A 115,343-nucleotide genomic window follows, 5' to 3' on the forward strand; every position below is an offset into this window, starting at 1 on the left:
ATCCTAGGCAAGAGGGCCGGATAGCAGGCGATCTTTCTTATTTTGCAATCCACATCAGCTAAAATTCATTGAAATGTACCCTTAAAAACAAAACCCCGAAAAAATTCGGGGCTTTGTCAACAATCTGAACAAACATCCCGAACCGTTACGTTCGGGATGTTTGTTGTTTATTGAGCTAACCATGTTTCGAGCTTGGTGACGGTATCGTCATCCTTTGACGGCACATTGATCGTGACCGTCAGATGGGGAGCATCCGATACAAGAAACGAAATTTGATCGAATACGAGCTTCCCGACCGCCGGGTGATCGTTGATTTTCTTCCCCTCGGGGCCGCTAAGCACATCATGCCGCGGCCACCATTCCCTGAATTCCTCGCTCGTCGCGCTCAAATCCGCAATGAGTTCCATCCACCAAGGGTCTCCGGCGAACTTCCCATAAGCGGCGCGAAAGTGCGCCAGACGATGCCTGGCATGCGCTTCCCAGTGTTCGCGCAGCAATTGCCGGACATACGGCGAAGTGAACGTCCGCCACACCGTGTTGCGCTCGCGCGCCGACATCGTCTCGTAATTCCCGTAAATCAGGCTGGCCGCTTTGTTCCAAGCTACGATATTCAGACGCTGATCGGTAACGTATGCAGGACTCGTCCCCTGAAGATCGAGGAAGCGCTGCAGTGTCGGACGAATATCGCTATCCGCGGGCGACAGATCGGCCGGCAGCTGCTGCAACGCGAGCAAAAACAAATGCTTGCGTTCGTTCGAGTCCAGTTGGAGCGCCCGCGCCAAACTTTCCAGCACTTGAGGAGACACTTGAATATCCCGCGCTTGTTCCAGCCACGTATACCAATCGACGCTAACGCCAGCGAGCAGCGCTACTTCCCCGCGCCGAAGACCGGGCGTACGCCGCCGCCCGCCGCCGGGCAAGCCCGCTTGCTCAGGGGAAATACGGGCGCGCCGCGACCGCAGAAACTGCGCCAGCTCATGGAGTCTCTCCTGACGTGACGATTCCATATGTCATTGCCCCGTTTCCGTTTGTCCATTCGTGCCTCGTTCTTCGTTGTCACTTTCATAGGAGAAATTGTCCTAGGATAAACCGTCATCTTATTCTAGTATACAATCCATTATACACTTTCCGTGAGGGGAACGGCGATCCTATATCGAATCGATCTCGTTACGGAAAGGGGATTTGGTTTTGGAAAAAGAACTGCCAATCAAAACATACCGAACCGCCGGACGTTCCAAAGCGCTCCTGCTGCTCGGTTTATCGCTCGGCTATTTCATGGTTTTGCTCGATACGACGGTGGTCAGCGTCGCTCTGCCTGCCATTCACGCCGACTTGGGCGGCGGGCTCGACGGCCTTCAATGGGTCGTCAATGCCTACACGATCGTGTTCGCCGGATTGCTGCTATCTATGGGCGCGTTTGCCGACAAGTTGGGGGCCAAACGCCTCTATATCGGCGGCCTGATTGTATTTCTTGCCGCTTCGGCCCTTACGGCGGCCGCTCCATCGCTCGGTGCGCTCATTGCCTTGCGCGCGATGCTCGGTGTGGGGGGCGCCGCCCTGATGCCGTCGTCGCTCACCCTCCTTGCCCATGCTTATCCCGAACCGGCCGAGCGGGCCCGGGCTCTCGGCGTATGGGCGGCGGTTACCGGTGCGGCGATGGCTGCGGGGCCTGTCGTAGGCGGAATGCTGGTCGACTCGCTCGGTTGGCGCAGCATTTTCCTGCTCCAGGTGCCGCTCGCCATCGTTAGCATGATCATGACTTCGCTGCTCGTCGACGAAACGAGCCGCAAGCCGCACCAAAGCTTGGATCCGGTCGGCCAAATCACGGCCGTTGCCGCCATTGCTTCCTTATCGTTCGCACTCATGGAAGGAGAACCGTACGGCTGGCATTCGCCGGTCATTGTCGCCGCATTCGGCACGGCGCTGCTATGCACCGTTGTATTCCTCATCGCCCAAGCAAAAGGAAAGGCGCCGCTGCTGCCGCTGCTGCTGTTCAAGGACGCCACCGTATCGGCCGGGATGATGGCCGGGATGGCCATTAACATTGGACTGTCGGGTATCTTATTCGTGCTCCCCTTGTACTTGCAGCAAATCGGCGGACTTTCGGCCCACGTCACCGGACTGGCGCTGCTGCCGATGACGATTCCGCTGGCCTTCAATCCGCTCGTTACCGGCCGGATTGTCGGCCGCATCGGACCGAGGATACCGATGACGATCGGATTTGCCCTCGGAGGGCTAGGTACGCTGCTGCAGGTGTGGACGCGGCCGGATACGGGCTATACTTTCACTTTGACCGGACTGCTGCTGATCGGTTTCGGCGTGTCTTATACGATTCCGTCCTTAATGGCCGCTGTCATGTCTTCTGTCCCTAAGGATCAGACCGGAGCGGCTTCCGGGGCGCTGAACTCAATCCGGCAGCTTGGCGCGACGGTCGGCGTCGCCTTATTCGGCTCCATGATCAATGGCAGCCCGTCATTTATGGACGGAATGCAGTTATCGCTTATCGTGACGGCCGTTATTTTGGGCGGCGGCGCCTGTCTGTCATTTGGGCTTATCGGCCGGACAAAGCGTTAAACGTCGGACTGGAAACCGGTAGAGACAACGCCTCCCGCGGCTTGTCTCTACCCGGCCTTCCCGCAGCGTTCCTTCGGTTCATCGCTCTTCCTCGCCGCATGATAATGGCCGGGTTATCTCCCTAAACGCATTTCGCACCTTGTTAAAATGCAACGCCATCGCTTTCGTTGCACACTAGTTCGATTTTGGCGGACGCATGGCAACAAGAAGAAGCGATGACGTTTTGCAACATCGGTTATGACTTGTCATTGTCCTCCCTATGATCGGTCATGAAGTTCCGTGAATCGTTGTGGAAACGCAAATTTTCACGTTATACTATATTCAAAGCCGAGACTTGAACCGGAGTTGATACCATGATCAAAGTGCTGATGGCGGATGACCACACGCTGATGCGAGACGGATTGGAAACGATATTAAGCTTGGAACACGATATCGAAGTTGTCGGGTCGGCGAGAACGGGCGAGGAAGCGCTCGAGATGACGGGACGGCTGCTGCCGCACGTCGTGCTGATGGACATCCAGATGCCCGGCATGAGCGGTATCGCTTGTACGAAGCGGATGAAAGAGCTCTACCCGGACGCCAAGGTACTGATCCTGACGACCTTCGCAGAAGAGGAATACATTATTGAAGCATTCACCGCAGGCGCTGTAGGCTTCCTTCTGAAAGACATGTCCGGCGATAAGCTGACCCAATCGATTCGCGATGCTTTGGCAGGTCAATTCATTTTACCGTCAGCCATCGCCGTCAAGCTGATTTCCCGGCTGGCTGCCGCCACTTCGTCCGGTGCGCATCCGCTGGACAAGGTGCTCCGCAAATCGGCGAACGCCCATCTGACGGATAAGGAAACCCGCGTAGCCCGGCTCATGCTGGAAGGATCAAGCAACCGGGAAATCGCCGAACGGTTATATATGAGCGAGGGCACGGCCAAAAATTATGTCAGTGCGATATATAATAAAATCGGCACGAACGACCGGACGATCGCCGTCATGACGCTGCGCGGGATGTTGGGAGAATAACCTTTCGATCCTCTGCTTCCCCACTCCGCTTCTCTAGCAGTTCCATTTACAACAACAAATCGTTTCCCCACAAATACGGCTGCACACGGCCAGCTTTCCGCTTCGGACCGCAGCCCCCCTCCTATGCAACACATGACCGGTCATCGGCAGATTATGACGCGGTCACTCCCCGAATTAAGCCTTAAGGAACTGTTGATTCCACCCCTGAAAACCCGAAGATGAGTAATGTAACTCGGTTTTCATTTTTGATATTTTTTCGGGGGTGTGAGTTTATTATGGCATTAAGCCGACGCGGCGTTCGCGCATCGTTACGAAGCGCAGCGGCATTCGCTTTATCCGCTCTTCTTGCCTGTACGGGCGTGTTCCCGTCCAATTTTGCAGCCAAGGTGCAAGCGGAGGAACCTAGTTCCAAGCTGGTGGTATACGACGATCAGCTGCGAAACGGGTTTCAAAATTACAGCTGGGCAGCAGTCAATACGAGCCAAACCAAAATTACGCACAGCGGACCGTACGCCATTCAAATGAATCCAAGCAACAACGGCGGCTTGTACTTGTACAAAGACCGCATTGTACAAGTCTCGGATTACGGGATGCTGGAGTTCTGGGTACACGGGGGTTCCGCAGGGGGACAGCAGCTGCGTCTCGTGCTCAATTCCGGTGGTCAGCAGGTGGCCGAGATGCCGCTGAATCAAATGCTGCCGCAAAATAAGCCGATGGCCAGCCAGTGGCAGAAGGCGACCTTGGACTTAACCGCGCTTAACATTCCATACGGGATGTTCGACGGCATTTTGCTGCAGGATAGCAGCGGCACGGAACAGCCGGCGATTTATTTTGACGATATTTCGCTGATCAAAGACAGTAAGGTTCGGATGTCGGGCATGACGGTGACGCCGGAATCGGTCACGATGAAAAAAGGAGACGCCTCCTCGCTTCAAGCTGAGGCGCTATATAGCGACGGCTCACAGCGTCCGATCAACGCTTACGCCCAGTGGAGCTCCAGCAATCCGCAAGCCGTTACGGTAGAGCCGGGCGGGGCGCTGCGGGCTGTTAGCGCCGGCGCATCGGTTGTGAGCGCGACGTATCAAGGGTTCTCGGATACCGTGAGCGTCATGGTGCAATCCACGGACCCTGGGCCGCAGCAGCCTCCCCAACAGGAGCCGCTTCCGGAAGTGAAAGGCATCGTCGTCTACGATGACACATTGAAGCCCCCGTTTCAGGATTACAGCTGGGCGCAGCATGATACGGCGCATGGCGGGACGGTTCACACCGGCACGAAAGCGATTCAGATGGACCCGAGCGGTGAAGGCGGGTTGTACTTATACAAGGGCGACGGTTCGGTGCTTGTCAAGGATCACGACCGGCTCGAGTTTTGGATCAACGGAGGCGCGCAAGGCGGACAACAGCTCAATCTGAGCTTTAACTCCGGCGGCGTTTCCGTCGCAACGATGAGCGTGTCGGACATTACATACGGAGGCGCCATCCCGGCAGGCGCATGGGCGAGAGCTTACGTCTCGCTGCCCGAGCTGGATTTGCCCGGCGGCATCTTCGACGGCATTCTGATCCGCGGGGCATCGGTTGGATCGCAGCCGCCCGTCTATATCGACGATGTGCATCTTCTTGAGAAGTATGTCGCGCCTCCGGAATTGCTGGAACTTGTGCTCGACAAGTACCAGTCGATACTGCTTCCCGGCGACACGGGAACGCTGGAACTGACGGCCAACTACTCGAATAGCACTTCCAATACGGTTCAGGCGGAAGCAAAGTGGTCTTCGAGCGATCCGAGCATTGCGACGGTCGAGCGCGGAAAAGTGACGGCCAAACAGCAGGGCATCGCCAAAATTACGGCAGAGCTCGGCGGCAAGCACGTGTCCGCCTCTGTTCAAGTAACAGGCGTCACGCCCGTAAAAGTCTATGACGAAGGGCCGGCCGAAGGGTTCGGCGACTGGAGCTGGGGCACGCGCGACCTGTACAGCACCAAACAGGCCCATCAAGGGACGCAATCCATCTCCTTCCGGGCCCGAGGCTATGAGGGCATTTGGCTGCACCATAACGATCGGCCTTACGAGCTATCCGAGTATTACGGCGTGCAAATGTGGCTCCACGGCGGAACTGCCGGCAAGCAAAAGCTCAAGCTGCTGCTGCTCAGCGACCGCAGCGTCGTCGGAGATTACGACATTACCCCGCTCCTTCCTTCGGGAGAGCTTCCGGCAGGCGCATGGACGCAAGTTACGGTAAAGCTGGCCGATATCGGCATCAGCAGCGAAACGTTCGACGGCGTCGGATTGCAAGCGTGGGGCGAGCAGGACCAGGGCGAGATGTTCATCGACGATATTTCGCTGCTGCGCAATACGAATCCGGTGAAGCTGCCCGAGCCCGAACTGCCGAAGGTGAGCGTTCAGGTCGATTTCAATGGCGCGCGCCGCGCGGTAAGCCAGGAAATTTTCGGCGTCAATTTCGAGGAAGCGCCGGCCGAGAACGCATCGCAAATGAAATTCCCGATCAAACGTTGGGGCGGCAATCAAATGACGCGCTACAATTGGGAGCTGGATGTGACCAACCGCGGAGGCGACTGGTACTTCCTTAGTTTGACGAACGGCACGCCCGATCCGTCGCAGCTGCCGAACGGTTCGCTGTCCGACCGGTTCATCTCGCAATCGATTGCGGATCAAACGAAAGTGCTGCTGCAGGTGCCGACGATCGGATGGACGCCGAAGAGCCGCGATGTCAAGTGGAGCTTCTCCATCGATAAGTACGGCGCGCAAGCCGGCAACGAATGCGACTGGGGCGAGCCTTGGTGCCGCAAGGATGCAGGAAACGGAAAATTAAAGAACGGCCAATACGTCACCGGCAACGATCCGGAAGATACGTCCAAACGCGTAGGACCGGAGTTTATCGGCCGCTGGGTCGATCACCTGAAAAGCCGTTTCGGCTCCGCCGCCCGGTATTACGCACTGGACAACGAGCCTGCGCTGTGGGGACACGCGCATTGGGACGTCCATCCGGAAATGACGACCTACGATGAAATTTGGAAATATACGCAGGACTATGCGAGCGTAATCAAGGAGAAAGACCCGCAAGCGGAAATTTTCGGTCCGGTATCGTGGGGCTGGTGCGAATATTTCTACTCCGGCAAAGACGGGTGTTACCCGGGCGAGGACATGAGGATGCACGGCGACAAGCCGTTCCTGGAATGGTACTTGGGGCAAGTGCGCGATTATGAGCGCCAAACGGGCAAGCGCCTTGTCGATGTGCTCGACATTCACTATTACCCGGCGGAAGCGGGAATCGCCTTCTCCAACGACGAATCGACCGAAACGTACAAACGCAGGATGAAATCGCTGAAATCGCTGTACGATCCGACGTTCCAAGATCCGTCCTCGTGGATTCAGGAGCCGGTGCGGCTCATTCCGCGTATGCGAGAGCTGGTCGATCAGAACGCTCCGGGCATGAGGTTGGCCATCACCGAGTACAATTTCGGTGACGGAGGCGGCATCGGCAGCGGACTGGCACAGGCGGAAGCGCTCGCCCTGTTCGCCCGCGAAGGCGTAGACGTCGCAACCCGCTGGGGCGGACTGCCGGCGAATACGCCGCTGGAAGATGCGTTCAAGCTGTACGTAAACTACGACGGCAAGGGCGGGCGCGTCGAAGGCGATATGGTACAAACGGTCAGCTCCAACCTCGACGCAGTCGGCGCCTATACGGTGCAAGCTGCGAACGGAACCGTCTATACGCTGCTGTTCAATAAAGATGCCGCGCCGCGTATGGCGGAAATCGCATCGAACCATGATATGTCCGGCAGCCACGAACTGTACCGCTTCGACGGCAGACAGCGGCTCAAGTTCGAGCAAAACGTGCAAGGGACGCAGAGCGGGTTGTCCGTTAAGCTGCCGCCGCGCTCGGCTACACTCATTGTGAGCAAAAAATAGTACGGCAAAGCGATCGGACGATATCTTATCCCGACAAGCATGCCAAAATAAACGACCGCCTGTTGACCTTAACGTCAGCAGGCGGTTCGTTTCATTTCTCAGAAGCCTCGTCGCCATGATTCAATGCATTCCCGCTCCTCTCCGTCTCCCTGTACCATCGATTGATTTCCTCCGTCACGAGATCCCCACCCAGCTTATGCCATTGCCGGACGAACGCATCGAAGCTATCGGCGGGCTCCTTGCCGTATACGATTTTGAGGAAAGCCTCCTTCTCCATCTTTTTCAACAGCGGCCATTTGCTCTTCATCGCTCCGGTATTCGGCCCGACATATTCGTCTTTTTGCGCATAGGCGGCTTGTATATCGCTGACGAGCAGTCCTTCCAGAAAAGTGCGGGAAAGTGTCGAGGCCAGCTTTTTTTCGTACGGCGTCGTAATATGGCCTTGAAACACTCTCCGCTCAATGCTGTCGCCTTGGATGACATTCAGCGGCGCACTCCCCGGAGCCACCATCAAAAAGTTGGCAATGCCCGTATCGGCTCCCGGAAAATCGTAAACCGGCTCGCCGTCCTTCATGATATAATCGTACCCCTCCCCATAACCGTAAACGAAATCCGAATTCGGATCTTCGATGAGCGCGCCGTATACTTTATCCCAATACAAAAAGATGGCGTCCATATGGTTGAATCCTTTACGGAAAATATAGCTGCCGTAAGATAGTTTGGTGCCCATTCTGCCGATTGTGCCGTCCGGACCGACCGGGAAAGGCGCCGGTTTGACCACGGCGCCCGGTACTTGGCGCGGCGTATCGTCCAGCGGCCAGCCGCCCATCCAGCCCGGCCCGGCAATGATGCCGGCGGTCCCCTTCACGAACAAAGCCGCCGCCTGCGGCTCGTCTTGAATGCCGAAGTCTTTATCGATGTACCCCTTGCTATACCAATCACTCAGCCTGCGCAAGGCGGTTTTGATTTCCGGCTGGACCGAACCGTAGGCCAGCGTGCCGTCGCTCATCCGGTTCCATTGGTACGGCTGATCGCCGTACGCGCCATATAGAAAGCTGACGCTCCCCATCCAGGCGTTCAAGTTGTTTTTGCCTGCGAATGCGAGCGCAATCGTATCTTTCTGCCCATTCCCGTCGGGGTCGCCGTTCGTGAACGCGTCCATGACCGTTTCCAGCTCCTCCAGCGTCGTCGGGACGTTCAGGTGCAGCTTGTCGAGCCAATCTTGACGAATCCATAAGATCGGATCCCCTACTTTCCCGTCGGAAATTTGCGGCAGCCCCCACCGCTTCCCGTTGTAGGTGACCGTTTTCCACACGTCGGGATTTTTTTCGTACGCTTCCTTGACCCTCGGCGACGCATAGCTCGCGAAAGCTTCGCTGATATCCATAATTTTGCCGGAATTGACCATCTCTTCAAGCAGGTCCGGCAAATCGTGATTTGTGACGAACAGCACGTCCGGCAGCTCATCCCCGCCGGTGAGCGCGAGCCTGATTTTGGTTGCCAGCGCCTCGTTTTGGTCAGCGACAATCCATTTGTTTTGCTGAATAATGCCGAGCTTCTCCTTAGCCCAGCGGGTAATCGGGTTATGGTCGACCGTATCGCCGTTTTTGAGCGTATCGGAATCGCGGAGCGCTTTGGCCGTCGTGATGACCACAGGCGGATCGAACTTTTCTTTTCCGTTCGGCACGCTTGGTGCGCCCGCCATCGCAGGCTGAGGCTGCTGCTGCTGGCCGGAAGACAGACTCCCCTTGCAGCCGGCGGCGAGCAGGCACATGAACAAGGCTGCCGCTGCTGCCAAGATCGACCTTCGTCTCATGACGGTACCTCTTCCTTCCGCTTCCCGGACGGCAGCCAGATGGTTAACCTCGTTCCCCGCGGCGTATCCGTCGAAGCGATCTGCACCGAGCCGTCCAGCTTCCGCACCCGCTCCTCCATCGCCTTCATGCCGAACCCCGGGCCGTCTGCGCTGTACGGCGCACCGTCGTTCCATAATGCAAAATGAAGCCCGCCCTCGGCATCCGGAAGCAGCTCAAACTCAAACCGGGTTGCATTCCCGTGACGAATCCCGTTCGTGAGCCCTTCCTGCAGCGCATGACAAATCGCCTTGCTTCGCAGCGGGTCCGTAGGAGGCAGCGCTTCAATCCGGCAGGTTATGCTAATGTCGGCTGCTTTCTCCGTTACGCGGATCAGGTGCAAAAGCGCGGGCTCCAGATCCGTCGCTGTCTCCGTCTTGGCAGACTGCATTTTCCATACGGCTTCCCGGATGTCGTTCAAGCTTTTGCGCACCAGGTCCTGCGAAAATTCAAGCCGTTTGAGGCCCTCCTGTTCATTGCGGACAAGCAGCCGCTTCGCCGCTTCGATCTGCACGAGCGTTGTGGTGAGCGTATGTCCTACCAGATCGTGAATATCGGCGGCAATGCGGCTGCGTTCCTCCAGCATCGACGATTCGGCGAACGCTTTTTCCACCATCAGGTCCGTTTGCAGCTGCTCCAGCATCGTGCGCAGCGCCTCATCGGATTGTTCAAGCTCCTTCTTCTTCTCCAGCTGCTTTCTGCGGCGCTGTACAATCCGGTTCATCGAGACGGACAGCGCTTCATCCCGTACCGGCTTCATCAAATAATCGACGGCTTGCAGCTCGATCGCCCGCTTCGCGTATTCAAAATCGGCATAGCCGGTAATCAGAATGCATTCGATATCGCGTTGCCGGGCTTTGGCTTGCTCGATTAGCTCGAGCCCCGACATGCCGGGCATCCGAATATCGGTCAATACAATATCGATTTCATGTTCCTCGACCAGCTTGAGCGCGTCCGTACCGGAATACGCTTTATAAATGCGGGTCACCTCGTATTGTTCCCATGGTGTGGTCGTTGCAAGGCTTTCTACCAAATGCTTATGGTCATCCACAATCAATATCGAGAACATACGCTCGCAATTTCCTCCTTTATTCATATACATGGACTGCTGTCTCTTGCTTCAGCCATTGCAATGTGATCCGTAACCCCCCGGAAGCGGCGGCTTCGACGATGATTCCCGATCCTTCGCCAAAATGGTAGCGCAGCCGCATATGCACGTTCCACAGCCCGCAGCTTCGTTCCGGAAGTTTTTGCTTTGCAAGCCGTTCCTGCAGCTCCTCCACCTCGGAGGGCGGCATGCCGACCCCGTCGTCCTCGACGATTATCCGGCGCCAGCCCTGCTCTTCTTCACCGGTTATGCGAATGCTCCCGTCTTCCACCTTGGGCTCCAGGCCGTGGACGATCGCATTTTCCACAATCGGCTGAATCAGAAGCCTCGGAATCGCCTCGTGCAGCATCGATTCCGGCACATGCGTCTCGCAGCGGATTTTGCCCAGCTGCCAGTTCATGACTTCCGCGTAAGACGTCACGAACGCAAGTTCATCGCGGACGGTCGTGATCATCCGATCGTTGCGCGTCGTGTACCTGTAGTAATCCGCCAAACTGTGAGCCATGGAGACGATCGGCTGCGTACGGTTCATTTTGGCCATGCTCACGATGAACGCCAGGCTATTGTACAAAAAATGCGGGTTGATCTGGGATTGAAGCTGCTTCATCGACGCTTCCTTCGCGCGAATGTCGCTCAAATATACTTTTTCGATCAAATGCTGAATTTGCGCTGCCATTTCGTTAAACTGCGTCACGAGCAGCTGAAAGTCGCGGTTTTGCTTGGTCGTAACTCTTGTGGAAAATTCGCCCCTCTTAAAATGAAACACGCTTTGCGTAAGCGAGCGGATCGGCACCTGCACGTGAACGTACAGGAGAAAGGCGGCAATGACGCCAAACAGCAGCAGCAGTCCGGACGTGAGGTAAAACAAATGCTTGCTCCTTGTCACCGGGGCCAGTATGTCCTCCAGCGGCACATAATCGACGAGCGTCCAGCCCAGTTTGTCCGAGGTCAGCGCATAAATGAGGTACTGCTTGTTGCGAAGCTTGACGATGTTCTTATGGGATCCGTCCGACCCGAGCGATTTCGACTGAATGATTTCCCGTACCATCGGCTCGTCGGACGAGGAGTTGGGTACGTATTCCCCGGACGCTTTGTAAAAGAAAGGGTCGTTGTTGCCGTTCGTTTTGAAGCTGTCGAGCAGCATGGTGATATTATTTTCCATCAGATCCACTTCGACGACGATTGAAGACTTGCTCAAATCGGTGGCGGCGGCGGCCGACGGTCCGACGAAATACCGGGTAAACACGCGCTTCGTAATGCCGCTGACCTGCACGTTTCGCAACGTCCAGCTCGTACCCTTGCGCAGGTTGTCGGCTAACTCTTTCTCGTTGTAGGCAATCGGCGTCTGGGAAGAGACGGCAAGATCGAGGGCGGGAAAATATACGCTGATGCGGTTCATCCACGAAGTGGACAAACTGAACAGCCCCAGCTTCCGCTCAATCGTCCCGATCATGAGCGAATAATCGTAGCCGTTCTCCGGCACGGCCCCGGCCGCCAGTTCGGCGAAATCCGGATCCTTCGTTACGATATTCGCGTAGACGGACACTTGCTCCATCGTATCTTCTATGGCGCTCAGGAAATGGGACACCCGGTTTTGGTTGGCGATGTTGATCTGTTCCTCGACGACCTGTGTGCTTTTCTGGTTCGAGTATATATAAATGATGAAAATCGGGGCGATCAGGAAGAAAATCAACAGGATCACTTTGGTAATCAGATTCATAGCGCACTCCTGTTTCTGGAACGTTTAATCTCACTATAACCGATAATGTTCGCGATGACGAGAGCCCATGGAGAGTAAAAACGTATGGAATTCGGTGGAAAAAGAAATCGGTTGCGTAGCGGGCTTTCCCGCTCCATTCCGCGCGTCGGCCAATGAATTTCATTCCAAAAATGTGAAATCTTTTGTATAATACAGAGCGAACTTACGTTCCATTTCATGTCAAAGGAATGAAGCCGAATGAGCCTGAATCCTTTCAGCGCGTTAACCGAATATACCGAACACATCCAACACCGCATTGCCGCATCCGCAGCCGCATTATGCATTATAAAAGACAACAATATCATACATGAATGGTATGCGGGACATCATCATTTCCATAAGGGGGCGAGAAAGACCGGGGATACGTCGCAATTTAACGTTTATTCCACCAGAGTCACCTACGTAGGCTTGGCCGCCGCCATTGCCATTGATGACGGTCACATCGGGAGTCTGGATGATCGGCTAAGCGAATATATGCCGGACAGCGATAAAGATGTGCTCGGCGATACAACCTTGCGGCACCTCGTTACGCGCACGACGGGACTGCAGTTTAAAGGAAGTCAGGTGACACGCAAGTTTGCCCCGGGCACGGCACTCGAAGGAAAGAAACCGGAGATCCTCGCCGCCATCGTTAAACAAGCAACCGGCAGAACGGTTGCCGATATCATAACCGAACGCGTGTTGAAACCGATGAATTTGACGCAGACGGAGTGGCGAACCGAGGGGAAAGAAACGTTGGTATGCGACATTACCGCTCCCGACAGTTACCCGACGTTGCGGCTGGAATCGGATGAAGGCAGCGATCGCAATCTGTATGTAAGCGCGCAAGAGCTTGCGCTCTGGGGAAATTTGCATTTGAACAACGGAATGCACGAAGGAAGGCAGATCGTGCCGAAGGAAGTAATCGACATGGCGGTTTCGGTTCAGACCCCGCCATCGTTGCCGGTTCATTTGCCCCGGCTCGGCTTTTTCTGGTGGATTCAACACCCCCGCACGGAACAAAGCGAAATCGGCCCTCACTTACCGGAATATACGTATCAAATTCTCGGTGCGTCCGGTTGTTCTTGCACCGTCATTCCGAAACATCGCGCGGTCGTGGTCCGCATGACCAACAGCCTCTGGACGTTCGGTGGAAAAAATAATTTCGACCACATCGCCGACATTCAGCATTTCGGCAATTTGGCCGAATCTGCATTAAGTCGTTGGCCGGATTGAAGAAAAGTGCACCGCCGGGGCGACTGTTGCACCCGGCCATGCACCTCTCCTGCCGCGGACCGCTTGCGTTAACGCGCAGCGATCATCCGCAATACCATGTCGACGCTGGGAATCCGGTAATCGTCGATCTCTTGCGCATTCAATACCATAAGCCCGGATAAAACCGATAAATAGGAGGAAATCAGCTCATCAGGGCTGCCCTCCGCGATTTCGCCGGCTTGCTGTCCTTCTACAAACAGCGGACGCAGCAAGGAAACAAACAACGCCATGGAATACTGCTTCATCAGCTGCTTGACTTCGTCGGGGACGCCGTCGGACGTACGTGCCTGGTGAATAAGCAGGAAATAAGGCGCGCCGCTCTCATCGAGTATTTCGTGGGTTAGCGCCCTAATTTTGTCCATCGGCGAGCCCGGAAGATCCAGGACGGTTCTCATCCCCTCTTGCGATGCGATCATGGCCCCCCGCACCAAGGTCGTAAAGAGCTCTTCCTTCGACTTGAAATAATGGTACAGCAAGCCGTGACTGATGCCGGCCTCGGCGGCGATCATGCTCATTTTCGTTCCGACGATCCCCCGCCTGGCGAACACTTTCAGAGCGGCGCCCATAATTTGTTCCCTGCGTTCATCGCGAATCTGGTGCAATTGTTCGTCGTTTAAAGGGGCCACTGAACCGTTCATCTCCTTTTCCTTTACTCCATGCCTCTTGCCGCTTATTAATGATTCATAAATTTCCATTGACCAAATGATTGGCTATCAACGCACGGATTCATACGATACGCCGGTGAAGGAGGGCACGATGCGATCCCACTCATTCTCCCATGATGGACCATACTGCCAGGAAAGCTCTGCGAGCAGCGTTCTGCCTTCGTCCGTTGCGGCGAGCACCGTTGCCGCCATTTGCGGATTCAATATTTTATCAGGTGAAACGGACAGCGTGTTTACGGCCCAGTACAGACCGTAAAGCTCCCAGCTCTGCTCAGTTGTCGCATGTTTCAAATACAAATCCATATATTTTCGCCCGAAACCAATGCCCTTCAGCGGCTCGGAGCCTGCGTACTGCACGCCTTCCCATTGTAGATCGTTTGCGCAATTGAGCCACCAGGCAGGCCCGATCGCATCTTGCATTTTTTGAAGAACGCGCTGTTCGAAGCCATCCTTGGGCGCATGCCCGCGTTCCTGCAGGCACGATTCCAGCACTTCCGCTTCCATCGCAGCGACCGTCATCCCTTGACCGAAAATCGGATCGTATATGCAGAACGCATCACCCAGAACCAGTAAGCCGGACGGCCACCGCGACATCCGTTCATAGCGATGCCGGTACAGTTCCGATACGCGAAACCCGCGAGGGGATCCAATCGGCTCCAGCTGCTGCAATATGTCCGCTATAATCGGACTCGGCAGCCCGGCTACCGCCTGCTCGAACGCTTCCGCATCCGTGGGCGGGAAATGCCCTCCCGGACGGTAAAGCAGCATCTCTGCGATACGATTTTCGATAAAGGAAAATACGCCCGTGTAAGTTCCTTTGGCCGGCTGTCCGGCTATATTGATGACGTCCCATGTATCGGTCATATGCAGCAAATGGGCAGGAACCTTATAGCGGCGGGTGCTGTAGCCGAGATCGACTTTCAGCATATCCGGGCTCGGCACGTCATAGCCCAGCTCCGCAAGCCACTTCGGCAGCCTGGAATGCCGCCCGCTCGTATCCACCACCATATCGCCGGCAAGCGTCAGCTCCGCTTTCCCACGCTCCCGGACCCGCACCCCTGTAACCGCCGTCCGGTCCGGGTTCGTTACGAGCTCGATCACATCGTGGTTCGGAAGAAACCGCACATGGGATATCCGCTTCGCCCGCTGACGCAGCACCCATTCCAGCGCTGCCCGGCTGAACTTGATATCGTTACGCTGATACTGTCCGACAAAGCTTCCGTATGCATTCATGTTGTGAACGGTCTTGTTCAGCGACGTTGGAGCCCCAAGCGTCAATAAATCGTTCTCATATCCGGGAAAGAGGCGCTCTGTAATCTGCTTGCCGCGCTGCGTGAACCGGTGAGGATGAAAACCGTGCGGCGTACCCGCCCGGTCCTCCGGCTTGTCGGGGAAGTCGTCTTTATCAATGATAAGAACCTCTTCATAATAATCAGAAAGCACTCTTGCAGTCAATAATCCGGCAATGCTCCCTCCAATGACCAGTGCTTTGCCTTCCTTACGTTCGTTGTTCATCGTTACGTCTCCTCCTAATGGGTGGATTGATTTTAGATTGACTAAGTCAATCAATAATAAAGTAAAAAAAAAAATTTGCACCTAGCCGCCGCTTGTCCTATAGTGCCGTACAGCTCTATCCGGGCCAACTCGGTAACCGCTGCTTCAATAAATAACAGCTCCATCGAACGACCTCCCGCAAAAGCGGCCCAACGTCTTGCCGTCTTACGTTTTCGATTGACTCGTTCAGTCAATATTAAGATAGAGTATTTTCCCACTGTTGTCAATCAAAATATTTATTATTTCACCCGCAAGTAAAATGCTCACCCTCACGCCAAGCCAAAAAGCCCGAAACCCGACAGGGTTTCAGGCGTCCGGGCGGCGTTCTCTCCATTGGCTCATCCTTGGCCGCAACCAGCGCAGCTGCAATTCGTCGGCTCGTCCGGCCGGCAACCTCGGCGCTGCCGCGCTTGATCTAAATGATATCGTCTTCTTCGCTATAAAACCCTTGTTCGCGGGCATAATTGCCCCAATGCGGCCTTCTGCCGTCGATATCCGTATATCCGTATTCATCCGATAGGCCCCAGCTCGTCAGTCTCTTTCCCGACTTCGAGCGATGGTTCGGATCGGCCGCGAGCGAAGCGACGGCTTGCCCGATAAAATACGGCGTTTCCGACTGAAGAAAGTGCGGGTCGGCCCTCCCTGCTTCCTGCCAATTCGATTCCGTTACGCCGAAATGATCAAGCATGGCTTCCGAGCGCAAAAAGCCGGGGGTGAGCGCAACGGCCGTCACCCCGTCCTCCCGCAAATCGGCGGCCATCGCTTCGGCGAGATGGATGGCCGATATTTTCGCCAGGCTGTAGTACAGATTGCCCCTGTAGCCGTAACCCGCGCCATCCGTAATTTCAATGATCAACCCGGTTTGGCGAGCAACCATAAGGGGCGCTCCGTAATAGCTGGTCAGCATGTGGGAGTGAACGGCCCTCTGCTGCATCAGGATGCCGTCGTGCAGATTGTGCCGCCAAAACTTCGCACCCCATTCGGTGAGCGGATCCCCGCCCCAAACATCATTGACCAGAATGTCCAGTTGACCGTCCTGCTCCCGCTTGATCCTGTCAAACAGTTGCTTCACTTCGGCTTCAACCGTGTGGTCGACTCTTACGGCAATGCCGCGGCCTCCCTGACCGTCTACCCTTTCGGCCGTCTCTTCAATCGTCTCGGGCCGCCCCATGCTCGACATGCCGCCTCTCACACTGCGTCCGGTTACATAGACGGTAGCGCCCGCTCGGCCGAGCATCTCGCAATCCCCCGCCCTGCCCCGCGGGTCGCTCCCGCCACCACGGCTACTTTCCCGCTCAACGGTTTCATCCAGGGCCGCCTCCTCTCTTATTTGACAGAATCAGTTTACCCTGGATCTATGACAACCCTTGACTTGGATTACGCTGACCGAATCCCCAAAAAACGAAAAAGACGCTCCGTATACGCAGTACGGGCGTCTTCGTCAGTTAAAATGAATATGGATACGGCCGAAGCCTGTTAATCGCAAATCGTTTCCGGGTCGTTCACATGCTTCTCGAACTGTTCCGACAGCAAGTTCAGCGCGCGAATGATCGACTCGACCTGTTCCGGGCTCAAATCTCTCAAGATAGCTCCGTAGTAGTCATCCGTGTACGAATCGATCAAACTTTTAAACTGGCCGACTTTCTCCGTCTTCTTGATCCAAATAATACGCCGGTCCGCTTGATCCCGGATCCGCTCGGCAAAGCCGTCCCGTTCCAGACGGTCCACAATGCCCGAAACGGTGCTGTAAGATAGCAGCAGCGCCTCGCTGAGCTGCCCGATCGTCTTCGGCTCGTTGTAAATTTCGAAAATGGCCATAAGCTGAGGCTTGGTCAGATCAAGGTCTTTCAGAAACTTGAGAGCAGACGTTCTATACAATCGGCTAAGTTTGCGAATGACCTTACTGATCTCTGAAGGTTGATCCACACTCACAGATTCCAGCCTCCCTTATTGGTATTTGTCGAAAATTGCACTCGCTGCTAAAACTATACCATACGGGCAAACCATACAACAACTACCTTGGCGTCGATTCCTGCAGTAAATCAAGCAAATTTATGCTTTCACCGTTCCTGGCGATTCCTGCAAGCTTACGGCTCCGGGACTATCCGAAGCGGACGCCTTGCCGTCGTCGCTCTTCTTCGGCTGTACCGGGGCTGCAGCCTTCTTCTTGCTGCCCATAAAAAAGACAAACGGCAAACAAAGAAACGCAGGAATCGCGGAAATATAAAACGTATCGGCAATCGCCCGCACGAGGGCTTCTTTCTGTATCAAGCCGGCGACCATGGAAGTAGCCGCTCCCGTCGCCGTCGACATATCGACAGACGATTGGTACACGTAGCCGGATATGGCGGAAATGGCATTGCTCGCCGTCAGCGAATCGACCGTTACACTCTCGTTGATATGCGCCCCATGGGTAAGCTGCCGGCTGCTCATCAGCGCCGTAAAGATCGCGATCGACATGGAACCTCCGACCTGACGGGATACGTTCCCAAGCGGTGACGCATTTCCGATCTGGTGAGGCGCCACGGCGCTCATCCCGGCAGAAGTCATCGGCATCATACAGAGCCCGATCCCTATGGAACGAATACTCATAATCCAGATTAACCAGTGATTCGGCGTATCCGCCGCCAGCAAATGCAACTTGAGCGTCGTCACGCCCAAAATCGTTAAACCGACGAGGCCGACCGGGGCGATGCCGAATTTATCGTTCAGCTTCCCGCTGAGCGGCATCATCAGCGCCATGACGATTGCCTGAGGCATCATGACGAGTCCCGCCTGCATCGCATTCAAGCCCTGAATGTTCTGCAAATAAAGCGGAGCAAGAAAGGAGCCTCCCATCATCCCCATCATAACCAGACAAGACGCCACCGTACTGATCGTGAACTGGGGAATAGCGAACAGCCGGATATCCAGCACAGGCGTCTCGGTGCCGAGCTCCACCCAAAGCAGCAGCAAAAAGCTGAAGAAAGCTACAAAAAACAAACTGAGAATATAAAAAGAAGTCCATCCTTCCGACTGCCCTTTGCTCAAGGCGAGCAATATGCTGCCGAAAAAGATCATGGATAACAAGGCGCCGGGAAAATCGAATTTGACTCCCTTTTTCGTCTGGGAATTTTTGAGCAATATATTCCCCATGATGACGGCGAAAATGCCGATCGGAATGTTGATCAAGAACAGCCAGCGCCAGCTGTAGTACTGGATCAAGTATCCGCCCGCCGTCGGGCCGAGTGCCGGGGCAACCATCGCGGCAATACCCCACAGGCCGATAGCGGTCGATACTTTGCTCTTAGGAAAAGTCGTATAAATGATGGACATGCCGACGGGCATTATAAATCCGCCTGCAAACCCTTGAACGATTCGGAAGAAAATGATTGACGTGTCGCTCCAGGCGATGGCGCAAAGCACGGAGCCTATCGTAAAGCCGGCTACGGAGTATACGAATACGGTTTTATTGCCGAATCGCAAACCAAGATAGCCGGTCATGGGAATCACCATGGCGGATGCCAACATATAGCCCGTAAGCATCCACTGCATGGTCTGCGTATCCGAGCCGAATACCGCTGTCAGCTTCGGCAGCGCGACGCTCATCAAGCTGCTGTTAAGCACGGATACGAAGGTCCCCAAAACGATGGCAATGAGACCCAGCCACATCCCGCCGTTGCTATCCTTCGAGGATTGACCGTCAGGTGACGTACCTGTAGTTGAATCGGTCATATCGCGCCCCCTACTCCGCTTTCAGCTTCGTGCCTTCGGTGATATTGGCGCCCGGATTCACAACGACCTGCTGGCTTGCCTGCAGCTCTTTGTTCGGCAGGACGTACACCCAGTCCTGATTTTTTTCCTCGGTTTTGATTTCTACCAAATGCGCCGTTTGATTATCCGATTTCACGACATACGTTTTATCGTCTTTCTTGATCACCGCCGACTTCGGAAGCTCCAGCTTCGCATCGGCCGAACCGGACAAACGAACTTCAGCGACCATTCCGGCAAAGAGCAGCCCGTCTTTGTTGTCCACGGTCACCTTGACAGGGAATGTCGTGCTGTTCGCATTGGATACCGGGCTTACAAACGTAATCTTGCCCTGGAACGTTTTGTCGGGTACGTTCGGCACTTTCACTTCGACGGCGGAGCCGGTCTTCAACTTGCCGATTTGATTCTCGGCTACGCTCAGCTCGACCTGCACCTGATCCATGTTGACGATCGATACGATCTGTGCGCCTGCCTGTGCCATTTCGCCGACGGAAACCATCCGTTTGACTACCGTGCCGTCAATCGGGGAAGTGATCGTAGCATTGGCGACCGCCGTGTTGGCCAAATCCAATACGGCCGTCAGACGGTTTACTTCCGCTGCCAGCGCTTTGAGCGTGTTCTCCGTCGGACCGGCTTTGGCCAAATCCAGCTTGGCGCGTGCGGCTTGCGCGGCAGCGGCTGCCGATTTTTCCCCGGCTTGCGCTTGCTCATAAGCGGCCTTCGCTTTTTCATACTCGAAGGTGCCGCGGTCCATATCTTCTCTGGTCACGGCCGAGCTGCTGTCGTATTGATTGCGCAGCTTGTTATACGTGTCCGTCGCCAGCTTAAAGCCCGCTTCGGCTTGCTGCATCGCGGCGCTTGCCGTTTGCGCGGCCGCTTGCGCCTGCGCCACAGCGCTGTTCAGCCCGTCGATCTCCTGGGCTCTCGCTCCGGCGCGGGTATCCGCAAGCTTCGCCTGGGCTGCGCTAAGCCCCGATTCGGCTTGCTGCGCCTGTTTGGACAAATCATCGGTCTCCAGTTGAATCAGGACATCGCCCTTCTTCACCTTAGCCCCTTCTTCTACGCTAACGGCCGCCACTTTGCCCGACACCTTGGATACGACTTTGATATCCTGGTCGGGGATGATTTTACCGCTGATCCCGGAATCGGACAATTGGCCCAGCTTGATCAACTGCACGGGCACTTCGGAGCCATTCCCGGCTCCGGCAGCCGGTGCGCCGCATCCCGGAAGCACCCCTATAACCGAAAGGGAGAGCAAAGCGGGAATCCATATATGTTTTTTTGTCGTTTTCATCGATTACTCCACCTTTGCTAATTGCCTTTCAAATGAATTTTGATGACCGTGCTCATGCCTGGGGACAGATCGAACCCTTGTTGATCATCAATGGCGATCTTGATCGGAATGCGCTGCGTCACTTTCGTGAAGTTGCCGCTTGTATTGGTGGCAGGCAGCAGCGAGAAGGTTGAAGCCGTTGCTTTGCTGATTTCCGAAACCGTCCCTTTCAACGAGGCGCCGGCGTACGTGTCGATTTTGATATCCACTTTTTGTCCCACCTGAATGCGGTGGATTTCCGTTTCTTCAATATTGGCCGAAACGTACAGCTTCTTCTTATCGACAACCATCGCTACCGTCTGCCCGGGAGAAGCGACTTCCCCTGTATGGACCATCGTCTTGATCACGGTGCCCTCGATCGGAGAACGCAGCGCCGCTTGATCCAGCATGCTCGTAGACAAGTTGCTGCTGTCCTGCTGCCCGATAATTTGATCGGCCATGACATGCTCGCCTTCGTTCACCTGCAACGAAACGACTTTGCCGGTTACGCGCGGCATAACGCGGTAAATATCCCCGGCCAGTCTGGAATCTTCCGAAGACACGTAATGCTGGCTTTGGTACCAGAACATGCCTCCGCCTCCTACGCCAGCGACAACAAGTACCGCCAAGATAACGTACAAAATGATTTTACGTTTCATTTCTCTCCTCAACCTCTTCCTTTTCAACAAGTGCAAATGTTCCTTCAGCGAAACAACGCAATTCGTTATTTGCCGGTTTATCGATTCGATCGCGAATGATAGGAGTGCGGGCTCACGCTATTCTTTGCCCAGCGGCTCTTGCGCCGCAGTCAAATTGTTCAAAATCACGCTGTAAATTCGTCCCATGCTTCTCAAGTCGTCTTGGTAGATGCCGTTGAGTGTTTTCTTAATTAACTGCTGCCGGTAGTCAACGATCGTATCGACTCGTTCCCTGCCTTTGTCCATAATGCTTAGCATGACGACCCGGCGGTCTTCCCCGCCGCGAATGCGCTCGATCAACCCGAGCTCGACCAGCTTGTCGCTCAAATAAGTCATCCCGGCAAAAGAGACGCTCCACTGCTGCGCAAGATCCGAGGATTTGAGAGGTCCTTCCTCCGCCAGCCGCAGCAGCAAATCGGACTGGTGCAGCGTCAGCTCGTCTTTCGGGCACATTTTGCTCCATTCTGCCTCATATCGCTTCATAACCTGCCGGTGCATGTGAGCGAGCGAGCTCAAGTCGTAGTTCTCGTACAAAATCACATCCCCTCCTTAAAACGCAAATTAGTAAACCAATATATATTTCACCTGCGAATGTTTCCTGTACGAAATAATATCATACGCCCAATTATTTTGTAAACAAAATAATTGGGGGGCTCCTGCCTGGAGCCCCCCAATTTCGCTGCGTTCATCAGTTTGTAAAATATTCAGCATTCCGCCGCCGCGTACTCGAACCAGTCGAAATCGGCGTAGTTGCCGCTCGTTTGCCCATTGCTGCCGGCATACAGCCCAATATAAGCACCGAGGAAGCTTCCCGCGACATCCGGACTCAGCAGCGTGCCGTCCACGCCGTCGCACAAACATGCCCACGCTTCCGCTTGAAGCGCATAATCGAAGCGCAGCCGCTGCCCTGCAGCTTCGATCTTCAAGTAAAGTTTGCGCGTCTCGAGCGGAATCGCGGCCACTACCCGCTCTTCCCGATTGCGGCATTCCACCAGGCGCAGCAGCCGCCGCTCTTCCGCCATTGCATACTCGAAGCGCAGATGAAAATCGCTTGTCTGCAGCAGCACAAGCCCTGCGGCTTCTTCATTCGCCTGCGGCGAAAACTCCATCACCGTGCGCGTTGCGAAGCTCATATGCTGCTGACGCCGGGCGATCACCGCCGGATTCGACCATTCGGTGAGCCGATCCGGCTTCAGCCTGAGCCGCAGATGGCCCGGGCGCTCCGTCAAGCTCCAGAAGTCGCCCCGCGGGGTACGAATAAAGCTCCAGCGCATATCCAGCGTCTCACGGTCAAACTGGTCGCATACCGGCGGTAGCGGCCACTTGCACACCGGCAAGTCCGGGCAAGGCATCTGCATCTCAACGAAGCCTTTTCCCGGGTTGACGACCGGCCAGCCCTTCTCCCACCGCAGCGGCACAAGAAACGTCTCCCGCCCCAGGTTGCGGTAACCTCCGCCGTACGGGCGGGTGCCAAGGCATACCATCCACCATTCGCCGCTCCCGGTTTGCACGATATCCCCGTGGCCGACATTCGTAATAGCGGCTTCCTGCCCCAGATGGCGATGGGTAAGAATCGGATTCGCCTTGGCGCCTTCATACGGCCCCGTGATCTCTTTGCTGCGGGCTACGGTAACCGAGTGCGTGAAGCCAGTGCCGCCCTCGGCGATGAATAAATAATAGTACCCGTCCACCTTGTACAGATGAGGACCTTCCTGCGCATGAATGAATTTGAGTGCGCCGTCCCACAGGCTATACTTCGGACCGATCAGCCGGTGGGTTTGCAGATCCAGCTCTTGCATGTAGATCTCCATATGTTTCGGATACTGCTGCCCTTCCGGCGGTCTGCGGTTCGCCGTAAAATACGCCCGGCCGTCATCGTCGAAAAAGAGCGACGGATCGATGCCCGGCGCGTCTTCCAGCCAGTGGGGGTCGGACCACGGGCCGTCCGGATCGGTGGCGGTGACGTAAAAATTGCGACGCTCGCTTGTCGCGCTCTCTACCAGCGTCGTGATCATGTAGAACACGCCGTTATGATAACGGAGCGTTGCCGCGTAAATGCCGCGGGACGTTTGCACCCCGTCCAGGTTAAGCTGTGAAGGCCGGTCTAGGACATGGCCGAGCTGCCGCCAATGCACGAGGTCCTTGGAATGGAAGATCGGAACGCCGGGAAAGTATTCGAACGTAGACGTAACCATATAATAGTCGTCCCCTACCCGGCATACGGAAGGGTCCGGATACATCCCGGACAAAATCGGATTTTGGAATAATGCCATATCGCGAGCTCCTTCGCTAATCGTTTTCAACGTTTTTATCATGAACGTTCCGCGCGTGCCAGTCTATAGACCGGATTTAACTTTTTCCTTACAATAGTCGTATATCCTTAGCTCCACATACGTTTGGGGTAAGGACGGACGCGCTGCGTCGAATGCAACGATCTACAATATGACCTGCTCAAAAATGGCACGCTCTCTTCGGAATTTGGCATACCATACCGAGCATTTTCCGGTACGATGAATATGAAAGCCGTATCCCGAATCGAGCGCGACCATACGACAATGAATGGAGGAGAAGCATGATACCCGAAGGCAACTTAAAGAACAATATCGAGCGATTCTCTGGCTACGAGGATGTGTACGACAAATACCGCCCGCAAGCCCCGCAAGCGCTGGTTCAGGTGCTTACGAATTACGCCGGCGGGAAGCCCTCGCTCGTCATGGATATCGGCTGCGGCACCGGGCTTTCGTCCTTTGTCTGGAAGGACGATGCCCAGAAGATTATCGGGGTGGAGCCGAATGCGGACATGATCGGCAAGGCGCGGGATAACTTGCACCGCATCGGCGCGAGCCACATTTCTTTTGTGCAAGGGTACTCGAATCAATTGGATGCCGCTTCCGGCTCAGTCGACGTCATTACATGCTCTCAGTCGTTTCATTGGATGGAACCGGAGAGCACGCTGCGGGAGGTGGCCCGCGTCCTCCGCGAAGGCGGTGTATTCGCAGCCTACGATTGCGATTGGCCGCCCACGATCCATTGGTCCATCGAAGAAGCGTACGAAAGGCTTGTTTCCAAAGCCGACGTCATCATCGCCCGTCTAGCGCAGGAGGAAGACCGGGCATTGAAACGGGATAAAGGCAAGCATCTGTCGAATCTCAAAAACAGCGGCGCCTTCCGTTACTGCAAAGAGATCTTATTCCACAACATCGAGCGTTTCGACGCCGAACGTTATGTCGGCCTGGCGCTCAGCCAAGGCGGCGTGCAAACGGTATTCAAGCTGGGCTCGTCCGAGCTTGATGAAGACATTGAAACGTTCAGAACGCGGGTAGCCCAATATTTTAGCGGAAAGTCATTGGATGTTCTTTTCAGCTACAGAATGCGGGTCGGCGTGAAGTAGCTGCCGCCCGTCGTCTGTTAAGTAAGCGTTTTCTATTATAGTAGAATATTCATTCGCTAGTCATCCGAATATATTTTCCGAGACTGCGCTTGGGAGGCTTGATCTTGAATTTTACAGGCTTGAATCGGCCTTGGCGGTGGATCGCAGCAGCGCTCGTTCTGGCGCTCGCCGTGACGATCATTGCGCTTTCGCTCTACGGCGGCCGCAATACCCCGCCCCCTTCTCCCGGCGGCTCGCCGCAAAAGGAAGAAGTCACGCTGAAAGTATTAACGTACAATATGCATGTCGGGATCGGCATGGACAACGTGCTCGATTTGAAGCGAGTCGGCGACGTTCTCGCCGCCTCGGGCGCGGAGGTGATCGGCCTGCAGGAGGTCGATAAACATTGGGCGGAGCGAAGCAAATTCGAAGATCAGGCGAAGTGGCTCGCCGACTACTTGAAGTTCCATTACGCATTCGGCGCCAATCTGGACCGGGCTCCTCTCAAGCCGGGAGAGCAGCGGCGGCAGTATGGCACGGCGATCTTAAGCAAATACCCGATTACGGATTCGAAAAACACGCTGCTTCCGAGCAATCTGAAAGCTAGCGAACGCGGCGAGCAGCGCGGGATTTTGAGAGCGACCATCGATGTCGGCGGCACCCCGATTCATTATTACAGCACGCATCTCGGTCTCAGCGCCGAAGAACGGAAAGGCCAAACCACCGAAGTCGTGAAGCTCGTGGGCGCGCAGGGAGGCAACGCCATCATTGTCGGCGACCTGAACGCCGCACCGTATTCGGACGAAATCAAAAATTTGTCAGCCGCCTTTAGAGACGCGTTCGCCGATAAAACGAATACGTATACGTTCCCGGCGGACAATCCGCGCATCCGAGCCGATTATATTTTTTATACGCCCGGCCTGCAATTGAAAAGCGCGGAAGTGATCCGTGCGCTCGCTTCCGACCACATCCCGGCAACCGCGCAATTTACGTTCAGCAAGCAGCCATGATAGTAATAGCAGAACTCATTCTTTTTTATAGCCGAAAAGACCAGGCTCGCCACCCTGGTCTTTTACATTTTATGAAGGCCTACTCGCATACTAAGTTTTTTTCCGAAAGCACATGATATGTATTGTCGCTGTCGAGCTTGCCGAGGAAGCGGACCGTATATTTCCCCGTATAATTCAGCACCACATGATTCAGCTCCCAGGTGTACCAAAAATCTTCTTTGCCCGGCAGCACGTACTCTTTGGAAGAAACGACTTTATTGCCGGCGGAATCCACCATATCCAGCTTGACGGAGCGGATGGCCGGAATGAGGTTGTCGACCTGAACGAATACCGAGAAGTCGATCGGCACCCCCTTCTTCACTTTTCCGAACAAATCGCGAATCCCCTTGCCGTCCTTGCTTTCGCCGAGGCCGAATATCATATGGACATTCGGTTTATACAGTTTGGTCGTCCCGGAATCGGGGTCGGGTATGGCCAGCAGGTTTGCTTTCTCCGCGATGGCCTCCACCGGCACAAGAACGGTGCCGTCTACGTTAAGCGCCGGAACGTCGTCCTGCTTGAACGAAAGCTCGCGGCCGTTGAAGAAAATGGACGCGATGTCGAGATCTTTGAACTTACCCGCCGCGCCTGCGTAAGAGATGCCTACGTTCAAACAAGTGAATAAGGAGATCACTATCGCGATTTTTTTAGCCTTCAATCCGTTCACCGCTTTCGGGTTTTATAGATTTGTACACGAAAAGGGGTAAAAAGTTTCTATAATAAACAAAATTTAGTAACTATTTATTTAAAATGTTCCTGCGCGTATTTGCCGAGTTTCTTCAGCAATTGGCTCGCCGTTCTTTTCTCTTCGGGCGAAAGACCGTTCATCGCCTGCTCGATGACTTCCGTATGCTTCGGAAACACATTCTCTATAAATTGCCTTCCTTGCTCGGTGATTTCAGCGAAAATCAGGCGGCGATCTTCGGTAGAAGCTTTGCGCACCGCTAACTTTTTCTGCTCGAGCTTGTCGACGACATACGTAATGTTGCCGCTGCTCATCAGCACCTTGCCTCCGATTTGCTGAATGGGCTGCGCCCCTTTATGATACAACAGCTCGAGAACGCCGAATTCCGTCCGGTTGAGGCCATGCTGCCGAATATCGCGATCCGCATGTGCATTGACCCACTGGCCTGCTCGGGAAAGCGCGATATAAAGATCCAGCGCATCGTTCTTAGATATCGTCATCCTGTTCACCGCTTTCTTCAACAAATGATGTCCGTCTTATATCGTCTTGAAGTTAAGATATTGGATTTGGACCTCATTGTCAATGAAGACCGTGCGAATAACGATGAAACCACAAAAACGGCACTTTACAGACCGACGGTCGGTACGATATGATATTCATGTACCGACCGTCGGTCTGTTCATTAAAAACCAATCCTAAGAAAGTGTGAATCCAATGGCTCAACTAAACGAAAGCTTCCAGCTCATCCTCGAAACCGCCGAAGCGCTCATTCGGGAAAAGGGCTGCCGGCAGACGACGCTGCAAGATATTATCAGCCGAACCGGTCTATCCAAGGGTGCGATTTATCATTATGTCACCGGCAAAGACGAACTGCTTGGACGGCTGCTCCAATCACGGGTCGAACAAACGAATGCGAAATTTTACGAGGTGGTGGACCATCCGGATACGAAAGGTTTGGAAGAACCGCTTCAGCTTATTGCCGAGCGGGTCTTTGGGGCGGTGCAGCATGACGATGTAACGAATCAAATTTTCCTTTACCTGCTCAGCCGGATGGACGATCGGAAAGTTTCCGACATCATGAAAGGCATCTATCAATATACGCTCGATACTTGCTCGAAATGGATCGAAGCCGGACAGCGCGCCGGCGTAATCCCGGCCGCCGCAGATCGAATGCAGCTTGCCGAAGGCATGATGATGTTCATGTACGGGCTGCGCGTGCAAAATACGATCCTGCAGGATGGAAGCCGCATGAATGCGCACGAAGTGACGCAATTCATGTTCCGCGTACTCCGGTAATCGCGATGGTTCTCCCTCATCTATTATTCCGAAAGGGCTGTTTATCCCATGTCAAAACGTACGTACGTCATTATGACTTTACTGCTTAACGGCATTGTGCCTTGGGCGCTCTATGTGTGGCTGTCCGATTACATGCCAAGTTTGACCGCGCTCTGCATCGCCACGCTCGTCCCGCTCGCGGACAACGTCGTTCACTTGATCAAGCACCGCAAGCTGGACGCGTTCGGCTCCTTAATGCTCTTCACTTTCGTGCTTACGCTCGTTCTCGTCGCGCTCGGCGGGAGCGAAAAAATGCTGCTCGTCCGGGAATCGATGATCACCGGCGCCGTAGGCGTCGTCTTCCTGGCATCGCTGCTCTTTCACCGGCCGCTTATGTTTTTTTTGGCCGCCCGCTTCAACGGAAATCCCGAGAAATTCGCCGGCAACTGGAAATATGCGTATTTCCGTTATGTGCTGCGGCTGATGACCTTCGTATGGGGAATGCTGCTGCTGCTGGAAGCCGCCGTGCGCACGATGCTGGTGTACCGGCTCACGACGGCCCAGTTTCTTGCGATCTCTAACGTCGTTTTGTACGGATTCGTCGGCGTGGCTATCGCTTGGACCGTGCTGTACCGGAAGCATTCCGCCAAGCGGCTGAAGGAAGTGATCTGGAGATCCGAGCATGAGGGGGCAGCGGCCCAATGATTGTGTCCTTCACCCTTGCGGATAAAAAAAGCGTGGTATCCTTGTACCGGTCCGTCACCGGCGAGCTGCAGCGGCAGGGCATCCGTCAATGGGACTGGTTTTATCCGAACGGCGTCGTCGTCGGAAGCGACATCCGCCGCAGCAGCTTGTTCGGCGTGAAAGCGGAAGACCGTGTCATTGCCGCTGTCGTCATCGACGACCTTCAAAGCCCGAAATATGCGCCGCTCCCGTGGAGCGACGGCGAAGGTTCGGCTGCCTGCATTCACCGGTTGGCCGTTCATCCCCAGCATCAAGGCAACGGTCTTGGCAAGCGACTGCTGCAATTCGCGGAAGATACGGTCCGGGAGCAGGGTCATTCGAGCATACGGCTCGATGTATACACCGGTAACCCCGGCGCTGTCCATATGTACCGGCGGGCCGGATACCGGGAAATCGGCGAGATTCGCTTCCCGCTTCGGCCGCTGCCGTATTTATGCTTCGAGAAGCTGCTGTAAGCGCCATACGCGTTGTGTACGCTGTATGCGATGCGGTCCATCTAGCTGCCGGATTCGAACCTGGCTCGGGAGCGGGCCTGTTTCCCCGCTGCATACCGCTTGTACATATCCGGATGAATGTCTTTAAACGCTACGAATTTCTTGCTCTGCTCATTCCAGATCCGGTGCCTGAGCGAGTGCAAGCTTGTCTGAAGCGTGATCGTTTGCACTTGCTGCAAACGCGGGTTGGCGTTATGCGCCGCCTCCAAATAATAATTCGGCACTCGCGGGCTCAAATGGTGAATGTGGTGGAAGCCGATGCTGCCGGTGATCCAGCAGAGCAGTTTCGGCAGCTTGTAGTACGAGCTTCCCTGCATGGCCGCCCGAACGTAATCCCAATCCTCTTCCAGCTCAAAGTAGCTGTCCTCGAACTGGTGCTGCACGTAAAACAGCCATATCCCGGCCACACCCGACACAAAAAATACAGGCGCTTGCACGAGAAGAAACGCTTCCCAGCCGATCGCCCAGCAAAGCAATCCGGCAATACCGACAATGCCAAGGTTGGTGATGTAGGTGTTCATGCGCTCTTGGAATCCGGCGCGCTTGCGGTTAAATCGGTAATCGATAAGGAAAATGTAGATCGGACCGATACTGAACATCAGGAGGGGATTGCGGTACAGTCGATAAATGATCCGCCGCAGAGGAGACGAAGCCACATATTCTTCTACCGTCAGAGTCCAAATATCCCCTGTCCCCCGTTTATCGAGGTTGCCATTTGTCGCATGATGAACGGAGTGGCTGTGACGCCATTGATAGTAGGGGCAAAAGGTCAGAATACCGGTCAACGTCCCGACAATGTCGTTGGCCGTCCGGTTTTTGAAGAACGATTTGTGGCAGCAGTCATGAAAAATAATAAAAATCCGAACAAGAAACCCGCCGGCTACGATACCCAGCGCAAGCGTGAGCCAGTAAGAGACCGACAAACACAAATAAGCAGCGTACCAGAGCGTAAAGAAGGGAATAACGGTGTTGATGAGTTGCCACACGCTGGATCGCGTTCGTGGTCTTTCGTAGGGTGCGATGTCTTTGCGCCATCCGCCTTGCTGCTCATACGTCATTAAAATGAATCTTCCTCTCTTGAATCAAGTCGAAGCATATGGCTGTACCTCCGGTATTACGCCGGAACTCGTGATCGGTTCCCGGAATATCGAGGAAAATTCTTTTTTGTGAAAAACGCTTGTTCTCGCGGTCTCCCCTTTCGAATCGGTGCGTTGAATGCCCGGCATAGGGCTTAAGTATAGCATGAGTCCCTCGAATAAACTATTGTTATATCGTAGGTAAAAAGCCGCTGGATTTGCTGCAAAATAAAAACGCCTGTACGTGAAGACAGGCGTCGTGTCATGGCCCCTTGGTAAATCGGGGCTATTTCAACTTTTTAACCATCTCGGCATGCTGCTCGTTTTCTCTTTTCAAGTCCGCCGTATAGCTGTCACGGAGCAGCGCCAGCTGATCCCTTAACGTCTGGATCTGCTGTTGGACCGAGCCTTTGGCAATAATTTGTGCGATCAGCTCCTGCGTTTCGAACAATTGTTTCTCCAGCTCCGCTCTGGCCGCCTCGGTCGCTTTCGAATTGTCGAGCGGCAGCGAACTCATTTTATCGATGATCTCCTCTTGCTTCGCATTGGCATCCTTGAGCGCTTTATCGTACGCCGCTTTCGTGGCGTAGGTGCCCGGGTTGTTTTTGCGGATTTGGGCGATCTGATCCTCTACCTGTTTTTTGTTCTGGTTATACCGATCTCTAAGCAGGCTGACCGCCTTGTCGTGCCGCTCGTTCTCGATTTTTAACGGAGCGGGCTGCGTCGTCGTAATCGTGTTCGGCAGCGGGCTGCTTCCGTCCGTCATATCCACTTTGCTGATCAATACGTCGTTCGAATACTCGCTTACGGAAAGCAGCGTGCCCTTCCTGTCATAATGGGAGACGAGGCCGTTCAACGCGTTGTTTTTGAACTCGCCGACCACCTTCTCGCCTTTGGTCGTCGTATACGTTCCTTTGCCTTCGCGGACGCCGTCCACAACTTCGCCTTCATAGACGTCGCCGCTTTTATACATGATTTTACCCGTGCCATTCGGAAGATCGTTATCGAACGGCCCCGTATATTTGTCGCCGGTATCATCATAGAGCGTCCCTTTTTCACGTTCGCCGTTCACATACGTCCCGTCGAACATCAGACTGCCGCTTGACGTATACTGCTTGACCGCGCCGTTCCATACGCCGTCTTTGACGGTTCCGTTGAATTCCAGCTGTCCGTTATCATAATAGCTTCTGGACCGTCCGTCGCCTGGCAGCCCGCCCGACATCGTTCCTTCGAACAACAGCTTGCCTTTCTCGTCGTACAGTTTGCCGGTTCCTTCGGGATAGCCGTTCACAAGCTGGCCCGTGTACTTTGTGCCGTCAGGGAACGCGTATTCCCCTTTGACCGGCTTCGACGGGTCCGGCGTCTTTCCCGTGCCTTTCGGCGTTCGGAGATAGACGGTAGACGTCTTCTCGTTCCACGTCACTTCTTTGCCGGAAGCTTCGCCGACGAACCTCAAGGGAACGAACGTATTCCCGTCCACAAGCCGCGGAGGCAGCTCCAGCTCGGTTGGCCGGTCATTAACGTAGGCGTCGGTATCGTCGATGATCAGGTTGATCGTCAGATCATCCCTTGTTCCCGTCACGGTTTGCGTTTCCTCGTTCCAGCCGATCCGCAAGCCAAGCTTTTCAAAGATGGGCCGGAACTGGACCAGCGTCGTTCCGTCCTCGACTAGCGGCGGCGCTTCGAATTTGATCAGCTTACCGTCCAAAAATACGCGTACCGGCTTCTCTGCAGCGGCTGCGGACGCGGCATTCGGCAGCGTCATAGCGGACTGCAGCAAGCAAGCCGACAGCAGGATGGCGTGCCATTTGTTCATCGTTGGTTCCTCCTTTGCATATATACGGTGCAATGCAAACCAATGGTTGGGTCTCGTCTCGTTCGGGCTCAGCCGAAGCGAGCTTCATATAGCCTCGTCTTCTCGCTTCGCTGTAGCCGCTTCTATTATGTTGTCGGCTTTTGCGGCCGCAAAATGAAGCCTTGCTTTGCCATTTGTATCCATTGGAATGCAACTTCCGCTCTTACGCATCAGGAAAATCCGTAATCGGCCGATCGGGAATAAACCGGTATCGCTCCAAATCGATGCGTCCATCCTCGCTTACCTCAACGCCTTCGCTTTGCAAGAAATGCATTTGCTTCATGCGCGATTCGCCGTCCTTCAGCGCGATCTCTCCTCTGGCGTTTACCACCCGGTGCCAAGGCAGCCGATGCGCCCGGCTTAACGAGTGCAGTATCCGCACAACTTGTCTCGCTCCTCGGGGGCTGCCGGCCAGCGCGGCAATTTGCCCGTACGTCATGACATAGCCCTCCGGTATGCTTTTAATCCATTCAACGACCCGCTGCGTATACGGTTCCACCTTCCGTCACCTCCGCTCCAACACGCTTCCGCTGCCCCGCATCGCGTCTCTGATTTTATTATTGCGTTTGCAGCGGAACGTTTCACTTATAGGTAATCTCTATATATTTTATATGTATCATATATTTTACCAATAATATTGCTTCCATTACAATCAGCATCAAGACGGAAAATGACAGTTGGAGGGGATGAACGTGGCAAATCAACGAATCGGCGTGCTGGAGGGCGACTTTATCGGCCCGGAGATTATGAAGGAAGCACTGCGCATTTTGCGGGTTATGGAGGAACGCTCTCCGTTTGCATTTGAAATCGTACCCTTGGAAGCCGGAGGGCAGGCCTACGACAAGTACGGCTGCCATCTTCCAGCCGATACGCTGCGCAAGGCCGAAACATGCGACGCTCTGCTCAAAGGCCCGTTCGGAGGGCCTCCGGAAGCGCTGGCTTCGCCGAAATGGTCGGGTGTGGAACAAGGGGCCATCCTGCCGCTTCGCAAACATTTTCGCTTGTATACGAATCTTCGGGAAACGAAACTGTTCGATTCGCTGCTGTACCTGTCTCCGGTCACGGAGCACCTGATCAAGGATGTCGATTTGTTAATCGTCCGCGAATTGACTTCCGGGATGTACTTTGGGGAAAAACAGGAACGGGTGGTGAATGGCGAACGGGTTTATTCCGATGCAGAAGCCTACTCGGAGTCGGAAATTCGGCGAATTGCGGTCAGAGCGTTCGAGTACGCCAAAACAAGAAAAAACAAAGTGACCTTGGTTGCCAAATCGAATGTGCTGAAAAGCAGCGTTTTGTGGAGAGAGGTCGTCGCCGAAACCGCCGCCTCGTATCCCGAGGTGGAGAACGATTATATGCACGTGGATAACGCGGCCATGCAGCTTATTCTCAACCCGCGGCAATTCGACGTCATCTTGACGAGCAATATGTTCGGAGACATTTTGTCGGACGAAGCTTCCGTGCTGTCCGGCTCGATCGGGCTGTTCCCTTCCGCCAGTCTCGGGGACGGGCCGTTCGGGTTGTACGAACCGATCCACGGCTCGGCGCCAAGCATTGCCGGACGCGATATCGCTAATCCGATCAGCGCGATTCTGTGCGTCGCCTTGATGCTTCGCTACACGTTCGGCGAGGAGGCCGAAGCGGCGCGCATCGAGCACGCCGTCCAGCAGACGCTGGAACTGGGCTACCGCACGCAAGACTTGTTCTGCGGCGGCACGGACGACCCCGACAAGCTGCTGGGGACGCAGCAGATGGGCGAGACCATCGCCGCCGTGCTGCGAGAACGGCTGTCATAGACCGGCAAGCGCGCAGCCGGGCACAGAAACGGGCGCGAGGCTCGCTTCTGTGCCCGGACCGCGTCTGTCTCCCGCTTCCTTAAGCGCGAATGGCGGAAGACGGATGGCGGAGCGCATTCCGAAATTTGACGAAGCTGCCGATGCGCCACAATGCGATATAGCTCAAAGTGACCAGGTTGCACATGAACCCTAACGTGCCGGGATCGATCAGTTTGAAGCCGGCCACAAACACGAAGCGAAGGGCGAACACACCGATCAGGATGACAAACACCGCTTTGCTGCGTTTAATAAAAGCATCCCCGGTGCCCTTGACTTCAAAATTCGTCGTCCAGATGAGCGGAATGGAAATAACCGCGCCGATAAGCACCGAAAGAAGAACTTGATCTTCCCGGATATGCAAGCTCGGATCCATCAACTGAAATAACGATGTGGATATATAGGCGATCGGCAGCAGCAGACCGACCCCGGATTTCTTAAGCGGCTTCTGCATGCCGCGCAGCTGTCCGCGGATAATCAAAAAAAAGATAAGGATGGAAATCGCCAATGATACCGTTGCGTTCATAATGTTAACACTCCCTTAATTCGATTTATAACTGAATTATCGCTAAATCGGGAATGTTCCAGTAGTGCGAGAAGTAATGACCCTCCGGATGACTTCCGTCATATTCGAACGGATAGCATGACCGGCTTCCGATGTTTCCGTACGGCAGAAGCCGATGGACTGCGCAGCGCTGCCTTATATCCGATTCTCCCGGAGCCAGCCGATCATTTTATCGCACCATTCGATGTAGCCGCGTTCGAAAAGGATCCCCATCTCGATCACGGCGATGCTCGAAAATAACGGATGATCGGCCGTGATGCGCTCCTCCTGCCCTCGCAGCAAAGCCACCTTGGCGGTATATTGCCCGAGGCGCGCTTCATGCTCTTTTCTCCTCTCGGCCAGCTGAGCAAGCATAACCTCCGGCTCTACCAGCCATGAGCTGTACTGCTTAAGCAAAAACTCGTCCCACGCCCCCGGTTCGCTCGGTTCCACGACCCATGCCTTCAAGCTTTCAATGCCTTTTTCCGTAATCTTATATATTTTTTTGGCCGGTCGATACGACTCGCGTTCATGCGATTGAAGCTGAATGTACCCTTCCGATTCCAGCTTGGAAAGTGTCGGATACAGCTGATTGTTGTTAATTTTATAAAAGAAATTAATTCTGCCATTCATTTGCTGCTTCATGTCATATCCGCTTAGCTGTTCCCTCGCCAATAAACTGAGCAATGCATATTGAATCGAACTCATTCATAATCCCCCTCAAAAAAATAAGTTAATTTTAACATAGGTTATTATTGACATATAGTTCCCGTTGATATAAGTTAATATTAACCTATTAACAAATCAACTACAACTTTACTTGAGGAGCGATCATGATGCGTCTTATTTTTAACGACCAAACTTTTTCATTCGAGCTGCTGCGCACGTTAAGCTATTCCCCTTACGGCGGAGCGGACATCGGCGAGTGCTTGTCCACCGCTTACCGGATTGAAGAAGGTAATTTTGACAGTTGGTATGCGGAGTGGCGTAAGACCGCAGAACGCATGCACCGGTTGGCGGCCGAAAGTCTGGATCGGGGCAACCGGGTCAGTGCCCGGGAGTTTTATATGCGGGCATCGAATTATTACCGCACCGCGGAATTTTTCCTGCACGGCGATCCGCAGGACCCGCGCATTTTGGATACTTGGTGCAAAAGCAGGAGCACGTTCCGCGAGGCATTGCGTTTGATGGAAATGCCGGTCGAACAGGTGGACATTGCTTATGAGGGCACGCATCTGCCGGGCTATTTGTACCTAGTAGATGAAACGACGCGGCCGACCTTGATCATTCACGGCGGCTTCGATTCTACGGGGGAAGAGCTGTATTTCGAGGTCGTAGCTGCCGCGCTGCAGCGGGGATACCACTGCCTGACCTTCGAGGGTCCGGGGCAAGGCGCCGTCATTCGCGAGCAGCGCATCCCGTTCCGCCACGATTGGGAGAATGTCGTCACGCCGGTCGTCGATTACTTGCTTACCCGGCCGGAGGTCGACGCCACGCGGATCGCGCTGATGGGCATCAGCCTCGGAGGATATTTGGCGCCCCGCGCCGCTGCGTTCGAGCATCGGCTGGCCGCATGTATCGCGAACGACGGACTGTTCTCCAACCAGTTCGGAGAAATCGGCCGCAAGCTGCACCGGGGGAACGACGCCGATCTGAACGACCCCGTCTACGTGGATCGGTTCATCCGCGGTCTTATGGCTCATCATACCGGCATCCGCTGGGCCATCGAAAACGGCATGTTCACGTATCGGGCCGCGTCCGTTGCCGAGCTCATTGAAAAAACGGAGCCCATGACGCTCGAAGGCGTGGCGCACCTCATTCCGTGCCCGGTCCTCGTATGCGAAGCTGAAGCCGATCATTTCTTCGCTGGACAGCCCGAAATGCTGTACGAGGCGCTTACATGCCCGAAGACGTTCATGCGTTTCACCGCGGAGGACGGCGCGGAGGAGCACTGCCACTTCGGCGCGCTGCAATATTGCAATCATCGCCTGTTCGAATGGCTGGATCAGACGCTGTGCGTGAAGGGCTGAAAGCAGCTGTGCACAACGGCAACCGCCGCTTCGCGAAATGTCGGAAGCGGCGGTGCGGTTCTGCTTATTTGATCACAAGAGCCTCCCGATCGGCCGCTTGCGGCGGTTGTTCAAACCAACCGTGCTCGATCATAAGATCGGCTCCCGCTTCGGCATAATTGCCAACCTCCAGCGAGCATCGCGCAAATATGGCGACCAAGTCGTGTCTGGCGGCGAAAGACAGCGCGTTGCCATACGTTCGAATCCTCATTGTAAACATATCGAGCTTATGGAATACCATCAATCTGTCGGAAAAAGGAGCAACCGTGGACTCCGTCACCAGGTGATCCAGCAGATCAGGCGATGGCAAATCCTCTTGATGAAGCATTTTGCTGAACGATTCGATATGTTTGGTGGCCAATTCTTTTCCTCTTACAAAAAATTGTCTGACCGGCTCCTGACTGGCCGTTTGGGTAAATCCGGTCAATATGGCTCTACTGATCGCATTGTTCTGAACGCTATCGTGCAGATGGGTAATTTCCAGCGCCTGCAGCGGCCGCACATTTCCAAAAAAACCGTTCAAGTAACTTTTCTTTCGTATAAACTCGGGATGTTTGGGGACAGGGATATATGGCGGCTTGCTCAAGTAACCTTTGATCTCCAACAATTCGTTGACCTTATTCAGTAATTTGATGGAATCGCTCAACCCATTCGTAAAAAATTCACGAACGTCAGACCTGACCATTAGAGGTATTGCCGTCCCATAGATGCTGATCCCCGCTTTACCGACGTAGATCAAGTAATGAAGATAAAGCTCGTCGGCGAACAGCCGGGGGGCGTTCAAGCTTACGTCTTTCTCGGTAAATCCGATCGGCATCGGGTATTTGCCCCGGGTAAAGATGTCATCAATGGACTTGGTGAACCGTTCCGTCAGCTGAACGGCCTCATCCAAAATTCCCCGGATATCCTCGTCATCCACATTTTGAAGATAATACCTCAACACGCAGGATGCCATGGTATTTCCCATATACGTTGCCCAAAGTTTTCCCATCTCGGCCGCGGTCAGCTGATCGTTTTGGTCGTTCTTTGTTGTTTTTGTGCGATTCGGTTTCACAGGTTTGATGGTTTCCACTATAATACGCTCCGTTTCTCCATTTTTTGCTTATTATTTTGATATTGCCCGGCTTTTATTCGCAATTAGCGGGAGCGGACACGCTGTAAATGAAATTTTCCCCGCCCGCTGCTGATATCGAATAAACCGATGATCGCTGCAAGCACAGGTCATGGATCGTAAAACGCCACGCCGCCAACGGAAGATCCAAATAAAAAAACAAACCCGTGCTGTGGAAGCTCGAGTTTGTTTTTTTGCCTTTATCAGGGGAACACCCTGTTTGCTTACATTCCCAGCACACTCGCGATGAGCTTCACTGCCTCTGCGCGCGTGATAGGTCCGCCTGGCCGGAAGCTGCCGTCTTCGTAGCCGTCAATCCAGCCGAGGCGCTGCGCCTTCGCTACAGCCTCCTTCATCGAAGCCGGAATGACAGCCGCATCGCGGAACGGCAGCGGTTCTGTGCTGCCTGCAATAGGGCCTCTCACATATTCGTATGCGCGGGTCATCATCAGAGCGGCTTCCGCACGGGTGACCGGTTCCTCCAGACTCGAAGCGTCGCCCGCCGGGCCGCTCACCATGCCGGCGGCTTGCGCTGCCGCCATCGCGGTTTCCAGCGGGCCGCCCGCCGAAGCGCCTGCGGCCGGTGAGCCGTCGCCCGCAGGCTGCAGCCCGAAGGAGCGAACGAGTAGGGAAATCCATGCGGCGCGAGTGATCGGCTGGTCGGGACGGAATGACGCCGCCGCTTCCGCATCGATCAAGGAAGCCGCGGAAGCGCCGTCGATAAACGATTTCGCCCAGTGCCCAGGCTCGACATCGGCATACTTCGATTCGTAGCCAAGCGTTCGGTAAACGGTCTTTGCGATTTGCTGCACGACCGGATTGCCTGTGGCTTGCGCCTCGTCAAAATCACCGGTCGTGGTGACCTCGGTCAATACGGAAATGGCGATCTCTTTGCCCGGCATGAGAAAGTACCCCACATCATGGGTGACGTTGGCGTTCTCCCCGGTTTTATGCGCAATCGGCGCATCCGGCAGCGCCGCGCCGAATTTCGTCTTTACTTCCTGTGCTTTCATCCACGTTACGATCTGGTCGCGTGAGCGATCGGAAAGAAACGTGCCCTTATAAATATGCTCGAGTAAAGTAACAAGATCGGCTGCATCAATGTAATTGTCTTGCGCGGGCGTCGGCGCCGCCGCGAACATTTTACGTCCAAGGTGCATGACTTTGAGATTCAATTGGTCCATCAGCGCATCTACTTGCTCGAGGCCTACGACATCGACGAGCACATTCGTGGCCGTATTGTCCGATTGCGTAATCATAAGGCGCGCCAACCGTTCGATGGTCACCTCTTGCGGGAACGTTTCTTTTTGCAGCGATCCGGTGCCGCCGACGACATCATCGGGCTCTACGGTAACATGCTGTTCCAAAGACAAGCGCCCGGCATCGACCTGCTGCATGAGCGCGGATACGAGCGCCAGCTTGATCGTGCTGGCCGGCATGTACGGCTGCCGGGAGCCTAGCAGCAGCGCCCGATCGCCGGCTCGGCCGCTCAAATCTTTCATACCAACCGATACGCGAATGCCTCGTTTCGCCGCATTGTCGATGATGGGATGAAGCGCCACGGACATCTCAGGCCACGTAGACGGCTCATGTGGCGCTGCAGGCGTGTCGGACAACTCGTTGTAGACGGCCTTGGCTACGCGTTGTACGACGGGGTTACCGAGCTTTTGCGCTTGCCCGGCATCTTCCGGTCTCGTTACCCGCGTAAGCACTACAATGGCAATCTCGCGCCCAGGGATCAAGAAATAGCCTGTATCGTGGCTCACGTCTCCCAGCTCGCCGGTTTTATGGGCAATCGGTTTTCCCGGCAGCGCAGCTCCGAATTTCGTCTTGACTTCCTGCGCTTTCATCCAAGCGATGATTTGATCACGCGATGCGGCAGAAACGACTTCACTGTTGTACATTTTGTCAAGCAGCGTGACCAGCTCAGCCGCACTGACATAGTTGTCCTGCTCCGGCGTTTTCGCCGGGGTCATCATTTTGCGGCCCAACTGCATCTTCGTAAAGCCCAATCCATCGATCAACGCGTTCACCTTGTCGAATCCGACGAGATCGATCAGCACATTCGTCGCCGTATTATCGGACTGCGTAATCATCAACCGCGCCAAACGCTCGACGGTAACGTCTTGCGGAAACGTTTCGCTTTGCAGCGACCCTGCTCCGCCGACTACGCTGGCGGGAGCGACGGTCACTTTCTGATCGAGCGATAACCGGCCCGCTTCGATCTCCCGCATCAGTGCCGATACGATAGCCAATTTGATCGTACTAGCCGACAAATAAGCATCCTGCGATCCGAGCAGGATCATTTCATGACCGTAAGTTCCGCTCAGGTCTTTCACCGCGATCGATACGTCGATCCCGTCTTGTTTTGCAGCATCGATCATCGGCTGCAATATCACCTCCAACCGCTTCAAATGTCCACCCTCTCCACTGACCGCTGCTATCGCTCTCGAAGCCTGCGCTTGAGGAAACAGTAACGACATGGCTAACAACAAGAATGTCAAACTGGTTTTGAATACAATAGATTTCGATGACTGCATGTATGTTCCTCCTAAGCAAGTTATTCACGTTAATTAATGTAATATTAACTAACATAAAATTCTTAAAATCTATCAATATTATAAAACTATGTTATATATAATTACAATAATTTTATATAAACCGTCGAAAACTCGCATTTTCATTCATAAATACATTCAAAAATACGAACAATTGTCATTATATATTACATATAAATAACATATTACAAAGTAACACCTGAGCAGAACCATATTTTATAAAAACGATGCATATTTTTCCTGGGCATGGCGAAACGTACTATTGACTATGGAAGGGAGGCTATATTGGAGCAGTATGGAGAAGGACAAAGAGAAGATGACTTTAACGAATCGGCAAGGCCACCCGATTTCAGATAATCAGAACATCCGCACGATCGGCAACCGCGGCCCGTCGACGCTGGAAAATTACCATTTTATCGAGAAAATATCCCACTTCGACCGGGAACGCATCCCGGAGCGGGTCGTGCATGCCCGTGGCGCCGGTGCGCACGGCTACTTTGAAGCTTACGGCAAGGCCGGGGGCGAGCCGATCGCCAAATATACGCGGGCCAAGCTATTTCAGGAAGCCGGGAAGCGCACCCCTGTGTTCGTTCGTTTCTCTACGGTCGTACACGGCGGCCACTCGCCGGAGACGTTTCGCGATCCGCGCGGCTTCGCCGCCAAGTTTTATACCGAGGACGGCAACTGGGATTTGGTCGGCAATAATTTGAAAATCTTTTTTATCCGCGATCCGCTAAAGTTTCCGGACATGGTTCACGCGTTTAGGCCCGATCCGGTCACGAACTTGCAAAACCCGGAACGATTCTTCGACTTTGTCTCCAACTCGCCGGAAGCGACGCATATGGTCACTTTTCTTTATTCGCCTTGGGGCATTCCGGCCAATTACCGGCAAATGCAAGGCTCCGGCGTAAATACGTACAAGTGGGTCAACCAGGCAGGTGAAGCCGTACTCGTTAAATATCATTGGGAGCCTTTGAAGCAGGGGATTAAAAACTTGACGCAAAAAGAAGCGGACGCGATTCAAGCCAAGACGACAAGCCATGCGACGCAAGACTTGTACGAGGCGATCGAGCGCGGCGATTACCCGGAGTGGGAGCTTTGCGTGCAGATCATGAGCGACGACGAGCATCCCGAGCTGGACTTCGATCCGCTCGATCCGACGAAGCTGTGGGATCATGAGCAGTTCCCGTTTTTACCCGTAGGCAAAATGGTGCTGGACCGCAACCCGGAAAATTATTTTGCCGAAGTCGAACAGGCCGCTTTCGGCACGGGGGTACTGGTGGACGGCCTCGACTTCTCCGACGACAAGCTGCTGCAGGGCCGTACGTTCTCGTATTCCGACACCCAGCGATACCGGGTAGGAACGAATTACCTTCAGCTGCCGATCAACGCCCCGAAGACGCATGTGGCCACCAACCAGCGCGACGGGCAAATGGCTTATATGGTCGACCGCGCTCCCGGGCAAAACCCGCATGTCAACTACGAGCCTTCCTCGCTCGGCGGGCTGAAGGAAGCGACTCCTCCCGGCAAAGAGCATCAGCCGACTTATAACGACAAACTGGTCCGCGAAAAAATAAGCCGGCCGAACGATTTCACGCAAGCCGGCGAGACGTATCGCAAGTTTGAAGATTGGGAACGCGATGAATTGATTTACAATCTGGTCAATGCCTTAAAAATATGCAAACCGGTGATTCAGCAAACCATGATCGACCATTTCACGAAAGCCGATCCGGATTACGGCCGGCGCGTTGCGGAAGGACTCGCTCAAGCCAAAGTCGATTCCGACCATCTCGGCTCCGATTCATTAAGAGACGGAGCCGACTTGGCACAGCGTTCCGGGCAGCGTACGGACGGGTATTAAGTACAGTGTTTGTCGGCTTTTCGGATCGGCCAAAAAGGCTCGGTAAGCTTATTGCAAGCTTACCGAGCCTTTTCATCCATAGCTTCCCCGTTACCTGAACCAACCTGATTCGGAGCCGCTTCGACTTTGCGAAAATTGCTGCCTGCCTCTAGGGTTAGCCTCAGCCTAATGGAAGCCTATCATCTTTACGTGGACAAAGCCTCCAATTTCACGCGCGGAGTGTTGAAAATGTCGATCCACTTTTTGATGGCCGCCACCATAATGATCACGCCCAATATGAGCATAATGATGGACAAAATGCCATTCAGCACGTTATAGCCGGATGCCGCCGGATTGAGATAAACATTCTTCACCATCCAATATCCCGCATAGTTCACGGTAGTGAACAGGTAAGCCAGCGGTACGAGACAAGTGAGCATGTAGCGGCGTTTATCGGCAATATTCAAGATCACCGTTGCGCCGACAATGAGACCGATGGAGGCCATGAGCTGGTTGGATACGCCGAACAGCGCCCACACCGAACCGATATCTCCCGAATAGAGCAAGTATCCCCACATGACGCAGGCAAGCGCACTGGCAAAAATCGTGCCCGGAACCCAATCCACTTGCTTGAGCGGCTTGTAAATTTCACCGAAGAAATCTTGAATCAAATAACGGGCGGTGCGGGTGCCGGCGTCGATTGCCGTTAAAATAAATACCGCTTCGAACATAATGACAAATTGGAAGAAATACGGAGCCAAGCCGCTGAACCAAGGGATTTTGGTAAAAATATACGTCATGCCGACCGCGAGCGTAACCGCCCCACCCGTTCTTCCTTCGAGATTCAAGCCTATTTCCTGGCTGAGCTGCGGCAAATGGACGACGCTCATCCCCAATGTCTTGAAGGCTTGCGGGGTCGAATTGATGGCAAAATAATCGGCCGGCTGCAGTGCCGTTGCGGCGATCAAAGCCATGATCCCGACTACGCACTCGACGAGCATCGCTCCAAAGCCCACCACTTTAATGTCGCTCCAACGATCCAGCATTTTAGGCGTCGTGCCGGACCCGACGAAAGCATGGAAGCCGGAGATGGCTCCGCAAGCGATCGTAATGGAGATAAACGGCCATACAGGACCCGGTAGTATTGGTCCTCCGCCCTTGACGAACTCCGTCACCGCCGGGAACGGAATGGCGGGATTAATAATGAATACCCCGACGATGAGGGCGATAAAAACGCCGATCTTCATAAAGCTGCTCAAATAGTCGCGGGGCGCAAGCAGCAGCCACACCGGCAGCGCCGCCGCAAAGAAAGCGTATACAGGCAGTATAACGGACAGCGTTTTCATATCCAGCGTCAACCAGTCCCCAATGACGGTGTTTTGAATCGATGGACCGATAAATACGCCGATCATAAGAAGAATGAAACCGATGGTCGAAGCCAGTTTCAAATTGCCGGTTTTCTTGTAGAAAAGGCCTACGCCCATCGCAATCGGTATTGTAATGCCGACCGCGAACGTCCCCCACGGGTTATTTTCCAATGCGTGCAGAACAACCATGGACAACCCGGCCATCGTAATCGTGATGATGAACAGCATGGCCAGACCCGTGCAAAAACCGGCCACGGGACCGAGCTCTTCCTTGGCCACCTCGGACAAAGACTTGCCGTTTTTACGCATCGACGCGAACAGGACTACCGCGTCATGCACCGCTCCGCCGATAACGGCTCCGATCAGCAGCCAGAGCAGCCCGGGAAGATAGCCGAATTGGGCTGCCAAGATCGGGCCGACAAGCGGGCCGGCTGCGGCAATCGCCGCAAAGTGATGGCCGAACGTGACCCATTTGTTGGTCGGGACGTAGTCCTTTCCGTCGTTTAACGTATGCGCCGGCGTCGGCTGGGCATCGTTTAGTTTCAATACTTTTGCCGTCATAAAGGTACCGTATAATCTATAAGCAATCATCAATATACATATGGAACCAATGACGATTGTAATCGCATTCATTTCTCGCAGCCTCCCTTTCAATCCTTTTTTAACTCATCATACTAAATGAAAAGGCAACCATAACGTTTTCAGGACAAAACGTAAAGGCAAAGGAATGAGCAGCAAAAACAAAGGATTGAAATGCAGTTTCTATAATGAAATTGATCGCCGCCTTCTAGAAACCGATCAGCTGCTTCAGATCTTTCATATAAGTACGGCTTACCGGAACGTTGGAGCCGTCTTTCATGACGAGGTTATACGTTGAATGGAACCATGGCTGTATTTCCACAATCCCGTCCAGATTAACGAGAAATGCACGGTGGACCCGCATGATCGACGTATTTTGCAGCTTTTGCTCGTAATTTACAAGTGGCTCGTTTACGGTATAGCTTTGATCTTCCGTTACGATGACGGTTTTTCCTTCCGTGGAGCTGATATACAAAATTTTGCTTATATTCACGAGTAAAATACGATCTTCCGCCAGTACGGCCAATTTGTCGGTTCTCTCCGGCGAGCCGGATTTCTGAGCAAATGGAGGAACGGGATTGCCGTCCTGTATATGCTGCAGCCTGATCATCTTCTCTAGCGTTTGCTGGATCCGGCGTTCGTCAAATGGCTTGAGGATATAGTCGGCAGCGTTTAACTCGAACGCTCTCAACGCGTGTTCATCATAAGCCGTGGCAAAAACGATTTCCGGCCGGTGCTTGGCATCCGCCAGCCGCCGCGCCAAGTCCAATCCGCTGTCTTCGGAAAGCTGAATATCAAGGAATACGACATGCGGCGTTAATTTTTGAATTTCTTCCAACGCTTCTTCCATGCTCTCGGCTTCCCCTACCACTTCCACACGTTTGGTTCGGCGAAGAATATAGGCCAGTTCATCTCTGGCCAGCGGTTCATCATCCACGATATAAGCTTTCAGCATGCTGATCTCCCCATTGATTGTGACTTAACGGCAGCGTAATGACGATTTTGGTGCCTGCATCGCGCTCGCTTTGAATATGGAAACGGGCTTCCTCTCCGTATATTTCCTCGATTCGCTTGCGGATATTATAAAGCGCTGTTCCGGTCCCTTCTGCCGAATCTACGGTTCGCTTTCCCAGGATGTCAAGCAAATCCGAATCGATGCCGTTTCCGTTATCCTCCGTGACCAATACCATTTGATCGTTCTCTTCATAAGCCCGGACGGTTACTTGTCCGATTCGTTTGGTCTTGGATTTCAAGAAAGCGTGACGAACGGCATTTTCTACTAATGGCTGCAGCGTAAACGGCGGGATCAGCACCTTTTCGATCGAAGGCTCTATGTCCAGACAAACCTTGTATTTATCGGGAAAACGGGCTTGTTCCAAGCTTAAATAGGCCTCCACATGCTCCAGTTCTTTTTGCAGCGGAATTAGCATCTGGCGAGCCCCTTGAAGATTGCTGCGAAAAAACACGCTTAACTTTAGCAGCAGCTCCCTTGCTTTTTCCGAATCGGTTCGGCACAGTACGGATATCGTATTAATTGCGTTAAACAAAAAATGCGGATGAACCTGCGCCTGCAACGCTTTAATCTCGGCATCCTTCAGCAGCTTGCTTTGCAGCTCGGCCTCGGCCAGCTCCAATTGGGTAGAGAACAGCTTCCCCAAGCCTTCGGCGAGCTCCTGTTCCACCTGATCCATCTGGTTCGGGTTTGTAAAATAGAGCTTTAGTGTGCCTGCCGTCTTGCCGTGAACTTTTAGCGGCAGCACGATGGCAGCATGCAAGGTGCAGCTTTGATGAAAACATTGAATTTCTTCCCGCGAGCGGGCTTTTAAAATTCGTCCTTGCTCCAATACGTTTTTTGTTAATTGGGTAGCCACGCTCTTCATCGCCACATGGTGGTCGGCGCCGGTTCCGACATGCGCCAAAACTTGATGCTGATTTGTTATGGATATGGCGTCGGCATTGGTCCATTTTAATATGATCGCCGCTACTTCCCGGCAAGAATGCGCATTCAGACCTTGCCGAAAAAAAGGCATCGTCTGGTCGGCAATATAAAGCGCCTTATGCGTTTGCAGAGCGCGCGTGCGTTCCTCTTCCTGCAAAATCGATTGGATGATTAACATAAAGAGCAGCGTACCGAATCCGTTAATCAAGATCATGGGCATGGCGATGACTTTGACCAGCGTAAGCGCATCTTCGAAAGGCCGGGCCGCCATGAGAATAATTCCCATCTGGACGCATTCCATCACGATGCCGATTACAACTGCGCGCCACGGCGTATTCTTTTCGTTTTTCTGAAATCGCTTGCCGATAAGACCGGTGACAATACCGGCCAGCAGCGTGGAGACGCCGCAAGCGACGGCCGTAAATCCGCCCAGTGTCATCCGGTGCAGACCGGCGATCATACCGACCCCTAGACCGACTAATGGGCCGCCCAACAACCCGCCGAGAGCTACGCCAAGGACACGCGTATTCGCAAGGGCGCTGCCCAAGTCCACGTCCGTCTGCCACACTTGCGACGAAACTTCGCCGCCTCGGATCTCGATTCCGGTATAGTTACTAATGATTCCGAACGTACCGAATACGGCAATTAACAGCATTTTTTCCTTCATGCCATGCTCGTTATCAATGATCTTGCGGAAGGAGCTCATTCTGGACAGCAAAAACACGACAATGAGGAGTATACCGACTCGCTCCAGCATCAAGATCAACAAGGTTGTCAACCGATTCACCTTCTCATTATATTTTCCGTTTATATGTATTATACAAAAATCTGCCTCCAAACCTACTTAACAGATGATGGTTACGGATAGCCCTCTCGATCGCAAAAAATCGAAAAGGCACCGCCAAGGGTGCCTTTCGTTCTGTATCGCAGACAAGGTCGACTTCAAGCCGCTTCCTTTCCCTGCCGCTATTAAATGGAGATCAAATCCTTCACATCGAAGCGGACGCCGATTTCGTAATCCGTCTCGATGCTATTCGCGTACTTGATCTTTGCCGTTTTCAGCTCCAGATCGTAATACCAGCCTTCCTCAGCCGCTTCCCACGCTTTGGGATCGAGAAACATCGGAAGCTTCCGGCCCTGCAGCATCACTTGCACAGGCGCAATCTCTTTGCACAGCAGCTCGATTACGATCGATTTTACGCTGCTCGCATAAGCGCCCTCACGCCGGAACGTAATGTTCGTATCCCGCCCGGTATCGACTTGAACCGTTGTTTTCAAATAATCGCCGTTCTTGTAATTGTTCGTTACGCCGTCATCCTCGTACAGCACAAAGCTTGCCTTCTCCGACGGCTCGACCAGCAAGCGCAGCTCCTCTACCCGATCGTTCTGAATGTTCTGCAGGCCCGGCGCGAGCGGAACGATCGCCCCCGAGCGGATAAACATCGGAATCGACTCCAATGACACCGCGAGCTCGATCGTTTGTCCACCGGCATACCGCTGCCGCGAATACCAGTCGATCCACTCGCTGCCTTGCGGCAAATATACTTTTCTCGCCGTTGCGCCTTGCTCCAGCACATTGGCGACGAGAATCGAACGTCCGAGCATGAAGTCGAAGCTCTCTTCCCACGTGCGCGGGTCGTTCTGGAACTCGTATACCATCGGCCGCATAACCGGCGAACCTTCAACGGAAGCTTCGTGGAGCAAGGAGTAAAAGTAAGGCACAAGCCGGTAGCGAAGCCGGATGGCCTCCCGAATGTATGCAGTGTATGACGGGTACATCCACGGCTCGGTTACGGTATTATCGGTGTTGCATGAATGAATGGAAAATCTCGGCTGGAAAATGCCGTTCTGCACCCAGCGCACGAACAGCTCCGGCTCCGGAGCCGGGCCGAAGAAACCGCCGATATCGCAGCCCTGGTTCGCCACGCCGGACAGTCCCATCCCCAAAATAACCGGCACATTGAACTTCAAGCTGTGCCAGCTTGTGTTGTTGTCGCCCGCCCAAGTTTGCGCATACCGCTGAATGCCGGCGAACCCGGCGCGGTTGACGATATACGGTCTCGTGTTCGGAGCGGCTTCGGCAATCGCTTCCTTCGCCATTTGCGCCATCAGGTTCGGCATAATCGGCCGCAAGGCGCTGATTTCTTTCTTCTCGCCTTCATACTCGCACAGCGCATCGGGATTGTTGATCTCGTACTCGTTGTTGTCGTTCCAGATCGACGTAACGCCCAGCTCGATGAACGACGATTTCAAATGCTCCTTCCACAGCTGCCGGCCCGCAGGGCTCGTGAAATCGACGAAAGACGCTTGGCCTCCCCAATAACGGTCGGTCTCCGACTTGTCCCCCGCCGCGTCTTTGACGTAAGCACCGGCCTCGTCGAACTTGGGGTACAGCGGATGGGTCAGCAGCATGCCCGGTTTAATATTGGGCGCGAGTGCGACTCCCTTTTCCCGCATTTGGGCAATAAACGCCCGCGGGTCTGGAAATCGGTCATGATTCCAGTTAAACACGTACCTCTTTCCGTCTCCGCCGGTAGTGTAGCCGGAAGACATGAAAAATCCGTCACACGGAATGCCTTCCGCTTTACATTTATCCACGAAGTTCAAAATCGCTTTGTCCGCATCGCGGTCCAACTCCGTGTAATACATCGTGGAACCCATATACCCAAGCGAATAGCGGGTCGGCATCATCGTTTTGCCGGTAATATCGGTGTAGTGGCGAACGACGTCTTTGATCTCCGGCCCGTACATGAAGAAGAGATCGAGCTCCCCGCCGTCCGCGCAAAAATAACTGTACTTGTTCCAGTAGCCGCTCCGTTCGCAGCCCATGTCAAACGTGGAGTCGTACGAATTGTGATAGAACAAGCCCGTGGCGGCCTGCGTCGCACCGTTAAATTTGATATAGAACGGAATATGCTTGTACAGCGGGTCGGTATGCTCGGAATCGTAGCCGATCGTATCGACGTTGTGCATCCGCAGTCTTCTTTTCTTTTTGTTCAAATGGCCACTCTTCTCGCCGAAGCCGTAGAAGTGATCCGCATCACTCATGCATGAATAATGATACAGCCGGCCATGGTTATCTTTCACATAGGACCGTTCCTTCAAGTCTTCATGAAGCACGCGGCCTTCCGGATCCGTAATTTCTATGGCAAAAGGCTGCTTGTGAACGATCACGCGCAACTGATCCGTGCGAAGCAGCAAACTGTGGCCCAAGTCTTCATATTGAGCCGGGAGAGTCTCAACGCGCCGGCGGTCCTCCATCATTTCGTCCATCTTGTCGTCCCACGCGGTCATCGTGAGCGTATACGAAGCTTCATCGGCAAATTGCTCGTCGAACGTACACCGGATCCGAATGACGTTATCGTTCATAAGGTATATGCGATATTTGGCCGCATCGGTGGCCAAGTCCAAATAATGGCTCTTTTGTTCCGCTTGCAGTAACTTGCTGCTAACTTTCATGATGTACCCTCCATGATTCCTATCCGTTTATTTAAAAGCCATTGCTGCATGCACGGCTTTTTTCCATCCGTCGTACAGGGTGCGCCGTTTGGCGTCGTCCATCTGCGGAACGAACGTTCGGTCGATTTTCCATTGCTCCGCAATGTCGGCCTGACCGGTCCAATACCCGATGGCCAGTCCGGCAAGGTAGGCGGCGCCCAGTGCAGTCGTTTCATTAATTACCGGGCGGTCGACAGGTACATTCAGCATGTCGCTTTGAAACTGCATCAGGAAATTATTTTTCACCACACCGCCGTCGACGCGCAGTCCGTTCAAGGAAATGCCTGCGTCCTCTTCCATCACCGCGAGCACGTCCTTCGTCTGGTAGGCCAGCGCCTCCAGCGTCGCCCGGATGAAGTGCCCCTTCGTCGTACCGCGGGTAAGTCCGAACACAGCGCCTCTTACATCGCTGTCCCAATAAGGGGTGCCCAGCCCGACGAGCGCCGGCACGACATATACCCCGTCGGTTGATTCGACGCCGGCGGCAAGCTCCTCGCTGTCTGCAGCATGCTCGATCATCCGGAGGCCGTCGCGCAGCCACCCAATCGCCGAGCCCGCGACGAAGATGCTGCCCTCCAGTGCGTATTCCACCCGGTCGCCGATGCCCCAGGCAATGGTCGTAAGCAAACCGTGCTTCGAGTTTACCGCCTGGTCTCCGGTATTCATCAGCATGAAGCAGCCTGTTCCGTACGTGTTCTTGGCCATCCCTTTCTCGAAGCATGCCTGTCCGAACAGCGCCGCCTGCTGGTCACCTGCCGCTCCTGCGATGGCGATCTCCTCGCCGAACAGCTCCTTGGCCGTCACGCCGTACACGAAGGAAGACGGGCGGACTTGCGGCAGCATCGATTCCGGAATACGGAGCAAATCCAGGAGCTGCCGATCCCACTGCAACCCGCGGATATCGAATAACATTGTACGGGAAGCGTTGGAGTAGTCCGTCACATGGACGCGGCCGCCGGTCAGCTTCCATATGAGCCACGTATCGATGGTGCCCAGCAGCAGCTCGCCGCGCTCCGCCCGCGCTCGAACGCCCGGTACTTCGTCCAGAATCCACTCTACTTTCGTCGCCGAGAAATAAGGATCGATGAGCAGGCCGGTCTTCTCATGTATGGTCTCCTGCCAGCCTTGCTCCTTCAACCGCTCGCAGATCGGCGCGGTTTGCCTGGACTGCCACACGATCGCATTGTATACCGGCTTGCCGGTCTGCTTATCCCAGACGACCGTCGTTTCACGCTGGTTCGTGATGCCGATCGCCGCGATTTGGCCGGGGCGGACGCACGCCCCTTCCAAGCAGGATGTGACCACCGCCACGATCGACTCCCAAATTTCTTCCGCGTCATGCTCCACCCAGCCCGGCTGCGGGTAATGCTGTGTAAATTCCTGCTGCGCCGCAAATACGATTTCGCTGTCGCGGTTAAACAATATCGCCCGCGAACTGGTCGTTCCTTGGTCTAATGAAAGGATGAATGATTTCATAGCGCAAAACTCCCTTAAAAAAATCCCTTCAGCGACAGAGACAAATCCGGTCACTGTGATTGAAGGGAATGGTTCATTCAATTATTTCATTCCGGACGTCACCATGCCGCTGACGAATTGACGCTGGAATATTAAGAACACGACAAGCACCGGAATCATCGTAATGACGGACATGGCCAGCAAGCTGCCCCAGTCCACATTGTATTCCCCGATAAAATTGGACAACGCAAGCTGAATCGTATATAAGGACGGATCGCTAATCCCGATCAGCGGCCACAGGAAATCGTCCCAGCGCCACATGAACGAGAAGATGGCGAGCACCGCCAAGATCGGTTTACACATCGGCAATATGAGTTGCGAATAAATGCGCCACTCAGATGCCCCGTCCATCCGGGCCGCTTCGAGCAGCTCATCCGGCACGGTGAGCAAATATTGCCGGATCAGGAACACCCCTGTCGGCGTAGCCGCCGGTGGAATGATCAGCGCCCATAGCGTGTTATACATGCCCAGGGTGCTGAGCACCTTAAAGATCGGGATCATGATGACCTCGAGCGGGATCATCAAGGTGGAGATGAAGCCGACAAGCAGCAGCGTGTCGCCCTTGAATCTATATTTGGCGAGCGCGAACCCGGCCATAGAGTTGATCACGAGCAGCAAAATCGTCGAGCTGATCGTCACGATGGCGCTGTTCATGAAATAGCGGCCGAAGTTGCCCTTGGCGAAAGCATCGGTAAAATGTTCGAACGTGATCGGCTCAGGCCAAAACCGCGGCGGGAAGCTGTACAAATCGTTGTTCGTCTTGAACGAAGAGATGACGATCCAAAGAACAGGAAACAACCACAGCGCGGCCAAGACGATCAGCACAATATACAATGTGACTTTTGCGGAAGATTTCAATTCCATGTTAATTGGCGCCTCCCTTCGATAATCTGAATTGCACCGCGGTGAACAGCGAGATCAGAATAAACAACAAGATGGACATCGCGCTGGCCATGCCGAGCTCTTGCTTCACAAAGCCGGTTTCGTATATAAACTGCACGATATAGGTCGTTTCTTTCCCCGGTCCTCCGCCCGTCAGGGCAAACAGCAGCGGGTAAGCCTTAAACGCATCGATCAGCGACAACATCACGACAAGCACTGTAGTCGGCTTAAGCAGCGGCAGTGTAATATTCCAGAACACGCGCAGCTTGGAAGCTCCGTCCAATCTTGCCGCTTCGTAGTAATCGTTTGGTATCGCTTGCAGGCCCGCCATGAAAATAACCATGAAAAAACCGAGACGCGACCATACGGTGGCGATAATGACCGATACGTTGGCAAACAACGAATTGGACAAGAAATGAATCGGCTCGACGCCAAAGAGCGTCATCACATAGTTGAGCACCCCGAAGTCGCCGAAAATCCATTTCCACGTCAAACCTACAATGATGTAGGAAATCATCGTCGGCCAATAAAAGACGGCGCGGAACAGCCCTTTGGCCCGGATTTGCTGAATGAGCATCATGGCCACGGCAAGGGACAAGCAATAAATGGACGGGACGACAATCAGCGCGTATAGCGCGGTTTTCCCGAGCGCGGACCAAAATTCTCCGTTTGCCAATATTTCTTTGTAGTTGTCCAATCCGATGAATTCCATCGGATTCAGCCCGTCGTATTCGTTAAACGAATAGATGAAACCGATAATGGTAGGGACGACAATGAAAATGGAGAAAATCAAAAAGTTGGGCAGAACAAAAAAGTATGGAATGGCGCCCATCTTATTGTCCCGCCGCTTCTTTATCGCCTTGGATGCTGGAGCTTGCGCAGACATCGAGTACTCTCCTTTCCTGCAGGAAATGTCCGTTAAATACCGACCGCTGCCGGCTTGGTCCGACAGCAGCCCATCAAATATTTTATTTCTTTTCGTCGGCAATTGCTTTGTCGATCACTTTGGCGACTTTATCCATGCCGTCCTTCGCTGTCGTTTTGCCTGAAATGATTTCCGTCAGCGTCGTCTTCAAATCGTTGCTGAATTTCGGCACGATCGTTTGTTTGGACCAGTCCTCGGCCGCGGCAGGGACCGTGTTGTTCAGCTCGTTCGAGAACACTTCCATCATTTCTTTGCCGAACGCGTAGTCGAGCTTCGCGCTGTCTTTGCGCGGGCTTAAGAACAACGCTTCCTGGTTGTATTTCGAGTTCACTTCTTTGGTCGTAATGTAGTTGATGAAATCGGTCGCTTCTTTTTCAACGCCGGTTTTTTGGAACGCCATGGCGAATTTACCGCCCGGTACCGAGGAACGCTCCTTGGCTTTCGGCATATACGTTACGCCCCATTCGAAGTTCGTAACATCTTTATAGTTGCTGATCATCCAGTTTCCTGCGAAATGCGCGGCTACCGTGCCTGTACGGAACAAGTTGTTCGGGTTTTCCCCGCCAAGCCATACGGACGTCGGGATAATGCCGTCGTTATGCAGCTTTTTAAAGTATTCGGCTGCCTGTACGCCCGCTTCGTTATTGATCGCCGCCTTCGTTCCGTCCGGGCTAATCATTCTGCCGCCGAACTGGTACAGAAGCGTCGACCAGCGGTGCGGCGTTAAATCCCATACGAGCCCGTATTTGGCCCCGCCTTTTTCCATAACCTGCTTCATGGCCGCGGAAAACTCGTCCCACGTCCATACGGCGTCAGGCGATGCCGGCACTTTCACGCCCGCTTTGTCGAACAGCGTTTTGTTGTAAATGAGTCCGTTGGCCGTAACGTCCATCGGGGCGGCAACGGCTTTATTGTTAATGACGTAATATGGCTTCAGGGAATCGATAAATTGCGCCGTATATTTCTCCACGCCGCCGTTGCTTGTACCGAGGTCTACCGCTTGATTAGCGAACGATCCAAGCTCCGTCGTGCTAATCCGTGCCAGCGCCGGCGGCTTGCCGCCGGAAATCATCGTCTTCAGCTTCGTGGACAAATCTTTGTAAGGCACTTCGATCATATTAATCTTAACGTTCGTATTTTTCGCTTCGTACTCTTTAATAATGCCCTTCATGATATCGCCTTCATTTCCGTCCGAGAACCAGACGAAGTCCAGCGTTACGTTTTTTTGGCCGCCCGCTGCGCCCGTCCCCGTGTCATTCTTCGCGCAAGCGATAGACATGAGCGCCATTAAAACGAGCACCATGGCGATCGATACCATTTTCGTAGCTTTTTTCATTCTCTCTGCCCCTTTTCTTAAAATGTTGCTGCTAACAAGTAAGCATTACGGTCCGACGCCTTGTTTGCGGTACTGCTGCGGCGACATCCCGGAGTACTTCTTAAATGAGCGGCTAAAGTGCACCGCGGTATTGAACCCGAGCTTTTCGGATATGAGTCCGACCGGCTCGTCCGTTGTGCGAAGCATCTTCTTCGCTTCCTCGATCCGTTTGCTGGTCAAATAGTTGTTGATCGTATATCCGGTTACTTCTTTAAAGCAATGGCAAATATAATATTTGCTCAAGTGAAGTTCCTTCGACAGCTCCATCAGCGAAAAGTTTTCCGTATAATGCTGATTGATATATTGCAAAATGCGGCGAACGTTCGCCTGACTGTTCGATTGCTGCTGAGAAGGAGCAATTTCATGCAAACGTTTGGACTTTCGATATATGGCGATAAGCATTTGAATCAGAAACGTCTTTAGAATCAGTTCGTAAGCGAACGATTCCCGTTCATTTTCGCGATGGATCGACCGGAAATACGTTTCCATTTCCTCGCGTTCTTCCAGCGTCCAGTGAATTAACATCCCGTCGGGCGATTCGAACATGGACATCAGCTTTTCGAACATATCGCCGGACATCTGCTCCCGTAAAAAGGACGGCGTGAAATTTACATAGCTGCGGATATAAGGAACGTCTTTGGACGGATTGACCCGATGAATCGTGCTTCCACGAAAAAGAAGCATGTCGCCCGGAGACAAGTCGTAAATATTTTCGCCAATGATGTAGTTCGCATTCCCGCGTATAAAATAATAAATTTCGAGCCCTTCATGCGTGTGGACCGGCCAACTGTACTGCCAGTCATCCGCGTCGGCCCGGACATAAATCCCCAACTGCCGGAGAGCAAGATTGGTGGGAGTATGGACGATCAAGAGGACACCCCCTTCGTGAAAAGGCGAAAAGAACAAGCTTGTTTGCGTTTCCAAATTAACGATACCATACTGAAATTGAGCTCACTTAACATATATTGCTGTTAATTTAATCGGAATTGTTGAAAACTATGCAAGCGCGTAAAATATAAAAGTGTTTCTGCCAATAGCGGCAAAAACACCCAGAAAATACGTTAAAAATTGTCAATCGATCCTCTCTTCCATTCCCTTCCGCTTTCTCCAGTCCGGAGAGGTTACTGCAGGGAGTGTTTCACGGGGAACAGAACTATTACCGGATTAGCCCGTCAGCTGAGGATCGGCGGCCGTCATTAGGATCGCCTTCGAGGCGCTTTACGCACTCAACTCGTTAACTAGTCGCTAAAAATCCCGTTAGCTGCGTTTCTGCCATTCGTGAATGGTTGCCGTGATCCCCTCTGTGAATGGGGTCGCCGGAATCGGACCGATGCGACGCTTATATTTGTCCCCGCTTAATGTAAGCGGTTCTTCCGTCAAATACAGCATCTCGACGACCTCCTTCATAACCGGCACGAACATCCCGAGCAAAGATAGCCCCATTCTCCCAAGCGGAATGACCGGCTTTGTGGATCCGCTTGTCTGCCGGGCGATGCGAACAATATCCCGTCCCGAGATCGTGCCTGAACCCGGAATATGCCAATTTTCCCCGTATGCGTGATCATGGCTTGCAAGCTCTACGATCATTGCCGCCGCATCCGGCAAGTATACGTATTCGCGCGGCACATTCATGTTGCCGATGAAAAACGCCATTTTCCCGGCGGCAATCGCCTCCAGTGTCGATCCCAAGTAAGATGCTTGATTGGCCGTTGGCCCGTAATAATCGGGCAGACGAACGATCATGGCTTGAGCGTCGCTCCACCTCCGGCTGAAGATCATCTGCTCGAAAGCAAGCCGGGTCTTGCCTTTCTTGGTGTGCGGCTGCTTGGGATGCTCCTCGGTCACCGGATCCGTCTGTTTTCTTCCGTACGGGTAAATGCCGTCCACCGCGACAACCTTCAAGCTAAGCCGGTGAGCGGCCTCCATCACCGCTTCACCCAACGGGATCAGCTTGCTTGCCATTTCGTTATACGGCACATTAGCGCAGTGGAACAAAACATCCGCCCCTTCCGACGCGGCCGCCACGTCGTTCGACCGGAAAGCGTCGCCGACAGCCAGGGACAGGTGGTCTGGATGGCCTAGCTGCGCCGCTAGCTGTTCCAGCTTTTGGCGGGAACGCCCGAACGCAATTGTAGGTATGCCCCGGCTGATCAATTCGGTCGTAACGACCGCCCCCGTACCGCCTGTTGCACCGATCACAATCGCTTTTTTCATTTTCATCAACCTTCCATTTGTTTAGTTATTGATCAATCACTAACTTTATTACAATATAATAAATTGTTATTGATTGGTCAATAACTAATTTTCACGGCTTGTTGCGCCGCACCGTTCACCCCTCCATTAATTCCGGCAGCTCCAATGCCGCTGAAATATTGCACAGCATCCCTCTTGCCAGGAATAGTAGCGTCCGCTCTTCCGGATTCGGGATGCCCGCTTCACAAAAAGCCCCAAGCACGATTTGACGTACTTCCCGGAATCCGCTGCGCATTGCCTCCCGGATAGCCTCTTCCTGAATCGTCTGCGCCTGCATCTGGAGAAGCGTCTCATGCCGATGGGATGCCAAAATTTGCTCGTACGCTTCAATTAAAGCATGTTCCAAGCGCTCGGGCGCTGCCGATTGCACGACTTGTCGGAACGATTGGACGATTCTCGCCCATGAAACCTCAAGTGCCGTAAGCAGTAATGCTTCCTTTGTTGCAAAAAAACGAAAAATATACGGCTGCGATATGCTCGCCCGTTCCGCTACTTGCGCCGTCGTCGCACGGAAATAGCCGATTTCTGCAAATACTTCAATTGCCGCCGATACGATTTCGGCTTTGCGGTTCACCGATGCCGCTTCATCCCTGGCCATGACGTTCACTTCCTTCAAATCATTTAGTGATGAATCAATAGTTTCTCGAGTATAACCGAATTGCCGCGAGGAATCAATTGCCTGACCATTGAAAAAAGCGGCGCGGATTGGCGCTTTTGAACCGTTCCCCGCCGCCGCAACATCCGGCCGCCGCTCTGCACCGTATCGGCAAAAATAAGAGGATTGAACCAAGCCATCCTGAGCAGAATGGCTTGTCTTTTGCTAAATCTCGCCCCAGAATACTTCGGTTTCATAGTCGAAAAACACTTTGCCGTCCTGTTTGCTGCGATCAAAGATTAGCCGCAATTCGTTTATCATCGGTTCATGATTCGGATGTCCGGGAGCCGGACTGTAGGAAGACGAAAGCAGCCGCCCTCTCAACCCTTCAAAATCGAAAGCTTGCTGTATGGTGAACCGCGCCTCTTGCATCGTCCCAGGCTTGAAAAAGGTGGCCAGAATGTCCGGCGAAATGTTCTTGTGATTCACTTCTTTGTAGTCGGTACCGAAAGTTTGAAGCAATCGATCATACGCTTCCCGAAAGGGGGTGCCGTGCGTAAGCCGGGAATTCCATAGCAGGACGACCTTCCCGCCCGGCTTTACGATTCGCTTGAACTCCGCTTGCGCTGCGGTACGGTCGAACCAGTGAAATGCCTGCGCGCAAACGATAAAATGTATGGACCGGTCCGGCAGCCCGGTCACCTCGGCCGACCCCGCGACAGCGCGGAAGTTCGGGTTTTCTCCCAAAACGTTCTCCGCCGCTTCCCGCATCTCCGGATTCGGTTCAACAGCAATCACGCGGCTTCCCCGCTCCAGAAGCAGCTTCGAGAAAATCCCCGTTCCCGCTCCGATATCGGCCACTTCGCTACCCCGCTGCAATCCTACTACATCGTACAAATAATCGATCGCTTCTTGCGGATAGCTCGGGCGATATTTCACATACGAATCGACCCGGTTCGAAAACCGTTCTTTGTTGTTCATTCACGTCCACGCTCCTTCAAGGAAATAGGCATATCATGCCGGCTACAGCCATTCAAGAAACTCCAACCGATTCCCGAAGGGATCGTTCAAATAAAACCGTTTCACGCCTTCGTCTGCACGAACATCGTCATCCGTTACTTTCATCCCTTTATCCAGCAAACTACTGCGAAGCGCGTCGACATTGTGCACATGAAATGCCGGGTGCGCCTTGGTTGCAGGGACAAAGTCATTTTGTACGCCAATATGCACTTGATGCGCGCCGCACAAAAACCATACGCCGCCGCGGCTTCGCAGCTTTTCGGGCTTCGGTATTTCGCTCCAGCCCAAGACGCCGGCATAAAACGTTCTCGCCTCCGATTCGCAGCCTTCAGGTGCGGCCAATTGAACGTGGTCAATACCGGTATAGCGGAATGACATATCAAACCCCTCTCCCCGAAGTTTCATTGGATGAAATTTAGTTTCATTTATTAAATCCATTTTATAGCAAGTTACAGTAAATATCCAGCACAATTTGCATCCATTTTTCGTATGCCCTTTATCCTGTATTGCAATAAATATATATTGACATAACCTATTTGACGATGATACGATGGTGTAATTCCCATTTTATGGGTTATAACAAAAGCTTCTGACTTTATAAACATAGAGGTGTGACCCCATGCTGCTGCCGATCGCTGAATCGTTTATTGAACAAGTAAAAGAGTGGCTCATCCGGGATAACCGGTTTACCGGTCTCCTTGGAGGCGGATCGATGATGACAGGTACCATGGATGAATTTAGCGATCTGGATCTTATTCTCGTGTATCAGCCTGCTTATCGGAATGAGATCATGCATGACCGCCTGACCTTGGCGGAACAACTGGGAGGCTTGCTGGCCGCGTTCACCGGCGAACATGTCGGAGAGCCGCGGCTCGTCATCTGCTTATACGGCCCGGCCCCGCTGCATGTCGATTTCAAATTCGTCACGCCCGAGGAGCTCGAGGAACGAATCGAGAATCCTCTCGTTCTTTGGGAGAGGGGCCTGGAGATCAGCACTATTCTTCGGAAAACGTCCCCCCTTCACCCTTCCCCTGATCCTCAATGGATCGAGGACCGATTCTGGGTCTGGGTCCATTACGGCGCCGCCAAGCTGGGGAGAGGCGAACTGTTCGAATTGATCGATCATCTTACTTTTGTTCGCAGTACCGTACTGGGTCCGCTAATTGCGGCCGTCAACGGTCAGCTTCCCCGAGGAGTAAGGATGCTCGAACAGCACGTCCCGAACATGATTGCAGAACTTGAGGCAACCGTACCCGCTCACGATGCCCATAGTTGTTACAACGCCCTGAAGTCAACCATTCGAATATATCAACGCTTCCGGGCAAATGATCCGAATATCATGCATAAAAAAGAAGCCGAGCAAGTTGCGATCGCATATCTCGACCAGGTCTACAACTCTTTATCCGACAAATAAATAGCCGTCGATTCTTGCCAATCGAGGATGATCCCTCCGGCATCTTCTTCTATTTCCATATTCATACTATAATGGAATTGTGGTCGTCTTTCGATTTTATGGCCGGGGGTGCGTTGCAATGGCAAGGGCAAAAATCGCATTGTTTTTCGGAGCTGGCACCGAGATCGGTTACGGGCTGCCCTCTGGAGGAAAGTTTGCGCTGGATCTGTTCAGAACACCCGTGGAGGAGGACAAAGCCGAATTTCGAAAGCAGCTCGAGAAAATCAACAATACTTCCCATTATGCTACAAAATGGCTGCCGAACAACTATTTGAAAAAGCGAATCCATGTTTTTGGAAAAGGCGACTTCGAAGGAATCGTTACATCGAGTTTGGAGTATCGGCGCGAAGAAATTTTAACGTACCTGGAGAACTTTGATGAACATGTACATAAGCTTTTAAGGTATTGGTCGTTAAGCGAAGAAGAAGTAAGAATGAAATATAAAGAGGAGATGGGATTCGATATCGGAGACATCTCCTACGGACAAGCGGTAAAGCTCAACAATCGATTGGCCGAGAGCGTGCGGCTGTTCGAATCCGACTTCTTCTCCGCCATGCTAAAAATACTGGAGACGCAGGAAAGCAGGAAGCTGCAGCGAACCGTTCGAGCCATTCTTGAATTGCTAATCGGCTCTTGCGGGCAACGGCTGATTTCTACACTGAATGAAGAACTGTTCGAATCGGCTCCCGAGAAATTGTCGGTCTTTGATGATCTATCCGGTATATTCAGTCTGGACTATCGCACCGTCGGTCAAACCGGCATGGAGATTGTACTTGAGGAGAAGCCGATTCCGGTTTCTTCACAGAGTTCGCTTACGGAAATCATGATCGAAGTAGGTCGAATCGTTCTTGAAGATCTATATTCAAAAGCGATGGATTACCAAGCCTTAATCGACAGTCATTTCCGATACCTGTACAACCCCAGGGCTCACTGGGCCAAGTTTACAAGAATCAGTATTTTCCTCCACACGGTCAGAAGATATATCAGCACCCGGAACGACATGGACATGGACAAACTTGCCGATGGCCCCGGCTATTATCATGATTTGGAACCTTTATCGCAGCAGGCCGCCATCATGGCCATAGGAACGACGAATTATAACAGTTATGTGGAGCAAGTGCTTGCATCCCGCTTGATTCCGTCGGTTCCGGTTTACCATCTGAACGGCAGCGTGGATGAATTTTATGATCCGTACTGCAATAACATCACGATTGCAAACCCGAATGAACCATGGGAAAACGGCGAGCATCTTCTTGTACCTTTTATGTTTACGCAAAGCGGCGTGAAGCCTTTAACCTCAATCACCATGTCACGAAAATATGTAGAGCTTTACGATAAGTTCAAACAATCCGATATCGTCTGCATTATCGGCTATTCATTCAGCGGCGATGACGGGCATATTAACGGGCTCTTCCGAGCATTGGCCGTGGATGGGAAGAAGCTGATTATTTTCCATTATGGCGACGGCAATGATTTATTGTTAAAAAGGGAATACCAGGCCAAGCTCAGACTAACCAGCCCGGATCATCTGGACATATTCCGTATCGACGAGAATCGAACAACAAAAGGGATCCCCTGGTGGGAACGCGCGCTTCAAGAAAGCTTATTGATGTCTGTAACCTGAAACAAAGGAGATGGTGCATAAACGCGCCATCTCCTTTTCTAAGTGGTGATACCGCTCGCGAGTGTTGCCACGAACGGCAAGGTTTCAACCGGGGACTTTTGCAGCGTAACCGCTCAGGCTCAGCCTATCACCGCATTAATTCCCGGCAAGCGTTGACCCCGTTTCAAGAAATGTTTTCATCCCGGAAAGGACGATCGGCAAACCGTTTTCAAGAATTTTCGCCGTATGGGCAGCCTGCTCAAATTCATCATGCACGGCCGTGACGAGCGTCACGCCCGGGAATTCGTTATGCGAAGCGATTTCCCACGTAATCCGTGATGGTGATTCGCCGGCTGCGTCCGGGAAAGAGAGTAACCTCCAACTCATCACCAATTGATGCGGAGGATTCAGGGTGAGAATGACGCCTTCGGCTTTTTTCTCCCCTTGCTGATCCCATAGTTCGAAAGGCGCCCCCTCCTCCCAGTCGGATCGGATCGAGCAATTGAACCAAAACTTTGATGTTTTGGCCGGATCCGTGATCGCCTGCCATACTTGATCGGGTGTCGCTTTAATGGCAATGCGGTTGACATGCCGAGGTTTATTATCCATATTCGTTCCACGCTCCAATTCGTTTTTAAGAGATGTTAATTCAATTGCCCACGGTTCGGCGTACTTGCTTACCCATCGGTCGTAAATTTGACGTATCGGCACGGCATTCAGATAATGCAGCTTTTCCCTGCCGACTTTTCTGGTGGTAATCAGCCCCGCTTCCTCCAAAATATTGAGATGTTTCATGACACCGAATCTGGACATTTGCAGCGGCGCGCAAAGATCGTTCAGCGTTCGCCCATCGGACGCATTGAGCAGGTCCAACAGCGTGCGACGGCTAGGATCAGCCAGTGCTTTGAATATTTCATTTTCCAATCGGAACACCTCCTTTGCACAGCAAAAATGTCTTTTTGCAATTTGCCCCTTGACACGTTACTAAATAGTAACATATTATAAAGGTGACGTTATAGTCACATATTATCACAAACAGGTCTGTTTGTCAGCCGGCGACAACGGCCCGCCCATTCACAACCATCCAAAATGAGAATGAAAGGTGATTTTTTATATGAACATTACATTGATCGCTGGAAGCAACCGCCAAGGAGCGGCGAGTACGCACCTTCTTCGATATATCGAGACTCTTCTGCAAACCCGACATCTCTCGGTCACGTTCGTTGACTTACGGGAACTTCCTTTACCGCTCTTTTCACCGGATAACCAGGAGTATCCCCCTAACGCGCAGCGTTTGTTAGAAGCGGCAGCAGCCGCGGACGGTTTGATCTTTGCAACTCCGGAGTACCATGGTTCCGTTTCGGGTGTGCTGAAAAACGCCATGGATTACATGAATGCAAGTCAGGTGGCGGGGAAGCCGGTGCTTTCCGTAAGCTCCGCGGGCGGTCCGATGGGGATAAGCTCGCTGCTCCAGCTGCAAAGCATTGTGCGCAATTTGCATGGGGTGAATAGCCCCGAGTGGATTTCCATCGGAATGGGATCCAACAGTTTCGACTCGGAAGGTCGTCCAGCGGATGAAGGGATGCGCGGGAGAGTCGAAAGTGCAGTCGAGAAGTTCCTCGATTTGACCCGAATGCTTACGACGGCCAAGGATACCGCGGCGGCATCTATGGCCTAATTACCGACAAAGGAGAGGTTTTGCCATGAAATCGATCGAACAGAACAATAAAGCAACGGTAGCTGCGTTTATCGAGGACGCTTGGAATCGAAATGAATTGGACCGAACAGATCAGTTTTTTGCCGAAAAAATGAGAGAAGCGTTCACGGATCGGCACTACGTCATAGACGAAATGCTGGCCCAAGGCGAGAAAGTCGTAGCCAGAATCTTGATCACGGGTACGCATAAAGGTACGTTTGCGGAAATCGCGCCTACAGTCAAAACCGTCAAGATCGCCCATTTCCGTGAGTTCCGCGTCGTCGACGGCCGCATTGTCGAGCATCGCGGATGGTTCGATACCGGCACGCTGCTGCCCCAGCTCCAAGACCGCTAATCATCAAACAAAATTCAAACGAAGGAGATATATATGATGACAACGCTGGAACAAAAAAATATGGAAACCGTCAACGCGTTTATCGAAGCTTTTTGGAATCAAAGCGATATGGATTGTACCGATCGTTTTTTATCGTCCGACTATCAGGAGCTCAGCTATGGCTCGAAAGAAGGGCTGAAACAATTTGCCGGCAAAATCCTGGAAGCTTTCCCCGACAAACGTTACTCCGTTGAAGAGATCATAGCCGAAGGCGAGAAAGTCATTGTAAGAATGACGGTGAAAGGCACGCATACCGGCATGTTTTTTGGCAGCGCGCCCACGGGGCATTCCATGGATGTCACACTGTACCGTCAATATCGCATAGTGGACGGCAAAATTGCCGAACATCGCGGTTGGATCGATATGACGACCATGTGGCGTCAAATCCGAGGCAATTAACGAGAGAACCTCAAGTACGGACCCGGGCGATCCCCCGACAAATTCGGCGTTACTTTTAAAATTTATACCGTAGCCGAGCAATAGACCATTCTTTCCCACAATAAGGGCCGGGAATCTCTTGAGAGAAAATATTCCCGGCCTTCTTCCTCGCTCTTCGTGCATCATCTTCACTGTCTAAAACCAGCGCCGCACCGCTTCTGAGCGCGGTGCCGGAGCCAGCCGAATTGTTTCACTTTTCCGTAAGTCCCGAGCTCCTTCTCTCAAGCTTTCTTTCCAAAAGCGCCGATCCAAGCGTGGAAAAGTCCCATCAACAAAACACCTATAGCGATGGAAGCGAGTGCCGGCACAAGATTGGCCCCGATGTGCGCCCCGTATCCGAGAAACCCGCTAAGGACAAACATCGACCACCCCGAAACCAAATTAATCACCGGCGATGGCCCGAAAGGGGTCGGGAAAGGCTCCTTCGTGATGCCTTTTACGAAGTGCGGAATCGCATTGGCGCCGGAAACCCCTGCCAAAAAACTGAGCAGTACGGATTGAATCATAGCTTCTCCTTTCTTTTTAAACAAAATGAATGAATGATGAAAGACTGTCTTTATTTTGCATCTCAATTGAGTCTTCCGCCACATTTTAGTTATGATAGCTGTACCAGTAACAGTTAGGATGTGTATCCTCCATGGACCGTCACGAACATCGATTGAAAGCGTTAGGAACCTTTTTAAAATCGCGCCACTCCCGGTTAACCCCACGTGCTACGGGATTGCCCGACGGCCATTACAAGCGCAGAACGTCGGGCCTGAAACGCGAGGAAGTAGCTCTGTTAGCCGGAGTAAGCACCACCTGGTATACGTGGCTTGAACAAGGGCGTGACATCAATGTATCGGAGCAAGTACTCCAGAGCATTGCCCGTGCTTTGCAGCTGAACGACGACGAATATTCCCACATGCTATATCTTGCCCGGCTGCAGTCCCCCGCTCCCGCTCCGGGGAATCCCGTCAATCTTCCCCCATCTCTTCAGAAAATAATAGACGATCTCTCTCATCCAGGAATGATCGTGAACGTTCGTTCGGATGTGCTGGCATGGAACTCCGCTTCCTGCGAGTACTTTGTGGACTTCTCCACACTCCCTCGGCACGAACGGAATATGACTTGGCAAATGTTTGCCAATGAATCTCTGCGAGATAAAATAGCAAATTGGGAAGAGTGTGCCGCATATGCGGTTGCGGTATTCCGGGCTTTCAGCGACCGAAATGCGGGGAATCCCTGGATAATGCCATTTGTAGACGGCTTAATGCGTGCGAGTCCCTATTTTAAAGACTATTGGAATCGATACGAAATCAGGGAAAAGTCGGGGCTTATCATCAACTTTAAGGGCAGGAGCCCGCTTGAAGTCACGTCGTTACAACTGAACAATGGGACGGGAGATCTTCATTGTTTCATTTGCACGCCTGTCTGAATATGCCGCTTCATGGGACAATCGCATTCATTGCATCGGTTATCGGGTTGCAGATTAACCGCAATTGAAAAGAACCGACAATTTACGGCATCTGTTATGATAGGATAAACCCGCCATTTATGGAGAAACAGCTGACTCTTTTCTGAAAAGGAGATATCATGATGACGATGAATGATTGTGTTGCTGCTTCACGGCTTGTACGCCTGCATCCTGTACTTATTCAATTGCCAAGAAAAAGCTTTGTTCATTGTCATCCTGTTAACGTTGTCTACCGGCGTTGCCATCATGACCGGTTATGATAATCTGCTCTTGCTATTGCTGCCGATCAACTATACATGGGCGGTGAAAATCAGGCTGTTCGCCCACGAAGCCAGCCTGCCGACATTACTGGAACCAAGGTTATTACTTTTATAAACCGTTATCGGCGGAAGAGATGGTCCGCGTATTTGCCGAGCAGGCAGTCATTGAATCGGGAAATGCGAGGCCTGTGTGAAGAAAACAGGATGCCCCGGTGGCATCCTGTTTTCTTTAGGTGATATGGAACTGACGATTGTCTGAAACTTACCATCAACTGTTCGTTTAATTGATGCTAACGCATATATATTAAACCGCTAAATCAGTGCATGCCGCTTATTTTTCCATTTCTTTCCATCAACAACCCATTAATCGTCTCAATAACATGGTTAACTTCAGAATAATCGTTCGTTTGCAGGTTTGCTTTTAGGATCTGAAGGTGCTGTTTTATTCGTTCTTCTATTTCAAATAAAGATGGATATGATTTTACCTGACTACTCCTGAAAGAGTCGTAAAGCTTTTCAAGTTTTTTCTTCACTATCGGGTCAGTAGATTGAACCATCAGCAAGCTGAGTTCTGAGGCAGCATTTTTAATATAACTAATGTGATACTGACTTTCTATCTCGTTACTTATCGTTTTCTCGTTGATAATGATATTTGAAATATACGCTTGTACATATAACCCGGCAATAATCAACTGCGGTATGAACGATGAGATAAACGATGCGTTTTTAAAATAAATAAAAATCGAGCCTATTAAAAAAGCACAAATAAAATACAAAGAAGACACATAAATGAGCGGATAACCGAATACTAATTCATTTTTTGCTTTAGGCATGGAAGATGATGATATAACAAGCATAAGATAGGCGAAATGAATGAATCCATATGATACCCAAAATGTAGTCGTAAAATTGGTATTGATCAAGAAAATAATGATATTCAAAATAACCACAAAGACCAAACTTAGTACTATCCAAAGCGAGTTTATTCTTTTCCTCATTATTGCCACCTCATATTCTTCTTGTTCCGCATTCATTGCAGAATTTTGCTGTCTCAGGCATTTCAGCATTGCAGCTGCTGCATCGGCTATTCTCTATGATAAGTTTCGTACCGCATTCATTACAAAACTTGGATCCTTGGGTATTTTCAGTTCGGCATGTTGGGCATTCAATTTTATTAGCGCTTTGTCTTGTTTCTGCAGAGGTAGATTCAGAATGAACGACCTGTTGAGGCTGTGTCTGGTTTGCCATTGGCATGAGCATTTGGGATGCCAAGTCTCCAAATACGCCTCCTGCAGCTATTCCCATGCCTAATCCAGCCCCGGCAGCTGCCACACCACCAGCCCCTGGATTAGCCGCTAGTTCTTTTAATATTTCAGTTGATTGTTGTCTACCCCAATCTTGACCAAGTACCCCCATAAACGCTTTATTGGCATAGGCTTCTTCCAACTTTGCACGATTTGGATCATTTTCAGGAATATCAATAGCACTGATATAGAAATTAACCAATCGAACGCCATATTCGTCTAAAACACTATTCAGTACCGGTGCGAGGAACTCGGCGATTTTCGTTTTCTCCGTACATATATCCAAAACTTCCCTACCGGAAGATTTAATTACTCTTGCTATTTCATCCTTAATATATTGCAAAAATGCATTTCTGAAATAACCGTTTAGCTCCTGTTGGGTGAAAAATTGAATATTGTTTCCTATCAACTTAAGTAAAAACTTTTTAGAATCGGCGACTTGAATAGAATACGAACCTCTTGCTTGAATACTTGTTTGTAGCATATAAACAGGATCTCTCATTTGAATAGGCGTGTCTGTACCCCAAAAAAGCTCAAGCTTATGTACTTTGTTAATGAAGTAAACTTTACAATTAAATGCACTGATTCCACCGGAAAAAAAGTTTCTAAATGCGCTGATAAATGGATAGTTATTTGTACTTAGCGTATATTTACCGCCATCAAATATTTGTTCAATGATGCCGTCCTTAAAGAACAGCGCTTCCTCTGATTCCGCTACGATGAGTTGAGACCCCGTATTGAAATCTTCGCCAAGAAACTTCCATGCGAGCACATCGCCCGGGCCATCGTTTTTAATGACGCTATATAATTGCATTCTTTAATTCCTCCGAAAATGTACTTACCCATCCCCTGAAATATGGAAACCCATTCCCTTGTCTATTCTCTAATAAATAAAATAAAGAGAGACAGTCGTTAGGAAATTCACTCGCCACAATGAATGTTCTAGAACTGCCTCTGCTTTATATACTAGTTTTTTACGCGCTCTTTTTCTCTCTAAGTAGCTGCTTCATACCTTGAATAGATCGCTCGGTTCCTCCTACGTCCCATACTGAGCAAGAAATGGAAGTTCCGCCGGAAGTGGTTAGTCTGAAATACTCAAGATTAAATACTTCTTCTTTACCTTTTTTGTTCTTTGTCTTTACGTTGTCAGAGGAAGTTGAAACGGATACTATATCCTTATAGAAGTACTCGTCTGTCTTTTCGTTTCGTTCATTCTCAATTAATGAGAATCTATAGTTATAAGAATAAACTTGGTTTTCACTAAATAATAAAACAGCAAACTCGTAATTCGAGCTTCTTAGACGACCATCTTTACCTTTTTTTGTTAAATATTCTTTCGCTATATTCTCAAAACATGGACCATTGATAACAATCGGCTCGATTAATTGAACCTGTTCCTCATCAATACCTATTTTGCTCAAACCCTTCTTCACCGCATTCTCGATTTCGCTCTTACAAATCGCATCAATTTCAGCATCCGTTGGAGTCCCTTTTATTTTCAAGAATATAAGAGCAGCGCCCCCTAAAATCATAATGAATCCTACTATTTTGTTTGCCGATAACATTAGCAAACCAACAATGATCAATATTACCCATGGTGTAATGGATGTTGATTTAAAATATTTTTTGTTTCTACCGTAATTCATCGTATTCTACCTCCTGCATTATTTTAATATTCAAAAACTGCGTGGCGAAGACAGTTTTATTCAACGTTAAGTACGTTTGGTATATCCACATTCAGCAGATCGAATAATTTGCGTATATCCTCTTTTGTGACATTATTAACGCATGCATTTTTTAGTTCACTCTCATAATTGGGGGTAATTCGCAAAAACTTCCTTTCATAAAAGTCATACTTTATATAGGCTAAAAAATAATGATAAATACCTCTGTTTTCAATCGTTAGTGCTGCATTTAAATATTCCTGAGCTTTTTCTATGATAGCTTTTGGTGCTAGATATGCTTTCTTGCCTTTCAATAAACATACCGCGGCATAAAAATAGGTTTCGGAATTATCGAAGTTATACTGTGTTGCTTTCTCGAAACTTTCCAAAGCCTTCTCATGAAGCCTTAGTCTCAGATAACACATCCCAATTGAAGTATGAATAGAAGACTCCTCCGGATGATCCCTCAACACTTCTTTATATGAATTAACATACTTGTTCACATCTTGCGGTAACATTTCATAAACGCTGTTAAAGCTTGTTATAATCACTTGTCTACCACAGTATTTACAGGTCTGTTCACTAGTTGATGAAGGCTCCCCACAACCGGGGCATTTCAAGTCTACAATTTTATACGTGCTCATTGTTGTTCCTCCAAGTGAATCATAGTTATTATCGATTGGTAGATCTATATTACTAGTATGTATATCACTTATGTACCATGTTCAATTCGTTAAAATATACCATATTCCTTCTAATAATTAAATATTTTAGAGAATTTTGCTCTAATTTGTCGATGTTTCATATATTTGTAGATGTTTGTTTTTGTAAGTAGTTATTGCCAGTTGGTTTACTTTTTTTTACGGTACGGTTCAGCTAACGTTCATCATGTACGAAAAATATAACGAAAAAAGCCCGCGGCAACGTTCGCCGCGGGCTTTCCATCTTATTTTATAGGTTCATCTACTCTTCGTAGATCTTGGTCAACATCGCGCCAAGCTCTTGAAGCGCTTCTTCCTCGCGCTCTCCGTCCACTTCCAGCGTCACTTCGTCGCCTTTCGCCAGACCCAGGGCCAGCAAACCAAGCGAGCTTTTGCCGTTCATTTTTTTCGTTCCCTTAATCAGATTTACTTTGCAAGGAAATTGCGTCGCGGCATGAACGAAAAGCTTGGTCGGGCGGGCATGAAACCCGGACGGATGAATAACGGTATAGGTCTGCGATAGCATTATACGGAGCTCCTTTGCTCTACAAATTGTTTTACCTCTTCCTGCGTTCCCATGGCGAGCGCTTGTTCGGATAGCGCTGCCCATTCTTTCTTGGACAACCGGCCAACCAACTCGCGTGCGGGCAGCACGGAACCGGCGCTCATGCTGAACTCGTTCAATCCCATCCCAAGAAGAAGCGGAATCGCCGTCAAATCGCCCGCCATTTCGCCGCACATGCCGGTCCATATGCCCGCTCGATCGGCCGCTTTGATGACCATTTCGACGAGCCTTAAGATGGAAGGATGATACGGCTGATACAAGTAAGCTACCGACTCATTCATCCGATCCGCCGCCATCGTGTATTGGATTAGGTCGTTCGTGCCGATGCTGAAGAAATCGACTTCCTTCGCCAAATGATCGGCGCCCAACACGGCGGCCGGAATCTCGATCATCATGCCCACCTCGATCGAATCGGACACGGACACGCCTTCCAGCCTCAGCTTCTCGCGTTCTTCCTCCAGAATCCGTTTCGCTTCGCGAAGCTCGCTCAGCACCGCAATCATCGGAAACATGATGTTCAGCTTGCCATGCACGCTCGCCCGCAGCAGCGCCCTTAACTGGGTACGGAACAAATCTTCCCGCTTCAGGCACAGCCGCAGCGCGCGAAGTCCAAGGAACGGGTTGCTTTCCTTTGGCAGCTCCAGATAGGGCAGCTCTTTGTCGCCGCCGATATCCAGTGTACGGATGACGACGCGTTTGCCGTTTAATTTCTCAAGCACGTGCTTATAGGTTTGATACTGCTCTTCTTCCGAAGGGAACGAGTTTCGTCCCATATATAAAAACTCCGTACGGAACAGACCGACCCCGTCGGCGCCGTTCTCCAGCACCTTCGCCAGGTCCTCAATGCTGCCAATATTGGCCGCTAGCTCGAGATGCTCCCCATCCGCAGTTACGGAAGGCTGCTGCGACAATCGCTTCAGCTGCGCCCGGCGCTCATCGTACTGCTGCTTTTTCTCACGGTATTGCGCCAGCACTTCCTCAGAAGGATCAATGAACACTCTACCTTCCGTCGCGTCCAAAATGACCAACGTGCCATCCGCGATAGAAGCCGGCATCGTACCTATGCCGACAACCGCCGGGAGCTCGAGCGAGCGCGCCATAATAGCGGAATGCGAAGTGCGGCTGCCGATTTCGGTCACAAAACCGTGAATGTAGTTCAAATCGAGCTGCGCAGTATCCGAAGGCGTCAAATCCTCGGCGAAAATGATCGTTTCCTCGGAAATGCCGGACAAGGTGGCATACGGTTTGCCGATCAGGTGGCTCATCAGCCGTCCGGATACGTCCTTCACGTCGGCGGCACGCTCGCGAACCATCTCATTATCGAGCTCCAGCAGCATGTCCACGACGCCTGTCGTCACTTCGTACAAAGCGTATTCGGCGCTCCATTGTTCGTCTGTAATTTTATCGAGTACCGCATCGACAAGGTCGGGATCTTCCAGTAAAAAAAGATGCGCTTCAAAAATTTCCGCTTTTTGCACGCCCAATTTCTGCTCCGTGATCCGGCGGATGTCCTCAATCTCGCCTTTCGCTTTCTCGATCGCCTGCCGGAATCGGCCGGCTTCCTCCTCGGCATCGGCTATCGTCAGCTTCTGCGGCGTATATTGTGTATTCGTAAACCGGAAAGCCTTGGCGATGGCGAATCCGGGAGATGCCGCGACACCGGTAAACGTACTGGCCATACAGCATTCTCCTTTCTGTGCTTCGTTTTCCTTACTTGCGCTGATCGGCTATGCTCCCATAGCTTTCCAAAACCAGGTTATATACCGGATGTCCTTCCGGAATGGATGTGTAATCCGCTATCGTTTGCCCGACGCCCTTGTCGCGAATCGACTGTTGAAGCTCGGCGGATTCCGGGTCATCGGCGTGGTCAAAGCAAAGCGCCGCGGCCATCACTTTTGCCAACTGTACGGGCGACATCCCCAATTCGTGGGCCTGCATGGCAGGCTTCACCAGCCGATCGTTCGGCGACAGTTTGCGGATAGGCGAACGCCCGACACGCGTCACTTCGTCGGTCAGCTGATCATTGCGGAAGCGCCCGATAATTTTGTCAATGTATTGGTCATGTTCCGTTTTGTCAAAGTCGTATCTTGCGACCAGGACTGCGCCTGTTTCCTTAAGTGTCGCCTTCACTGCGCTGACGATTTCCTCATCGGCCATTGCCTGCTGAATCGTCTCATATCCTTTCAAGCCGCCAAGGTAGGCGGCCGCACAATGACCCGTATTTACCGTGAACAATTTGCGTTCGATGTACGGCAGCAAATTTTGAACGTAATGGACGCCTTTAACCGGTCGGTACCCTTCAAACATGGCTGAAGCGTCCACCACCCACTCATAAAACGGCTCAACCATAACCGCAAGCGGATCTTCATGATGCTGAAGAGGAACGATCCGGTCTACGGCCGCATCGGGAAAAGCGATCACTTCGGACGCCTTCGCCTTCGTCGTGTCATCAAGAAGCGCGTAAACAAGCTCTTTTAGTTGGGTACTGCCACCGATGGCATTTTCGCAGGCGATAATATGCAGCCGCCCCGCTCCGTTTGCAATCCGCTTTTCAATCCCGCTGGCAATGCCTGCCGCAATATGTTTCAAAATATTGACGCCGACGGCCGTCGTAATCAAATCGACTTCCGCCACGGCCGAAGTGACCGTGTTCGCGTCCGTCCCGTCAATGGCGGTTACGCCTGTCACATGCAACTGTTCCCTGGCCGCACTCGCGAGTGTTACCGTATATTCCCCGCGCTGCTGCAGCTCGGTGACGACCGTCTTGTTCACATCGGAAAAAATGACCTCGTACCCCGATTGCGAAAGCAGCAGTCCGATAAAACCACGTCCAATATTCCCCGCTCCAAAATGTAATGCTTTCATTCGGATTCCATCCCACTTTCAAAAATGGCGATCATTTCTTCCGGACTCGACGCTTTCAAAATTTGTTCCATATTGTCGTCATCGGAACAAATCATCGCAACGTTCGTGAGAATTTCCAGATGATCGTCGCCGACGGCCGCAATGCCGATGACCAGATGCGCGATGTTCCCTTCGCCAAAATCGACGCCCTCCGGAAGCTGCACAATGGATAGTCCCGTCGACTTAATGGAGCCTTTCGATTCACTCGTCCCATGAGGAATGGCAAGGCCTCCGCCCATGTAGGTGGAAAGCGAATTTTCGCGCTCGATCATACTTTCAACATAGCTAGGGTCCACATGTCCCGCGCCCACGAGCAGCTCCCCGGCTATGCGAACAGCTTCGTATTTATCCTTCGCAGCCGCGTTCAATATCACTTTATCTGCAGACAATATACTCACTACATTTCACTCGCTTCCGTTTTCGTATTGAAAAATATTTTCAAATGAATCGTTAAGTAGTCACGAATTTCCGCTTCCTCGCCTGTTTCGAGCAAATCAATCATTTCCGTATCAAGCAGCATGGCGCTGATTTCGCTGAGCACCTCGAGAATTTCCTTGGGCAATGTCCGCGGTGCGAGCATCAATAAAAACTGGCTTAACCGCGCACGCGGCTCCGTGTCGACCATTAACGGGGTACCCAGCCTATACAACGACAGGGATGATCGTGTGATTTCCTCGCTCCGTGTATGAAACAACGCGACCTCTGTTCCCGGGATGATCTGGCTGCCGCTTTGCTCGCGCTGCACCAGCCGCTGCGTTACCAGCGAAGCATCGGTAAGCACACCTCTCGCTTCTTCATACCGGCAAGCCTCGTGCAGAATGAGAGGCAGCTCCCCGCTTTGCTCATCTAGCCGAATGACCTTAAACTGCGCAATGAGATTCACCATCTCATCGAGCGTAGTCTTCAGGCTTAACAGCCGTTCAAAAGCAGATACCTCTGATGGCACATAATCTTCCGGGATAAACACTTCTGTGCGTTTCCGGTCCAACGCCGCTTGGACGAACGACCGCAGCCGATCCGCTTCTCCTTCCGTCAGGAGCGGACTCACTTTCATATATTGCCCTGGATCCAAAGGCAGATCGACCGTAGAAATAATGAGATCATACTTGTCTTTTTCCGTTCGTGAAGCTTCGTACCAAGATACACGGCCGACGATTTGAATTTGCGGCAGTTCCTTTTGCAGCCGAATTTGCAGCAGCTTCGAGGATCCAATCCCGCTTGAGCACACCAGAATGGCGCGCACATCGCGCCGCAGCTGCTTCAGCCGCTCCAGCGACGCTCCGAAATGCATGACGAGGAATCCGACTTCCTCATCCGGCACCACGACATCGGAAAGCACACGGTCCGCCGCTTCGCGTACGATGCCGAATAGCACTGTATAATCTTTCTTGATCTGATCCAGCAGCGGGTTGCGAATGTTTTGCCCATCGTTCAGCCGCTGCAAAGCATCTTTCATGTGATAAAATAAGCCTTCTCGCAGTGACCGGTCATTGCCGTAATCGGCTCCCATTACGCCCTGCACATATTGGATAAGCAAGCGTACTTTTTCTGTTAACGCCAGATCATCCGCCGGCAGCAGTGACAAATCCTCCGCCTGGGCCAAACGCAACAGCCTGGATATATAAGCGGACTCCGCGGGCGATAAAGCCAGTTGCATTCGCTCCGACAACAAGCCCGTAAGGTAAATCGCATCGGCTTCGCGATGTGACGCGAGGACGGTTCCCTGCTCTGCCGCATATTGGGCTACAACCGTTTTTCCCGCTCGAATACGCCGCAGCGCGATAGACAGCCTAATCAATAATTCCGTATAGGAATTCTCGCTTAACCGGCCGGCCCACTTTTCTTCCCAGCTCCACAAGATCGTCTCGACAGCTTCCATCTCCGACTTGCCCGCAAGTGCGAACAATTGCCGATCGAGCGGATGAACCAGATGCTCTTCCCGGGTTGCAATCAATTCGGTATCGTCAATTCGCAGCTGGATGAGCTGACGGATCATATCCCGAAGCTGCTCTTCCGGACCGGAAAGCTCCACGCCATAGCCTCTTCTGCGGGTCAAGACGACCCCAAATTTGTGCACGAAGCCGTCAAGTTCATCCAGATCGCTGCTTATTGTAGGAACGGTCACCTTTAATTCATGCGCCAGCGCGTATAACTTGATCGGCTCGATGCTTTCGAGCAAAAGACATATCACGTAAAGTTGCCTTTCTTCCGGAGAAAACTCGATGTCCTCCGACACGGAGACGAGCTGGGCAAGCCTCGCCAACGCGGACTCGTCCCCATGCAGCCGTATGCCTAAGCCGGATTTCTTAAACAGTTCAACTCCATGCTCATGCAAAATGTCCTCCACCGTTGCCAATTCACGATGAACCGTTCTTGAACTCATTTGAATCTCTGCAGCGATGTGGGCCGCCGTCAGCTCTTGATCGCTCCGCAGCAGTAATTCAATAATTCGGCGGGTACGGCTGGATATAGACATTCGCAAAAACCTTCCTATAACGATAGAATGGCCCTAACGCCGGAATATAAGCTCCGGCGTCAGCAGCCTTAATTGAAAGAAATGCATTACGTGAGGCGGTCTACGAGTTTGTCGTACTCAGGGCTTTTCAAGAAGTTATCGATCGAGATATGCTCCGCCTGCGGCGCCTGAAGTCTGGCTCGGTCGGTCAACGTTTTATGCGTGATGACAATATCGGCATCACCAGGAATATCGCTGATCGCCGTATTGATCACGGTGATGTCCGAACCGGCGGCTTTCATTTTCTTTCGCAGCACCGATGCGCCCATTGCGCTGGACCCCATGCCCGCGTCGCAGGAAAAGACGATTTTGTGCACGTCCGCACTGTCTTTGTGCGCATCGCTTTTCGTGTCGGCAGGCTGTGCGGCAGCATGTTCGCGCGCTTCCACAACCGCAGCCGCTGCAGCAGCTGGAGTGCCTGCTGCTTTCATTTGTTTCATTTTAGCGGAAGCTTGCTCCAGGTCGTCGCTGCCTTCGGCGTTGTTTTTCGCCGTTTTCAGCAGCAGAGCCGCGATGGCAAACGAAACGACTCCCGCAACGATAACGCCGCTCAACGCCGGAAGAAGTCCGCCCTTGGGCGCCATTGCCACGTAAGCAAAAATACTGCCCGGCGAAGGCGGGGCGACAAGACCGGCGCCAAACAACGTGAATGTGAATGTCCCGGCTACGCCTCCCGCTATCGCGGCCAAAATCAAACGCGGATTCATCAAAATGTACGGGAAATAAATTTCGTGAATCCCCCCGAAAAAGTGAATGATCGCTGCGCCGGAAGCCGATTGCTTCGCCGTACCGCGGCCGGCAATCATGTAGGCGAGCAGGATGCCAAGACCAGGACCCGGATTGGACTCCAACATGAAGAGGATCGACTTGCCTGTTCTCGACGCCTCCTCCAACGCGATGGGACTAAGCACGCCGTGGTTGATGGCATTGTTGAGAAACAAAATTTTCGCCGGTTCAATAATAATGTTAGCGAGCGGAATCAAATTATGGCTAACCATAAATTGCACGCCGGAGGATAATATTTTGGTCAGCTGCTCGATGACAGGACCTACTCCGGCATAAGAAATTAACGTCAGAATGGCGCCGATAATGCCGAGCGAGAAGTTGTTCACCAGCATTTCGAAGCCGGACTTGATTTTCCCCTCGATCGATTTATCGAATTGCTTCAGCACCCATGCTGCCAGCGGACCGCAAATCATGGCCCCCAAGAACATCGGTATATCCGTACCGATGATAATGCCCATCGTCATTAGCGCACCGATAACGCCGCCGCGCTGCTTGTGCACCATTGTGCCGCCGGTATAACCGATCAATAGCGGTAGCAGGTACGTGATGATTGGCCCAACCAACTTGGCAAAAGTTTCATTCGGCAGCCACCCTGTAGGGATGAACAAGGCCGTTATGATCCCCCAAGCGATAAAAGCACCTATATTTGGCATAACCATGCCGCTGAGAAAACGTCCAAATTTCTGGACACCAACGCGAATTCCCCCGGACGACGAGTTGTTTTGCACCTGTTGCATATTGGGTTCCTCCTGTTTAGAAAATCGCTTTCTTTTTTCGATCTGGCAAAGCGGGTTCGATATTTATCGTAAATCATGCCGGCCATTCGAACAACAAAAGGAAAACTACATTTTGTCAATCATACTGTTGACAACATTTAAGAAGTTTATGATTGTTTTTGGATATTCGCTTGTTTAGTTGAAATTGCGGAATGGCTTACCAAACATGGAGGAAACCGAGGAAATATGTACCATGGTATGTCGGAGGGAGCGCCTTTATCCTATTACTAGCGACTTCTTTCGCTATACTGCATACTTCCTCATCGGAAAGCCCCTTTTCCAGGCGCTTTTGCCGCTTGTATCGTTGTTGTCATTTGGGTAAGCCCAGGCGTTAGTCCAATCACGACCACTCGCCCTATTTCGTTCTATATAAAAAAGCCCCGTGAGGGGCTTTTTCGCTGCGTAGCGTACGCAAGGGTATTGTTAATTTCGAATGAGATAATCGAATGCGCCCAAAGCTGCATTGGCACCCGATCCCATGGAAATAATGATCTGCTTGTAAGGACTATTAGTGCAGTCGCCTGCGGCAAACACACCTGGTACGTTCGTAGCGCCATGACGGTCTACGACGATCTCGCCGAAGCGCGTGCGCTCCACCGTGTCGCCTAACCAATCGGTATTCGGAACGAGACCGATCTGAACAAACACGCCTTGTAATTCGACATGATGTTCGACTCCTGAATCCCGATCGATATAGGTAATCCCGTCCACTTTGTCCGTACCGGTAATTTCTTTGGTTTGAACGTTCTTGTGGACCGTCACGTTCGGAAGACTATAGAGACGCTTCTGCAGCACGGCATCGGCTTTTAGTTCGGGCATGAACTCGAGCACCGTCACATGCTTCACGATGCCGGCAAGATCAATGGCCGCCTCGATACCGGAATTGCCGCCGCCGATCACGGCTACGTGTTTCCCTGTAAACAGAGGACCGTCGCAATGCGGGCAGTAGGCTACGCCTTTGTTCTTGAATTCCGCTTCGCCCGGCACGCCGACATTGCGCCAGCGCGCACCGGTGGAGACAATGACGGTTTTGCTCTTCAGCACAGCGCCGCTTTCGAGCTCGACTTCGATGAGATCTTTCTTTTCCAAGCGCTTCACGCGCTGAAGCTTCATCACGTCGATGCCGTATTCTTTGACATGCTCCTCCAGGCTCGCCACAAGCTTGGGACCTTCGGTGTATTTGACACTGATGAAGTTCTCGATGCCCATGGTGTCCATGACCTGACCGCCGAATCGTTCAGCCACAATCCCGGTACGAATGCCTTTGCGCGCCGCATAGATCGCCGCGCTGGCGCCGGCGGGGCCACCCCCGACGACAAGCACGTCGAACGGCTCCTTATTTGCCAGCTCGGATGCGTCGGGAGCGGTCCCCAGTTTGGCGAGGATCTCTTCCAGCGACATTCGACCGCTGCCGAAAAATTCGCCGTTGAGGTAAACCGAAGGCACGGCCATGACGTTTTTGCTCTCTACCTCATCCTTGTACGCTGCACCGTCGATCATCGTATGCGAGATGCCAGGGTTGAGCACACTCATGATGTTCAGTGCCTGCACGACATCGGGACAATTGTGGCAGCTCAGGCTGACGTAGGTTTCGAAGCGATATTCGCCGCGAATGCTCTTGATCTGATCGATGAGGTCCTGTTCCACCTTGGGCGGCCTTCCGCTGGCTTGCAGCAGCGCGAGCACCAAAGAAGTGAACTCATGTCCTAACGGGATGCCGGCAAAAACAACCCCCGTGTCTTCCCCCGCACGATTCACACTGAAACTCGGCGTACGGGACAATTCCGTTCTCTCCACCGTGATCTTGGAGGATAAGCCGACGATTTCATCCACCAGCGCCAGCATATCTTGGGATACGGCATCGGACCCCGCACTCACTTTGATCTGCACATCGCCTTCCATGAGTTGCAGGTATTGACTTAGCTGTGCTCTGATATCTGCGTCCAGTGCCATAAGTTATCGCTCCTTAGATCTTACCGACTAGATCAAGGCTTGGCTTCAGCGTTGCGGAACCTTCTTGCCATTTTGCAGGGCACACTTCGCCCGGGTTGTTCCGAACATATTGAGCTGCTTTGACCTTGTTCACCAAAATGCTTGCGTCGCGGCCAATGCCGCCTGCATTGATCTCGATCGCTTGGATTACGCCGTCCGGATCGATAATGAACGTACCGCGGTCTGCAAGACCGTCAGCTTCGATCAGCACGTCGAAGTTGCGGGAGATCGTATGCGAAGGATCGCCGATCATGATATATGTGATTTTGCCGATCGTCTCGGAGCTGTCATGCCATGCTTTATGCGTAAAGTGCGTATCCGTGGAAACGGAGTATACTTCAACGCCGAGGCCCTTCAATGTTTCATATTGGTTTTGCAGATCCTCAAGCTCTGTTGGGCATACGAATGTGAAGTCCGCTGGGTAAAAGCAAACGATGCTCCATTTTCCTTTGAAGTTCTCTTCTGTAACGTCGATGAATTTGCCGTTGTGGTAAGCCGATGCTTTGAATGGTTTTACTTCTGTTCCGATAAGAGACATATTGATTGTTCCTCCTTAGTTTTTGGTTGAAATTTCTTTATGTAGTAATGATACCACAGAAAGACGTCAATATCATGAAGGTATCATGAAGAAAGTACAGATGCAAGTTTGGCCATTAGCGAATGCATGAATGCGCATGTGGTCCATCCGAGACGATGCGTGGTAAAGCGTCTTTTTCAAAAGATGGCCGGCAAAGCAAAAAGGCCTCCGTCCCATGGAATTCTGGATGAAGGCCGCCTCACTCATTATGAATTTTACGCTCTTTTGACGTGGTGCAGATCACTGCTTAACCCGAGCGTCCGCTCCGTTGATGCATGAATCTTTTGGATAAGTTCTGGGTTTTTCACGAGTGACACACCATAAGAAGGAATCATTTCTTTTATTTTCGGTGCCCATGCTTTTAGTTGCTGCGGGAAGCATTTTTCTATGACCTCCAGCATGACGGAAACGGCAGTAGAAGCACCCGGAGAAGCGCCGAGCAATGCGGCGATCGATCCATCCGCGCTACTCACCACTTCCGTACCAAATTGAAGCGTTCCTTTCCCGCCAGCAGCCGTATCTTTGATAACTTGTACACGTTGACCCGCTATCAATAAATCCCAATCCTCGCTCTTGGCGTGCGGGATAAACTCTCGCAGCTCTTCCATGCGCTGTTCTTTCGATAACATCACTTGCTGGATCAAGTATTTTGTCAATCCAAGGTTTTTGGCGCCTGCCGCGAGCATCGTTATCACGTTATCCGGTTTAACCGAACCTAACAAATCAAACATGGAGCCGGTTTTTAAGAACTTTGGCGAGAAGCCGGCAAACGGTCCAAAGAGCAGCGATTTTTTATTATCGATAAATCTTGTGTCCAGATGCGGAACGGACATTGGAGGTGCGCCAACCTTGGCTTTGCCGTATACTTTGGCATGATGCTGTGCTACAACCTCCGGGTTGTTACAAGCCATAAATAGTCCGCTTATCGGGAAACCTCCAATATGCTTTCCTTCAGGGATACCCGATTTTTGCAGTAAAGGAAGACTTCCTCCCCCGCCGCCGATAAAAACGAATTTTGCCGTGTGGTGTTCGACGGTACCGCTCTCGACATTGCGAACTTTCAATTCCCACAGACCATCGCTCGTACGTTTCAAATCATCGACATTATGTTTGAATTTGATATCGACGTTTTTACTCTTTAAGTGGTCAAACAATATGCGCGTTAAAGCGCCAAAGTTGACATCCGTGCCAGATTCGATTCTTGTTGCCGCTATCGGTTCATCCAATGCCCGGTCTTTCATAATAAGCGGAATCCATTCCATCAATTTCGTCGGGTCATCGGAGAATTCCATCCCATGAAACAGAGGATTGTTTAGCATCGCTTCAAAACGTTTTTTCAAATAAGCGACATTTTTTTCCCCTTGTACTAAACTGATATGCGGCAATGGCATAATAAAGGTCTGCGGATTACGAATCAGATTGCTGTTTACAAGATAAGACCAAAACTGCATGGAATCTTGAAACTGTTCATTGACTTTTATCGCTTTGCTAATATCTATGGATCCGTCCGGTTTTTCGGACGTGTAGTTAAGCTCGCACAGTGCAGCATGCCCTGTTCCCGCATTGTTCCATTCGTTCGAGCTTTCCTCTCCTGCGCTTGCTAACTTCTCAAACACTGTAATTTTCCAGCTTGGTACTAATTCTTTCAGCAGTGACCCTAAAGTCGCACTCATGATTCCGGCACCAATTAAGATAACGTCTGTTTTCGTTTGTCTGTTACTCATTTTTACCGTCCTAACACGCTAATATTTGAAGAAAAGATGTAGGCGCTCCACAGCAAACAAGGTGCGACCTCCGTCACACATCTTTTCTGGATCAATTACAACCTGATCAGGGTGTATCACTATGACTACTGATAGATTTCATATCTACTATTATATGATAGTTATAGGGGATTTTAAAGCCGGAAAATTCAGTGATGATGTACAGTTGTAGGTAAAAAGCGAGAAACCGTCAATAAAACCGTAGGAATACTTAAAAAACCAAGGCTTTACCCTAGTTACTTGCTAGGGTTATGGCTTTATGATTGAGCTTGTTTAACTTGTACTCAAGTGGCTTATCAATGCCAAAGCCTCTTCGTGATCAGGCTCAAGTTCTAATAATTTTCGTAAGTACCTCCCCGCATCTTCGACTAAATCTAACTCGAAACAACAAATGACTAGACAATAAAATACGGTTGATACGACCTCATCTTGGTCTTGAAGTACGGATATTTCCAAATACCGTTTGGAGTGTTCGTACAAGCCCATCTCGAACAGTAATAATCCAGCATCGAGCGCTAGATCATAACGCTGCTCCATGACATAGTACGATGACCACATCAGCTGTATGCCTCTCAATATATCCTGCTTTTCTTCATCGTTTGCATCTGACAGCAGACTGGAGATCCGCTTCGTACTCTGAATGAAAAATTCCGCATCATATCCACCCAAACGCCAAAAACTTAATATTTGCTGTAGCCCCATGCTATCTTGATGGCGATCCACCCATTCCTTCATACTAAAAAATTCGTCCGGACCAAAGCGTTCAATACATCGACGATAAGCTAATCTCATATTGGGATAATCCATGGGTTTATCTAGATGGAGAATACAGCCAACATTTATATTTATATAATGATGTGGGGGGAATAACGCCGCTGCTCCTCTTTGTTCAAAGACATGCTGAATCGCATGGTAGTTTGCCGTTAAAGAAAAACTTCCATGTAAGATCAACTCTGGCGGTTCTGCGAATCTCCAGTTATCCAGTAAGTGATCACCTTTGTCTGCTGTTATCAATAAAAACCCCGACGGAGATAACTGATTCAAACGCTCTAAACAATTGATTCCAGCGGCAGGAAATAAAATATACGAGTCTTCTAGCTGCTCCTGATAAATGGAGACGACATCACGGTAAGGATAGGTTTCTTGTTCGTACTCAGGCGCCCGTCGATGCTCATAGTGTAAAGTGATTTGGTCTAACCATTCTGATGGTTTAAGTGAATCATTATCTTCGGGATATTCGACATCAACGTCTGCTTCATAAATATGCCCATCACCAACATAAATCAACTCTTGTGGGATGCTATCAAAAAAGTAGTTGGCCACGATGATTAACGGTTGTTTTAAATCTCCTTCACTAATCGTTTTGCCTGATACAACGAGATTCAGTACGGTATCATGGACAGCATCAAATTGCGCAAAATCCAGTAATCCCTCGGTAATAAAAGATTGTAGAGCGGGATGTTCCTTCCAAGCCATAACATTATTCATCGCCAAATCCGTCATAATATACCGGAACCCAGGCAGTGATGTCCCCGCATAGTCTCTCAATTGACACAACTCATACAGCACATGGTAAGCAAGACGTCCCGCTCCTGCGCCAAGCTCCACAATGAAAACAGGTTCTGAACGATATTCCTTATTCGCCCGATCTTGAAGAAACCCAAAGATCATTTCTGCATATGCCGTAGCGATCATTGGATTACTCGTTATATATTGAGGAACTTGGTCATTGTTCCAGGCCTTCGTTCCTTGTTCTTCATAATATTTTCGCTGAATATTCCATATAGGCGCTTCACTGAAGCGGTAACGTTGTTTATTATTGCCTGTCATTTAAATGATCCTGCTCTCTGGAAGTTTTTCAATTACTATAACATACTTCAATAAGTACCTTTTTATAAGTATTGCCTTAGAATTGCCCCCACCCGTAATTATAAACCAAGTTAAACGTAACTGCTTTGCTTTTAATAGAGTATGGTTTCCCCGTCCCGGCCTATTGGGGGGCAGTTCTTGGTGGATCATGACAAACACAGGTTTGCCGTCCTTGTTTTCGGCCACCTCACTCCGAAACAAGTTCAGTTTGTTCGTTGGAGTACCAGGCACCTTCGCCAACTTCCGGTTTTTCCTGAACATACGCTTCCTGCGACAGGAGATCAGGTGGAAACCATTCAACCGCACGTCATGGTATGGTTTCTCCAGATTGAATAAGGACGTAACCGCCTGCCGCGCCATCGCATCGGTCTTGCCATTTGTCTTGGAACAACGACCAAGTTTCTCAATATATCACGTGCAATCCAATGATCGCTGCGGCCTATGCAGAGTCGTTTCGATTAGTGCCTTCGCGATGGCCGCGGGTGACACAATCCTCGGAAGATGTGACGCTGGTTCTGGTCTCCCTAACTGCCGTTGGAGTCGACTCATTCATTGTCATCGGATACGGATGATCCCCGATCACTGGAATCCTCTGCTTGATCAGCTTCTCGATATCTTTCAGATAAGGAATCTCTTCGTACTCGCAAAACGAAATCGCTATTCCGCTTAATCCCGCTCGTCCGGTGCGGCCGATCCGATGTACATACGTCTCCGGGATATTCGGCAAATTGTAGTTAATGACGTGCGACAGCTCCTCGATGTCGATGCCCCGGGCCGCAATGTCTGTCGCCACCAGCATGCGAGTCACACCTTGCTTGAAGTTATTCAGCGCAGCTTGGCGGGCGTTCTGCGACTTGTCGCCGTGAATCGCCTGCGCGGTAATCGTCGCCTTCGTCAAGCCTCTAACCAGCCGATCCGCGCCATGCTTCGTACGGGTGAACACAAGCGCGCTCTCGATCGACATGTCTTGTAGCAGGTCGATCAACAACGGCAGCTTATTCGGCTTGTCCACAAAGTAGAGTGTCTGTTTGATCCGCTCCGCCGTCGAGGAAACGGGCGTAATTTCGATTTTCATTGGATTCGTCAGCAGTGAATCTACCAGAGACGTGATCTCGGGCGGCATCGTCGCCGAAAAGAACAGCGTCTGTCGTTTGGCAGGCAGCTTGGCGATGATCCTTCTCATGTCGTGAATGAAGCCCATATCTAGCATGCGGTCTGCTTCGTCCAGCACGAGGATCTGCACGTGACGCAGATCGGCGAACCCTTGGTTTATCAGGTCGATTAGTCGGCCCGGCGTCGCTATCAGTATATCCATGCCTTGCTCCAGCGCCTGCTCCTGTGTTTTTTGCGGTACGCCGCCTAAAATCACGGCACTTCTCAGATTCAAGAAGCGTCCGTAAGATTTAAAGTTGTCGGATATCTGAATGGCCAGCTCTCGCGTAGGCGTCAGGATCAGCGAACGAATGACGCGCTTGCCGCTCGATCGTCCCTGCTGCGCGCTCAGCAGTTGGATAATTGGCAGCAAGAACGCCGCTGTCTTGCCGGTCCCAGTCTGAGCGCAGCCGAACAAATCACGGCCCGCCAGCACCGGCGGAATTGCCTGCTCCTGTATGGGAGTGGGCTGTGTATAATTTTCCTTGGCCAACGCTTTAAGAATGGGGGGACTCAATTTCAATTGTTCAAATGTCATAAAATCTCCTTTGTCATGCCACCGTCGATGCGGAAGTTTCACTTCTTGCATTATACACCAGATACGAGGTGGCGCACTGCATTCTCTGTAACGGCAATTTCTACTTAAAATGTATAGACGGAATCCTTAAGAGCGCCCCCTGGTTTTGGGGCTTCCCTGTTTATCATAAAAATTTGCGTCACTTATGATAAGGTTCTCCGCGCATAATCTTAAACGCGCGGTACACCTGCTCCATTAGCACCAGCCGCATCAACTGGTGCGGCAGCGTCATGCGCCCGAACGAGAGCTTCTGTTCGGCGCGCGCAAGAACCGCGGGGGCCAGTCCGAGCGAGCCCCCGATCACGAAGGCCACGTGGCTGCGCCCGTAAGTGGCCAGATCCTGCACCTGCCGCGCGAGCTCCTCGCTCGATAGCGGCTTGCCGTCAATCGCGAGCGCGACCACATACGCATCGCTCTTGATATGCGCGAGGATACGCTCCCCCTCACGCTGCTTTACGAGCGCCTCTTCCGCGGCGCTCATCGTCTCCGGTGCCTTCTCGTCCGGCACCTCAATCATTTGCACCTTGGCATACGGGCCAAGGCGCTTGACGTACTCGGCGATCCCTTGAACCAGGTACGCCTCTTTCAACTTCCCCACTGCGATGATCTGGATGTGCATCGCCGGTTCCCCCTATCTGCTGCCCTGTATATTCCCCAGAGCACCCTCATATCGGTCACGGTATTACTCAACATCACTTCGTACGACCATGTCTGCCCCGCTTCCGTCCAGCACTCCGCCTAACAACAACAAAAGGAGAAGGCCACCCGCTCGCACGCCGGGCCTGCCTTCCCCCTCCACTTTAGTTCAGACCACCAGGAAACGTCCCCGCTCCGCACAGCGTTCACAATGTGCCGGAGGCTCCCATGCGGTGAACTTCACTTCTTCCAAATCGACGATATCCGGCGCTTCTTCATATTCATCGACGAACATGTCGATCGCCAGTTCCAAATGCTCTTTGCAAACAACGTGCATGCTGTACCCCTTTTCATACGTTCGTCCGGTTACGAGCGCTTCTGCGTGAGCTCTCCAGACATAGACAAACCTTAATCGTTATTCCTATTGTAGCCGAAAATACACCATCTTAACGATATCTATACGCTTACGCTGCTGCTATTTATCCGTTACTTCGCTGAGCGTAAGCTGCACGGTCGATTTCTTCGATCCGCGGTAATACGTAATCGCCATCTTATCGCCGATTTTCTTGCTGCCGTATATATACTTGCGCAGCGCGAGCGTGCTGTCGATCGGCTTGCCGTCCAGCTCCACAATGACGTCGCCGCTCTTGAAGCCGGCATCCTTCGCAGGGCCGACCGCTTCAATGACGATAATGCCGCGCTTGACGCCCGAGGGAAGCTTCAAGCTTTCCGTTCCGGCAAACGATTGCAAGTTTTGCGTCACGACGCCGATGTAAGGACGCTTCACTTTATGATCGGTAACGAGAGATTGAATAATGACTTTGACTTGATTGATCGGTATCGCAAAACCGAGGCCCTCGACACCCATATCGGCCACCTTCAGCGTATTGATGCCGATGACCTTGCCGTCTAAATTGACCAGTGCACCGCCGCTATTGCCTTGATTGATGGCCGCATCCGTCTGAATAACGTCCATCTCCCAATCCGGTTCGCCTTCGCGTCCGAGCGACACCGGGATCGTGCGTTTCGGCCAGCTGATAATGCCCTTCGTTACGGTCGGCGTGTAACTGAGGCCCAGCGGGAAACCGACCGCAATCGCCGTCTCCCCGGCTTTCAACCCGTCGGAGTCGCCGAATTCGGCAATCTGTTTCAAGCCGTTCCCGTCCGTCTCCAGCACGGCGAGGTCGGTAATTTGATCGCGCCCGACTAAAGTCGCCTTCCGGCGTTCCCCAGCGACCGTGATGACGTCCAGCTGAGTAAACCCTTCGACCACATGGTTATTGGTCACAATGCGCACCTTGTCGCCGTTACGCTCGAAGATCACGCCCGAACCGAGCCCGATCGCCCCGCCGCGGGCCGTCTCCTTCTCGCCTTCCCGTTTCGATCCGAGGATGCTCACGACCGTCGGAGACACTTTCTCCGCCGCGTCGACAACCGAATCGCTCATTCGCCGCTCCGAACCTCCGTCCGAAGCCGACGCACCCGAAGACGGGGGAGCCATCGCGGCAACCGCCGCGGGTGCCGCTGCCTTCTCCGCCGATTCGCCGCCACCGCCAAATAACATGAACAGCGCGGCCATGACTACAGCTCCGCTTGCCGCCGGGAGCAACCACCCCGGAAGCTGATTGGGGAACCTTCGGGGCATCCGCCACGTATCCCGGCGCGATGCCTTGGTCGAATAAAAATCGTCGTCAAACAAGCTCATGTTCCCCGCTCCCCTCTACATGCCACGCCGCTTCCCGATAAGTACCGCTTGTTCTATTGTACCTTACAATCTTGCAAACTGCGAAACCAAATCACAGAAAAAAACTTTGAAAATTCAGGAATGTTTTTCATAGCGCAAGACTAGAATAGAATCATAGCCCCAGTTCGCAATGAAGCGATAGAACAAATACAGAGCCTTGAATAAAACAACACATTGAAGGGATGAGGCAATAATGAACATGAATACGAACCGTATTTCCTCCCACCTGGAACAGATCGAATGGATCGGCAAGCTCGCCGATCTCAAGGAAGCGCATTACCAGCAATCGCTGATGCTCAGCGCCGTCATCGAGCTGCTCGTCGAGAAAGGCATCCTCTCCGCGCAAGAAATTGCCGCGAAGGCGCATGCGCTCGAAGCTGCCGACACCGCTTCCGCCACTATGTCGCCTTGAAGCCTGCCGAAGACGGCGATGCCCTCACTCTTCATCCAAACGATCCCACGTCGTCGCGCGATCGTAGTATGTATCCATCAGTTTCGGCCTGTGGTCGTCCGGTGCCAACCGTTCCTCTAACATATTATTCACGGTGAGCCTGGCCAAATCCATCAGATTATGATCCCGGCTCAAATGCGCAAGATATACCCGCTTCGTCTTCGTCGTCATGACGTCGAACAGCCCGATTCCGGCCGCTTCGTTGGATAAGTGGCCGACATCGCTCAAGATGCGCCGCTTGATGTTCCAAGGATATTTGCCCATCCGCAGCATCTCGATATCGTGGTTCGATTCCAGTACCAGCACGTCACTGTCCTGGATTTTCTCCTTCACCTTCGAGCTCATGTAGCCCAGATCGGTCGCAAGGCTCAGCTTTTCCTCCCCGTGATAAAAGCAGTAGCCTACCGGCTCCGCCGCATCGTGCGAGATGCCGTACGATTCAACCTGGAGCGAGCCGAATTCGCGCATCTCTCCCGTCTGCATTACGCAGCGGTTCGCTTCGGCAATGTCCCCGATTTGCTGGTCCAGCGCCTCCCACGTTTTCTCGTTGGCGTATATCGGCAGATCGTATTTGCGCGCGATCGCTCCGAGCCCCTTAATATGATCCGCATGCTCGTGCGTCACCAGGATCGCATCGAGCTCCGATGCCGATGTCCCCCGCTCCTTCAGCAGCAGTTCCACCTTTTTCGCGCTCAGCCCCGCATCGATCAGTACTTTGCCCTCGTCCGTGTCCACGACCAAGGCATTCCCGGTCGAGCCGCTTGCAAGTACACTAAACCTTATGCCCATTCCCCAAAACTCCTTACCTGCTACTTTTTGTTGCGCTGCGGTTCTTCCACCGCTCCGTTAAACGCGTGTACGAAATATTGGTCGCCATTCGCCAGCGTGACCCTCCAGGAAGGCCACATATTGAGCGTCTGCGAATTGTACACCTGTCCGTGATATCCGAGCTGCACACCCGTAATGATCGAGCCGGACGGCAAAAAGTTTTCGATCAAGCTGCGAAGCGCAATATAGGCGGAGATGACTTTTTGCTCCTTCTGATCTCCTTCGGACTGCACTTCCACATACCCTTGCCGGTACGTGCTGATCATGCCGCTTTTTTCGTACAGCTCGATCTGCACTTCGAACATCGGCAAATTTCCGTACATTTGATGAAATACATAATTACCGTTCATGCTCTCCATCGGATCCCATTGATACGCTTCGATTTTGGCAATTCCCGTTTTGCTCAGCACATCCCGAATCGCGCCTTTATTAATAAGCGGATCGAACTTGAACGGGGTTTGCAGCAGCATCGGCTTGCCCGGCGTCAGCTTATCGTCGAACTTGGCGACAATTTCCTTCAGCTTCGGCACATCCTTTGGAATGTCCGCAGGCACCTGAATGTTCTTGCTCTTCAGCAGCCGTTGAATCTCCTCCGCGGCACCGCTCGGATTCGCCTCCAGATCGAGCAGATCGGAACGGCTGGACCACAGCTGAAAGCCGAGCACCGCATTCAGCAGCAGAAAGGACAATATTAAAATCGTCTTCGCCCGGCCCCAGTCCATCGCCGTCCCTCCTTATTCCAAAAATTCATACGTGCCGTCCCGCAGCTCCACCGCCCATGCCGGCACGAGCTCGATCGATTGACTCATCACGATCGGCCGATAAGCGGGAAACACGCTGTAAAACTGCGTCTTCTGCGTACTGAACTGCTTCAGCAGCTCGTCCAGCGCTTCGCCGCCTGCCAATTGAACCTCGGTCCGCGTCATATTACGCGGGTCCGGCGTCATGATGGATCGCTCATAGCTGGAGACGATCCCTTTTTGCAGCGTAATGCGGATAAACCCGATATTTTCCGAGCGCGGATTAATGATCGGAAACGAATCATAATACTGCCGGAACAAAAAAGCCTGACTGCTGAGTAAAAGACGCTGCTGCGGCACTTTCTGTACCGCATACGTTCCGTTCCAGCCGCCGTGCTGGTTAATGAACTGGACCGCGGACAATAAATTTTCCCGCAAGTCGAACTTGTTGTCCGGCGAAGGCGCCACAGGGTCGGAATACGTCATCCAATGCTGCTCGTTCTTCAGCTGCAGCCCCCGCTTCCCGTCCGTGTAAATCTCCGTGCCGTCGCGTTCCGTCAAGTTCCGGGTGATCGCCGGGTCGACGAAAAACGTCAGCTTCATCTGATCGACCGTAAACTGCGTGTAGCCCATTTTATAGCCCGACGCGGTGATCGGCTTCATCGGCAAGTAATAATCCCCGGCAGTCACCTTGTACGGCGTATAATCGGCTTCAACGGCCGCAAATCGCTCAATATCTTTGGTCGTAAAATTCGCCTTCATAACCTCATAAACGGTGTTCGCTGTATCGGTAAATAAAATGGCTCGCACTTCGTTCGTATCTTTGGTGAAAATCCATATGCGCGTGATCAGGTCGGTGTCACTGGGCAAATCGCCCTTGAGCTGCATCGTCCGCTGCAGCAAATGAAGCGGAAGCCCATCCCGAAAACGCACCTCGACACCCTGCTGTTTGCCGCGGACATCATCCCAATTCAAGTTAAGCGCGGTTGTCGTCGTCTTGCGGAACCCTTCCAGAAACCGCTGCTTCACCGTATCCCATATCTCATTGTACTTCGCGCTGTTCGGATAGACGACGCTATGCTGTTCTTTACCCAGATGGAGCACGAGCTGATCCGGGAACAGCATGTCGTCGAGTGTCGCCTGCGTACCGAGCAAATCTGTCTTCACGTATTCGTCGGGCGTGACGGGATCGAACTTCGGATAGCTGTACGCGAGCAAATAGCTTTGCAGCAAACTCAAGAGCACCAATATCGTCAAAGCGGCTGTTTTCAGCTTCTCGATCATCCCGCTGCCTCCTCCTGCTGATAAGGCAATGTAAACGTCACGCGCGTCCCTTGTCCGAACTCGGAATCCAAATGGATCGTTCCGCCGTGCGCCTTCACTATTTCCCGGGCAATCGATAAGCCAAGACCCGTTCCGCCCATACTGCGCGAGCGGGCTTTATCCACCCGGTAAAAACGCTCGAAGATCCGGTTCAAATCTTTTCTCGGGATCCCGATCCCATTATCCTGCACGCAAATTTCGAGCAGCTGCGGATCGGGTCTTCCCGCCAGAATGCGAATGTGCCCGCCTTCGGGCGTATATTTGATCGCATTGGAGACGAGGTTGTCGAGCACTTGGTCGATGCGGTCGCGGTCGAGCATAATTTGCTTTACGCCCGGCGCAACGTCGATATCTATGGCGATCGTTCGCTGCTCCAGCTGGAACGAGAACCGGTCTGCCACTTCTTCCAGCATCTCGACCACATCGGTCGATTCCTTGTTGATCGTCGCCTGCTTGGAATCGAGTCTGGATAGCTGCAGCAGATCGGTCACAAGCCGAATCATCCGCTCCGTCTCGTTGCGGGCCACATTCACGAACTTGCCCGCGAGCTGCGGCTCCTCGAGCGCTCCGTCCTCCAGCGCCTCCAGGTAGCTTTTGATCGTCGTCAGCGGCGTCCGCAGCTCATGCGAGACGTTGGCGACGAATTCACGGCGGGACTGCTCCAGCTTCTCTTGGCCGGTAACGTCCTGCAGCACCGCTATGGTCCCGGTCGTCCCATTGCCTTTGCCCCTGCTGTGAATGCCAGTATAGGTGACGCGTACGTACAAGGGCTCCTCGTCGGACTCATTGTAGAACTGAAGCATCGTCGTCTTGTCTTCGCTGCCTTCCGCTTCCTTCAATTTGTCGGGAGCGATGCCGAGCAGATCGTTGAGCGTCATGCCAAGCGTCGTGTCTTCGTTCACCTGAAGAATTTGCTTCGCCCGCCGGTTGATCAGAATCACTCGTCCGCGATCATCCGTCGCAATCAGTCCGTCGTTCATGTTCGACAAGATCGAAGCGAGCTTCTCCTTCTCTTCCTCGTTCAGCGATAATGCCTCTCGCAGCCGCTCGGTCATGAAGTTGAACGTCGCCCCAAGCTGGCTGATCTCATCGTTCCCTTTGACCTGTACCTGCCGTTCGTCGAAACTGCCTTCCGCCACGGCCGTCGCCTGCCTCGTAATCGCCTTGATCGGATTCGTAATCGTAGCCGACAAGATGACCCCGAGCAGCGCCGTCAGGACAAGCGCGATCAACGTGCCGGTAATGAGCAGCCTGCTGATCCGGTTCATCGTATCGTACACTTCCTCCATGGAGGAAATGATGTACACGGCACCGTACACCTTCACCCCGGAACCGATCGGCTTCGCAATGACGACTTTCCTTATACCGTCGGAATCGGTGAACATCCGCTGGTTATCCTTGATCCCCTGCAGGGCGCGGGTCACTTCGGTCTGCGTATTTTTGCTGTTGATCACGGACCGGTTTTGATCGAGCGATGTGGTCAGCACGAGCCCGTTTGCATCGATCACTTGAATCTCCGCTTTGCTGATGACGAACAAGCTGTTCACGAACTGGTTCAAGTCGGCGTACGATTTTTTCGTTTCGCTGCCCTTCGTCTCCTGGCTCTCGATCAAGTACGTCTCGGCATACTGCGCCAGCAGCTGCGCCTGTTTGTTGCGGTTGTCGATAAAATCTTTCTTGAGCGAGCTCTCCAGCGTTCGGATAAAATAAACGCCGATCAGCTGCATCGCAATCAAAATAAGAAGCACGTAAATGATGATGACCTTTGCCTGTATCGATTGAAAAAATCGAATCCATTTCATCCCCATATCACTCGCTTCAATAGCTTCCGTTATTGGATTTGGCGCTCTTCATCATATAGCCGAGTCCGCGCCTTGTAATGATGTACTCCGGACGGCTCGGATCGTCTTCCAGCTTCTCGCGCAGCCTGCGAATCGTCACATCGACCGTGCGGACATCGCCGAAATATTCAAACCCCCATACCGCCTGCAGCAAATGCTCCCGCGTCATCACTCTGCCGCTGTTCTTCGCCATGTACTGCACAAGCTCGAATTCACGGTGCGTCAGGTCGAGCGGATTGCCGTCTTTATAAACGACATACGTGTCGGTGTCGATAAAAAGACTTTGAATCCGCAGGCCCTGCCGCTGCTCTTCTTCCTGCGACGCTTGCGGGGCAGCCGGCGACGCCACCTTCACCTGTCTGCGCAAATGCGCCTTTACCCGGGCCAGCAGCTCGCGCGTGCCGAACGGTTTCGTCACATAGTCGTCCGCTCCGAATTCCAGTCCAAGCACCTTGTCTATCTCATTATCTTTGGCCGTCAGCATAATGATCGGCGTATTCAGCTTTTGCCTTACTTCCTTGCACACATCCATGCCGTCCTTCACCGGCAGCATCAGGTCGAGCAGAATCAACTCCGGTTCCTCGGAGAAGGCGAGCTCCACAGCCGTACCTCCGTCATAGGCGCAGATGACCTCGTGGCCCTCTTTTTCCAGATTAAACTTCAATATATCCGCAATCGGCTGTTCATCGTCTACAACAAGAATTTTGGCCATTCGCTTCACCGCCCTGTCAGATCCTATCAGGAATGGGAACCATCCCAACGACTCTACTATTTTACCACAATTCCGGGATCAGTGCCCTATACGTCTTGGAAATCGGTATACGGGTTTTCTGATTCATCCCCTCTTGCCCGTTCCATGCTTTCACCCGGGTTCGAAACAAAAAGAGACACGGAATACGCAGCGTTCCTGCATATTCCATGCCTCTTTACCTATAACAAACCGATTAGCGGTTCAAATATTTGAGCGGATTGTCCGGCGAACCGTTCTTTTGCACCTCGAAGTGCAGATGGATGCCCGTGGAATCGCCTGTACTGCCCATGTAACCGATCTTCTCGCCTTTTTCCACGATCTTGCCGACGCTTGTATTAATTTGACTGAGATGGCCGTACAGCGTCTTGTAGCCGTTCAGGTGGTCGAGAATGATACAATTCCCATATCCGTCCTTAACTCCCGCAAAGATGACTTTTCCGTTGTCCGATGCCATGATGTTGCGGTTGCCTGTCAAGTCTACGCCTTTGTGGAAAGCACCCCAACGCGTTCCGAACGTACTGGAGATCGATGCGGATACGACCGGCCAGGCGAACTTGCCCGTGCCCTCGCCCTTCACAACCTTCGTGCCTTTCTTCGCTACCGCTTTCACCGGTTCCTGAATGATCTGCTCGTCGAGCACTTTTTCTTCTTCCATCAAGCCGTTTACTTTCGTAAGCTCGATCGTCACTTTCTTCTGGCCGTTTTTCCCGGGAGAAAGTACCTGTGTTGTGCCGAGACGCATGCTATCGTCCTGCTGGTACTCCGTTTCATACGCGATTTCTTCATTCTCCACGATTTTCTCTACCGTGCGAACCGCAAGCGTCGGCTGCAGCACCGTCAAATCGAGCTGCTGTCCCACTTTGATCATATCGTTCGAAATCCAAGGGTTGTTCTGATAGATGACTTGCTTGGGAATTTCAAGCTTCTTGGCAATACACGATACGCAGTCGCCCTGCTCCACCGTATATTTTGTCGGCTGCACATCCCCGGTCTCCAGCTTTTTGAGCAGCTCGTCCGGCTCTACCAGTTCCGAAGGCTCGATCGTAACCTCTTTCAGTTCCACCTTCTGCACGAAGTCGGTCTTCAGCAGCTCCGTCTCCACCGGCGTACTCGCCGCAGAGGCTGCGGAAAGGATGCTGACTTTGCCGGATTCCTTCTTCTTCTGCATGGAATCAACGGCGTTCGTCTTAATTTGCTCGAGCAGCGTCTGCGCAACCGTCGTATCTCTCACAATCCCCATCGGCTTGCCGTCCACGAGGAGCTGCGTGCCTACCGGATGAGCGGTGAAATAGCCTTCCAGCTCCGCCAGCGTGGCACTATCCTGCGTCTCTGCCATGAAAGCCCTTTCAGGCTTATAATCGATCGTGGGTGCCTCAACGACCATGCGAACATCGTCAGGCCCTTTCGAAAGCTGCTTTTTCTTCTCCTCGGTAAATTGCTTCACCTTGGCCGCGTCAGAAACGACGCCGATCTCTTGCCCGTTCACATATACATGATAGAAATCGATCATATTCGCGTGCACATACTGGTTCCCGCTCCATACGACGGCTCCAATAAACACAAACGCAGACGCTGATTTCACGATGGTCCATTTATGTAAAGCAATTCGGGCTGCAATGTCTTCGTATGTAAACTTGAATGTTTTCTTCTCTGGCTCTGCTGCTTCGACCGTCGATTCGGAAGTTTCGACGGAACGAGTCTTGGACCATTTTTGCCGGGCTTTGTCCAGCAAACCTTTGATTCGATCCGTTCCTTTGAAAAAATTCATCTTGTTCTCCTTTTAAGTCGTTTTTTGCCGCATTCGAATTCAGCTTGGGTCCCTTCGATCAGATGGGGGCTTTGCTATTCCTGGAGACATCCGCATCGGATGTACGTCAATTTGCACGCGGTATTGCGGGCATACGCAGGTTGCTTACGATGTGCACATAAAAACACCTAAAAATAGAAACTCTAACCAATAGGTTAGGCTCCCTAATTAATTTACCACATCAACTCTACTTTTTTCAACAAAATTGTATACTTTCTCTCTTTTGAGAGAGAAAGATGACAGGGGTGTGAAGTCAAACAATGGAAAACATAACAGCTTCATTCTACAACCGGGAGGATATGGAACGGGCCACCGAGGCGCTCCGCCAGCAAGGAGCCGTCGATATCAAGCTTGATTTCCGTTCGGAGCACAGCATGGAAACGGTTCAGCTGCTGCAGGCAACCGAAGCGACAAAATACGCATCGGGCAGCGAGAACGCATGTATAATGAACGTCGTAGTCGAGTCTTCCCGACTTCATTTGGCGCACGACCTCATTGCGCGGTTCGGAGGAAATGTAACATAATTTCAACGGATGGTGCATATGGGGCATTCGTAAAAAATGGCTCTTATCGCTTTTGCGAAAGGGCCATTTTGTGCGGAGTGGCATTTTTATTGGGAGATCGATACCATAAACGAGTAAAGAGCTGCCTCTTAAGGCAGCTCCTCTATTGTCGCGGGCACGTGGTCCATTCTATTTTGGGCGGGTTGTTACGGCGTTAATATCAGTTTTTGCAGCTCACTGTATTCTTCCGGCTTCAGCCGCTTCTGCAATAGTTGCTCCAGCTCTTTCAATTCCCCGCCGGTTATGCCGTCTTCGAGAATGAGCGAAATTTTTTGGATTTCCTCCGCAGGGACGCGGTTGGCCAGCACGGAAAATACTTTGGCTTTGTCCGTCTCGGACAGCTCATTTTTTTTCTTGGTGAATTCCTCCGCCGAAACGACCACCCGTCGCTCCTCATCCGCGGCACTGCCTTGTCCGGTCGATTGACGGCTCCACACGGCCACGGCATCCTCCGGCGGTTTGCGCTCCCCTTCCGCTCCTTTGCTGGTCGGATTATCCCCGTCCTTGCTCTGCTTCGAGCCGGTTTCCGAGGTGGACGAAGGATTTCCGCTTCCGCTTGTCCCGGCCGACACAGCCAAATCTTTCGGCTTCTCCGCGGTTTTACCCAGAGCCGCCCCATCCTGTCCAGCGAACGCGCTGAACTGCGACATAAAGCGTCCGGCAAACTGATTCCAGCTCAGCTGCTGGCTTGCCGGCCGCTCAATATGATATTGATCGAGCAGCATATCGACGTACGTATTGACCGCAAAAAAAGTCATGGCTACACAGCATAACGATGTAATCACCGTACTGACGGCCAGCTTCATCATCCACGTTATCCATTTCATTTTCCGTCCCAGCTCCCATCGCCTGTTGCCAACGGCAGCGCCGGCGCGTCTGTCCTTAAGCCCCGTTGTCAAAGTATGTATAGCTCTAGTATTGACCTTTTTCTGGGAAAACAATCGTCCGTGTACGCAAAAAGCCCCCGCTTCCGTTCATTGAACGGAAACAGGGGCTATCGGTTATCGTCTATTGTTTAATAAATCGGTTTGACCAGGTTCGTTTGTTCCCGGTTGCGGCCAACGGAGAAGATCGCAATCGGAATGCGGGTCAGCTCGGAAATCCGCTCGACATACCGTCTCGCATTTTCCGGCAAATCCTCCAGCTTGCGCACGCCGGACAAATCCTCGCTCCAGCCCGGCAGTTCTTCGTATACGGCTTCGCATTCGGCGAGCATCTTCAGGCTTGCCGGGTAATGCTCAATCACTTCGCCGCGGAATTTGTAGGCCGTGCAGATTTTCACCTTCTCCAGCCCCGCCAACACGTCGAGCGAGTTCAAGGACAAGCCGGTAATGCCGCTTACCCGACGAGCATGGCGCACAACGACGCTGTCGAACCAGCCTACGCGACGAGGTCTGCCTGTTACGGTGCCGTATTCGTTGCCGCGCTCGCGGATCCAATCGCCGGTCTCATTGTTCAGTTCCGTTGGGAAGGGGCCATCGCCGACACGAGTTGTATAAGCTTTCGCCACCCCGATGACTTGTTGAATTTTGGACGGGCCTACGCCGGAACCGATGCAGACGCCTCCTGCCGAAGGGTTGGAGGAAGTAACGAACGGATAAGTGCCTTGGTCGATATCGAGCATCACGCCTTGTGCGCCTTCGAACAATACTTTCTTACCGTCGTCGATCAAGTCGTTCAATACGACCGACGTATCCGTAACGTAAGGACGAATACGGTCGGCATAGCCGAGGTATTCTGTGATGATCGAATCCGCATCAAGCCCTTTGGAGCCGTATACTTGCTCGATCAACACATTTTTTTCGGCTACGAGGTGACGCACTTTGCGCGTGAACTCTTCCTCATCCAGCAAATCCGCGATCCGGATGCCGTTGCGAGCCGCTTTATCCATATAGCAAGGGCCGATCCCTTTGCGGGTCGTGCCGATCTTATTGTCGCCTTTGCGTTCCTCTTCCAATCCGTCAAGAACCAGATGGTACGGCATAATGACATGCGCGCGATCGCTGATCTTGAGGTTTTTCGTGGAGAAACCGTTATCGTGAATATACTGAATTTCTTCAAGCAGCGCGCCCGGGTTGACGACCATGCCGTTACCGATTACGCACGTTTTATCTTGATAGAAAATGCCCGATGGAATCATCGTCAGCTTGTACTTTTTATCTTTGATGAGAATCGTATGGCCCGCGTTGTTGCCGCCCTGATAGCGCGCTACCACTTCCGCAGATTCAGCCAAAAAATCGGTTATTTTACCTTTGCCCTCGTCTCCCCATTGGGTTCCGACAACCACTACCGTTGACATGTTTCACTTGCCCCCCGTGAGGTGGTATCCACCTGTTATTCGCCGTTAAGGCGCCATCGCACCATGACTAGTTTATCAGCACCGTGAAGCAAAGTCAACAAAAACGAACAATGGACCATAGCTATGGTTCATTGTTCGGAATTGGTTCGTATGTAAACGACTGCAGCACTTCATTGTCTATAAAAGCGTCTGCAGTCCGCATATTCGGATCATCTAAAGCAATGCCAGTGTTCCCCGTGCAACACACGTTTAACGCGCTGCCGCCATCTCCTGATGCGTCCGGTCCAACGTGACGAATTTATTGTAATTCTTCAGGAAAGCGAGCTCTACGGTGCCTACCGGGCCGTTACGCTGCTTGGCGATAATGATCTCGATAATGTTCTTCTTCTCGGATTCTTTGTCGTAGTAGTCGTCCCGGTATAAAAATGCAACGATATCGGCGTCCTGCTCGATCGAACCGGATTCCCGAAGGTCGGACATCATCGGCCGTTTGTCCTGTCGCTGCTCCACGCCCCGGCTGAGCTGCGACAGCGCAATGACGGGCACGTCAAGTTCACGGGCGATTTGTTTGAGCGTACGGGAAATTTCCGATACTTCCTGCTGCCGGTTATCGCCTTTGCCGCGGCCGTGAATAAGCTGCAAGTAATCGATCAGAATCATCCCAAGCCCCTTCTCCTTCTTCAGGCGGCGGCACTTCGCACGAATGTCCGCTACCGTTACTGAAGGAGAATCGTCGATATATATGTTCGCTTCCGACAGCGAACCGATCGCCATCGTCAGCTTCTCCCAGTCGTCAGGCTCCAGGAAACCGGTCCGCATCCGTCCGGCGTCAACGTTCGCTTCCGCGCATATCATCCGCTGAACAAGCTGTGGGGCGCCCATCTCGAGACTAAAAATCGCCACCGTTTCCTTCTCCCGCACGCCGACATTTTGCGCGATATTCAAGGCAAAAGCCGTCTTACCTACGGATGGACGGGCCGCGACAATGATCAAATCCGAACGCTGGAAACCCGATGTCATCTTGTCCAAATCGGTGAATCCCGAGCGGATCCCCGTCGTACTTCCCTTTTGGTTATATAGAAATTCTACTTTATCGAATACTTCCATCAGCACGTCTCTGATGGCGACAAAACCGGCGCCGGAACGTGCCTGGGATATCTCCATAATGCGCTGTTCCGCATCGCTTAACAGCGTCCCGACTTCATCCTCGCCGGCATAACCGTTCGTTACGATTTGCGTAGCGGCGCGGATCAACCGGCGCAGCATCGACTTCTCTTCTACGATCTGCGCGTAGTAATCGACGTTCGCCGCGGTTGGCACCGCATTCGCCAGCTCGGAAAGATAACTGATTCCCCCAACATCTTCCAGCTGCTTTTTGTCTTGCAGACGTGCTGTCAACGTAACAAGATCGACCGGCTCGTTCGCCTCCGCAATCTCGATCATCGCTTCGTAGATGAACCGGTGCGACGGGCGATAAAAATCATCGACCTGCACCCGCTCCATCGCCGTAACCAATGCGTCGCCGTCGAGCAAAATCGCGCCGAGCACCGCTTGTTCGGCTTCCACATTTTGCGGAGGGATGCGATCCATAAACAGATTCTCGTTCATCCGTCTTCCTCCCCCTACCTATCCTGTAACTCCGTATCATTTACAGTGATTCCGCGCTGACACACGGAATGAAGCGTCTAACAACCGCCATACTCCACCACATGCCGCTCACGAAACAAACAGCGGGCCGGCTATTGTTCCGGCCGGCCCGCTGTCTATGTGCCTAGCCCCTTCCACCAGGGACCAGGGCAGCTGTTTTCCCCTGGAGCAGATTACTCTTCTACGACTTGCACCTTCAGCTTCGCGGTTACTTCCGGATGCAGCTTCACGGCAACCTCGGTCACGCCCAGCGTGCGGATCGGGTCGTCCATCACAATTTTCCGCTTATCGATCTTGATTCCAAGCTTTTCGAGCGCTTCCCCTACTTGCTTGTTCGATACGGCGCCGAACAGCCTTCCGTCCGCTCCGGACTTCGCCTTGACCTGGACCGTCAGCTCGCCGAGCTTCTGCCCAAGCTCTTGTGCGGTCGCCTTTTCCTGTGCCTTCTTGTTTTCTTCCGCTTTCTTCTGCAAGTCAAGCGTCTTCATCGCGCCGTCGCTTGCAGGTACGGCAAGCTTTTGTTTTAATAAGAAGTTATTGGCGTATCCTTCGGATACTTCCTTCACTTCGCCCTTTTTTCCTTGTCCTTTAACGTCCTTCAATAAGATGACTTTCATTCGAAAAGCCCCTCCTCCGCATGAATCTCGCTAAGTACTTGCTTGAGCCGCTGCGTTGCTTCCGCCACCGTTCCTTCCAGCTGCGTCGCCGCATTGGTCAGATGGCCGCCGCCGCCAAGCCGCTCCATCACGACCTGAACGTTCATCTGCCCCAGCGATCTGGCGCTGATGCCGATCAGTCCGTCCGGCCGTTCGCTAATGACAAACGATGCCATTATGCCTGTCATAGTTAACAATGTATCAGCTACTTGAGCAATGAGCAACTGAGAATATTTGCGTCCCGGCTCATTGACCGCCAAGGCGATATGATCGAAGATCACCACGGCGTTCTTAATAATTTCCGCTTTCTGGATATAAGAGTCCAGATCTTCTTTGAGCAGCCGCTGAATCATCGTGGAGTCTGCACCGTTCCTTCGCAGGAATGACGCCGCTTCAAACGTCCTTGCGCCGGTGCGCAGACTGAAGCTCTTCGTATCCACGACGATGCCCGCGAGCAGTGCCGTCGCTTCGAGCACGCCCATCGTGAGCCGCTCGTGGAAATATTGCAGCAGCTCGGTCACCAGCTCGCAGGTCGATGAAGCGTAAGGCTCCATGTAGACGAGTGTCGCGTCATGGATAAAATCTTCGCTGCGTCGGTGATGGTCCACGACCACCTTGCGCGACGTCATCTGCAGCAGCCGCGGCTCCGGCGTCATCGCCGCACGATGCGTATCGACAATGACCGTCAGGGATCGACCGTTCGTAATTTGCATCGCCTGTTCCGGCGTAATAAACCACCGGTTCAGCTTCTCGTCCTCATAGATGATCTCCATCAGCTTCTGAATGGACGGGTTGACGCCTTCCAGTACGATGTAGCCTTCTTTATTGCTCACGTGCGCCATCTTCAATACCCCGATGGCCGCGCCGATCGAATCCATGTCCGGATTGCGATGGCCCATAATAAGCACTTTCTCGCTCTCTTTAATCAAATCGCGCAGCGCATGCGAGATGACCCGCGCCCTGACGCGCGTGCGCTTCTCGATCGCATTCGTTCGTCCGCCGTAGAACGACAGCCGTTCGCCCACTTTGACCGCCGCCTGGTCCCCGCCGCGGCCAAGCGCCATGTCAAGCGACGTTTGCGCCCATTGTCCGAGCTCCGTCAGTGAGGAAGCTCCGGAAGCAATACCGACGCTAAGCGTCATCGGCAGCTTGTTCTCGATCGTAATGTCGCGCACTTCGTCCAATATTTCAAACCGCGACTGCTCCAGCGCCTTCAGCCCTCTTTGATCCATCAACACCATATACCGGTCCGAAGCGGTACGGCGCAAGTACAAGTTGTTTTTTTGCGCCCATTCGGTAATTTCGCCGGTTACCTTCGCCATCATGATGCTGCGTGTCTGATCGTCAATGCCTTGCGTCGCTTCCTCCAGATTATCCATCATGACCAAGCCGATAGCCAGCTTCTCTTCTTCGTAACGCCTTTGCAACGACTTGATCAGCGTAATGTCCGTGAAGTACAGCAGCCGCTCTTCCGTCTTAAGCTGAACCTCATACTTCCGTTTGTCGATGTCAATCTCGAGCCTCGTATCCTTATCCTTCCGCGTCTTCAGCGCAGGGAACTGTTCCAGCACCGATTCGCCGATCAAGGAATCCATCCCGACCATTTTCGCTACAAACGGGTTGTGCCATTCGATCATTTTCTCTTCGTTATAGAGCAGTATGCCGATGGGCAATTCGTGAATGACTTCGCTGCCCGCCCGCTTCACCCGATGTGACAACGTCGCTACGTAATGGTTCAAATCTTTGCGGAACGCCTGCTCCGCCCTCAGCGTGAAATAGCCCAGCGTGCCCGCAAGCACCAAGGCTACCACACCAACCTGCCACTGATAGATGAATAGGATAAAAATCAGCATCGTCAGCAGGGCGTAGATCCATACGATATGCATACCGTGCCAACGTTTTAACAGGAATTTCGGCATTTCATTCGCTCCTAATCCCTATAAGGTTCACTTGCGAGTCAATCGGTCCCGGATCGGAAACGCCACATCGAACACACCGAGCAGACTGAACAGAAAATAGGCCGGCGGGAAAAACAACAGCAGCAGGATGCCGATAATCGGCACCACCTTATTCCAGCGATTCACATGCGCGATATAGAAGAGAAACGACAACGCTTGAAGCGCAAAGGCCGCCGTCAGCAGCGGCAGCAAATTGAGCAGCATCGTAAATACGATCGACTTCGAATCGCGCACGAACATTTCCAATATGAGAGCAATCAAATAAAACCAGACGAACGATTTGGGCAGCATCCAATCCCGAATCGGTTTGAACGCCGGTATCGACTCTCCTGAACGTACAAGTGCCTTGCGGGCAAGCCAGTGCGATATGACCACATAAAACAGCGAGAAGCCGATCATATACAGCGGCAGCATTTGTACCATCAACTGCACGAGCGTATCCAGATCAATCGCCATGACGCTTTGCAATTGCGCCGGCAGCGTCTGCACGCTGTCGATCATGAACTGCTTCATCTTGCTGACAGGCTCAAGTCCCAGCATATTGCTAACGATCAGGCTTAACAGCAGCTCGGCAAGCAGCGTTACCGTTCCTACGGTGAGCACCATACGCGCCGGAGCGCGCTTCTTAAACAAGTTGCCCATCTGGATGACAGGCGGTAAAAAAAACAACGAGATCGATACCATGATCGCCCCGACCCAACCGGCCAACAACATGGAAGACAGCACATAAACGACAGCCAGACAAGCGATATAATGTATTAAAAAACGCTGCGTTCTCAGCTTCACATACATAACAAGCACCGGCACCATCAATAAACATGCAGTGATCAGGTTGATCGGCGGCAGGATGATCGATAATAATAATACAATGTAGGCGATGCTCCAGCCGAGCATTCGCGACTTTGTCGTACCTTCCAAGCCGTTCACCTCTTACGCAAATGTTCTTCCACAGCGGATATATCGCCGTACCATTCTTCGAGCTGATGCCCTTCCTGACGGTGTTTTTTCATTTTGTCCAGCACCGCCTCGTCCAAACTGTGAAGCGAAACGCCTAGACGGCGACCGAGGATGTAGCAGCACGCAACGAGGCTGGCCAGTCCATCCACGATTTTATGATGGTTCCCTTCCCAAATGCCTTTGAGCAAGTGCGCCATTTGATCGACGATTTCCGTTTTGAGCCATTCGATAATTTTTGCGTGTCTGGCCAAATCGACGTCTCTATCCATAAGATGCCGCCCTCCCTAACCGGAATTGGCTTTCCAACGTCCCCCATCTCAGTCGTGCTATTTGTGTCACATTAGTTAATTATACCACACTTTTCATACTCTTTGCTCAGACTGCCACAGCTTGAAGCAATAATCGATGATTTCTCTTCTGCGGATAATTCCGATAAATACGCCTTGATCGTCGATCACCGGTACGTAGTTTTGGTTTGTAGCCAGCGTGATCAAATCCTGCATTTGTTGATCGATTCGCACCGGCTTAATCGTCATATGCTGCGCTACGTCTTTCAGTTGTACCTTATGTGCATGCTCGAATCCGATCTCGGGCGAATGTTTCAATTTCCAAAGCAAGTCCCCTTCTGTTATCGTTCCCACATACTTTCCTTCTTCATCAATTAACGGAACTGCGGAATAGCGGTGGTACTCCATCCGTTCGAGCGCCTGCCGCATCGTGGAATGAGGCGATAAAAAAATAACTTGATCTTTGGGCACCAGAAAAAATGCAATGTTCAACGGTTCTCCCTGCCTTTCTACTTCTAACAACTTGCGTTTTGCCCACCTCTCCATCATAACATGTTACGCCTCCGGTTGAAACTTTAGACGGGTGTCTCTTATTCGCAAACAAAAAGAGCTGCCGGCATCCGCCGACAGCTCTTTCGTGCTCATATCTTATTCCGTTGTGTAAGGCAGCAATGCGATTTGACGCGCGCGTTTGATCGCGATCGTCAGGGCACGCTGATACTTCGCGGAAGTACCGGTCACACGGCGAGGAAGAATCTTGCCGCGCTCGGAGATGAACTTTTTAAGCGTTTCGATATCTTTATAATCAATGTGCTTAATTTTGTTCACAGTGAAGTAGCAAACTTTACGGCGCTTTCCGCCTTTTTTGCCGCGGCCGCTGAACTTTCTTTCACCGCGATCTTCAAAGTTGCGTTCTCTTCTTTGTTCCATGGTGCATTCAGTCCTTTCTACGTGGAATGTTCGTTCACCGTTCTTGTTTTAGAACGGCAAATCATCATCGGAAATATCAATCGGTTTCCCGTCATCCTGGAACGGATCCTGGTTGTTTCGTCCTCCGCCGTAGTTTCCACGGTTTCCGCCTCCACCGTCGCCGCTCGGAGCGCCCATTCCCATGCCTTCGTCGCGGTTGCCGCTGTTTGCCGATTCCAAGAAACGCACATTATCTGCAATGACCTCCGTCACGTATACGCGTCGGCCCTCATTGTTATCATAGTTACGTACTTGAATGCGGCCTTCAACTGCGGCCAGACGTCCTTTGCGAAGGTAATTCGCACAGGTCTCCGCCAATTGACGCCACGTGACGACCGGAATAAAATCCGCTTCGCGCTGGCCTTGATTGCTGGAAAATGGTCGGTCTACGGCAAGCGTGAACTGGGTTACAGCCACACCTGCGGGCGTATAGCGCAATTCGGGGTCGCGTGTCAGCCTGCCGATCAGAATTACACGATTCAACATCCGTATTCCCTCCCGGATTCGATTACGGCACGAGGCCTTAAGCTACGTCTCTAACGATCAGGTAACGAATGATTTCGTCGGAAATCTTCATTACGCGGTCAAGCTCGTTAACGATCTCGTTGTTTGCGTTGAATTGCACCAACACATAATGACCGTCACGAATCTTGTTGATCTCATACGCAAGACGGCGCTTACCCATCACATCGTGCTTCGTAATTTCGCCACCGTTGTTGATGATGTTTTGGAACTTCTCCACCGTAGCCTGAACAGCTTCCTGTTCCAGGTCTGGACGGATGATGTACATCACTTCATATTTGCGCATGTTGCCACCTCCTTTTGGACTATGGCCCTCGAATCGGCTTGTACCGTCAAGAGCAAGGAGCGAGTAAATAGGTTCCCCAAACTCGCACCATAATACTATAGCAAAATTGCCCGCCTAAAGCAAGCGAAACCGAGGATCGATACGGCTTGCGTCTTTGGAAATTATTTATGCTTATGCTTCTTCTCGCTTAAGGAAAATCTAACAGTACACCAACTACAGGAGGTGACCTGCCATGGGTGAATGGAGTCAATTCCGTCCGGGCGACCAGGCGCCGAACGACGGTGAATATATGGAAATCGGCGAAGATGCCTTCCATATGGGGATCAACAACCCGAAAATCATCACCTTGCAAAAAGGCGACAAATTCCCGATGACAACGAATCATAACCGCAAATGGAAAAAAGTTTTCCGCGGCTGATGCCTTGCCTTTCCCCTTCCTGCTGGTAAACACAGGCGGGGGAATCCCCATTTATTAACCTACACAAAGGAGAACCTTTATGCGATATAAATATACAAGAACTTTAACATTGATCAGCATAGCGCTGTGCATCCTTCACTTTTTCGGTCATGAGTATGATCCGATCTATTTGCTTTTTTACGCGCTCAGCGTGCCGGCCTGGTTTTATCCGATCTTTAAGTATACCCATATTAATCCGCTATTGCTTTATATGTTGACCATCTTATCCTGGGCCGTCATCGGATACGTTATCGACCGGTTTGCCGTTACCCGCCGTTCCCGCAGCCGTTAGTAAATGTGGACTTTCAAAAACGGACCCTTTCGGGTCTTTTTTTCATACTAAATCATGAATGATATAACACTTTTCCAATATTTTAATTTCCTATATAATAGGATTGTCGAAATGCGGAAATAAATCGGATTCGTGCGCATTCGAGGACAATAAAAAAACGACCGACAGGTCGTTTGGTTTGTTTATGTATGGCGGAAAGAGTGGGATTCGAACCCACGCACGGCTTGCGCCGCCTAGCTGATTTCGAGTCAGCCCCCTTGGGCCTCTTGGGTACCTTTCCGCGTCCAAAAAAGGGGACAAGAGTTATAATACCACATCATTATTCTTTTTGGCAAGTCCTGATGACGAAATATTCATAACCGAATTCCGACGAGTCCGACTACAATTCTTCGGATGATTGAGCCGCTTCAGTCGATGCCGAGCGCAGCACCTTTTTCAACTTACTTTCGAATTTGGCCCGCGGTACCAAGACACTGTGCTTGCAACCGACGCATTTGATACGAATATCCATGCCGAGCCGAATGATTTCCATTTCATTAGTACCGCACGGATGAGGCTTTTTCATTTGGACGATGTCGCCCAATTGATATTGTTTCTTTTCCATCGTCATTCCGCCCTTTCCGTTTTATGATACGTAACCAATCTCGGGTATGGCATTTCCAGGCCGTGCTCGCGGAATGCTTTCTTAATTTCCGCATTGAGCTGTCTTGCAACCGCATGCTGTGTTACAGGCTTGCACTCTACCGTAACACGCAATGTCACTTCCGAAGCACCAAGCATTTGTACTCCTAGCAATTCCGGTTCCTTCACCATATTCGTATCTTTCTCGTAATGTTTTTTTACCGTTTGCTCCAATATTCTCATCGCTTCGTCAATGTCCGACTCATGCGAAACCATGACATCCACAACGGCAAGCGAATTATGTATGGAATAATTTGTAACTTGCGTAATCGTGCCGTTCGGGATGATGTATTCTTCTCCCGTCCAGCTTTTGATCCTCGTCACCCGCAAGCCGATCTCTTCCACCGTTCCCCGGTAAGTCCCGATTTGAATGACGTCGCCGACCGCGAATTGATCTTCGAATATAATAAAAAAACCGGTAATAACATCCTTTACCAAGCTCTGGGCGCCGAACCCGACAGCCAGTCCGACGACGCCTGCCCCAGCAAGCACCGGTGCCAAGCTAACGCCGAACTGATTTAAAATCATTAAAATCATAATGAAATTAACAACATACGTTACAATGTTCCCTACCAGCTTGGCTATGGTCTTCGTCCGTCTCGTATCAAACTTCAAAGGGCTTTTTTCCCGTTCAATCATCATGTGCTGTAAAGCTTTATTGGCGATTTTGGTAATAATGCGCGCCGCAATATAAATAATAATAATCTTGATGATTGCCAGCAATAGTCCCGTCCATATTTCCGGATCCGTTACATAGCTGACGGTCTTCGTTTTTACCTCATTCCAAATCCCGGACCATTCCCGGGTCGAGTTTCCCTCCGCCTGTAGCTTTTGCATGATTTGATCCATTTGGGGTCCCACCTCATAGCACTATCATAACATAATTATTTTCCACTTTGCTAAAAATGCCGCGAATCTCAACGTGCTCCTCTTTGACGATTTTTTTCACTTCTTCGAGCGCTTCCTCCGGAAATTCAAGCGACAATGCACAGCCAGCCGTTATCTCTTTAGGCGTGGGACACATGTCGTTGTCGATATCGGCGTACTCCAACAGCATTTCGGCTCGCAACGCTTGCTGCGTTGAATCAAAGGCCATCAATAACATGGCTCCCACCCCTCTTTATTTTCTTCTCAACGTATAAAATCTAGCTTTCAATCGTATACTAGTAACAATTATTTCCTGAATATTACAAGATCGCTGCGATCTTCATGGGAGGCATTGCTATGAAACTACCTTTTACGAAAGATGCTAGTAAAACGAAAGAGAATGAAATCATGAAAATCTCCCATTCCGAGTCCAATTGTATCGAACTGGTAACCGAACGATTGTGCTCTTCCTTGCAGCAAGTTCCTGCGCACCAGCCGATTGTCGTCGTTTGCGTAGGTACGGATCGCTCCACTGGCGACGCCCTTGGTCCTCTTGTCGGCACGCATCTCAAAAAACAAAACATCGACGGGCTTCATCTTTACGGCACATTGGAACATCCGGTTCATGCCATGAATTTGAACGATACGCTGACTACAATTCATCAGCACTTCAACAATCCTTACATTATTGCAGTCGATGCTTGCCTTGGCCAATTGACGAGCGTGGGCTTTATTCAGATCGGCCAAGGTCCGGTTAAGCCTGGCGCCGGCGTCAATAAAGATCTTCCCCCTGTCGGAGACATGCATGTTACAGGAATTGTAAATGTTGGTGGGTTCATGGAATATTTTGTGTTGCAAAATACACGTCTCAGCTTGGTGATGACGATGGCTGAAACAATCGCAAAATCGTTTTACTCCGCATTAACGAACAGGCATCGCTGGGATGCTAGCTCTTTAGCACGCATCGAGTGATCGCTTCTTTTTCTTCCGGAGACAATGCGTACGGGGATAGACCTTGTTCCACCGGCTTTGCATAGACGTATGTTTGTTCGCGATTATGTATTCCTGACAAGATTACTCCGCTCTGAGAATCGTCCAGAATAGCGATGGAAAAGCTCAAATCGCTTCCGCTTTCCGCAAATGCATTATAACGTAAAATCTGTATATTGGACTTCATCCCTCTCATACGCTCCTGCATCTGCTGAAGCGTATGTTCGATTTTCGCCATTTGGTCTTCTTGTGTGTTTCCTTTTTCTTGCATTCGAATCAATATTTGTTCAATGTCCGCATCTCGATCACCGTTCAACATCATTTTGTAGCTTTTCCTTAGTTTGTTTAACTTTACCCATAAAGTAATAAGCAAAATTAAAAAAATCAAAAAGATGATGCCAACGCCAAGCAACAGCACTTCAGTGGGTATTTGTGTTATCGTTTCCCCCATTTATACTTATCCCCCTACCGCTTTACAGCCTCTATGCCATATGATTGGCAATTTCTTTTACTGCATGAATTAACTGATCAATATCAGAGTCCGTATTGAAATAGCCAATGCTTGCTCGAACGGCCCCTCTCTCCATCGTCCCCGCCATTTCATGCGCTAAAGGCGAACAATGATAACCGGCTCTCACTGCGATGTGAAACGTTTGATCAAGTATGAACGCGACTTCCGACGAGTCGGCTTCTGCAATGGTAAACGATACGATTCCCGTTTTATTTTGTCCCAATTCCGGGCCCAATATGGAAACTCCATGAATTGCCATTAACCCCTCCATCAATCTTTGCGTTCCGTTCCATTCTTTATGATGAATTGCTTCCGTTCCTTCTTGCAATACGAATTTGACCCCTTCATTTAAGCCTGCAATTCCTACCGTATTTTGCGTTCCGGCTTCGTATCTGTCGGGACGCACCGTCGGTTGGTCAATCGCCTCGGACTGGCTTCCGGTTCCTCCATGGAGCAGTGGCTCCAGCTCCAAGTCGGGATGTATATATAACCCCCCGGTACCTTGTGGGCCAAGCAATCCTTTATGTCCCGGAAAAGCAAGCATATCGATACCCATAAGTCCTACATCAATCGGTATCGTTCCAGCCGTTTGCGCAGCATCGACAAGCAGCCGTACTCCTTTGTCCTTGCATAATTGTCCGATTTCTGCAATCGGCAATATGCTGCCAAGCAGGTTCGATCCATGGGTACATATAACCAATCGTGTGTTATCCCTAAACTCTTTTGCTATGTCGTCAACGGAAAGTTCACCTTTCTCGTCTGTTTTTACATATGACACTTTCAATCCTTTTGTTTTTTTCAAATACTCCAACGGGCGCCGGACCGAATTATGCTCAATTGCAGTGCAGATCACATGATCCCCTTCTTGAATATAACCTTTTATCGCTATATTTAGTGACATCGTCGTATTCAATGTATATGATATATCGTTTGGGTTTTTAATCCTGAATAATTTAGCCAAATTTTTCCTGCCATCGAACAAAACTCTGCTCGCTTTTACCGCCATTTCATGACTGCCTCTACCCGGATTTGCAGCATACTGTTCCATACACTGCATCATCGCCTCCATCACTTTCGGTGGTTTCGGCCACGATGAAGCGGCATGATCCATATAGACGATCGACATGGTTCAATCCCCCGTTCCAGCAAATTATGTATTGACATAAAGATAGCATACCTAGTTTGCCTGCTCTCTGCAAGCAGTATCCCAGGTATGCTATCGTCAGTCATTAGGATGTTTTCCCTTGTAGAAGTTCGAGCAATCGGTCCAAATCATCTTTTGAATAGTATAACAGCTCGATTTTACCTTTATTGTTGCTATGTCTTATTTTAACCGTCGTTCGGTACATTTCTCTCAAACTTTCTTCCAATTCGTTAATGTACGGATCTTTACGTTTTGGCTTCAATTTTGCTTTTTTGGAATCGTTCTTTTCTTCCAGCTTCTTTACTTCCTCTTCCAGTTCTCGAACGCTCCATTGTTCTTTGATCGCCGTATCCGCCAACGCTTTAATCAGCTTTTTATCCCGCAAACCGACTATCGCTTTCGCGTGTCCCATCGACAATGTTCCACGTGAAACATATTCTTTCACTTCTTCAGGCAGTTGAAGCAGTCGCAAAAAGTTTGCGATATGCGATCGGCTTTTCCCAACCTTCACAGCCAGAACTTCTTGAGTTATTGAAAATTGATCAATAAGCGCCTGATAAGCGACTGCGATTTCCATCGCGTTCAAATCTTCACGCTGGACATTTTCAATTAAAGCAATTTCCATTACTTGTTGATCGGTCAGTTTTTTTACTACAGAAGGAATCGTTGCTTGTCCACATACTTGAGACGCACGAAAACGCCTCTCCCCAGCAATGATCTCATAACCCTTCAACACACTTCTAACTATGATAGGTTGAATAACCCCGTGTTCTTTAATCGATGAGGCCAACTCTTGGATCGATTCTTCATTAAAATTGCGTCTTGGCTGATATGGGTTCGGTCGAAGCTGCGCTAATGGAATTTCTACGACTTTATCATCATCATTGATACTGAGAGCCGGCAGCAGCGCATCCAATCCTTTTCCTAACCGTTTACTCAAAGCGCAATCACTTCCTTTGCAAGCTCCATATACACTTCTGCCCCTTTGGATCTCGGATCGTAAGTGATAATCGACTGTCCATGGCTTGGAGCTTCGCTGAGTCTAACATTTCGTGGAATAATGGTTTGATATACTTTTTGCTGGAAATATTTTTTTACTTCCTCGATGACTTGCATTCCAAGATTCGTCCGTGCGTCAAACATCGTCAATAACACGCCCTCAATTTGCAGCGTTGTATTCAAATGCTTTTGCACCAGTCGAACCGTGTTCAATAATTGGCTCAAGCCTTCCAATGCGTAATACTCACATTGAATTGGTATAATGACCGAATCGGCCGCTGTCAACGAATTTACAGTAAGAATACCAAGCGAAGGCGGACAATCAATCAAAATATAATCGTACATATGCTTAACCAGCTGCAGCGATTTTTTTAACCGCACTTCTCTCGAGATCGTCGGCACGAGCTCAATTTCTGCACCAGCCAATTGAATGGTTGCTGGAATAATTTTCAAATTCGGAATGTTCGTATCGACTGTAGCATCTTTAGGATGCACATCATTAATAAGCACATCATAAATACAATAAGTGACGTCAGCTTTGCTAACGCCAATACCACTTGTCGTATTCCCTTGGGGATCAATATCTACGAGCAATACTTTCTTGCCTAGCGATGCAAGTGATGCACCCAAATTTACGGACGTCGTTGTTTTTCCCACTCCACCTTTTTGGTTGGTAATGGCGATTATCTTGGACAAAATCGTTTCACCTCTAATACACAATTAAATGTGTATGAATCTATTCATACTTCAATGATAGTAAACTTTATTAAAAGCAACGCATTCGAAGCAGCCTCTATTGCTCAACGCTTCTTATTAAAAGGCATTCTCTTCGCTACTCAAAATTCATCAAGTCATATTATTCAGGGAAAATACAAAACTATCATTCTATGAACGAAAATACATAGTAAAATAAACACAATCAGTTCACAACAAATACAGTTAGTGATTGTAAAAGCTACTCAATACACAAAAACAATAGAGCCTCACAATCTTTCACACTGTAAAGTGTACAATCGTCTTAGGAATGTACAACTGCTTTATTGTAAAAAACACAAATAATGACTTCGCTTGATCGTAATACATCGAAAAGACACAAGCTGCAAACATGTTCATAATCACAATTATTTTAAACTGCAGCACTAAGAGACACAACTAATCGCAATTATATACATATCTCTTATCAACAAAACAAGAAAAGAAAAGCCTCATTACGAGGCTATCGTTCTTCAACTACGATTTTATGAAATTGAATGCCTTTTACTATTTTACCTCTTTGGTATACGAATTACAATCTCATAATGATCATCATGATCTTGTTCGCTCGTATTAATCGGCAGCCCTGACGAGGCGACCATATCTACCGATTGTCTGATCGTATTCAGGGCTAGCCTTACGTCTTTCGAAAATGACACCCGTTTAGCTTTTCCCTTCGTTTTGGCCGACTCTTTCAGCAATGCGATCCGCGCTTCTGTCTGCTTAACGTTTAATTCTTTTGTAATAATCTCTTCCAACACTTTAAGTTGTAGATCCTCATGATCAAGTGCCAGTAATGCTCTGGCATGACGTTCTGTAATCTTCCGCTCAATCAATGCCATCTTCACCGGCTCGGACAAATGAAGCAATCTAATTTTATTTGCGATCGTCGATTGACTTTTACCTAATCTTTGTGCAAGGCTTTCTTGCGTAAGGCTGTGCAGATCGATCAGTTGCTGGTAAGCAATCGCTTCTTCAATAGCCGTCAAACCTTCACGCTGCAAATTTTCAATCAAAGCGATGGACGCTGCTTGCGAATCATTGAATTCTTTCACGATAGCAGGAATCGTATCATGCCCGAGCTTCCTGACTGCCCGCCAACGCCGTTCCCCTGCAATGATCTCAAACCGGTTATTGCGAACGCGCACAACGATAGGTTGAATAACACCATGTGTCTTAATGGTTTGCGATAGTTCCTCAATCCGTTCATCGTCAAAAATCGTTCTAGGTTGATACGGACTCGGTACGATGTCATTGACCGGAACGTTCTTCACTTCGTCTGGCGAAGCCTTATCGTTAAAACCGAACAATTTCGAAAGTTGTTCCTTCATTACGATAACCACCCGATCTCTTCACCGATAAATAATGTCTCTCTATATAAAGAATTCTCCAAAAATATCTAAATTCCTGCTATCATAAGCGACAACTTTATTGTAGGATTCTACAATTTAATGAACAATTATTCCTATCACTATCTTTTTTCAATAGCATGTATTAGATGGCATTGTTTACATTTTTAAAACTTGCTTTCAAAAAGTACTTTTTATCGAAAGCGCACGCGTAAGACTATTCAAACATATGAATGCTATTTTTCGTTCGTCCGCCAGCTTATTTCAGTGCCGAAACAAATACCGTGTTACCACCGATTCATAGGTCTTCACTATAACATCCAATTTAGTAAAATGTTCCACGTGAAACATCATCACAAACGTAGCAATGGAACTTTTAACGGAGTACCTGCTTTTCGCGGGTACTTGCGCGGCGTCGGTCCCGTTTTCTTAATAACAACGATGTGACGCGTAGACTCTTCTACCGGAAGCTCAAATCGATGAGTATCCAGCAGTTTGCCGTTCAGCTCTTTCAAACTGTAAGCAGCTTCCTCAATTTCCGTTTGCACGTCCTGCCCTTTCATCGCTACAAACGTTCCACCGTTTTTGGTAAAAGGCAAACAAAACTCATTCAGTACGGCAAGCCTGGCAACCGCTCTGGCGGTAACCAAATCATATCGGTCCCTATGCTCCGGTAAGCGGGCCACATCTTCCGCCCTTCCGTGGACACAATTAACATATCCAATAGATAACTTGTCACACAAATGTTTCAAAAACTGGATGCGCTTATTCAAAGAATCGACAATGGTCAATTCAAGATGTGGGAATGCAATTTTCAAAGGAATGCTTGGAAAGCCCGCACCTGAGCCAATATCGGCAATCGACTGAATTTGAGCAATAGGTACAAAAAAAGAAAGGGAAAGGGAGTCATAAAAATGCTTAATGTAGACTTGCTCCCTTTCCGTAATGCCTGTTAAATTCATTCGCTCATTCCAATCGACTAACTCTTTGAAATAAGTTTCGAACTGCCCGAGCTGTTGCGTCGATAGGGAAACGCCTTTACTATTTAATAGTTGTGTAAAATGCTGTTGAACCTTATCCATCATTGTGCTCTAGCCGCCACGACTTTATTGTAATGCTCCAGATACACAAGAAGTATCGAAATATCGGCCGGCGTCACACCGGAAATTCGCGATGCTTGCCCGATCGATATCGGCCGGATTTTGGCGAGCTTCTGCTTCGCTTCGGATGCAATCCCGTGAATTTCTTCGTAAACGATATCTTCCGGAATTCGTTTCTTTTCCATTTTCCGCAAACGTTCTACTTGCGCAAGCTGCTTTTCAATATAGCCGCTGTATTTCACTTGAATTTCGACCTGTTCTTTCATGTCCTCGTTCAATTCCAGCGGCGACGGCGACAGCATATGGATATGCTCCAAAGTCACTTCCGGACGACGAAGAAGCGTAAGCAGATCGACCGAGTTGTTTAATTCCGCGCTCCCGAGCGATGCAAGCAGCTGCTGTACTTCAGCGGTTGGCTTGACTTTCGTCGTTTTCAGCCGCTCCATCTCTTCTTCGACGAGGCGAACTTTATTTTGGAAACGTTCGTAGCGTTCGTCCGATATGAGACCGATGTCATGACCCGTTGGCGTCAACCGCAGATCCGCATTATCATGACGAAGCAGCAGACGGTATTCCGCTCTTGAAGTCAGCAAACGATAGGGCTCGCTCGTTCCTTTTGTCACCAGGTCATCGATGAGAACACCGATATACGCTTCCGAGCGATCAAGTATGACAGCTTCTCTACCCTGAACCTTACGCGCAGCGTTAATTCCAGCCATGATACCTTGTCCTGCGGCTTCCTCATATCCGGAAGTGCCGTTGATTTGTCCAGCCGTAAACAGTCCGTCAACGATTTTCGTTTCAAGCGAAGGCTTCAGCTGCGTCGGAACAACGGCATCATACTCGATGGCGTAGCCGGTACGCATCATTTCCACCTTCTCCAGTCCTGCGATCGAACGCAAAATTTGCAGCTGCACGTCCTCCGGCATACTTGTGGAAAGACCTTGGACGTAATACTCTTTCGTATTCCGACCTTCCGGTTCCAGGAAAATTTGATGCTGCGGCTTGTCGCTAAATCTTACGATTTTATCTTCAATCGATGGGCAGTACCGTGGCCCGGTTCCTTCGATCGCTCCCGAAAACATCGGGGCGCGATGCAAATTATCATTAATGATTTGATGCGTCTTTTCCGATGTATAGGTTAACCAGCATGGCAGTTGATTCGGTATTTCTTCAGTCGTTTCGAACGAGAAAAATTTCGGTTTCTCATCCCCAGGCTGAATCGTCGTTTTGGAGAAGTCAATCGAATCTTTATGCACGCGCGGCGGCGTACCGGTTTTAAAGCGAACGAGTTCAAGCCCGTGGCTGCGCAGATTTTCCGACAGCTTCACCGCCGGCTGCTGATTGTTAGGCCCGCTCTCATACATCAGTTCGCCCATAATAATTTTACCGCGAAGATACGTGCCGGTCGTCAGTACGACCGCTTTCCCCATATACGTCGCTCCCGTTTTCGTGACGACCCCTTTGCACACACCGTCCTCTACGATGAGCTCTTCAGCCATCCCTTGCCTAAGCGTCAACCGCTCCTGTTTCTCAATCGTTTCCTTCATTATATGTTGATACATAAATTT

General features: G+C 51.5%; 105 protein-coding genes, 1 tRNA gene and 1 pseudogene (1 of these 107 running past the window's edge). 24 read left to right on the plus strand and 83 right to left on the minus strand.

Features of this window, described 5'->3' with window-relative positions; genetic code table 11:
* Positions 1–167: 167 nt before the first annotated feature.
* Entirely contained in the window at positions 168–1,007 is an 840-nt protein-coding gene (locus ACFQI7_RS31825) for a helix-turn-helix transcriptional regulator (protein ID WP_218101806.1), read from the minus strand.
* Between the two features lie 181 nt (positions 1,008–1,188).
* Between ACFQI7_RS31825 and ACFQI7_RS31830 the strand changes: the two genes are divergently transcribed.
* From ACFQI7_RS31830 to ACFQI7_RS31840, 3 genes are all read left to right on the plus strand, one after another.
* Positions 1,189–2,574, plus strand: coding sequence for an MFS transporter (locus ACFQI7_RS31830; protein ID WP_230415455.1), 1,386 nt, complete (start codon positions 1,189–1,191; stop codon positions 2,572–2,574).
* 353 nt (positions 2,575–2,927) lie between these two features.
* On the plus strand, positions 2,928–3,590 hold the full coding sequence (locus ACFQI7_RS31835) for a response regulator transcription factor (RefSeq protein WP_218101807.1): 663 nt from the start codon (positions 2,928–2,930) through the stop codon (positions 3,588–3,590).
* A 275-nt stretch (positions 3,591–3,865) separates the two neighbouring features.
* Positions 3,866–7,516, plus strand: a complete 3,651-nt coding sequence (locus ACFQI7_RS31840; protein ID WP_218101808.1) for a glycoside hydrolase family 44 protein — start codon at positions 3,866–3,868, stop codon at positions 7,514–7,516.
* 91 nt (positions 7,517–7,607) lie between these two features.
* Here ACFQI7_RS31840 and ACFQI7_RS31845 read toward each other — a convergent pair whose 3' ends face one another.
* The 3 genes from ACFQI7_RS31845 to ACFQI7_RS31855 are packed head-to-tail and all read right to left on the minus strand — an operon-like array spanning position 7,608 to position 12,197.
* Positions 7,608–9,332 carry an extracellular solute-binding protein gene (locus ACFQI7_RS31845; protein WP_218101809.1) on the minus strand — a complete coding sequence of 575 codons (1,725 nt, stop codon included), beginning with the start codon at positions 9,330–9,332 and terminating at the stop codon, positions 7,608–7,610.
* Positions 9,329–10,438 carry a response regulator gene (locus ACFQI7_RS31850; RefSeq protein ID WP_218101810.1) on the minus strand — a complete coding sequence of 370 codons (1,110 nt, stop codon included), beginning with the start codon at positions 10,436–10,438 and terminating at the stop codon, positions 9,329–9,331. Before ACFQI7_RS31850 ends, ACFQI7_RS31845 begins: the two co-directional genes overlap by 4 nt.
* 19 nt (positions 10,439–10,457) lie before the next feature.
* Positions 10,458–12,197, minus strand: coding sequence for a sensor histidine kinase (locus ACFQI7_RS31855; protein ID WP_218101811.1), 1,740 nt, complete (start codon positions 12,195–12,197; stop codon positions 10,458–10,460).
* A 237-nt stretch (positions 12,198–12,434) separates the two neighbouring features.
* Between ACFQI7_RS31855 and ACFQI7_RS31860 the strand changes: the two genes are divergently transcribed.
* Positions 12,435–13,451 (plus strand): serine hydrolase domain-containing protein, encoded by a 1,017-nt coding sequence (locus ACFQI7_RS31860; RefSeq protein ID WP_218101812.1) that lies wholly within the window; start codon positions 12,435–12,437, stop codon positions 13,449–13,451.
* Positions 13,452–13,519: 68 nt separating this feature from the next.
* On the opposite strand, the gene ACFQI7_RS31865 is transcribed toward ACFQI7_RS31860, so the two are convergent.
* The 9 genes and pseudogenes from ACFQI7_RS31865 to ACFQI7_RS31905 form a co-directional block, all read right to left on the minus strand.
* Complete coding sequence (locus ACFQI7_RS31865) at positions 13,520–14,116, minus strand: TetR/AcrR family transcriptional regulator (RefSeq protein WP_218101813.1); 597 nt, start codon at positions 14,114–14,116, stop codon at positions 13,520–13,522.
* An 87-nt stretch (positions 14,117–14,203) separates the two neighbouring features.
* Positions 14,204–15,670: an FAD-dependent oxidoreductase gene (locus ACFQI7_RS31870; RefSeq protein ID WP_218101814.1), complete on the minus strand. Its 1,467-nt coding sequence runs from the start codon at positions 15,668–15,670 to the stop codon at positions 14,204–14,206.
* Positions 15,671–16,124: 454 nt separating this feature from the next.
* Positions 16,125–17,017: pseudogene (locus ACFQI7_RS31875) on the minus strand (SDR family oxidoreductase).
* 168 nt (positions 17,018–17,185) lie between these two features.
* Positions 17,186–17,641: a MarR family winged helix-turn-helix transcriptional regulator gene (locus tag ACFQI7_RS31880; RefSeq protein WP_218101815.1), complete on the minus strand. Its 456-nt coding sequence runs from the start codon at positions 17,639–17,641 to the stop codon at positions 17,186–17,188.
* 120 nt (positions 17,642–17,761) lie between these two features.
* A complete protein-coding gene (locus ACFQI7_RS31885) occupies positions 17,762–19,423 on the minus strand; it encodes a DHA2 family efflux MFS transporter permease subunit (protein ID WP_218101816.1) in 1,662 nt (553 codons plus the stop codon).
* Between the two features lie 10 nt (positions 19,424–19,433).
* The gene (locus ACFQI7_RS31890) at positions 19,434–20,753 is read right to left on the minus strand and encodes an efflux RND transporter periplasmic adaptor subunit (RefSeq protein WP_218101817.1); all 1,320 of its coding nucleotides are present in this window, start codon (positions 20,751–20,753) and stop codon (positions 19,434–19,436) included.
* A 17-nt stretch (positions 20,754–20,770) separates the two neighbouring features.
* Positions 20,771–21,430, minus strand: a complete 660-nt coding sequence (locus ACFQI7_RS31895; RefSeq protein ID WP_218101818.1) for an efflux RND transporter periplasmic adaptor subunit — start codon at positions 21,428–21,430, stop codon at positions 20,771–20,773.
* Positions 21,431–21,547: 117 nt separating this feature from the next.
* Positions 21,548–22,003 carry a MarR family winged helix-turn-helix transcriptional regulator gene (locus ACFQI7_RS31900; RefSeq protein WP_218101819.1) on the minus strand — a complete coding sequence of 152 codons (456 nt, stop codon included), beginning with the start codon at positions 22,001–22,003 and terminating at the stop codon, positions 21,548–21,550.
* Positions 22,004–22,173: 170 nt separating this feature from the next.
* On the minus strand, positions 22,174–23,742 hold the full coding sequence (locus ACFQI7_RS31905) for a glycoside hydrolase family 43 protein (RefSeq protein ID WP_218101820.1): 1,569 nt from the start codon (positions 23,740–23,742) through the stop codon (positions 22,174–22,176).
* A 299-nt stretch (positions 23,743–24,041) separates the two neighbouring features.
* On the opposite strand from ACFQI7_RS31905, the gene ACFQI7_RS31910 reads away from it, so the two are divergent.
* Both ACFQI7_RS31910 and ACFQI7_RS31915 read left to right on the plus strand, forming a co-directional pair.
* Positions 24,042–24,860 carry a class I SAM-dependent methyltransferase gene (locus tag ACFQI7_RS31910; protein ID WP_218101821.1) on the plus strand — a complete coding sequence of 273 codons (819 nt, stop codon included), beginning with the start codon at positions 24,042–24,044 and terminating at the stop codon, positions 24,858–24,860.
* A gap of 104 nt (positions 24,861–24,964) precedes the next feature.
* On the plus strand, positions 24,965–25,849 hold the full coding sequence (locus tag ACFQI7_RS31915) for an endonuclease/exonuclease/phosphatase family protein (RefSeq protein ID WP_230415457.1): 885 nt from the start codon (positions 24,965–24,967) through the stop codon (positions 25,847–25,849).
* A 79-nt stretch (positions 25,850–25,928) separates the two neighbouring features.
* Here the strand turns inward: ACFQI7_RS31915 and ACFQI7_RS31920 are convergent, their stop codons facing one another.
* Positions 25,929–26,546, minus strand: coding sequence for a hypothetical protein (locus tag ACFQI7_RS31920; RefSeq protein WP_218101822.1), 618 nt, complete (start codon positions 26,544–26,546; stop codon positions 25,929–25,931).
* A gap of 83 nt (positions 26,547–26,629) precedes the next feature.
* Positions 26,630–27,073 carry a MarR family winged helix-turn-helix transcriptional regulator gene (locus ACFQI7_RS31925; protein WP_218101823.1) on the minus strand — a complete coding sequence of 148 codons (444 nt, stop codon included), beginning with the start codon at positions 27,071–27,073 and terminating at the stop codon, positions 26,630–26,632.
* A gap of 214 nt (positions 27,074–27,287) precedes the next feature.
* On the opposite strand from ACFQI7_RS31925, the gene ACFQI7_RS31930 reads away from it, so the two are divergent.
* Genes ACFQI7_RS31930 through ACFQI7_RS31940 form a run of 3 tightly spaced genes read left to right on the plus strand, consistent with a single transcriptional unit; the run spans position 27,288 to position 29,047 of the window.
* Entirely contained in the window at positions 27,288–27,869 is a 582-nt protein-coding gene (locus tag ACFQI7_RS31930; RefSeq protein ID WP_218101824.1) for a TetR/AcrR family transcriptional regulator, read from the plus strand.
* A gap of 48 nt (positions 27,870–27,917) precedes the next feature.
* The gene (locus ACFQI7_RS31935; protein ID WP_218101825.1) at positions 27,918–28,553 is read left to right on the plus strand and encodes a VC0807 family protein; all 636 of its coding nucleotides are present in this window, start codon (positions 27,918–27,920) and stop codon (positions 28,551–28,553) included.
* On the plus strand, positions 28,550–29,047 hold the full coding sequence (locus ACFQI7_RS31940; RefSeq protein ID WP_218101826.1) for a GNAT family N-acetyltransferase: 498 nt from the start codon (positions 28,550–28,552) through the stop codon (positions 29,045–29,047). Before ACFQI7_RS31935 ends, ACFQI7_RS31940 begins: the two co-directional genes overlap by 4 nt.
* Before the next feature lie 41 nt (positions 29,048–29,088).
* On the opposite strand, the gene ACFQI7_RS31945 is transcribed toward ACFQI7_RS31940, so the two are convergent.
* The 3 genes from ACFQI7_RS31945 to ACFQI7_RS31955 form a co-directional block, all read right to left on the minus strand.
* A complete protein-coding gene (locus ACFQI7_RS31945; protein WP_218101827.1) occupies positions 29,089–30,144 on the minus strand; it encodes a fatty acid desaturase in 1,056 nt (351 codons plus the stop codon).
* Between the two features lie 304 nt (positions 30,145–30,448).
* Positions 30,449–31,978 carry a stalk domain-containing protein gene (locus ACFQI7_RS31950; protein ID WP_218101828.1) on the minus strand — a complete coding sequence of 510 codons (1,530 nt, stop codon included), beginning with the start codon at positions 31,976–31,978 and terminating at the stop codon, positions 30,449–30,451.
* 202 nt (positions 31,979–32,180) lie between these two features.
* Positions 32,181–32,516, minus strand: a complete 336-nt coding sequence (locus ACFQI7_RS31955; RefSeq protein ID WP_218101829.1) for an MGMT family protein — start codon at positions 32,514–32,516, stop codon at positions 32,181–32,183.
* 193 nt (positions 32,517–32,709) lie between these two features.
* Here ACFQI7_RS31955 and leuB point away from each other — a divergent pair, with 193 nt between their 5' ends.
* On the plus strand, positions 32,710–33,813 hold the full coding sequence (leuB, locus tag ACFQI7_RS31960; RefSeq protein WP_230415459.1) for a 3-isopropylmalate dehydrogenase: 1,104 nt from the start codon (positions 32,710–32,712) through the stop codon (positions 33,811–33,813).
* Between the two features lie 79 nt (positions 33,814–33,892).
* Here the strand turns inward: leuB and ACFQI7_RS31965 are convergent, their stop codons facing one another.
* Together ACFQI7_RS31965 and ACFQI7_RS31970 are read right to left on the minus strand one after the other, a co-directional pair.
* Entirely contained in the window at positions 33,893–34,375 is a 483-nt protein-coding gene (locus ACFQI7_RS31965; protein ID WP_218101831.1) for a CcdC protein domain-containing protein, read from the minus strand.
* A 174-nt stretch (positions 34,376–34,549) separates the two neighbouring features.
* Positions 34,550–35,101: a PadR family transcriptional regulator gene (locus ACFQI7_RS31970; protein ID WP_218101832.1), complete on the minus strand. Its 552-nt coding sequence runs from the start codon at positions 35,099–35,101 to the stop codon at positions 34,550–34,552.
* Between the two features lie 125 nt (positions 35,102–35,226).
* On the opposite strand from ACFQI7_RS31970, the gene ACFQI7_RS31975 reads away from it, so the two are divergent.
* Positions 35,227–36,423 (plus strand): alpha/beta hydrolase family protein, encoded by a 1,197-nt coding sequence (locus ACFQI7_RS31975; protein ID WP_230415461.1) that lies wholly within the window; start codon positions 35,227–35,229, stop codon positions 36,421–36,423.
* Positions 36,424–36,487: 64 nt separating this feature from the next.
* Here ACFQI7_RS31975 and ACFQI7_RS31980 read toward each other — a convergent pair whose 3' ends face one another.
* A complete protein-coding gene (locus ACFQI7_RS31980) occupies positions 36,488–37,534 on the minus strand; it encodes a DUF3231 family protein (protein WP_230415464.1) in 1,047 nt (348 codons plus the stop codon).
* Positions 37,535–37,797: 263 nt separating this feature from the next.
* Entirely contained in the window at positions 37,798–40,113 is a 2,316-nt protein-coding gene (locus ACFQI7_RS31985) for a serine hydrolase (protein WP_218101833.1), read from the minus strand.
* A gap of 286 nt (positions 40,114–40,399) precedes the next feature.
* Between ACFQI7_RS31985 and ACFQI7_RS31990 the strand changes: the two genes are divergently transcribed.
* Entirely contained in the window at positions 40,400–41,992 is a 1,593-nt protein-coding gene (locus tag ACFQI7_RS31990) for a catalase (RefSeq protein ID WP_218101917.1), read from the plus strand.
* Positions 41,993–42,177: 185 nt separating this feature from the next.
* Here ACFQI7_RS31990 and cstA read toward each other — a convergent pair whose 3' ends face one another.
* The 13 genes from cstA to ACFQI7_RS32055 form a co-directional block, all read right to left on the minus strand.
* Complete coding sequence (gene cstA, locus ACFQI7_RS31995) at positions 42,178–43,971, minus strand: carbon starvation protein CstA (RefSeq protein ID WP_218101834.1); 1,794 nt, start codon at positions 43,969–43,971, stop codon at positions 42,178–42,180.
* Between the two features lie 154 nt (positions 43,972–44,125).
* A complete protein-coding gene (locus ACFQI7_RS32000) occupies positions 44,126–44,872 on the minus strand; it encodes a LytR/AlgR family response regulator transcription factor (protein WP_218101835.1) in 747 nt (248 codons plus the stop codon).
* Positions 44,847–46,634 carry a sensor histidine kinase gene (locus ACFQI7_RS32005; RefSeq protein ID WP_218101836.1) on the minus strand — a complete coding sequence of 596 codons (1,788 nt, stop codon included), beginning with the start codon at positions 46,632–46,634 and terminating at the stop codon, positions 44,847–44,849. The genes ACFQI7_RS32000 and ACFQI7_RS32005 overlap by 26 nt, the downstream gene beginning before the upstream one ends.
* A 191-nt stretch (positions 46,635–46,825) precedes the next feature.
* Positions 46,826–49,315 carry a glycoside hydrolase family 31 protein gene (locus ACFQI7_RS32010; protein ID WP_218101837.1) on the minus strand — a complete coding sequence of 830 codons (2,490 nt, stop codon included), beginning with the start codon at positions 49,313–49,315 and terminating at the stop codon, positions 46,826–46,828.
* 27 nt (positions 49,316–49,342) lie between these two features.
* Complete coding sequence (gene glpK, locus ACFQI7_RS32015; RefSeq protein ID WP_218101838.1) at positions 49,343–50,830, minus strand: glycerol kinase GlpK; 1,488 nt, start codon at positions 50,828–50,830, stop codon at positions 49,343–49,345.
* 81 nt (positions 50,831–50,911) lie between these two features.
* Complete coding sequence (locus ACFQI7_RS32020) at positions 50,912–51,733, minus strand: carbohydrate ABC transporter permease (protein ID WP_218101839.1); 822 nt, start codon at positions 51,731–51,733, stop codon at positions 50,912–50,914.
* Position 51,734: 1 nt separating this feature from the next.
* A complete protein-coding gene (locus ACFQI7_RS32025) occupies positions 51,735–52,637 on the minus strand; it encodes a carbohydrate ABC transporter permease (protein WP_218101840.1) in 903 nt (300 codons plus the stop codon).
* A gap of 82 nt (positions 52,638–52,719) precedes the next feature.
* Positions 52,720–54,012 (minus strand): ABC transporter substrate-binding protein, encoded by a 1,293-nt coding sequence (locus ACFQI7_RS32030; RefSeq protein WP_218101841.1) that lies wholly within the window; start codon positions 54,010–54,012, stop codon positions 52,720–52,722.
* Positions 54,013–54,057: 45 nt separating this feature from the next.
* On the minus strand, positions 54,058–54,921 hold the full coding sequence (locus ACFQI7_RS32035) for an AraC family transcriptional regulator (RefSeq protein ID WP_218101842.1): 864 nt from the start codon (positions 54,919–54,921) through the stop codon (positions 54,058–54,060).
* Positions 54,922–55,308: 387 nt separating this feature from the next.
* Positions 55,309–56,265, minus strand: coding sequence for an NAD-dependent epimerase/dehydratase family protein (locus ACFQI7_RS32040; protein ID WP_218101843.1), 957 nt, complete (start codon positions 56,263–56,265; stop codon positions 55,309–55,311).
* Between the two features lie 115 nt (positions 56,266–56,380).
* Positions 56,381–56,902 carry a TetR/AcrR family transcriptional regulator gene (locus ACFQI7_RS32045; protein ID WP_218101844.1) on the minus strand — a complete coding sequence of 174 codons (522 nt, stop codon included), beginning with the start codon at positions 56,900–56,902 and terminating at the stop codon, positions 56,381–56,383.
* A gap of 222 nt (positions 56,903–57,124) precedes the next feature.
* Positions 57,125–57,880, minus strand: coding sequence for a class I SAM-dependent methyltransferase (locus ACFQI7_RS32050; protein ID WP_218101845.1), 756 nt, complete (start codon positions 57,878–57,880; stop codon positions 57,125–57,127).
* Positions 57,881–57,922: 42 nt separating this feature from the next.
* Positions 57,923–58,297 carry a VOC family protein gene (locus ACFQI7_RS32055; protein ID WP_218101846.1) on the minus strand — a complete coding sequence of 125 codons (375 nt, stop codon included), beginning with the start codon at positions 58,295–58,297 and terminating at the stop codon, positions 57,923–57,925.
* Positions 58,298–58,538: 241 nt separating this feature from the next.
* Between ACFQI7_RS32055 and ACFQI7_RS32060 the strand changes: the two genes are divergently transcribed.
* Both ACFQI7_RS32060 and ACFQI7_RS32065 read left to right on the plus strand, forming a co-directional pair.
* On the plus strand, positions 58,539–59,333 hold the full coding sequence (locus ACFQI7_RS32060; RefSeq protein ID WP_218101847.1) for an oxalate:formate antiporter: 795 nt from the start codon (positions 58,539–58,541) through the stop codon (positions 59,331–59,333).
* A 118-nt stretch (positions 59,334–59,451) separates the two neighbouring features.
* Positions 59,452–60,996: a hypothetical protein gene (locus ACFQI7_RS32065; RefSeq protein ID WP_218101848.1), complete on the plus strand. Its 1,545-nt coding sequence runs from the start codon at positions 59,452–59,454 to the stop codon at positions 60,994–60,996.
* 135 nt (positions 60,997–61,131) lie between these two features.
* Here the strand turns inward: ACFQI7_RS32065 and ACFQI7_RS32070 are convergent, their stop codons facing one another.
* Positions 61,132–61,899 carry an ArsR/SmtB family transcription factor gene (locus ACFQI7_RS32070; RefSeq protein WP_218101849.1) on the minus strand — a complete coding sequence of 256 codons (768 nt, stop codon included), beginning with the start codon at positions 61,897–61,899 and terminating at the stop codon, positions 61,132–61,134.
* Between the two features lie 190 nt (positions 61,900–62,089).
* Here ACFQI7_RS32070 and ACFQI7_RS32075 point away from each other — a divergent pair, with 190 nt between their 5' ends.
* The 3 genes from ACFQI7_RS32075 to ACFQI7_RS32085 are packed head-to-tail and all read left to right on the plus strand — an operon-like array spanning position 62,090 to position 63,464.
* Positions 62,090–62,653, plus strand: a complete 564-nt coding sequence (locus tag ACFQI7_RS32075; RefSeq protein ID WP_218101850.1) for an NADPH-dependent FMN reductase — start codon at positions 62,090–62,092, stop codon at positions 62,651–62,653.
* A gap of 25 nt (positions 62,654–62,678) precedes the next feature.
* Entirely contained in the window at positions 62,679–63,026 is a 348-nt protein-coding gene (locus ACFQI7_RS32080; RefSeq protein ID WP_218101851.1) for an ester cyclase, read from the plus strand.
* A gap of 36 nt (positions 63,027–63,062) precedes the next feature.
* On the plus strand, positions 63,063–63,464 hold the full coding sequence (locus tag ACFQI7_RS32085) for an ester cyclase (protein WP_218101918.1): 402 nt from the start codon (positions 63,063–63,065) through the stop codon (positions 63,462–63,464).
* A gap of 260 nt (positions 63,465–63,724) precedes the next feature.
* Here ACFQI7_RS32085 and ACFQI7_RS32090 read toward each other — a convergent pair whose 3' ends face one another.
* Positions 63,725–64,009 (minus strand): hypothetical protein, encoded by a 285-nt coding sequence (locus tag ACFQI7_RS32090; RefSeq protein ID WP_218101852.1) that lies wholly within the window; start codon positions 64,007–64,009, stop codon positions 63,725–63,727.
* 131 nt (positions 64,010–64,140) lie between these two features.
* Here ACFQI7_RS32090 and ACFQI7_RS32095 point away from each other — a divergent pair, with 131 nt between their 5' ends.
* Together ACFQI7_RS32095 and ACFQI7_RS32100 are read left to right on the plus strand one after the other, a co-directional pair.
* Entirely contained in the window at positions 64,141–64,920 is a 780-nt protein-coding gene (locus ACFQI7_RS32095) for a helix-turn-helix transcriptional regulator (RefSeq protein WP_218101853.1), read from the plus strand.
* A 171-nt stretch (positions 64,921–65,091) separates the two neighbouring features.
* Positions 65,092–65,334: a hypothetical protein gene (locus ACFQI7_RS32100; RefSeq protein WP_218101854.1), complete on the plus strand. Its 243-nt coding sequence runs from the start codon at positions 65,092–65,094 to the stop codon at positions 65,332–65,334.
* Positions 65,335–65,536: 202 nt separating this feature from the next.
* Here ACFQI7_RS32100 and ACFQI7_RS32105 read toward each other — a convergent pair whose 3' ends face one another.
* The 18 genes from ACFQI7_RS32105 to ACFQI7_RS32190 form a co-directional block, all read right to left on the minus strand.
* The gene (locus ACFQI7_RS32105) at positions 65,537–66,253 is read right to left on the minus strand and encodes a hypothetical protein (protein ID WP_218101921.1); all 717 of its coding nucleotides are present in this window, start codon (positions 66,251–66,253) and stop codon (positions 65,537–65,539) included.
* Positions 66,228–67,337: an SPFH domain-containing protein gene (locus tag ACFQI7_RS32110; protein WP_218101855.1), complete on the minus strand. Its 1,110-nt coding sequence runs from the start codon at positions 67,335–67,337 to the stop codon at positions 66,228–66,230. Before ACFQI7_RS32110 ends, ACFQI7_RS32105 begins: the two co-directional genes overlap by 26 nt.
* A gap of 160 nt (positions 67,338–67,497) precedes the next feature.
* Positions 67,498–68,169 (minus strand): hypothetical protein, encoded by a 672-nt coding sequence (locus tag ACFQI7_RS32115; RefSeq protein ID WP_218101856.1) that lies wholly within the window; start codon positions 68,167–68,169, stop codon positions 67,498–67,500.
* 56 nt (positions 68,170–68,225) lie between these two features.
* Positions 68,226–68,831, minus strand: coding sequence for a hypothetical protein (locus ACFQI7_RS32120; RefSeq protein ID WP_218101857.1), 606 nt, complete (start codon positions 68,829–68,831; stop codon positions 68,226–68,228).
* 319 nt (positions 68,832–69,150) lie between these two features.
* Positions 69,151–69,414 carry an HPr family phosphocarrier protein gene (locus tag ACFQI7_RS32125; protein ID WP_218101858.1) on the minus strand — a complete coding sequence of 88 codons (264 nt, stop codon included), beginning with the start codon at positions 69,412–69,414 and terminating at the stop codon, positions 69,151–69,153.
* Positions 69,414–71,132, minus strand: coding sequence for a phosphoenolpyruvate--protein phosphotransferase (ptsP, locus tag ACFQI7_RS32130; protein ID WP_218101859.1), 1,719 nt, complete (start codon positions 71,130–71,132; stop codon positions 69,414–69,416). Before ptsP ends, ACFQI7_RS32125 begins: the two co-directional genes overlap by 1 nt.
* A 31-nt stretch (positions 71,133–71,163) precedes the next feature.
* Positions 71,164–72,318: a mannitol-1-phosphate 5-dehydrogenase gene (locus ACFQI7_RS32135; RefSeq protein WP_218101860.1), complete on the minus strand. Its 1,155-nt coding sequence runs from the start codon at positions 72,316–72,318 to the stop codon at positions 71,164–71,166.
* Positions 72,315–72,755 carry a PTS sugar transporter subunit IIA gene (locus tag ACFQI7_RS32140; protein ID WP_218101861.1) on the minus strand — a complete coding sequence of 147 codons (441 nt, stop codon included), beginning with the start codon at positions 72,753–72,755 and terminating at the stop codon, positions 72,315–72,317. Before ACFQI7_RS32140 ends, ACFQI7_RS32135 begins: the two co-directional genes overlap by 4 nt.
* Positions 72,755–74,833, minus strand: coding sequence for a BglG family transcription antiterminator (locus ACFQI7_RS32145; protein ID WP_218101862.1), 2,079 nt, complete (start codon positions 74,831–74,833; stop codon positions 72,755–72,757). The genes ACFQI7_RS32140 and ACFQI7_RS32145 overlap by 1 nt, the downstream gene beginning before the upstream one ends.
* 86 nt (positions 74,834–74,919) lie before the next feature.
* Positions 74,920–76,395 (minus strand): PTS mannitol transporter subunit IICB, encoded by a 1,476-nt coding sequence (locus ACFQI7_RS32150; RefSeq protein ID WP_218101863.1) that lies wholly within the window; start codon positions 76,393–76,395, stop codon positions 74,920–74,922.
* A gap of 462 nt (positions 76,396–76,857) precedes the next feature.
* The gene (gene ahpF / locus ACFQI7_RS32155) at positions 76,858–78,387 is read right to left on the minus strand and encodes an alkyl hydroperoxide reductase subunit F (RefSeq protein WP_218101864.1); all 1,530 of its coding nucleotides are present in this window, start codon (positions 78,385–78,387) and stop codon (positions 76,858–76,860) included.
* Between the two features lie 13 nt (positions 78,388–78,400).
* Positions 78,401–78,964: an alkyl hydroperoxide reductase subunit C gene (gene ahpC, locus ACFQI7_RS32160; protein ID WP_218101865.1), complete on the minus strand. Its 564-nt coding sequence runs from the start codon at positions 78,962–78,964 to the stop codon at positions 78,401–78,403.
* Between the two features lie 254 nt (positions 78,965–79,218).
* Positions 79,219–80,727: a malate dehydrogenase (quinone) gene (mqo, locus tag ACFQI7_RS32165; RefSeq protein ID WP_218101866.1), complete on the minus strand. Its 1,509-nt coding sequence runs from the start codon at positions 80,725–80,727 to the stop codon at positions 79,219–79,221.
* Between the two features lie 312 nt (positions 80,728–81,039).
* Positions 81,040–82,596 carry a tetratricopeptide repeat protein gene (locus tag ACFQI7_RS32170; protein ID WP_218101867.1) on the minus strand — a complete coding sequence of 519 codons (1,557 nt, stop codon included), beginning with the start codon at positions 82,594–82,596 and terminating at the stop codon, positions 81,040–81,042.
* A 478-nt stretch (positions 82,597–83,074) separates the two neighbouring features.
* Positions 83,075–84,325, minus strand: a complete 1,251-nt coding sequence (locus ACFQI7_RS32175) for a DEAD/DEAH box helicase (protein ID WP_218101868.1) — start codon at positions 84,323–84,325, stop codon at positions 83,075–83,077.
* Between the two features lie 178 nt (positions 84,326–84,503).
* Complete coding sequence (gene rlmH / locus ACFQI7_RS32180) at positions 84,504–84,983, minus strand: 23S rRNA (pseudouridine(1915)-N(3))-methyltransferase RlmH (RefSeq protein ID WP_218101869.1); 480 nt, start codon at positions 84,981–84,983, stop codon at positions 84,504–84,506.
* A gap of 186 nt (positions 84,984–85,169) precedes the next feature.
* Entirely contained in the window at positions 85,170–85,337 is a 168-nt protein-coding gene (locus ACFQI7_RS32185) for a CxxH/CxxC protein (protein WP_218094158.1), read from the minus strand.
* 138 nt (positions 85,338–85,475) lie between these two features.
* Positions 85,476–86,705, minus strand: a complete 1,230-nt coding sequence (locus ACFQI7_RS32190) for a S1C family serine protease (RefSeq protein WP_218101870.1) — start codon at positions 86,703–86,705, stop codon at positions 85,476–85,478.
* A gap of 232 nt (positions 86,706–86,937) precedes the next feature.
* Here ACFQI7_RS32190 and ACFQI7_RS32195 point away from each other — a divergent pair, with 232 nt between their 5' ends.
* A complete protein-coding gene (locus ACFQI7_RS32195) occupies positions 86,938–87,156 on the plus strand; it encodes a hypothetical protein (RefSeq protein ID WP_218101871.1) in 219 nt (72 codons plus the stop codon).
* A 24-nt stretch (positions 87,157–87,180) separates the two neighbouring features.
* Here ACFQI7_RS32195 and ACFQI7_RS32200 read toward each other — a convergent pair whose 3' ends face one another.
* The 6 genes from ACFQI7_RS32200 to ACFQI7_RS32225 form a co-directional block, all read right to left on the minus strand.
* On the minus strand, positions 87,181–87,984 hold the full coding sequence (locus ACFQI7_RS32200; protein ID WP_218101872.1) for an MBL fold metallo-hydrolase: 804 nt from the start codon (positions 87,982–87,984) through the stop codon (positions 87,181–87,183).
* A 20-nt stretch (positions 87,985–88,004) separates the two neighbouring features.
* The gene (gene yycI, locus ACFQI7_RS32205) at positions 88,005–88,745 is read right to left on the minus strand and encodes a two-component system regulatory protein YycI (protein WP_218101873.1); all 741 of its coding nucleotides are present in this window, start codon (positions 88,743–88,745) and stop codon (positions 88,005–88,007) included.
* A gap of 12 nt (positions 88,746–88,757) precedes the next feature.
* Positions 88,758–90,047: a YycH family regulatory protein gene (locus ACFQI7_RS32210; protein WP_218101874.1), complete on the minus strand. Its 1,290-nt coding sequence runs from the start codon at positions 90,045–90,047 to the stop codon at positions 88,758–88,760.
* The gene (gene walK, locus ACFQI7_RS32215) at positions 90,044–91,888 is read right to left on the minus strand and encodes a cell wall metabolism sensor histidine kinase WalK (RefSeq protein WP_218101875.1); all 1,845 of its coding nucleotides are present in this window, start codon (positions 91,886–91,888) and stop codon (positions 90,044–90,046) included. Before walK ends, ACFQI7_RS32210 begins: the two co-directional genes overlap by 4 nt.
* A 16-nt stretch (positions 91,889–91,904) precedes the next feature.
* Positions 91,905–92,639 (minus strand): response regulator YycF, encoded by a 735-nt coding sequence (gene yycF, locus ACFQI7_RS32220; protein ID WP_218101876.1) that lies wholly within the window; start codon positions 92,637–92,639, stop codon positions 91,905–91,907.
* Positions 92,640–92,871: 232 nt separating this feature from the next.
* A complete protein-coding gene (locus ACFQI7_RS32225; RefSeq protein ID WP_218101877.1) occupies positions 92,872–94,446 on the minus strand; it encodes a M23 family metallopeptidase in 1,575 nt (524 codons plus the stop codon).
* Positions 94,447–94,745: 299 nt separating this feature from the next.
* On the opposite strand from ACFQI7_RS32225, the gene ACFQI7_RS32230 reads away from it, so the two are divergent.
* The gene (locus tag ACFQI7_RS32230) at positions 94,746–95,009 is read left to right on the plus strand and encodes a hypothetical protein (protein WP_218101878.1); all 264 of its coding nucleotides are present in this window, start codon (positions 94,746–94,748) and stop codon (positions 95,007–95,009) included.
* Positions 95,010–95,194: 185 nt separating this feature from the next.
* Here the strand turns inward: ACFQI7_RS32230 and ACFQI7_RS32235 are convergent, their stop codons facing one another.
* From ACFQI7_RS32235 to rpsF, 11 genes are all read right to left on the minus strand, one after another.
* Complete coding sequence (locus tag ACFQI7_RS32235; RefSeq protein WP_218101879.1) at positions 95,195–95,875, minus strand: hypothetical protein; 681 nt, start codon at positions 95,873–95,875, stop codon at positions 95,195–95,197.
* 188 nt (positions 95,876–96,063) lie between these two features.
* Complete coding sequence (locus tag ACFQI7_RS32240; protein WP_218101880.1) at positions 96,064–97,347, minus strand: adenylosuccinate synthase; 1,284 nt, start codon at positions 97,345–97,347, stop codon at positions 96,064–96,066.
* A 249-nt stretch (positions 97,348–97,596) separates the two neighbouring features.
* Positions 97,597–98,955, minus strand: a complete 1,359-nt coding sequence (dnaB, locus tag ACFQI7_RS32245) for a replicative DNA helicase (RefSeq protein ID WP_218101881.1) — start codon at positions 98,953–98,955, stop codon at positions 97,597–97,599.
* 212 nt (positions 98,956–99,167) lie between these two features.
* Complete coding sequence (gene rplI, locus ACFQI7_RS32250; RefSeq protein WP_218101882.1) at positions 99,168–99,611, minus strand: 50S ribosomal protein L9; 444 nt, start codon at positions 99,609–99,611, stop codon at positions 99,168–99,170.
* Positions 99,608–101,569, minus strand: coding sequence for a DHH family phosphoesterase (locus tag ACFQI7_RS32255; protein WP_218101883.1), 1,962 nt, complete (start codon positions 101,567–101,569; stop codon positions 99,608–99,610). The genes rplI and ACFQI7_RS32255 overlap by 4 nt, the downstream gene beginning before the upstream one ends.
* A 27-nt stretch (positions 101,570–101,596) precedes the next feature.
* Positions 101,597–102,535, minus strand: coding sequence for a DUF2232 domain-containing protein (locus tag ACFQI7_RS32260; RefSeq protein ID WP_377518241.1), 939 nt, complete (start codon positions 102,533–102,535; stop codon positions 101,597–101,599).
* A complete protein-coding gene (locus ACFQI7_RS32265) occupies positions 102,532–102,834 on the minus strand; it encodes a MazG-like family protein (RefSeq protein WP_218101884.1) in 303 nt (100 codons plus the stop codon). Before ACFQI7_RS32265 ends, ACFQI7_RS32260 begins: the two co-directional genes overlap by 4 nt.
* Positions 102,835–102,927: 93 nt before the next feature.
* A complete protein-coding gene (locus tag ACFQI7_RS32270; RefSeq protein WP_218101885.1) occupies positions 102,928–103,344 on the minus strand; it encodes a CBS domain-containing protein in 417 nt (138 codons plus the stop codon).
* Positions 103,345–103,500: 156 nt separating this feature from the next.
* A complete protein-coding gene (gene rpsR, locus ACFQI7_RS32275; protein ID WP_218094174.1) occupies positions 103,501–103,782 on the minus strand; it encodes a 30S ribosomal protein S18 in 282 nt (93 codons plus the stop codon).
* Positions 103,783–103,830: 48 nt separating this feature from the next.
* Positions 103,831–104,307, minus strand: a complete 477-nt coding sequence (ssb, locus tag ACFQI7_RS32280) for a single-stranded DNA-binding protein (RefSeq protein WP_218101886.1) — start codon at positions 104,305–104,307, stop codon at positions 103,831–103,833.
* A gap of 37 nt (positions 104,308–104,344) precedes the next feature.
* Positions 104,345–104,629, minus strand: coding sequence for a 30S ribosomal protein S6 (gene rpsF, locus ACFQI7_RS32285; RefSeq protein ID WP_218094176.1), 285 nt, complete (start codon positions 104,627–104,629; stop codon positions 104,345–104,347).
* Between the two features lie 232 nt (positions 104,630–104,861).
* Between rpsF and ACFQI7_RS32290 the strand changes: the two genes are divergently transcribed.
* Both ACFQI7_RS32290 and ACFQI7_RS32295 read left to right on the plus strand, forming a co-directional pair.
* Entirely contained in the window at positions 104,862–105,047 is a 186-nt protein-coding gene (locus ACFQI7_RS32290; protein WP_218101887.1) for a YjzC family protein, read from the plus strand.
* A gap of 79 nt (positions 105,048–105,126) precedes the next feature.
* Complete coding sequence (locus ACFQI7_RS32295; protein WP_218101888.1) at positions 105,127–105,378, plus strand: hypothetical protein; 252 nt, start codon at positions 105,127–105,129, stop codon at positions 105,376–105,378.
* Positions 105,379–105,567: 189 nt separating this feature from the next.
* Here the strand turns inward: ACFQI7_RS32295 and ACFQI7_RS32300 are convergent.
* The 4 genes from ACFQI7_RS32300 to ACFQI7_RS32315 form a co-directional block, all read right to left on the minus strand.
* Positions 105,568–105,658 (minus strand) — tRNA-Ser (locus ACFQI7_RS32300).
* Between the two features lie 99 nt (positions 105,659–105,757).
* Positions 105,758–105,982 carry a DUF951 domain-containing protein gene (locus ACFQI7_RS32305; RefSeq protein WP_218101889.1) on the minus strand — a complete coding sequence of 75 codons (225 nt, stop codon included), beginning with the start codon at positions 105,980–105,982 and terminating at the stop codon, positions 105,758–105,760.
* 2 nt (positions 105,983–105,984) lie between these two features.
* A complete protein-coding gene (locus ACFQI7_RS32310) occupies positions 105,985–106,908 on the minus strand; it encodes a mechanosensitive ion channel family protein (RefSeq protein ID WP_218101890.1) in 924 nt (307 codons plus the stop codon).
* Between the two features lie 13 nt (positions 106,909–106,921).
* Positions 106,922–107,164 (minus strand): DUF3343 domain-containing protein, encoded by a 243-nt coding sequence (locus ACFQI7_RS32315; RefSeq protein WP_218101891.1) that lies wholly within the window; start codon positions 107,162–107,164, stop codon positions 106,922–106,924.
* A 119-nt stretch (positions 107,165–107,283) separates the two neighbouring features.
* Between ACFQI7_RS32315 and yyaC the strand changes: the two genes are divergently transcribed.
* Positions 107,284–107,898, plus strand: a complete 615-nt coding sequence (yyaC, locus tag ACFQI7_RS32320; protein ID WP_218101892.1) for a spore protease YyaC — start codon at positions 107,284–107,286, stop codon at positions 107,896–107,898.
* Here the strand turns inward: yyaC and ACFQI7_RS32325 are convergent.
* The 7 genes from ACFQI7_RS32325 to mnmG all read right to left on the minus strand — a co-directional run.
* Entirely contained in the window at positions 107,873–108,367 is a 495-nt protein-coding gene (locus ACFQI7_RS32325) for a DUF4446 family protein (RefSeq protein ID WP_218101893.1), read from the minus strand. The two genes, yyaC and ACFQI7_RS32325, sit on opposite strands and share 26 nt — an antisense overlap.
* A 31-nt stretch (positions 108,368–108,398) precedes the next feature.
* A complete protein-coding gene (locus tag ACFQI7_RS32330) occupies positions 108,399–109,553 on the minus strand; it encodes an aminotransferase class V-fold PLP-dependent enzyme (protein ID WP_218101894.1) in 1,155 nt (384 codons plus the stop codon).
* A 103-nt stretch (positions 109,554–109,656) separates the two neighbouring features.
* Entirely contained in the window at positions 109,657–110,511 is an 855-nt protein-coding gene (locus tag ACFQI7_RS32335; protein WP_218101895.1) for a ParB/RepB/Spo0J family partition protein, read from the minus strand.
* Positions 110,508–111,266: a ParA family protein gene (locus tag ACFQI7_RS32340; RefSeq protein ID WP_218101896.1), complete on the minus strand. Its 759-nt coding sequence runs from the start codon at positions 111,264–111,266 to the stop codon at positions 110,508–110,510. Before ACFQI7_RS32340 ends, ACFQI7_RS32335 begins: the two co-directional genes overlap by 4 nt.
* Positions 111,267–111,835: 569 nt before the next feature.
* Positions 111,836–112,654, minus strand: a complete 819-nt coding sequence (gene noc, locus ACFQI7_RS32345) for a nucleoid occlusion protein (protein WP_218101897.1) — start codon at positions 112,652–112,654, stop codon at positions 111,836–111,838.
* A gap of 371 nt (positions 112,655–113,025) precedes the next feature.
* Complete coding sequence (gene rsmG / locus ACFQI7_RS32350; RefSeq protein ID WP_218101920.1) at positions 113,026–113,754, minus strand: 16S rRNA (guanine(527)-N(7))-methyltransferase RsmG; 729 nt, start codon at positions 113,752–113,754, stop codon at positions 113,026–113,028.
* A protein-coding gene (mnmG, locus tag ACFQI7_RS32355; protein WP_218101898.1) for a tRNA uridine-5-carboxymethylaminomethyl(34) synthesis enzyme MnmG crosses the window boundary here: on the minus strand, positions 113,754–115,343 show its 3' portion. The gene runs 303 nt beyond the window's last position; 1,590 of the gene's 1,893 nt are visible here — the last part of the coding sequence; the start codon falls outside the window, past its right edge; it ends in the stop codon at positions 113,754–113,756. The genes rsmG and mnmG overlap by 1 nt, the downstream gene beginning before the upstream one ends.

The organism is Paenibacillus allorhizosphaerae (assembly GCF_042659105.1).
In the GTDB taxonomy this organism is placed as follows: Bacteria; Bacillota; Bacilli; order Paenibacillales; family NBRC-103111; genus Paenibacillus_G; species Paenibacillus_G allorhizosphaerae.

Bases quoted from the DNA above. Each gene is read 5' to 3' on its own strand.
- ACFQI7_RS32010 (WP_218101837.1), bottom strand. From the start codon at position 49,315: ATGAAAGTTAGCAGCAAGTTACTGCAAGCGGAACAAAAGAGCCATTAT.
- ACFQI7_RS32235 (WP_218101879.1), bottom strand. From the start codon at position 95,875: ATGAAATGGATAACGTGGATGATGAAGCTGGCCGTCAGTACGGTGATT.
- ACFQI7_RS32170 (WP_218101867.1), bottom strand. From the start codon at position 82,596: ATGACAGGCAATAATAAACAACGTTACCGCTTCAGTGAAGCGCCTATA.
- ACFQI7_RS31945 (WP_218101827.1), bottom strand. From the start codon at position 30,144: ATGACGTATGAGCAGCAAGGCGGATGGCGCAAAGACATCGCACCCTAC.
- ACFQI7_RS32085 (WP_218101918.1), top strand. From the start codon at position 63,063: ATGACAACGCTGGAACAAAAAAATATGGAAACCGTCAACGCGTTTATC.
- ptsP (WP_218101859.1), bottom strand. From the start codon at position 71,132: ATGGCCAGTACGTTTACCGGTGTCGCGGCATCTCCCGGATTCGCCATC.
- yycI (WP_218101873.1), bottom strand. From the start codon at position 88,745: ATGGACTGGGGCCGGGCGAAGACGATTTTAATATTGTCCTTTCTGCTG.
- rplI (WP_218101882.1), bottom strand. From the start codon at position 99,611: ATGAAAGTCATCTTATTGAAGGACGTTAAAGGACAAGGAAAAAAGGGC.
- ACFQI7_RS31890 (WP_218101817.1), bottom strand. From the start codon at position 20,753: ATGAAAACGACAAAAAAACATATATGGATTCCCGCTTTGCTCTCCCTT.
- ACFQI7_RS32330 (WP_218101894.1), bottom strand. From the start codon at position 109,553: ATGTCGATCGTCTATATGGATCATGCCGCTTCATCGTGGCCGAAACCA.
- ACFQI7_RS32150 (WP_218101863.1), bottom strand. From the start codon at position 76,395: ATGCAACAGGTGCAAAACAACTCGTCGTCCGGGGGAATTCGCGTTGGT.
- ACFQI7_RS31930 (WP_218101824.1), top strand. From the start codon at position 27,288: ATGGCTCAACTAAACGAAAGCTTCCAGCTCATCCTCGAAACCGCCGAA.
- ACFQI7_RS31910 (WP_218101821.1), top strand. From the start codon at position 24,042: ATGATACCCGAAGGCAACTTAAAGAACAATATCGAGCGATTCTCTGGC.
- ACFQI7_RS32030 (WP_218101841.1), bottom strand. From the start codon at position 54,012: ATGAAAAAAGCTACGAAAATGGTATCGATCGCCATGGTGCTCGTTTTA.
- ACFQI7_RS32095 (WP_218101853.1), top strand. From the start codon at position 64,141: ATGGACCGTCACGAACATCGATTGAAAGCGTTAGGAACCTTTTTAAAA.
- yycF (WP_218101876.1), bottom strand. From the start codon at position 92,639: ATGGCCAAAATTCTTGTTGTAGACGATGAACAGCCGATTGCGGATATA.
- walK (WP_218101875.1), bottom strand. From the start codon at position 91,888: ATGAAATGGATTCGATTTTTTCAATCGATACAGGCAAAGGTCATCATC.
- ACFQI7_RS31950 (WP_218101828.1), bottom strand. From the start codon at position 31,978: ATGAACAAATGGCACGCCATCCTGCTGTCGGCTTGCTTGCTGCAGTCC.
- rpsR (WP_218094174.1), bottom strand. From the start codon at position 103,782: ATGGAACAAAGAAGAGAACGCAACTTTGAAGATCGCGGTGAAAGAAAG.
- ACFQI7_RS32225 (WP_218101877.1), bottom strand. From the start codon at position 94,446: ATGAATTTTTTCAAAGGAACGGATCGAATCAAAGGTTTGCTGGACAAA.
- ACFQI7_RS32290 (WP_218101887.1), top strand. From the start codon at position 104,862: ATGGGTGAATGGAGTCAATTCCGTCCGGGCGACCAGGCGCCGAACGAC.
- ACFQI7_RS31925 (WP_218101823.1), bottom strand. From the start codon at position 27,073: ATGACGATATCTAAGAACGATGCGCTGGATCTTTATATCGCGCTTTCC.
- ACFQI7_RS31905 (WP_218101820.1), bottom strand. From the start codon at position 23,742: ATGGCATTATTCCAAAATCCGATTTTGTCCGGGATGTATCCGGACCCT.
- ACFQI7_RS32310 (WP_218101890.1), bottom strand. From the start codon at position 106,908: ATGGATCAAATCATGCAAAAGCTACAGGCGGAGGGAAACTCGACCCGG.
- ACFQI7_RS32175 (WP_218101868.1), bottom strand. From the start codon at position 84,325: ATGACATTTGAACAATTGAAATTGAGTCCCCCCATTCTTAAAGCGTTG.
- ACFQI7_RS31985 (WP_218101833.1), bottom strand. From the start codon at position 40,113: ATGCAGTCATCGAAATCTATTGTATTCAAAACCAGTTTGACATTCTTG.
- ACFQI7_RS32200 (WP_218101872.1), bottom strand. From the start codon at position 87,984: ATGGGCATAAGGTTTAGTGTACTTGCAAGCGGCTCGACCGGGAATGCC.
- glpK (WP_218101838.1), bottom strand. From the start codon at position 50,830: ATGAAATCATTCATCCTTTCATTAGACCAAGGAACGACCAGTTCGCGG.
- ACFQI7_RS32080 (WP_218101851.1), top strand. From the start codon at position 62,679: ATGAAATCGATCGAACAGAACAATAAAGCAACGGTAGCTGCGTTTATC.
- noc (WP_218101897.1), bottom strand. From the start codon at position 112,654: ATGAAGGAACAACTTTCGAAATTGTTCGGTTTTAACGATAAGGCTTCG.
- mqo (WP_218101866.1), bottom strand. From the start codon at position 80,727: ATGAGTAACAGACAAACGAAAACAGACGTTATCTTAATTGGTGCCGGA.
- ACFQI7_RS32185 (WP_218094158.1), bottom strand. From the start codon at position 85,337: ATGCACGTTGTTTGCAAAGAGCATTTGGAACTGGCGATCGACATGTTC.
- ACFQI7_RS31885 (WP_218101816.1), bottom strand. From the start codon at position 19,423: ATGACCGATTCAACTACAGGTACGTCACCTGACGGTCAATCCTCGAAG.
- ACFQI7_RS31970 (WP_218101832.1), bottom strand. From the start codon at position 35,101: ATGAGTTCGATTCAATATGCATTGCTCAGTTTATTGGCGAGGGAACAG.
- ACFQI7_RS32230 (WP_218101878.1), top strand. From the start codon at position 94,746: ATGGAAAACATAACAGCTTCATTCTACAACCGGGAGGATATGGAACGG.
- ACFQI7_RS32105 (WP_218101921.1), bottom strand. From the start codon at position 66,253: ATGAATGCGGAACAAGAAGAATATGAGGTGGCAATAATGAGGAAAAGA.
- ACFQI7_RS31990 (WP_218101917.1), top strand. From the start codon at position 40,400: ATGGAAGGGAGGCTATATTGGAGCAGTATGGAGAAGGACAAAGAGAAG.
- ACFQI7_RS32145 (WP_218101862.1), bottom strand. From the start codon at position 74,833: ATGTCTATATCCAGCCGTACCCGCCGAATTATTGAATTACTGCTGCGG.
- ACFQI7_RS32050 (WP_218101845.1), bottom strand. From the start codon at position 57,880: ATGAACAACAAAGAACGGTTTTCGAACCGGGTCGATTCGTATGTGAAA.
- ACFQI7_RS32295 (WP_218101888.1), top strand. From the start codon at position 105,127: ATGCGATATAAATATACAAGAACTTTAACATTGATCAGCATAGCGCTG.
- ACFQI7_RS31845 (WP_218101809.1), bottom strand. From the start codon at position 9,332: ATGAGACGAAGGTCGATCTTGGCAGCAGCGGCAGCCTTGTTCATGTGC.
- ACFQI7_RS32240 (WP_218101880.1), bottom strand. From the start codon at position 97,347: ATGTCAACGGTAGTGGTTGTCGGAACCCAATGGGGAGACGAGGGCAAA.
- ACFQI7_RS31855 (WP_218101811.1), bottom strand. From the start codon at position 12,197: ATGAATCTGATTACCAAAGTGATCCTGTTGATTTTCTTCCTGATCGCC.
- ACFQI7_RS32125 (WP_218101858.1), bottom strand. From the start codon at position 69,414: ATGCTATCGCAGACCTATACCGTTATTCATCCGTCCGGGTTTCATGCC.
- yyaC (WP_218101892.1), top strand. From the start codon at position 107,284: ATGAAACTACCTTTTACGAAAGATGCTAGTAAAACGAAAGAGAATGAA.
- ACFQI7_RS32115 (WP_218101856.1), bottom strand. From the start codon at position 68,169: ATGAATTACGGTAGAAACAAAAAATATTTTAAATCAACATCCATTACA.
- ACFQI7_RS32045 (WP_218101844.1), bottom strand. From the start codon at position 56,902: ATGGCCAGGGATGAAGCGGCATCGGTGAACCGCAAAGCCGAAATCGTA.
- ahpC (WP_218101865.1), bottom strand. From the start codon at position 78,964: ATGTCTCTTATCGGAACAGAAGTAAAACCATTCAAAGCATCGGCTTAC.
- ACFQI7_RS31935 (WP_218101825.1), top strand. From the start codon at position 27,918: ATGTCAAAACGTACGTACGTCATTATGACTTTACTGCTTAACGGCATT.
- ACFQI7_RS31870 (WP_218101814.1), bottom strand. From the start codon at position 15,670: ATGAACAACGAACGTAAGGAAGGCAAAGCACTGGTCATTGGAGGGAGC.
- ACFQI7_RS31940 (WP_218101826.1), top strand. From the start codon at position 28,550: ATGATTGTGTCCTTCACCCTTGCGGATAAAAAAAGCGTGGTATCCTTG.
- ACFQI7_RS32120 (WP_218101857.1), bottom strand. From the start codon at position 68,831: ATGAGCACGTATAAAATTGTAGACTTGAAATGCCCCGGTTGTGGGGAG.
- dnaB (WP_218101881.1), bottom strand. From the start codon at position 98,955: ATGAACGAGAATCTGTTTATGGATCGCATCCCTCCGCAAAATGTGGAA.
- cstA (WP_218101834.1), bottom strand. From the start codon at position 43,971: ATGAATGCGATTACAATCGTCATTGGTTCCATATGTATATTGATGATT.
- ACFQI7_RS32060 (WP_218101847.1), top strand. From the start codon at position 58,539: ATGCTGCTGCCGATCGCTGAATCGTTTATTGAACAAGTAAAAGAGTGG.
- ACFQI7_RS31860 (WP_218101812.1), top strand. From the start codon at position 12,435: ATGAGCCTGAATCCTTTCAGCGCGTTAACCGAATATACCGAACACATC.
- ACFQI7_RS31835 (WP_218101807.1), top strand. From the start codon at position 2,928: ATGATCAAAGTGCTGATGGCGGATGACCACACGCTGATGCGAGACGGA.
- ACFQI7_RS31895 (WP_218101818.1), bottom strand. From the start codon at position 21,430: ATGAAACGTAAAATCATTTTGTACGTTATCTTGGCGGTACTTGTTGTC.
- ACFQI7_RS32025 (WP_218101840.1), bottom strand. From the start codon at position 52,637: ATGTCTGCGCAAGCTCCAGCATCCAAGGCGATAAAGAAGCGGCGGGAC.
- ACFQI7_RS32255 (WP_218101883.1), bottom strand. From the start codon at position 101,569: ATGCCGAAATTCCTGTTAAAACGTTGGCACGGTATGCATATCGTATGG.
- ACFQI7_RS32040 (WP_218101843.1), bottom strand. From the start codon at position 56,265: ATGAAAAAAGCGATTGTGATCGGTGCAACAGGCGGTACGGGGGCGGTC.
- ACFQI7_RS32000 (WP_218101835.1), bottom strand. From the start codon at position 44,872: ATGCTGAAAGCTTATATCGTGGATGATGAACCGCTGGCCAGAGATGAA.
- ACFQI7_RS32100 (WP_218101854.1), top strand. From the start codon at position 65,092: ATGATTGTGTTGCTGCTTCACGGCTTGTACGCCTGCATCCTGTACTTA.
- ACFQI7_RS32110 (WP_218101855.1), bottom strand. From the start codon at position 67,337: ATGCAATTATATAGCGTCATTAAAAACGATGGCCCGGGCGATGTGCTC.
- ACFQI7_RS31850 (WP_218101810.1), bottom strand. From the start codon at position 10,438: ATGTTCTCGATATTGATTGTGGATGACCATAAGCATTTGGTAGAAAGC.
- ACFQI7_RS31965 (WP_218101831.1), bottom strand. From the start codon at position 34,375: ATGAACGCAACGGTATCATTGGCGATTTCCATCCTTATCTTTTTTTTG.
- ACFQI7_RS32195 (WP_218101871.1), top strand. From the start codon at position 86,938: ATGAACATGAATACGAACCGTATTTCCTCCCACCTGGAACAGATCGAA.
- ACFQI7_RS32020 (WP_218101839.1), bottom strand. From the start codon at position 51,733: ATGGAATTGAAATCTTCCGCAAAAGTCACATTGTATATTGTGCTGATC.
- ssb (WP_218101886.1), bottom strand. From the start codon at position 104,307: ATGTTGAATCGTGTAATTCTGATCGGCAGGCTGACACGCGACCCCGAA.
- ACFQI7_RS32305 (WP_218101889.1), bottom strand. From the start codon at position 105,982: ATGGAAAAGAAACAATATCAATTGGGCGACATCGTCCAAATGAAAAAG.
- rlmH (WP_218101869.1), bottom strand. From the start codon at position 84,983: ATGCACATCCAGATCATCGCAGTGGGGAAGTTGAAAGAGGCGTACCTG.
- rsmG (WP_218101920.1), bottom strand. From the start codon at position 113,754: ATGGATAAGGTTCAACAGCATTTTACACAACTATTAAATAGTAAAGGC.
- ACFQI7_RS31840 (WP_218101808.1), top strand. From the start codon at position 3,866: ATGGCATTAAGCCGACGCGGCGTTCGCGCATCGTTACGAAGCGCAGCG.
- ACFQI7_RS32315 (WP_218101891.1), bottom strand. From the start codon at position 107,164: ATGTTATTGATGGCCTTTGATTCAACGCAGCAAGCGTTGCGAGCCGAA.
- ACFQI7_RS31825 (WP_218101806.1), bottom strand. From the start codon at position 1,007: ATGGAATCGTCACGTCAGGAGAGACTCCATGAGCTGGCGCAGTTTCTG.
- ACFQI7_RS32090 (WP_218101852.1), bottom strand. From the start codon at position 64,009: ATGATTCAATCCGTACTGCTCAGTTTTTTGGCAGGGGTTTCCGGCGCC.
- ACFQI7_RS32055 (WP_218101846.1), bottom strand. From the start codon at position 58,297: ATGTCATTCCGCTATACCGGTATTGACCACGTTCAATTGGCCGCACCT.
- ACFQI7_RS31975 (WP_230415461.1), top strand. From the start codon at position 35,227: ATGATGCGTCTTATTTTTAACGACCAAACTTTTTCATTCGAGCTGCTG.
- ACFQI7_RS32325 (WP_218101893.1), bottom strand. From the start codon at position 108,367: ATGGGGGAAACGATAACACAAATACCCACTGAAGTGCTGTTGCTTGGC.
- ACFQI7_RS32265 (WP_218101884.1), bottom strand. From the start codon at position 102,834: ATGGATAGAGACGTCGATTTGGCCAGACACGCAAAAATTATCGAATGG.
- ACFQI7_RS32190 (WP_218101870.1), bottom strand. From the start codon at position 86,705: ATGAGCTTGTTTGACGACGATTTTTATTCGACCAAGGCATCGCGCCGG.
- ACFQI7_RS32065 (WP_218101848.1), top strand. From the start codon at position 59,452: ATGGCAAGGGCAAAAATCGCATTGTTTTTCGGAGCTGGCACCGAGATC.
- ahpF (WP_218101864.1), bottom strand. From the start codon at position 78,387: ATGGCACTGGACGCAGATATCAGAGCACAGCTAAGTCAATACCTGCAA.
- ACFQI7_RS32135 (WP_218101860.1), bottom strand. From the start codon at position 72,318: ATGAAAGCATTACATTTTGGAGCGGGGAATATTGGACGTGGTTTTATC.
- ACFQI7_RS32210 (WP_218101874.1), bottom strand. From the start codon at position 90,047: ATGATCGAGAAGCTGAAAACAGCCGCTTTGACGATATTGGTGCTCTTG.
- ACFQI7_RS32075 (WP_218101850.1), top strand. From the start codon at position 62,090: ATGAACATTACATTGATCGCTGGAAGCAACCGCCAAGGAGCGGCGAGT.
- rpsF (WP_218094176.1), bottom strand. From the start codon at position 104,629: ATGCGCAAATATGAAGTGATGTACATCATCCGTCCAGACCTGGAACAG.